Origin of the sequence: Aliiglaciecola lipolytica (assembly GCF_018860635.1) — a bacterium.
In the GTDB taxonomy this organism is placed as follows: Bacteria; Pseudomonadota; Gammaproteobacteria; order Enterobacterales; family Alteromonadaceae; genus Aliiglaciecola; species Aliiglaciecola lipolytica_A.
In genome coordinates this window covers 1-115,343 of the sequence record NZ_JAHKPT010000006.1, presented here as the reverse complement: position 1 = coordinate 115,343, position 115,343 = coordinate 1, and the positions used below count along the sequence as shown (strand labels likewise).

The 115,343-nt window shown below is 40.6% G+C and carries 102 protein-coding genes (1 of these 102 running past the window's edge); 54 read left to right on the top strand and 48 right to left on the bottom strand.

All coding sequences use genetic code 11. The features are described from left to right. The 3 genes from rsmI to KO530_RS02950 form a co-directional block, all read left to right on the top strand. Positions 1–77: the final stretch of a 16S rRNA (cytidine(1402)-2'-O)-methyltransferase gene (gene rsmI, locus KO530_RS02960; RefSeq protein ID WP_216046910.1), read on the top strand. Its footprint begins 763 nt before the window's first position; 77 of the gene's 840 nt are visible here — the last part of the coding sequence; its start codon lies beyond the left edge, outside the window; its stop codon occupies positions 75–77. Positions 78–225: 148 nt separating this feature from the next. Further along, on the top strand, positions 226–1,119 hold the full coding sequence (locus KO530_RS02955; RefSeq protein ID WP_252728791.1) for an FAD:protein FMN transferase: 894 nt from the start codon (positions 226–228) through the stop codon (positions 1,117–1,119). Next, a complete protein-coding gene (locus KO530_RS02950; RefSeq protein WP_216046908.1) occupies positions 1,106–1,984 on the top strand; it encodes a DMT family transporter in 879 nt (292 codons plus the stop codon). The genes KO530_RS02955 and KO530_RS02950 overlap by 14 nt, the downstream gene beginning before the upstream one ends. A 38-nt stretch (positions 1,985–2,022) precedes the next feature. On the opposite strand, the gene nspC is transcribed toward KO530_RS02950, so the two are convergent. The 8 genes from nspC to KO530_RS02910 all read right to left on the bottom strand — a co-directional run bounded on the left by nspC (position 2,023) and on the right by KO530_RS02910 (position 9,967). Beyond that, positions 2,023–3,150, bottom strand: coding sequence for a carboxynorspermidine decarboxylase (gene nspC, locus KO530_RS02945; RefSeq protein WP_216046958.1), 1,128 nt, complete (start codon positions 3,148–3,150; stop codon positions 2,023–2,025). A gap of 26 nt (positions 3,151–3,176) precedes the next feature. Next, entirely contained in the window at positions 3,177–4,379 is a 1,203-nt protein-coding gene (locus tag KO530_RS02940; RefSeq protein WP_216046907.1) for a saccharopine dehydrogenase family protein, read from the bottom strand. Between the two features lie 112 nt (positions 4,380–4,491). After that, positions 4,492–5,103, bottom strand: coding sequence for a nicotinamide riboside transporter PnuC (gene pnuC / locus KO530_RS02935; RefSeq protein WP_216046906.1), 612 nt, complete (start codon positions 5,101–5,103; stop codon positions 4,492–4,494). Next, entirely contained in the window at positions 5,090–6,064 is a 975-nt protein-coding gene (locus KO530_RS02930; RefSeq protein WP_216046905.1) for a 1-aminocyclopropane-1-carboxylate deaminase/D-cysteine desulfhydrase, read from the bottom strand. Before KO530_RS02930 ends, pnuC begins: the two co-directional genes overlap by 14 nt. Positions 6,065–6,086: 22 nt before the next feature. Beyond that, positions 6,087–7,793, bottom strand: a complete 1,707-nt coding sequence (aceK, locus tag KO530_RS02925) for a bifunctional isocitrate dehydrogenase kinase/phosphatase (RefSeq protein ID WP_216046904.1) — start codon at positions 7,791–7,793, stop codon at positions 6,087–6,089. 310 nt (positions 7,794–8,103) lie between these two features. Continuing rightward, on the bottom strand, positions 8,104–8,673 hold the full coding sequence (locus KO530_RS02920; RefSeq protein ID WP_216046903.1) for a gamma-glutamylcyclotransferase: 570 nt from the start codon (positions 8,671–8,673) through the stop codon (positions 8,104–8,106). Positions 8,674–8,760: 87 nt separating this feature from the next. After that, positions 8,761–9,486, bottom strand: coding sequence for a siderophore-interacting protein (locus KO530_RS02915; protein ID WP_216046902.1), 726 nt, complete (start codon positions 9,484–9,486; stop codon positions 8,761–8,763). Between the two features lie 25 nt (positions 9,487–9,511). After that, positions 9,512–9,967, bottom strand: a complete 456-nt coding sequence (locus KO530_RS02910) for a DUF2798 domain-containing protein (RefSeq protein ID WP_216046901.1) — start codon at positions 9,965–9,967, stop codon at positions 9,512–9,514. Positions 9,968–10,066: 99 nt separating this feature from the next. Here KO530_RS02910 and KO530_RS02905 point away from each other — a divergent pair, with 99 nt between their 5' ends. Further along, a complete protein-coding gene (locus KO530_RS02905; RefSeq protein WP_216046900.1) occupies positions 10,067–10,480 on the top strand; it encodes a MarR family winged helix-turn-helix transcriptional regulator in 414 nt (137 codons plus the stop codon). A 455-nt stretch (positions 10,481–10,935) separates the two neighbouring features. Here KO530_RS02905 and KO530_RS02900 read toward each other — a convergent pair whose 3' ends face one another. Then, on the bottom strand, positions 10,936–11,346 hold the full coding sequence (locus tag KO530_RS02900) for a universal stress protein (protein WP_216046899.1): 411 nt from the start codon (positions 11,344–11,346) through the stop codon (positions 10,936–10,938). 608 nt (positions 11,347–11,954) lie between these two features. Between KO530_RS02900 and thrA the strand changes: the two genes are divergently transcribed. The 4 genes from thrA to ung are packed head-to-tail and all read left to right on the top strand — an operon-like array spanning position 11,955 to position 17,366. Further along, a complete protein-coding gene (thrA, locus tag KO530_RS02895) occupies positions 11,955–14,417 on the top strand; it encodes a bifunctional aspartate kinase/homoserine dehydrogenase I (protein ID WP_216046898.1) in 2,463 nt (820 codons plus the stop codon). A 3-nt stretch (positions 14,418–14,420) separates the two neighbouring features. Further along, positions 14,421–15,368 carry a homoserine kinase gene (gene thrB, locus KO530_RS02890; protein ID WP_216046897.1) on the top strand — a complete coding sequence of 316 codons (948 nt, stop codon included), beginning with the start codon at positions 14,421–14,423 and terminating at the stop codon, positions 15,366–15,368. A gap of 48 nt (positions 15,369–15,416) precedes the next feature. Next, a complete protein-coding gene (gene thrC / locus KO530_RS02885) occupies positions 15,417–16,703 on the top strand; it encodes a threonine synthase (protein WP_216046896.1) in 1,287 nt (428 codons plus the stop codon). After that, on the top strand, positions 16,704–17,366 hold the full coding sequence (gene ung, locus KO530_RS02880; protein WP_216046895.1) for a uracil-DNA glycosylase: 663 nt from the start codon (positions 16,704–16,706) through the stop codon (positions 17,364–17,366). Between the two features lie 54 nt (positions 17,367–17,420). Here ung and KO530_RS02875 read toward each other — a convergent pair whose 3' ends face one another. The 3 genes from KO530_RS02875 to tal form a co-directional block, all read right to left on the bottom strand. Next, the gene (locus tag KO530_RS02875) at positions 17,421–17,591 is read right to left on the bottom strand and encodes a DUF3545 family protein (protein ID WP_216046894.1); all 171 of its coding nucleotides are present in this window, start codon (positions 17,589–17,591) and stop codon (positions 17,421–17,423) included. Between the two features lie 299 nt (positions 17,592–17,890). Continuing rightward, positions 17,891–19,537, bottom strand: coding sequence for a glucose-6-phosphate isomerase (gene pgi, locus KO530_RS02870; RefSeq protein WP_216046893.1), 1,647 nt, complete (start codon positions 19,535–19,537; stop codon positions 17,891–17,893). 103 nt (positions 19,538–19,640) lie between these two features. Next, positions 19,641–20,594: a transaldolase gene (tal, locus tag KO530_RS02865; RefSeq protein WP_216046892.1), complete on the bottom strand. Its 954-nt coding sequence runs from the start codon at positions 20,592–20,594 to the stop codon at positions 19,641–19,643. A gap of 379 nt (positions 20,595–20,973) precedes the next feature. Here tal and yaaA point away from each other — a divergent pair, with 379 nt between their 5' ends. The 3 genes from yaaA to KO530_RS02850 all read left to right on the top strand — a co-directional run bounded on the left by yaaA (position 20,974) and on the right by KO530_RS02850 (position 23,628). Next, on the top strand, positions 20,974–21,747 hold the full coding sequence (yaaA, locus tag KO530_RS02860) for a peroxide stress protein YaaA (protein ID WP_216046891.1): 774 nt from the start codon (positions 20,974–20,976) through the stop codon (positions 21,745–21,747). A 93-nt stretch (positions 21,748–21,840) separates the two neighbouring features. Further along, positions 21,841–23,097, top strand: a complete 1,257-nt coding sequence (locus KO530_RS02855) for a lytic murein transglycosylase (RefSeq protein ID WP_216046890.1) — start codon at positions 21,841–21,843, stop codon at positions 23,095–23,097. A 135-nt stretch (positions 23,098–23,232) separates the two neighbouring features. Continuing rightward, the gene (locus KO530_RS02850; RefSeq protein ID WP_216046889.1) at positions 23,233–23,628 is read left to right on the top strand and encodes a DUF3718 domain-containing protein; all 396 of its coding nucleotides are present in this window, start codon (positions 23,233–23,235) and stop codon (positions 23,626–23,628) included. Positions 23,629–23,717: 89 nt separating this feature from the next. Here KO530_RS02850 and KO530_RS02845 read toward each other — a convergent pair whose 3' ends face one another. From KO530_RS02845 to KO530_RS02820, 6 genes are all read right to left on the bottom strand, one after another. Continuing rightward, positions 23,718–26,309 (bottom strand): ATP-binding protein, encoded by a 2,592-nt coding sequence (locus KO530_RS02845; protein ID WP_216046888.1) that lies wholly within the window; start codon positions 26,307–26,309, stop codon positions 23,718–23,720. A 139-nt stretch (positions 26,310–26,448) separates the two neighbouring features. After that, positions 26,449–27,732 (bottom strand): ABC transporter substrate-binding protein, encoded by a 1,284-nt coding sequence (locus KO530_RS02840; RefSeq protein WP_216046887.1) that lies wholly within the window; start codon positions 27,730–27,732, stop codon positions 26,449–26,451. Positions 27,733–27,832: 100 nt separating this feature from the next. Then, positions 27,833–28,258, bottom strand: coding sequence for a DUF4426 domain-containing protein (locus KO530_RS02835; RefSeq protein WP_216046886.1), 426 nt, complete (start codon positions 28,256–28,258; stop codon positions 27,833–27,835). 9 nt (positions 28,259–28,267) lie between these two features. Further along, on the bottom strand, positions 28,268–28,789 hold the full coding sequence (locus KO530_RS02830) for a YggT family protein (protein WP_216046885.1): 522 nt from the start codon (positions 28,787–28,789) through the stop codon (positions 28,268–28,270). 14 nt (positions 28,790–28,803) lie between these two features. Further along, positions 28,804–29,625, bottom strand: a complete 822-nt coding sequence (gene proC, locus KO530_RS02825) for a pyrroline-5-carboxylate reductase (protein ID WP_216046884.1) — start codon at positions 29,623–29,625, stop codon at positions 28,804–28,806. Positions 29,626–29,638: 13 nt separating this feature from the next. Continuing rightward, the gene (locus KO530_RS02820) at positions 29,639–30,331 is read right to left on the bottom strand and encodes a YggS family pyridoxal phosphate-dependent enzyme (RefSeq protein WP_216046883.1); all 693 of its coding nucleotides are present in this window, start codon (positions 30,329–30,331) and stop codon (positions 29,639–29,641) included. 29 nt (positions 30,332–30,360) lie between these two features. Here KO530_RS02820 and KO530_RS02815 point away from each other — a divergent pair, with 29 nt between their 5' ends. The 3 genes from KO530_RS02815 to KO530_RS02805 are packed head-to-tail and all read left to right on the top strand — an operon-like array spanning position 30,361 to position 32,858. Continuing rightward, on the top strand, positions 30,361–31,404 hold the full coding sequence (locus KO530_RS02815) for a type IV pilus twitching motility protein PilT (protein WP_216046882.1): 1,044 nt from the start codon (positions 30,361–30,363) through the stop codon (positions 31,402–31,404). A 9-nt stretch (positions 31,405–31,413) separates the two neighbouring features. Further along, positions 31,414–32,526: a PilT/PilU family type 4a pilus ATPase gene (locus tag KO530_RS02810; RefSeq protein ID WP_216046881.1), complete on the top strand. Its 1,113-nt coding sequence runs from the start codon at positions 31,414–31,416 to the stop codon at positions 32,524–32,526. 5 nt (positions 32,527–32,531) lie between these two features. After that, positions 32,532–32,858, top strand: coding sequence for a putative signal transducing protein (locus KO530_RS02805; protein WP_216046880.1), 327 nt, complete (start codon positions 32,532–32,534; stop codon positions 32,856–32,858). A 2-nt stretch (positions 32,859–32,860) separates the two neighbouring features. Here the strand turns inward: KO530_RS02805 and ruvX are convergent, their stop codons facing one another. The 4 genes from ruvX to cysK form a co-directional block, all read right to left on the bottom strand. Then, complete coding sequence (gene ruvX, locus KO530_RS02800; protein WP_216046879.1) at positions 32,861–33,280, bottom strand: Holliday junction resolvase RuvX; 420 nt, start codon at positions 33,278–33,280, stop codon at positions 32,861–32,863. A 15-nt stretch (positions 33,281–33,295) separates the two neighbouring features. Further along, the gene (locus tag KO530_RS02795; protein ID WP_216046878.1) at positions 33,296–33,853 is read right to left on the bottom strand and encodes a YqgE/AlgH family protein; all 558 of its coding nucleotides are present in this window, start codon (positions 33,851–33,853) and stop codon (positions 33,296–33,298) included. Beyond that, positions 33,840–34,805, bottom strand: coding sequence for a glutathione synthase (gene gshB, locus KO530_RS02790; protein ID WP_216046877.1), 966 nt, complete (start codon positions 34,803–34,805; stop codon positions 33,840–33,842). The genes KO530_RS02795 and gshB overlap by 14 nt, the downstream gene beginning before the upstream one ends. 192 nt (positions 34,806–34,997) lie before the next feature. Further along, entirely contained in the window at positions 34,998–35,978 is a 981-nt protein-coding gene (gene cysK, locus KO530_RS02785; RefSeq protein ID WP_216046957.1) for a cysteine synthase A, read from the bottom strand. 123 nt (positions 35,979–36,101) lie between these two features. On the opposite strand from cysK, the gene KO530_RS02780 reads away from it, so the two are divergent. The 4 genes from KO530_RS02780 (at position 36,102) to KO530_RS02765 (ending at position 40,297) form a co-directional block, all read left to right on the top strand. Then, positions 36,102–36,554 carry an Lrp/AsnC family transcriptional regulator gene (locus KO530_RS02780; RefSeq protein WP_303500535.1) on the top strand — a complete coding sequence of 151 codons (453 nt, stop codon included), beginning with the start codon at positions 36,102–36,104 and terminating at the stop codon, positions 36,552–36,554. Positions 36,555–36,782: 228 nt separating this feature from the next. Next, entirely contained in the window at positions 36,783–37,886 is a 1,104-nt protein-coding gene (locus tag KO530_RS02775) for a glycoside hydrolase family 43 protein (protein ID WP_252728761.1), read from the top strand. 161 nt (positions 37,887–38,047) lie between these two features. Continuing rightward, entirely contained in the window at positions 38,048–39,445 is a 1,398-nt protein-coding gene (locus KO530_RS02770) for a sugar porter family MFS transporter (protein WP_289847857.1), read from the top strand. Positions 39,446–39,523: 78 nt separating this feature from the next. Continuing rightward, entirely contained in the window at positions 39,524–40,297 is a 774-nt protein-coding gene (locus tag KO530_RS02765) for a ThuA domain-containing protein (RefSeq protein ID WP_216046875.1), read from the top strand. 123 nt (positions 40,298–40,420) lie between these two features. Here KO530_RS02765 and xylA read toward each other — a convergent pair whose 3' ends face one another. Beyond that, positions 40,421–41,740 (bottom strand): xylose isomerase, encoded by a 1,320-nt coding sequence (gene xylA / locus KO530_RS02760; protein ID WP_216046874.1) that lies wholly within the window; start codon positions 41,738–41,740, stop codon positions 40,421–40,423. A gap of 150 nt (positions 41,741–41,890) precedes the next feature. Beyond that, entirely contained in the window at positions 41,891–43,351 is a 1,461-nt protein-coding gene (xylB, locus tag KO530_RS02755; RefSeq protein ID WP_216046873.1) for a xylulokinase, read from the bottom strand. A gap of 183 nt (positions 43,352–43,534) precedes the next feature. Here xylB and KO530_RS02750 point away from each other — a divergent pair, with 183 nt between their 5' ends. Continuing rightward, entirely contained in the window at positions 43,535–44,716 is a 1,182-nt protein-coding gene (locus tag KO530_RS02750) for a XylR family transcriptional regulator (protein ID WP_216046872.1), read from the top strand. Here KO530_RS02750 and KO530_RS02745 read toward each other — a convergent pair. Beyond that, positions 44,713–45,447 (bottom strand): hypothetical protein, encoded by a 735-nt coding sequence (locus tag KO530_RS02745; protein WP_216046871.1) that lies wholly within the window; start codon positions 45,445–45,447, stop codon positions 44,713–44,715. The two genes, KO530_RS02750 and KO530_RS02745, sit on opposite strands and share 4 nt — an antisense overlap. A gap of 220 nt (positions 45,448–45,667) precedes the next feature. On the opposite strand from KO530_RS02745, the gene KO530_RS02740 reads away from it, so the two are divergent. Further along, positions 45,668–46,807, top strand: a complete 1,140-nt coding sequence (locus tag KO530_RS02740; RefSeq protein WP_216046870.1) for a sensor histidine kinase — start codon at positions 45,668–45,670, stop codon at positions 46,805–46,807. Continuing rightward, on the top strand, positions 46,804–47,454 hold the full coding sequence (locus KO530_RS02735; protein ID WP_216046869.1) for a response regulator: 651 nt from the start codon (positions 46,804–46,806) through the stop codon (positions 47,452–47,454). The genes KO530_RS02740 and KO530_RS02735 overlap by 4 nt, the downstream gene beginning before the upstream one ends. On the opposite strand, the gene KO530_RS02730 is transcribed toward KO530_RS02735, so the two are convergent. Further along, positions 47,425–48,894, bottom strand: coding sequence for a sensor histidine kinase (locus KO530_RS02730; RefSeq protein WP_216046868.1), 1,470 nt, complete (start codon positions 48,892–48,894; stop codon positions 47,425–47,427). The two genes, KO530_RS02735 and KO530_RS02730, sit on opposite strands and share 30 nt — an antisense overlap. Positions 48,895–48,982: 88 nt before the next feature. Further along, positions 48,983–49,711, bottom strand: coding sequence for a 16S rRNA (uracil(1498)-N(3))-methyltransferase (locus tag KO530_RS02725; protein WP_216046867.1), 729 nt, complete (start codon positions 49,709–49,711; stop codon positions 48,983–48,985). 938 nt (positions 49,712–50,649) lie between these two features. Between KO530_RS02725 and KO530_RS02720 the strand changes: the two genes are divergently transcribed. After that, positions 50,650–51,471, top strand: coding sequence for a mechanosensitive ion channel family protein (locus KO530_RS02720; protein WP_216046866.1), 822 nt, complete (start codon positions 50,650–50,652; stop codon positions 51,469–51,471). Between the two features lie 89 nt (positions 51,472–51,560). Here KO530_RS02720 and KO530_RS02715 read toward each other — a convergent pair whose 3' ends face one another. Then, positions 51,561–52,367, bottom strand: coding sequence for a M48 family metallopeptidase (locus tag KO530_RS02715; protein WP_216046865.1), 807 nt, complete (start codon positions 52,365–52,367; stop codon positions 51,561–51,563). Positions 52,368–52,473: 106 nt separating this feature from the next. On the opposite strand from KO530_RS02715, the gene KO530_RS02710 reads away from it, so the two are divergent. Then, positions 52,474–52,926 (top strand): hypothetical protein, encoded by a 453-nt coding sequence (locus tag KO530_RS02710; RefSeq protein WP_216046864.1) that lies wholly within the window; start codon positions 52,474–52,476, stop codon positions 52,924–52,926. 79 nt (positions 52,927–53,005) lie between these two features. Here KO530_RS02710 and metK read toward each other — a convergent pair whose 3' ends face one another. After that, positions 53,006–54,151 (bottom strand): methionine adenosyltransferase, encoded by a 1,146-nt coding sequence (gene metK / locus KO530_RS02705; protein ID WP_216046863.1) that lies wholly within the window; start codon positions 54,149–54,151, stop codon positions 53,006–53,008. Positions 54,152–54,500: 349 nt separating this feature from the next. On the opposite strand from metK, the gene tkt reads away from it, so the two are divergent. From tkt to KO530_RS02680, 5 genes are all read left to right on the top strand, one after another. Continuing rightward, positions 54,501–56,492 (top strand): transketolase, encoded by a 1,992-nt coding sequence (gene tkt, locus KO530_RS02700; RefSeq protein WP_216046862.1) that lies wholly within the window; start codon positions 54,501–54,503, stop codon positions 56,490–56,492. Positions 56,493–56,606: 114 nt separating this feature from the next. Further along, on the top strand, positions 56,607–57,614 hold the full coding sequence (gene epd, locus KO530_RS02695) for an erythrose-4-phosphate dehydrogenase (protein WP_216046861.1): 1,008 nt from the start codon (positions 56,607–56,609) through the stop codon (positions 57,612–57,614). 81 nt (positions 57,615–57,695) lie between these two features. Next, positions 57,696–58,874, top strand: a complete 1,179-nt coding sequence (locus KO530_RS02690) for a phosphoglycerate kinase (protein WP_216046860.1) — start codon at positions 57,696–57,698, stop codon at positions 58,872–58,874. A 93-nt stretch (positions 58,875–58,967) separates the two neighbouring features. After that, positions 58,968–59,867 (top strand): fructose bisphosphate aldolase, encoded by a 900-nt coding sequence (locus tag KO530_RS02685; RefSeq protein ID WP_216046859.1) that lies wholly within the window; start codon positions 58,968–58,970, stop codon positions 59,865–59,867. Positions 59,868–60,012: 145 nt separating this feature from the next. After that, positions 60,013–60,351 (top strand): hypothetical protein, encoded by a 339-nt coding sequence (locus KO530_RS02680; protein ID WP_216046858.1) that lies wholly within the window; start codon positions 60,013–60,015, stop codon positions 60,349–60,351. Between the two features lie 51 nt (positions 60,352–60,402). Here KO530_RS02680 and ppx read toward each other — a convergent pair whose 3' ends face one another. The 3 genes from ppx to KO530_RS02665 form a co-directional block, all read right to left on the bottom strand. Continuing rightward, positions 60,403–61,929 carry an exopolyphosphatase gene (gene ppx, locus KO530_RS02675; RefSeq protein WP_216046857.1) on the bottom strand — a complete coding sequence of 509 codons (1,527 nt, stop codon included), beginning with the start codon at positions 61,927–61,929 and terminating at the stop codon, positions 60,403–60,405. Positions 61,930–61,974: 45 nt separating this feature from the next. Continuing rightward, positions 61,975–64,038 carry a polyphosphate kinase 1 gene (gene ppk1, locus KO530_RS02670; protein WP_216046856.1) on the bottom strand — a complete coding sequence of 688 codons (2,064 nt, stop codon included), beginning with the start codon at positions 64,036–64,038 and terminating at the stop codon, positions 61,975–61,977. Positions 64,039–64,134: 96 nt separating this feature from the next. Further along, entirely contained in the window at positions 64,135–64,638 is a 504-nt protein-coding gene (locus KO530_RS02665; RefSeq protein ID WP_216046855.1) for a glycine cleavage system protein R, read from the bottom strand. Positions 64,639–64,885: 247 nt separating this feature from the next. Here KO530_RS02665 and KO530_RS22180 point away from each other — a divergent pair, with 247 nt between their 5' ends. The 13 genes from KO530_RS22180 to prsR all read left to right on the top strand — a co-directional run bounded on the left by KO530_RS22180 (position 64,886) and on the right by prsR (position 80,363). Further along, positions 64,886–67,048, top strand: a complete 2,163-nt coding sequence (locus KO530_RS22180; RefSeq protein WP_216046854.1) for an ABC transporter permease subunit — start codon at positions 64,886–64,888, stop codon at positions 67,046–67,048. Then, complete coding sequence (pstA, locus tag KO530_RS02655) at positions 67,041–68,600, top strand: phosphate ABC transporter permease PstA (protein ID WP_216046853.1); 1,560 nt, start codon at positions 67,041–67,043, stop codon at positions 68,598–68,600. Before KO530_RS22180 ends, pstA begins: the two co-directional genes overlap by 8 nt. 13 nt (positions 68,601–68,613) lie before the next feature. Further along, entirely contained in the window at positions 68,614–69,420 is an 807-nt protein-coding gene (gene pstB / locus KO530_RS02650) for a phosphate ABC transporter ATP-binding protein PstB (RefSeq protein ID WP_216046852.1), read from the top strand. Positions 69,421–69,433: 13 nt separating this feature from the next. Continuing rightward, positions 69,434–70,111: a phosphate signaling complex protein PhoU gene (gene phoU / locus KO530_RS02645; protein ID WP_216046851.1), complete on the top strand. Its 678-nt coding sequence runs from the start codon at positions 69,434–69,436 to the stop codon at positions 70,109–70,111. Positions 70,112–70,305: 194 nt separating this feature from the next. Beyond that, on the top strand, positions 70,306–70,983 hold the full coding sequence (locus KO530_RS02640; RefSeq protein WP_216046850.1) for a TIGR00153 family protein: 678 nt from the start codon (positions 70,306–70,308) through the stop codon (positions 70,981–70,983). Positions 70,984–70,996: 13 nt separating this feature from the next. Then, the gene (locus KO530_RS02635) at positions 70,997–72,265 is read left to right on the top strand and encodes an inorganic phosphate transporter (RefSeq protein WP_216046849.1); all 1,269 of its coding nucleotides are present in this window, start codon (positions 70,997–70,999) and stop codon (positions 72,263–72,265) included. Between the two features lie 129 nt (positions 72,266–72,394). Next, positions 72,395–73,306 carry a hydrogen peroxide-inducible genes activator gene (locus tag KO530_RS02630; protein WP_216046848.1) on the top strand — a complete coding sequence of 304 codons (912 nt, stop codon included), beginning with the start codon at positions 72,395–72,397 and terminating at the stop codon, positions 73,304–73,306. A 71-nt stretch (positions 73,307–73,377) separates the two neighbouring features. Further along, positions 73,378–73,920, top strand: a complete 543-nt coding sequence (locus tag KO530_RS02625; RefSeq protein WP_216046847.1) for an RNA polymerase sigma factor — start codon at positions 73,378–73,380, stop codon at positions 73,918–73,920. Beyond that, a complete protein-coding gene (locus KO530_RS02620) occupies positions 73,913–74,545 on the top strand; it encodes a hypothetical protein (RefSeq protein WP_216046846.1) in 633 nt (210 codons plus the stop codon). The genes KO530_RS02625 and KO530_RS02620 overlap by 8 nt, the downstream gene beginning before the upstream one ends. A gap of 46 nt (positions 74,546–74,591) precedes the next feature. Continuing rightward, entirely contained in the window at positions 74,592–75,548 is a 957-nt protein-coding gene (locus KO530_RS02615) for a hypothetical protein (protein ID WP_216046845.1), read from the top strand. 171 nt (positions 75,549–75,719) lie between these two features. Beyond that, positions 75,720–76,844, top strand: a complete 1,125-nt coding sequence (locus KO530_RS02610) for a beta-ketoacyl-ACP synthase III (RefSeq protein ID WP_216046844.1) — start codon at positions 75,720–75,722, stop codon at positions 76,842–76,844. 105 nt (positions 76,845–76,949) lie between these two features. Then, positions 76,950–78,974, top strand: coding sequence for an XrtA/PEP-CTERM system histidine kinase PrsK (prsK, locus tag KO530_RS02605; protein ID WP_216046843.1), 2,025 nt, complete (start codon positions 76,950–76,952; stop codon positions 78,972–78,974). Between the two features lie 27 nt (positions 78,975–79,001). Beyond that, on the top strand, positions 79,002–80,363 hold the full coding sequence (prsR, locus tag KO530_RS02600) for a PEP-CTERM-box response regulator transcription factor (RefSeq protein WP_216046842.1): 1,362 nt from the start codon (positions 79,002–79,004) through the stop codon (positions 80,361–80,363). 96 nt (positions 80,364–80,459) lie between these two features. Here prsR and KO530_RS02595 read toward each other — a convergent pair whose 3' ends face one another. The 4 genes from KO530_RS02595 to KO530_RS02580 all read right to left on the bottom strand — a co-directional run bounded on the left by KO530_RS02595 (position 80,460) and on the right by KO530_RS02580 (position 85,888). Next, a complete protein-coding gene (locus tag KO530_RS02595) occupies positions 80,460–81,035 on the bottom strand; it encodes a thymidine kinase (RefSeq protein ID WP_216046841.1) in 576 nt (191 codons plus the stop codon). Positions 81,036–81,127: 92 nt separating this feature from the next. Then, the gene (locus KO530_RS02590; RefSeq protein ID WP_354667857.1) at positions 81,128–82,870 is read right to left on the bottom strand and encodes a putative bifunctional diguanylate cyclase/phosphodiesterase; all 1,743 of its coding nucleotides are present in this window, start codon (positions 82,868–82,870) and stop codon (positions 81,128–81,130) included. Between the two features lie 457 nt (positions 82,871–83,327). Next, positions 83,328–84,542 carry an ATP-dependent RNA helicase SrmB gene (srmB, locus tag KO530_RS02585; protein WP_216046840.1) on the bottom strand — a complete coding sequence of 405 codons (1,215 nt, stop codon included), beginning with the start codon at positions 84,540–84,542 and terminating at the stop codon, positions 83,328–83,330. Between the two features lie 113 nt (positions 84,543–84,655). Continuing rightward, a complete protein-coding gene (locus KO530_RS02580; RefSeq protein ID WP_216046839.1) occupies positions 84,656–85,888 on the bottom strand; it encodes a multifunctional CCA addition/repair protein in 1,233 nt (410 codons plus the stop codon). A 117-nt stretch (positions 85,889–86,005) separates the two neighbouring features. On the opposite strand from KO530_RS02580, the gene KO530_RS02575 reads away from it, so the two are divergent. Together KO530_RS02575 and KO530_RS02570 are read left to right on the top strand one after the other, a co-directional pair. Next, positions 86,006–86,908 carry an ExeA family protein gene (locus KO530_RS02575; protein ID WP_216046838.1) on the top strand — a complete coding sequence of 301 codons (903 nt, stop codon included), beginning with the start codon at positions 86,006–86,008 and terminating at the stop codon, positions 86,906–86,908. 1 nt (position 86,909) lies between these two features. Continuing rightward, positions 86,910–87,965 (top strand): general secretion pathway protein GspB, encoded by a 1,056-nt coding sequence (locus tag KO530_RS02570; RefSeq protein ID WP_216046837.1) that lies wholly within the window; start codon positions 86,910–86,912, stop codon positions 87,963–87,965. Between the two features lie 57 nt (positions 87,966–88,022). Here KO530_RS02570 and KO530_RS02565 read toward each other — a convergent pair whose 3' ends face one another. From KO530_RS02565 to mutS, 9 genes are all read right to left on the bottom strand, one after another. Continuing rightward, positions 88,023–89,225, bottom strand: coding sequence for an HD-GYP domain-containing protein (locus KO530_RS02565; protein ID WP_216046836.1), 1,203 nt, complete (start codon positions 89,223–89,225; stop codon positions 88,023–88,025). 165 nt (positions 89,226–89,390) lie between these two features. Further along, the gene (gene leuD, locus KO530_RS02560) at positions 89,391–89,993 is read right to left on the bottom strand and encodes a 3-isopropylmalate dehydratase small subunit (RefSeq protein WP_216046835.1); all 603 of its coding nucleotides are present in this window, start codon (positions 89,991–89,993) and stop codon (positions 89,391–89,393) included. Positions 89,994–90,002: 9 nt separating this feature from the next. Continuing rightward, positions 90,003–91,397, bottom strand: coding sequence for a 3-isopropylmalate dehydratase large subunit (gene leuC / locus KO530_RS02555; RefSeq protein ID WP_216046834.1), 1,395 nt, complete (start codon positions 91,395–91,397; stop codon positions 90,003–90,005). Between the two features lie 40 nt (positions 91,398–91,437). Beyond that, the gene (leuB, locus tag KO530_RS02550; RefSeq protein ID WP_216046833.1) at positions 91,438–92,544 is read right to left on the bottom strand and encodes a 3-isopropylmalate dehydrogenase; all 1,107 of its coding nucleotides are present in this window, start codon (positions 92,542–92,544) and stop codon (positions 91,438–91,440) included. Positions 92,545–92,551: 7 nt separating this feature from the next. Beyond that, positions 92,552–94,111, bottom strand: coding sequence for a 2-isopropylmalate synthase (leuA, locus tag KO530_RS02545; protein WP_216046832.1), 1,560 nt, complete (start codon positions 94,109–94,111; stop codon positions 92,552–92,554). A 385-nt stretch (positions 94,112–94,496) separates the two neighbouring features. Further along, positions 94,497–95,138: a hypothetical protein gene (locus KO530_RS02540; RefSeq protein ID WP_216046831.1), complete on the bottom strand. Its 642-nt coding sequence runs from the start codon at positions 95,136–95,138 to the stop codon at positions 94,497–94,499. 80 nt (positions 95,139–95,218) lie between these two features. Continuing rightward, positions 95,219–96,511, bottom strand: a complete 1,293-nt coding sequence (gene eno, locus KO530_RS02535; protein ID WP_216046830.1) for a phosphopyruvate hydratase — start codon at positions 96,509–96,511, stop codon at positions 95,219–95,221. Between the two features lie 107 nt (positions 96,512–96,618). Continuing rightward, positions 96,619–98,250 (bottom strand): CTP synthase, encoded by a 1,632-nt coding sequence (locus KO530_RS02530; RefSeq protein ID WP_216046829.1) that lies wholly within the window; start codon positions 98,248–98,250, stop codon positions 96,619–96,621. A gap of 187 nt (positions 98,251–98,437) precedes the next feature. Further along, positions 98,438–101,017 carry a DNA mismatch repair protein MutS gene (mutS, locus tag KO530_RS02525; protein WP_216046828.1) on the bottom strand — a complete coding sequence of 860 codons (2,580 nt, stop codon included), beginning with the start codon at positions 101,015–101,017 and terminating at the stop codon, positions 98,438–98,440. A gap of 165 nt (positions 101,018–101,182) precedes the next feature. Here mutS and KO530_RS02520 point away from each other — a divergent pair, with 165 nt between their 5' ends. The 4 genes from KO530_RS02520 to KO530_RS02505 all read left to right on the top strand — a co-directional run bounded on the left by KO530_RS02520 (position 101,183) and on the right by KO530_RS02505 (position 103,972). Then, a complete protein-coding gene (locus KO530_RS02520) occupies positions 101,183–101,668 on the top strand; it encodes a CinA family protein (protein WP_216046827.1) in 486 nt (161 codons plus the stop codon). 211 nt (positions 101,669–101,879) lie between these two features. Beyond that, positions 101,880–102,914: a recombinase RecA gene (gene recA, locus KO530_RS02515; RefSeq protein ID WP_216046826.1), complete on the top strand. Its 1,035-nt coding sequence runs from the start codon at positions 101,880–101,882 to the stop codon at positions 102,912–102,914. 367 nt (positions 102,915–103,281) lie between these two features. Continuing rightward, the gene (locus KO530_RS02510; protein ID WP_216046825.1) at positions 103,282–103,728 is read left to right on the top strand and encodes a PA2169 family four-helix-bundle protein; all 447 of its coding nucleotides are present in this window, start codon (positions 103,282–103,284) and stop codon (positions 103,726–103,728) included. Positions 103,729–103,813: 85 nt separating this feature from the next. Then, entirely contained in the window at positions 103,814–103,972 is a 159-nt protein-coding gene (locus KO530_RS02505; RefSeq protein WP_216046824.1) for a YqaE/Pmp3 family membrane protein, read from the top strand. Positions 103,973–104,063: 91 nt separating this feature from the next. On the opposite strand, the gene KO530_RS02500 is transcribed toward KO530_RS02505, so the two are convergent. Next, positions 104,064–104,870: an endonuclease/exonuclease/phosphatase family protein gene (locus KO530_RS02500; protein ID WP_252728759.1), complete on the bottom strand. Its 807-nt coding sequence runs from the start codon at positions 104,868–104,870 to the stop codon at positions 104,064–104,066. Between the two features lie 390 nt (positions 104,871–105,260). Here KO530_RS02500 and KO530_RS02495 point away from each other — a divergent pair, with 390 nt between their 5' ends. The 4 genes from KO530_RS02495 (at position 105,261) to KO530_RS02480 (ending at position 106,940) form a co-directional block, all read left to right on the top strand. Next, entirely contained in the window at positions 105,261–105,578 is a 318-nt protein-coding gene (locus KO530_RS02495) for a DUF883 domain-containing protein (RefSeq protein WP_216046822.1), read from the top strand. 7 nt (positions 105,579–105,585) lie between these two features. Further along, positions 105,586–106,041 (top strand): hypothetical protein, encoded by a 456-nt coding sequence (locus KO530_RS02490; RefSeq protein WP_216046821.1) that lies wholly within the window; start codon positions 105,586–105,588, stop codon positions 106,039–106,041. 10 nt (positions 106,042–106,051) lie between these two features. Further along, entirely contained in the window at positions 106,052–106,291 is a 240-nt protein-coding gene (locus tag KO530_RS02485; RefSeq protein ID WP_216046820.1) for a hypothetical protein, read from the top strand. A 262-nt stretch (positions 106,292–106,553) separates the two neighbouring features. Further along, a complete protein-coding gene (locus KO530_RS02480) occupies positions 106,554–106,940 on the top strand; it encodes a hypothetical protein (RefSeq protein ID WP_216046819.1) in 387 nt (128 codons plus the stop codon). Positions 106,941–106,957: 17 nt separating this feature from the next. Here KO530_RS02480 and KO530_RS02475 read toward each other — a convergent pair whose 3' ends face one another. After that, complete coding sequence (locus tag KO530_RS02475; RefSeq protein WP_216046818.1) at positions 106,958–107,959, bottom strand: LysR family transcriptional regulator; 1,002 nt, start codon at positions 107,957–107,959, stop codon at positions 106,958–106,960. A gap of 531 nt (positions 107,960–108,490) precedes the next feature. Between KO530_RS02475 and KO530_RS02470 the strand changes: the two genes are divergently transcribed. The 3 genes from KO530_RS02470 to KO530_RS02460 all read left to right on the top strand — a co-directional run bounded on the left by KO530_RS02470 (position 108,491) and on the right by KO530_RS02460 (position 113,267). After that, on the top strand, positions 108,491–111,109 hold the full coding sequence (locus tag KO530_RS02470) for a TonB-dependent receptor plug domain-containing protein (RefSeq protein ID WP_216046817.1): 2,619 nt from the start codon (positions 108,491–108,493) through the stop codon (positions 111,107–111,109). A 128-nt stretch (positions 111,110–111,237) separates the two neighbouring features. Beyond that, positions 111,238–112,062 (top strand): sulfite exporter TauE/SafE family protein, encoded by an 825-nt coding sequence (locus KO530_RS02465; RefSeq protein WP_216046953.1) that lies wholly within the window; start codon positions 111,238–111,240, stop codon positions 112,060–112,062. Positions 112,063–112,091: 29 nt separating this feature from the next. Continuing rightward, complete coding sequence (locus tag KO530_RS02460; protein WP_216046816.1) at positions 112,092–113,267, top strand: pyridoxal phosphate-dependent aminotransferase; 1,176 nt, start codon at positions 112,092–112,094, stop codon at positions 113,265–113,267. 244 nt (positions 113,268–113,511) lie between these two features. Here KO530_RS02460 and KO530_RS02455 read toward each other — a convergent pair whose 3' ends face one another. Next, on the bottom strand, positions 113,512–114,696 hold the full coding sequence (locus KO530_RS02455) for a pyridoxal phosphate-dependent aminotransferase (protein WP_216046815.1): 1,185 nt from the start codon (positions 114,694–114,696) through the stop codon (positions 113,512–113,514). Positions 114,697–115,343 lie beyond the last annotated feature (647 nt).

The following is a 115,343-nucleotide window of genomic DNA, read 5'->3' as shown; positions in this document are numbered from 1 at the left end:
CAGCAGCGCTTACAGCTCAGCATTTCGGTGTTAAAAAGAATGCACTTTATCAGTACGGTTTAACCTTGAATGAGTAAAGTGAAGGCGTTTTTTTCAACGCTAATAATCATTTTCCTTGGGACTAATTTATCCTTATCTAATAGTGTCTATGGACAGTCAGCGACCCAGTTAGAAAAACCTGCTGGAAACGAGCAGGGCGCTTGGTACGCAGATAGCCGCGGGATTATGGGCACCAACATCCATACCGAAATTTGGGCCGCCTCCCCAGAGCTAGGACATGCAGCTGTGGATGCGGTAATGCAAGAAATGCAGCGTATAAATCAATTAATGAGCCCTTATATCGACAGCAGCGAATTGTCGAAAGTGAACCGCTTAGCGGCGAACACCCCAGTAACTGTTTCTAAAGAAATGTTTGAATTATTGCAGTTATCTTATGGGCTTTCAGAGGAAACTGATGGGGCGTTTGACATTACTTTCGCCAGCGTGGGTTATTTGTATAACTATCGGCAAAAACAACGGCCCGATGCGCAGACAATAAAAACCTTGTTGGATGCTATTAATTTTCGTCACTTGCAGCTAGACCCACATAAACAAACTGTTAAGTTTGCGCACCCTAAAGTCAAAATAGATTTGGGGGGGATTGCCAAGGGCCACGCAGTTGATAATGCATTATCTATTTTAAAAAATATGGGTATTGAGCATGCTTTAGTAACAGCCGGCGGCGATACGGGGCTGCTAGGCGATCGCAATGGCCGTCCTTGGAAAGTGGGTATTCGTGACCCTCGAAATCGGCAAAAACAAGCAGTGGTTTTGCCTCTTGAAAATATCGCAATGTCCACCTCTGGTGATTATGAAAGATATTTTGAAGAGGATGGGAAACGCTATCATCACATTCTTTCTCCGCAAAGTGGGGAATCCATCTATGAAGTGCAGAGTGTGACTATCATAGGTCCCAGAAGCACGTTGAACGATGGTTTATCCACCGCTGTGTTTGTATTAGGCGTCAAAAAAGGCATAGATTTAATCAATCACACTCGCGGCTATGAAGCGATTATTTTAGATAATCAGCGACGTCTACATTATTCCCAATCATTTGAAGCCGTTAATGTTGCGCATTGATTCTGGGGTTTTTCTAGTCGTACTAGGTACTATTTTATTCTCCAGCAAAGCAATTATGATCAAATACCTCTATCAGCTGGGTATAGGTCCATTGGAGCTGCAAACACTGCGCATGTTGTTTGTCTTACCGTTTTATTTACTTATCCTAATGTGGTCGTTAAAACAAACGGGGTGGGGAACACTCAGTGCTAAGGAATTATTGGCTTGCTGTGCCGCGGGCGTTGCTTGTTATCATTTAGGCAGTTATTTTGATTTGCTGGGATTGCAATATATTACCGCCGGGTTAGAAAGAATCATTCTATTTTGTTATCCCGCAGTGGCCATCTTATTTGGTTGGTGGTTTTTAAATGAAAAGCCGGTCACTAAAATTTGGTTAGCATTAATCTTATCTTACGCTGGAATTTTGGTGTTTTTCTATGCCGACCTCTCGTTTGGTGGAGAAAACATTTACTGGGGTAGCTTTCTGGTTTTTCTTGCGAGCATTTTAACTGCTTGGTACTTAGTGGCTACCCAGCGTTTTTCTCGACAGATTGGTAGTCAGCGCTTTGTTTGCCTGGCTATGATATCTGCTTGTATTACACTGCTCATACATTCTTATGCCGCAGGTGTGGGAGATTTGTTGCACTACTCAACTGAGCTCTATATGGGGGGGGTAATTGTGGCGATCTTTATGACCTTGATTCCATCTTTTATGATCAGTGCTGGGGTTAAAAGAATAGGGGCAAGTAAAGCGTCTATCGTTGGCGCAGTGGGGCCTTTATTTACGATTATATTATCTAACCAGCTTTTGGATGAACCTGTCACCTTTTTGCATATCACCGGTTTGGTGTTGGTAATATTAGGAATGCGGCAACTCAAAACCTAATTGCCGCTGGTAATTCCCGTGTTAAAACCGAATAACGATCAAGATAGACGGTTTCTAAAATCTTCGTAGTTAAATTGGCGAATCAGCTCGAATTCCCCTGTGTTACGAATAATGCCAATTGCTGGGTGCTCGACGCCATTAAAGAATGTTGTTTTCACCATGGTGTAATGGATCATATCTTCAAAAATAACGCGCTCGCCTACCGCTAACTTGTGGTCGAAGCTATAGGTGTCGATAACATCACCTGCTAAACATGAGTTGCCACCTAGTTTATAATCGAAGGCTTTTTCTCCTGGCTCGCCAGCGCCAGTTACAGCAGGGCGATAAGGCATCTCTAATACATCTGGCATATGACCCGTTGCGGAAATATCCAAAATCGCAATTTGTCCTTCATTTTCGACAATATCCACAACTTCGGAAACCAAACTACCGGTTTGCCAAGCTACAGCCGAACCTGGTTCAAGAATTATATGAATATGTGGATGTCGATGTTTAAACTGCACCAAGGTGTCAATGAGATGCTCAAGGTTATAACCTTGTTTGGTCATCAAGTGACCCCCACCGAGGTTTAACCATTGAATATCAGGTAGCCATTTTGCAAAACGTTTTTCCACTGCTAGCAACGTCCGCTCGGTGGCATAAGAGTCGCATTCACACAAATTGTGAACGTGAAACCCGTCGATGCCAGTTAAGTCTGCACCTTCCAAGTCGGCTACACGAATCCCTAAACGGGAGCCTGGTGCGCTAGGGTCGTACAATTCTGTTTCAGCTTCGCGGTGTTCTGGATTTACCCGTATTCCTGCTGAAATACCTTTAGCCAAAACTTGCTCTTTATAGCGTTGCCACTGAGTTAAACTATTGAATGAAATGTGATTCACTAAATTCAATAATTCATCCATGTCTGCCGGTTTATAAGCCGGCGAGAACGCATGGACTTCTTTACCCATTTCAAACTTGGCAAGCTTGGCTTCCCAAACTGAACTGGCGGTACAACCTTTTAAATATTTACCTACAAGATCAAAGGTTGACCACATAGCAAAACCTTTAAGAGCGAGAATAATATCGACCTCAGCTTCTCGCTGTACTCGTTCCATTATCTGCAAATTGCGTTCGAGTTTAGACTCTTCACACACATAACAAGGAGAAGGAATCGCTGGGTTTAACATTATATCGCTCAAGGTTTTGCTCCCAATTAGCGTTTAAAAGGACTTTGTTCGCACTCAATCACGTGCCAAGGTAGCCCATGTTGATTAAGCATGTCCATGAACGGGTCTGGATCAAATTGTTCCATATTCCAAACACCTTCACCTTTCCAAGTACCGTTTAACATAAGCGCTGCACCAATCATCGCTGGCACACCTGTTGTGTAAGAAACGGCTTGTGCGCCAACCTCTTCAAAACAGGCTGCGTGGTCACAGTTGTTGTAGATAAAGATGGTTTTTTCTTTACCGTCTTTAATACCTGTGATGTATGTGCCTATGCAGGTCATACCGGTATAACCTTCGGCAAGTGAACCTGGGTTTGGCAATACAGCTTTTAAGAATTCAAGAGGCACAATTTTTTGGCCTTGGAAGTCAATTGGCTCAATGCTTGTCATGCCTATACCTTCAAGCACGTTCAAGTGGTTTAAGTAAGCATCACCAAATGTCATCCAGAAACGTGCACGTTTCAAGGTTGGAAAATGTTTTACAATAGATTCCAATTCTTCGTGGAACATTAAATAAGAGGCTCTAACCCCAATATTTTGGTAATCAAGGTCTTCTCTGACACTTAATGGATCTGTTTCTTTCCATTGGCCATTTTCCCAAAAACGTCCTCGTTGAGTTATTTCGCGAATATTGATTTCTGGGTTGAAGTTAGTTGCAAAGGCTTGACCATGGTCGCCGCCATTACAATCGACAATATCCAGATAATGAATTTCATCAAAATAATGTTTAGCAGCGTAAGCGGTATAAACGTTAGTCACACCAGGATCGAAGCCACTACCTAAAAGCGCCATGATGCCTTTATCTTTAAATCGATCTTGATACGCCCACTGCCATGAATACTCAAATTTAGCTTCATCTTTAGGCTCGTAGTTGGCAGTATCTAAGTAGTTTGTTCCGGTAGCAAGACAGGCATCCATAATCGGCAGGTCTTGATAAGGTAGGGCTAGGTTGATAAGCAAATCAGGTTTAACTTTGTTGATCAAAGCTTCAACTTCTGCGGCATTATCAGCATCAACAGCATAAACTGCTTTCACACGGTCTGCGCCCACTTCAGCTTGTAAAGCTTCGCATTTGGACACGGTTCTGCTGGCCAAATAGATTTCATCGAAATGCTCTGGCATACGGGCACATTTTTTTATGGTTACTGCAGCAACGCCGCCAGCACCGATGATCAAAACACGAGACATATTAGCTTCCTTTTATCCAAGCTGAAAATTTTGCGCATGCTAACATTGCTAGCTAAAGACGCAATAGGCGAATGCAAAAATATAGACACTTTATTGATGTAATCCAAGTAGCTTATGCAACCTGTGAGGTATTTTTGTGGTAAATCCGCCACCATTGATATTGGCCGATACAAGCCATCACTAAGAAACATAAATAAAGTACGGATGTTGGATACAAATCTTTCTGCCAATAAACCCAAATGGCAACCACATCAACCACAATCCAAAAACTCCAGTTATACAGCTTTTTATGGGACATCAACCATTGAGCAACTAAACTTACACAGGTGGTAAATGCATCAAAGTAAGGTAGGCTCGCATCGGTATTGTTGGCCATAACCCATCCCCATAACAGCGTTGCAATAATCGCCAATGTCGCGATTTGCAAATAGTATCTTTGGCTTCCATGATCGACAATCACATGACCGCCGTCATCTAAATTTTTAGACCAAATCCAATATCCATATATTTGAAAGCCAACATAGATGAGATGCAGGATCATGTCGGAGTACAGTTTTACATCGTAAAAAATATAACTGTACAAACTAACCTGAATCAGGCCGAAGAAAAAACACCAAATACTGCGTTTTATGATCAGAAAGACGCATAAAAAACCGCTGACGGTCGCTATCCACTCAATCGGTGACGCGCCTGCAAAACCCGCTAGCCATTCAGTCCACTGCATGCTTATTCCTTTTTGTCATAATATTCGGTAGAGCTCGTTTCCCTTGAAGTCCGCCGGTGTGCAGAGCGAGGATTTTAGATCCTGCAGGAAAATGGTTGCTCTCTACCAATTGGCGTAATCCCCAAAATAACTTACCTGAATAAATGGGTTCGATTGGGATATTATTATCTTGTTCAAATTGCTCACAAAAAGCGATTAGTTCTGGCGTCTTTTTGGCATAGCCACCAAAGTGAAAATCGGAATTAAGTTGCCAATCTGTCGATGCTTTTTGGCCATTCAATTGTTTCTTACTCTCATTCGGCAAAAACTGGTTCACTAATTCGTGTAAATAGTCATGTCCTTTTAACACACCTATGCCTAACACCCTGGTTTTGCTGTTTTGAGTTGCTTGGATTAACCCTGCCATAGTGCCACCACTGGCAACCGGCGCAACTATCAGATCAAATTCTTGTGTCAATTCTGTAACGATAGACGCAACGCCGCTCAAGGCTTGGTGTTGTGAACCACCTTCTGGAATTATCAATGAATTGGGATGGTTTTGGCGCAGGACTTCAAGGTAAGTATTGTCGGTGCGCTTCGCATAGGTGATTTTGTTGACCCACTCCAATTGTGCACCCCAGCGTTCAAGGTCGTTGAGCATGGGCGTCATATTTTGTGAATAATCCCCTCTGATAACGGCTAACAAAGGGATATTTAACTTTTGGCAGCAAAAACCTAAAGCATGTAAATGATTAGAATGGCCACCTCCAAAACTGATAATTTTAGCTGGTGGTGAATGCGCAGCACTGAACAATGTTTGGCTGAGCTTGCGCCATTTATTACCCGAAATAATTGGGTGGATTAAATCATCCCGTTTAATCCAAACTTCGACTCCATGATCATTTTTCCAGTTTAACCTAAGCTGCTGTTCTGCAGAGGGGAGCTGGATTCCAAGCTCTTGAGTTAATTTGCTAGCAATCACTGAGGCTATATTCCCTTGCGGTTTACTGGCGTTTGAAACGCAATTCTGAGCTATAGGGCGTAAAATGTTGCACTGTCCCTGTTGCAGCTTTGTTTTGTGCTTCAATCCAATATTTTGCAGTCATCAAGTCTGGATGTAATTTTTTAAGGAGATCTTTTAAGTGGCGTTTTCCGACAATGAAATGTTCAAATTGTTCTGGAAAAACATCTTCTGGAGAAACTGACAGTGTGTCCATCGCAAAAGGGTCGTCTGATTTAGGAAGTTCTCTAAACGTACGTTGATTCATCAAACAAATTTCATCGTAATCATAGAAAATCACGCGGCCATGACGGGTAACCCCAAAGTTCTTATGCAACATATCGCCAGGAAATATATTGGCGGCGGCGATTTGTTTAATGCACAATCCCAAATCATTGATAGCATTGTAAATTTTTGTTTCATCGGTTTCAGTTTGCAAAAAAATATTTAAAGGAGTCATCTTACGTTCTATGTAGACGTGTTTGATGATAACTTCGTCTTCCTTAATTTCTATATTTTTACCTGCAACGGCTTGCAACTCTTCTAGTAAAGCTGGCTCCATTCGGTGTTTCGGCAGTCGGAAGTTAACGTATTCATGGGTATCTGCCATGCGTCCTACACGATCTGTGGTTTTGACCAAACGATAGCATTCTCTGACTTGCTCGCGAGTGACTCTCTTACTCTCTGGAAATTCATCTTTTATAATTTTAAAGACTACTCCGTAAGACGGTAAATGGAACACTGCCATTACTAATCCGCGAATCCCAGGGGCAATGCTAAATTGGTCGTCGGTATTCTCTAAGTGCTGTAGAAAATTGCGATAAAAGACGGTTTTACCGTGTTTATAATGACCAATTGACATATACAGTTCGAAATTCTTTTTGTTAGGCATTAACTCTTGTAGAAAAGCTACTATTTCAGCTGGATACAAGGTATCTGCCATAAAGTAGGCGCGGGCAAAACCAAAGATGACGCTCAAGTCTTTATTACTGGTTAGCAAAGCATCTATCTGAAGTTCATTTTTCTCATTGATCAATAAAGCGATAACGAAGGGAAGGGTTTCATCGGGCATACAAATTCGACCGATCAAATAAGCGGCCTTTCCGCGAAAAAACACCGGCTTTAATATCTCTACCGTATGTACCGAGGCCAGTTGAGCTTTGTCTAACCGTGCTCTAAGTGCTTGATCAAGTTGCTCGATATCACTTTGTTTATTTTCATAGGGAATAGAAAATCGGTACATGGCTAAAATCGCTTCCATCATCGAGCCGACAGTGCCGCTAGTATCAAAGCTATTGACTACTTTATGTTTATCTTGCCCAGGGATATAACATCGACTAGGCAAGACGAACATAATCTCTTCATCAATTTTATTGTGTTTATACAGTCTACCGATCACCGAATTATAAAAGGTTTCGGCCAATTCATATTGGGGATGTTGCTCTAATTGAAGGGCGAAAAGGTTTTTAACTTGATGCCAGAATAGATGGGTCTGTTGGCGTGGGTTAATCAATGCATAAAGCTCAGAAATAGTATCAGCTAAACTTTGTTCATAAATAGATATGCGTTCTTTTACCGCAAGCTGGGTGGCTTGCCATTGAGCTTGCTCGAAACGTTGTTTTGCCCCAGAGGTGATTCTACAAAACCAACGGTAGTTTTTTTCAAAACCATAAAGTATCTGATAGGCCACTTTTTCTTGAATGCTTGGCATAGCTTCTGTCACAGTATAAATTTGATTAAAGTGTTATTGAAACACAAAACTATCTAATAATAAGTAAAAAAGTGAGGTGCTGAACTTTGCTGTGTTAATTTGTGATAATTCAACTATAGGACGCAAATAGTGCAACGGAGTTTTCGTTATTGTTTTATCTGGTGATATTCAACCTGAAATGTAGGCGAAAGTAGCAAAACTCGGCTCCATTGAGTTTATCGAAAACCCGCCGGATAAAAACAAACCTCAAGATGTGCTTTATACGTGTAGGCGTTACTAAATTGTCTTGGTTATTAAACTTCGATTTATTCTATGATTTTTCCAAACTTTTAAGTAAAGATTTGATTTGGAATACATGCTCGTCAACTTCATCATGCTCTTTTAGCGCGGCTTCGAGTTCATACACATAATCACGATTTAATCCGCTGGGCCCAGATGAATTGAATATTTGTTTTGCAATGTATTCAATACTCGCTTCACCTAAATAGGCTGCATTATCAGGGCTAGCAATGTAAATTAATCCATTTACGATCCGGTTATTTGATAAATGAATAGGGATTTCATGGCGCAGGTAGCCATTTTTCTCGCGATGATCTAAATGTTCAAAAACTTCATGGTTTACTTTAAAGGCCCTACCAAAACATCGCTCCCCTTGAACGGGAGTTAGTGTGAGTACTCTTCCAGGGCTTTCAGGTGTGCCACGGTGATCATGACTTCCTTGCCAAAAACGCCGCGCATATCCATTAATATACGCATATTCACTGGCTATATAATCAAAGTCTACCTTGTATATGAGAGAGCCATAGCCGAATAGCCAGATTTCATCATAGTCAGCTAGATTCTGACGTTGTTTGTTAATTGCTTGGGTATCGAAAGCCATCTAAAAATACTATTCTGTTACTGTAATCTCGAAATTACCCCACACTTTACACCAGATTTTTAGTAAAAGAATCCAATCTAGACCGTACTATTTTTTCTGATTCCAATAGGCGCTAGCGTACAACTTATTTTTATCATACTGACAGTGTTCATTTAGATGAGCCTTCAATTGCCTGACAATGCTAGCCTCTGCTGCGATAAAAATAGCAGTGTCGCGCAGCTCTCTAGGCTGTGATGATAATGCTGATAAAAAGTCTTTAGTTAACTTATCAGGGGTAATAAACCAGTTAATTTTAATGCCTTCGGGGGCGTCTAACGCCTGTTTATCTGATAATTCAGGTACTTGAATCCATGCCTTGCCTTGCGCGTTCTTAGGCAATTGTTCTAATGTGCCAGCGATAGCGGGCAGGGCGGTTATATCACCAAAGAATAGATGATTAGCGGCATTTAAATCTGGATGTTTTGTGTCTCCCGGCCCTGCAATCCCTAGATAATCACCAGGCTTGGCATTAGCCGCCCAATTGCTGGCTAAACCTTGGTGATCATGGACTGCAAAATCTAATGTTAATTGAGAATTTACGCTATCAAAGTCACGCACAGTATAGGAACGCATCCATTTTTTAAAACCGATATACATACCTAGTTTAGGCATCTTTTGCGGTGAATTGGGATTCGGAAAGATTGCTTTCACATGCGCGCTTTTTTTATCGTTAGGAAAATCTACAAGTTCGTCTCCAGCTAACACGATGCGTCTCATGTGGGGAGACAAATCAATCACCGATTTCACTGTTGTCATACGCATTCTTGGACCCATGGTTTGCTCCTTTATAAATTGAAAATTAAATAGATGATTCAGCTAAAAAACGCTGAAGTTTAGGACGAATCACAAATACCATTAAGCAAGCGAAAGCTAGCCCTACTGGCAGTGCGTATAAGAAGCTTGTGATGATAAGGCTGCTGTACTGAGCGAAAGTCACATAATCATGATGGAGCAATGTTGTGATAACAGCCATTAATGACTCCATTGTTATGGCCATCAAAATCCCGTGTAACAGCTTTTTTTGTATATTCGTAAGAGCTGAAAAAAACTGCTCCACCAATTTGTTCATTGCTAAAAAAATAACGCCACCGGCAGGTAGCATCACTGCAATGGCAAACATAAATGAATTAATCCATGTGACTAAAAAATTTTGTGTTGGCTGTAAATTTGCGTATGTCATAATAGCGGTAATTGAAGCAACTAAAGTGCTGACAATAGTTAAAATCACCAATACATTTTTTAACTTAATTTGCATTTCTATACCTAATAAAATAAAGTTGATAAAGTCTACTATATTGATTTTGGTTGATATTGTCAACTATGTTGTTGGCAATGACATTCAGGTGGAAAACTAATGGAATTAAATGAAGCGCTTTTTAGCCTTTTACATACTGTGCGCAATACTATTATTGAGCAGGTTAAACAATTAGATTCAGACTTATCCCCCATGCATTTGAAGTCATTAAAGGTGATTTCAAAGATTGATGACTGCACGGGACAAAAGTTGGCCACCTTTATGGTCCGCGATAAAGCACAGATAAATCGTTTGATTAAAGAACTCGTGAATCAGGAATTGGTGATCAAAAGCTGCAATGAAAATGATGGTCGTAGTCAAATTTTATCGTTATCTAGCCGTGGTAAAAAATTCATCGACAAATTTAATAAAATCGAAAAACAAGTGTTTGAGACTATGCTCAAAGATATTGAACCTCAAGAAGTAGCGAACTTCATTGAGCTGGCTAAAAAGTTTAAAAGTAACTTGAAATAAATGATATCTAGCCAAGTCCGCATAGAACAAGACGCAGGAATGCAAAGATAATTGCCAGAATGCAAAAGGCCAGCAAATTTGAAGTGACCCCATTAAGTTGGACTCATTTCTAAGCGGCAATCAAGGCCTGATTTCGATATTGTATCGGACTAAGGCGTTTCAAATTAGCAAAGGTGTCGTTAGATTAACTTTTCAAACGACGACGGCTTGCACCTATACCTGCAAGTCTATTTGAGTGTTAGGCAAATGCTCGGCAGTGCGGCATTGTTCGAAGCTGAAGTGCTATTCGGTTACCTAATATAATAATGGATACCATGCCTCCCTAAACCAGCTTCCTTGTTATTAACAAGATTGCCAAACGAATAAAGCAAAGTGATGGTAATCATTTATCAGATTATACATTTATTGTTACCTGCGAACTCGCAGGTAACAATGGCTAGAATGTAAATTCGCGCTTATTTGATGGATTTTGCGATTCTTACTAAAGAAACATCGCAATCGGCATAGTTAGCGACGCCATTAGCGGTAGAACCGATTAATGCTTGAATGCCTTTTTTAGAATGAGTTCCTAGCATAATCAAGTCTGCTTTTCTTTTGATGGCTTCATTGCATATCAATTCATAAGGTTTACCTACCTTAATAATGCGATTCTTTTTAGGAATATTGAAGTCTGCACATAATTCTTCAATTTTTGGCGATATTTTGTCCTTCAATTCTTTCTGGTAATCCTTGGGCAATAACTTGTAAGGTAATACATGCATAACAATTAATTTGCTGCCGTAAAGACCTGCCATCTCAGCTGCTTTGGCTAATACGAGTTTTCCTTCTGTGGATGCTTCGATAGCACATAGGATAGTTTTATACATAATTGCTCCTTATTTGTTATCAATGTGAAGTCTTTCTAGTTCCTTATATTACTCACAATATAACTGTAAATATATGATGTAAATCAATATTAGCTAGTATTTGGGGCAGTGCTTAGAATACAACTAAAATTCGTTCAACGATAAATACCCATTGCTGGAGAAGAGAGCCATAACGCTTCTAATCTATAGCGGACTGTGCAAGGCTAATATGAATGCTGTGATTGTTTCAAATCTGGATTAAATATTAGGGTGGGTTATTTATTTGACCAAATATGGGAGAAAAGCCCTATTCAATCCATTTAATTCTACCTTAGAGTAAATAGATCAGTATAAAACAATAACAAATCTCCCATTGACGGTTGACATATAGACGTCTATACGGCAAATTGAACCCCATGAAAACAATAATAAGCACCATCGGCATGATTATGATTACCACCTCAAATGAGTTGGTCGCTGGCTAGTGCGTAAAGAAATTTAAAAAAGCCCGCGACTCAAGCGGGCTTTTTGTTATTTACAGCAAAATTATATGCCACATTCACATGGTTGAAGTGCGAAATTAAAATGCGAATCTAAAGCAGCGGAACAGAAGTAAACAGGAGCAATAAATGAAGGTGTTGAAATTTGGTGGCTCTTCAATGGCTGACGCTAAACGGTATTTGTCAGTTAAAGACATCAGCTTAGCGAGCCATGAAGAAAACGGTGCAGCAGTGGTTCTATCAGCTCCCAAAGGGGTGACAAATGCATTGTCGTTGTTGTGTGAACAAGCAAGTGCGGGAAGCGACTTTGGCGAATTGTATGCCAAATTAGAAATGACATTAAATGGTATTGCCAGCGATTTAGCAGCCCAATTGCCTGCTTTTCGTAAAGCTCGTTTGAGCGGCTTTATTGACACGATTTTAGTCGAGTTGAAACAGCATTTAGATGGCATTCAGTTATTGCGTTGTGCTCCAGACCAAATTACCGCCAAAATTTTAAGTATGGGCGAATATGTGAGTGTGAATATTTTCAGTGAAATATTGAACTCCCTTGGCCAGAAAAACCACATTATTGATCCTGTAGATTACATTGTTGCCGAAGGTGAATATTTAGATAGTATCGCCGATGTTGCAGTGAGCAAAGCGCGCTTCTCGGATTTTGTTTACGATAAATCTGAAATCTTGATTATGCCAGGTTTTGTAGCGGTAAACGCCGAAGGCGAGAAAGTGACACTTGGACGCAATGGTTCAGACTATTCCGCCGCCATTCTTGCGGCCTGCTTAGACGCGGAATGTTGTGAAATATGGACCGATGTTGATGGGGTTTACAATGCGGATCCTAATCAAGTAGATGGTGCCGTGTTACTAGACAAACTAACCTATCAAGAAGCCATGGAATTGTCTTACTTTGGCGCAAAAGTTTTGCATCCAAAAACCATTGGTCCTATTGCTCAACATCACATTCCTTGTTTAATTCGTAACACCTTAAACCCTGCTGCTCCTGGGACATTAATTGGTAAAGAGTCCAGCGAAATTTGGACAAGCGTCAAAGGTATTTCTCATCTTGATGATATGACAATGTTCAATGTCGCCGGCCCCGGTATGAAAGGCATGGTTGGTATGGCTAGTCGTGTTTTTGAAGTAATGTCTAACGCGAATATTTCCATCAGCCTGATTACCCAGTCTTCGTCCGAGTACAGCATTAGCTTCTGTATTCACAGTAAAGACGCTGAAAAGGCACAAAATTTATTGGAAGATGCTTTTGCATTGGAACTGGCGAATAATTTGTTGGATCCAATTGAAGTAAGACATGAACTTGCGATTGTTACCCTTGTGGGTGACGGCATGCGCCATTCTAAAGGTTTAGCAGCTAAGTTTTTCAGTTCATTGGCTCAGGCTAGAGTGAACAATGTCGCTATTGCTCAAGGCTCTTCTGAGCGATCAATCTCTACAGTAATTGAAAAAAATCGAGCTAAAGAGGCAGTAAAAGTTGTGCATCAGAATTTTTTCTCAAATTCCCACTCCATTGATATTTTCCTTGTGGGGTGCGGCAATGTAGGAAAAGAGTTATTGCAGCAAATGGCCCGTCAACAACAACCCTTGTTTGAACGCGGAATTAGTTTAAAAGTGTACGGTATCGCCAATAGTCGCAAGTTACTATTGCAAGCTGGCGGTATTGATTTACACAGTAGTTGGCAAGCTCAACTAGATAGTGCAGACAAGTCACTGTCTATTGAAAATTTAAGTGACTTTGTACAACAAAATAGCTTAATTAACCCTGTGATTATCGACTGTACTAGCAATGAACACATTGCCGGTCAGTACGCAGATTTCATGTCTGCCGGTTTCCACGTGGTCACTCCCAACAAAAAAGCCAATACCCGTGACATCGCTTACTATAAAAAGCTACGTTCTATGGCGCAGGAAACCAACCGCCAGTTTTTATATGAAACCACTGTAGGTGCTGGACTACCGGTCATCGACAATTTGCAAAAACTAATTTATGCAGGTGATGAATTAAAACGCTTTGAAGGTATCCTTTCTGGTTCATTGTCGTTCGTGTTTGGAAAGTTAGATGAAGGCCACAGCCTTTCGGAGGCAACCCAAATTGCTAAGCAGAATGGCTTTACTGAACCTGACCCTCGTGATGATTTGTCGGGTATGGATGTTGCCAGAAAACTATTGATCATGGCCCGTGAAGCAGATTTAGAATTAGAGTTAACGGATATTGAAATTGAATCAGTATTACCAGACAGCTTTGATGCCAGCGGTACTATTGATGAGTTTATGGCAAACTTGCCTAGTTTGGATGGGCATTATCAAAAATTGGTTGAAGATGCTAAAGCACAAGGGCAAGTTTTACGTTATGTGGGCTCAATTGAAAAAGGTCAGTGCAAGGTTGCATTAAAAGCCGTTGATAGCACCCACCCGTTGTATTCGATTAAAGAAGGTGAAAATGCCCTTGCCATACATAGTCATTATTATCAGCCTATTCCTTATGTAATTCGCGGATATGGCGCTGGTGCTACCGTGACTGCAGCAGGGGTTTTTGCTGATGTATTGCGCACCATGCCATGGAAACAGGATATCTAATCGATGAATAAAAGCATTACAGCTTACGCGCCAGCATCTATTGGCAATGTTAGTCTTGGTTTTGACTTGCTCGGGGCGGCATTAACCCCTATTGATGGCAGTCCATTGGGTGATCAGGTAGACGTAAGCTCTGCTGATACGTTTAGTTTAAAAGTAGAAGGGCGTTTTGCAGATAAATTACCTGCAGACCCCAAATCAAATATTGTTTTTGACTGCTACACTTTATTCACTGAAAAATTGCGTGAACGTGGTTTACCGACTGCCGAAGTGGCAATGGTACTGCGTAAGAATCTACCCATTGGTAGTGGTTTAGGTTCAAGTGCTAGTTCGATAGTGGCGGCGCTACACGGCCTAAATCAATTTTTTGATGAACCCTTTGATGCAAACGAGTTATTATTGTTGATGGGTGAGTTGGAAGGCCAAATCAGCGGCAGCGTACATTACGACAATGTAGCACCATGTTTTGTCGGTGGATTAACCTTGATGAACAGTCAATCCGATCAAATTGCCTTGTCTTTACCGGTATTTGAAAACTGGTATTGGGTGGTCTGTTATTCAGGGATCAGTGTTTCGACCGCCGCAGCGCGAGATATTTTGCCTAAGCAAATTGCCATGGCCGAAACTATCACCTTTGGTCAGCAACTAGCTGTATTTGTAGACGCAAGCTATCGAAAAGATGAAGCGCTGGCAGCAGCGGTAATGAAAGATGTTTTAGCAGAACCTTATCGTAAGTCTTTACTGCCGAAGTTCGATGAAAGCAGAGATTTCGTAATGAGCAATGGAGGCTTAGCCTTCGGTATTTCAGGTTCAGGCCCAACTGTATTTGCAGTTTGTAATAATTTAGAGCAAGCACAAGGTATTCAACATTGGTTATCTGAAAACTATATTCAGAATGACACTGGTTTTAGTCATATTTGCCAGATTGATACGCAAGGTGCGGTTGTCTCATAAACCAGCCCTAAGATGCTGGTAAACCGATAAAATGAAGGTAGTAATCAAGTGGAATTGTTTAATTTAAAAGATGACAGCGACAAAGTAAGTTTCGCTGAAGCGGTAAAAAAAGGGTTAGGTAAAAACCAAGGACTTTACTTTCCAAAGGTTTTTCCTAAATTCGAAAATATCCAAGCAATCTTGGATATGCCATTCGTTCCCCGTTCAGTGGAAATATTGTCACAATTGATTGGCGATGAGCTTCCCAAACACGAAATTCAAAGCATTGTAGAGAAAGCTTTTTACTTTGAAGCGCCGTTGGCAAAAGTAACCGACGGTATCTATAGCCTCGAATTGTTCCATGGTCCGACACTAGCGTTTAAAGATTTTGGTGGCCGCTTTATGGCCCAAGTGCTGTCTGTGATTGCAAAAGGTGAACCTATTACTATCCTTACTGCTACCTCAGGTGATACCGGAGCTGCTGTGGCACATGCCTTTCATGGTTTAGATAATATTAATGTCGTGATTTTGTACCCTAAAGGCAAAATTAGCCTATTGCAGGAAAAACTATTCACGACACTGGGTGATAATATTCACACAGTTGCAATCGAAGATGATTTTGATGCTTGTCAGCAGTTGGTGAAAACATCATTTGATGATTTAGATGTACGCCAAGGTTTGCACTTAAATTCGGCAAACTCAATCAACATTAGCCGCTTGCTTGCGCAAGTTTGTTACTACTTTGAAGCCATTTCGCAGTTGTCAGAAGAAGAACGTGAAAACGTGGTAATTTCTGTGCCAAGCGGTAATTTTGGTAATTTAACCGCTGGTATGATTGCTAAAGTGATGGGGCTTCCAATTAAACGCTTTATTGCCGCGACCAATTCTAATGATACTGTTCCTCGTTATCTTAAAACGGGAGAATGGGATCCGAAAGCTACCGTAGCCACATTATCAAATGCAATGGATGTTAGTCAGCCTAATAACTGGCCAAGAATCGAAGCCTTAATTGAACGTGGTTTAATCGACAAAGAAATGTTGCAAGGCGATGCGGTTGATGAAGATTACACTCAAGTAGCGATGAAACAGTTGGCGCAACTTGGTTATGTGAGTGAGCCTCATGCCGCGATAGCATACAAATCGTTAACTCGTTTTATCGAGCCAGGTGAGACCGGTATATTCTTAGGAACTGCCCACCCAGCGAAATTCAGAGAAAGTGTAGAGAATGTGCTAGGACAACCTATTAGCTTGCCACAGCCATTGGCAGAATGTGCTGGTAAAGAAAGCTTCTCGGTAGAGCTGGCTAACGATTACGAGCAACTCAAGGCGCATTTGTTTAAAACATTGCAAGCGTAAATGCTTACTTGGGATGAAATAATTAAGGCTGAAAAAAAACAGCCTTACTTTCAACAGATGCAGCAATTTATTGCGGCTGAACGTAAGGCGGGTAAAATCATTTATCCGCCTGCTGAGAATGTTTTCAGCGCATTCAATATTACCCCTTTTGCGGATGTTAAAGTCGTTATATTAGGTCAAGATCCCTATCATGGTCCTGGACAAGCACATGGCCTAAGTTTTTCCGTAGAATCAACCCTTAAAATCCCGCCGTCATTAAAGAATATTTACAAAGAGTTAGCGCAAGATATTGAAGGTTTTAGAATCCCAACCCATGGCAACTTGAAACAATGGGCACAGCAGGGTGTGTTACTGCTTAATACGGTATTAACGGTAGAGCAGGGCAAAGCCCACTCTCACGCAAAAATCGGCTGGGAGATCTTCACTGATAAAGTGATAAAACAACTGAATCAGAATCGGCAAGGCTTAGTGTTCTTATTGTGGGGAAGTCATGCACAAAAAAAAGGTCTGCTAGTTGAGCATGATCGACAGCATGTTCTTAGTGCACCTCATCCATCGCCTTTGTCAGCACATAGGGGCTTCTTAGGATGCAAACACTTCTCCCAAGTGAATCAAATTCTGATACGCCAAGGCCACTCACCAATAAATTGGCAAATTGGTTAGATATCTATAGCTGCAAAAGAAAAGCCCCAACAATGTGGGGCTTTCGTTTATTAATTATAGGTTAGCTAATTCAGCTTCTAACGACATATCCATATCTTCGAGCTCTTTTCTTAGTTTATAGCGATCTTGAATCGCTTCTATTTCTCTCCACTTACGCTTTTTGCTTTTAGTTTTAGAAGGGCGGGATTCGGTGTCAATCATTGACAATAATTCTTTTGTATCCACTTTACGTCTCCATTTATTGTTTTTGGCGCAAATAAGGCTAGACAGTCAACTAGCATTTCCTACTCTAGTTTTCCTGTCCGAGTAATTATTTACCACAGGCGCTATAAAAATAAAACTATTACTTTTAGTTTTTGTTAATAAAACATGAATATTTGATGACAAAAAAGTGGAAGTTACTGGTAAAGTGAGCGAATTGCAGTGTTTATGTTTAAAAATAGAACTTGTGTTAATAGCGGTTTGCTGCCTTTCATTGATGATAAATGGCGAGCAGCAAACCGTATTTTCAACAGGGTTGGCGATTAACTTTTATTGGCAGCCCTAAACGCAGAAATTAATTGATTTGTTGAACTATCAAAATCCAAACTGGCGTCGCTATTAACCAGTTTATCTAAAACTTGGTTACCCAGCACTTTTCCAAGCTCAACACCCCATTGGTCAAATGAGTTCACACCCCAAATCGCTCCTTGCACAAATACTTTGTGTTCATACATACACACTAGAGCACCAAGGGTCTTGGGATCTAGTTGGTCAAACAACAAAGTATTGCTCGGTTTGTTACCAGGCATAGTTTTATGGGTGGCTAATGACTGACGGGTTTGTTCATCTAAATTTGCACTTTCTAAATCGGCATAACACTCTTCATATGTTTTGCCTTGCATCAGAGCTTGGGTTTGACCAAAACAATTTGAAGCCAACATAGCGTGATGAGTGTCATCTTGATTATGTACGTTTAAAGGAAACATAAAATCAGCAGGGATAAGCACTTTCCCTTGATGAATTAATTGATGGAACGAGTGCTGGCCATTGGTTCCCTCGCTGCCCCAAATGACAGGTCCTGTGGCATAATCGATTTGCTCATTCAAACCTGCCACACATTTACCATTACTTTCCATATCCAATTGTTGAACGTAAGCTGGGAAACCACGTAAATAGTGATAGTAAGGCAGCAAAACATGACTTTGAGCGCCGTGGAAGTTGGTATACCAAATTCCAAGCAAGCCTAATAACATTGGTAGGTTTTGTTCTGGAGGAGCTTCTTTGAAGTGGCAATCCATCTCGTAAGCACCCTCAAGTAACTCACGATAATTTTGGTAGCCGATGGTTAACGCAATCGGTAAACCTATGGCTGACCAAAGTGAATAGCGGCCACCAACCCAATCCCACATCGGAAATATGTTATTTTCGTCCATCCCAAAATCTACAGCAGCCTTGACGTTAGATGAGACTGCTACAAAGTGCTTAGCAATATCGCTCTGACTGCCGCCTTGGTCAAGGAACCATTGTTTAGCCGTCAGGGTATTTTGCAATGTCTCTTGGGTCGTAAAGGATTTAGAGGACATCACAATCAAGGTGTCAGTATGATCAAGCTCAGACAACACATCTTGAATATGACAGCCATCCACATTGGCAACGTAATGTACCGAAATACCTTTATGCCAATAAGGCTTCAAGGCCTCAGACATGATTTTAGGGCCTAAAAATGAACCACCAATACCTATAGCAACAATATGTTTAATTGTTTTACCTGTATAGCCTAGGTGCGCACCAGAGTGGATTGAATGGACAAAGTCTTTAATCTTTTCTTGTGTTGCTAGAACTTCTGGCATTACATCTTCGCCATCGACTAAAACTGCTTCACCGGAAAAGTTTCTCAAAGCCGTATGCAGCACAGCTCTTTTTTCAGTGTGGTTAACAATCTTGCCTTCGAACATGGCGTCGCGCTTGGCCGTCACTTGTTGACTTTCAGCTAAACTAAACAATGCTTCAAGTATTTCTTGGTTTATTAAGTTTTTAGAATAATCTAGCTTGATGCCACAGCCTTCGAGGTAGTATTTAGCCGCTCTGGAGTGATCAGCATCGAACCAATCACGCATGTGTTGACCAGCTATTGAGCTAGCCAAATTCTCAAGGGTTTTCCATTGTTCACTTTGATTTACTAAAGACATTTATCAATTCTCTTTTATATCGGCGATTAAAGGTTGCTATATCATTTCAATTTTATATTGACCATAAGAAACACAAGTGTTCTATAGCTCAGGATAAATGAAATTACAAAAGCTCTTTCAACATAACTTCTAGTTTGTCTTGGTCTTTGGCAAAGTTGCGAATACCTTCAGCAAGCTTTTCCGTCGCCATTGGATCTTGGTTATGTTCCCATCTAAATTGACTTTCAGTTAGCTTTTCGCCAGGGGTTTTAGTGGCGCCTTTGTCTACTAATTTGGTTTCTAAGCCACCTTCAGTTTGTGAAAGTTCTTCAAGTAGATTTGGGCTAATGGTTAATCGGTCACAGCCTGCAAGCTCAATTATTTCGCCGGTATTACGGAAACTGGCACCCATAACAACAGTTTTATAACCGTGTTCTTTGTAGTACTGATAAATGTTGCTGACAGATACTACTCCTGGATCTTCATTCGCAGCGTAGCTATCTTTACCAGTGCTTGCTTTGTACCAATCAAGAATTCGTCCAACAAAAGGTGAAATCAGGAAAACCCCAGCTTCAGCACATGCTCTGGCTTGAGCAAAGCTGAATAACAACGTTAGGTTACAGTTAATACTTTCTTTTTCCAGAATTTCAGCAGCGCGAATTCCTTCCCAAGTAGAAGCAAGTTTAATTAATACCCGCTCTTTACTCACGCCAGCTTGTTCATAAAGTCCGATTAATTTTTTCGCTTTGGCAATACTGCCTTGTGTATCGAAAGATAAGCGTGCATCTACTTCTGTTGATATACGACCTGGTACGATATTGACAATCTCTTTACCAATTTTAACCGCCAACATATCGCCAGCATCTTCTATTTGCTGTGTGACATCATCTGATTGGGTTTTTGCCCATGCAACGGAGTCTTCAATTAATGAACGATATTGCGGTAATTCAGCAGCTTTAAGTAACAAAGATGGGTTTGTAGTGGCATCAACAGGTTGATACTTTTTAATTGCTTCGATGTCACCAGTATCTGCCACGACTGTGGTGATTTCCCGTAAAGCTGCTAATTGATTTGTCATATAAACCTCTTTAGAAATGATTAATTTTGCAATCATCGATAGTCAGTTGTTATCAAGATTACGTCATGAAATATAGTAAACCTTTAGAATCACTCACAGGGTATAACTGTTGAGGTTTGGTTTCTACACTATCGGACATTGAACTATTAAAAAATAATGGTCATATTATAATAAATAAAAGTGGGCATTTATATGAGTTGTGAGTAATTACTCAAAATAGTTGTATGAACTCCTAGATTCTGACTCAGAGAGTTGCGATTAAATAAAAATTGAACTGTGAAATTTGTGCTTGTCAAAATGTTTAGTAAATACAATTAATGGTATAGTGATAGTTGCTCAGAACTTCATAATTAACGCCTATAAAAAGAAAGGATATTTGATGCTAGTTGTTGTATCACCTGCAAAGAATTTAGACTACGAAACCCCCTCTACTACTCAACTTTTCTCACAGCCTGAATATTTGGCCGATTCTGAACTGTTAATCAAAGAGTGTGTCAAATTAACACCGGCAGATTTATCTAGCCTAATGCATATCAGTGACAAATTAGCAGGCTTAAATGCTGCACGGTTTAGTAGTTGGTCTTTGCCATTTAACCAAGACAACGCTAAACAGGCAATTTTGGCGTTTAACGGTGATGTCTACACCGGCATTCAAGCTGAGCAATTTAGTGAAGAGGATCTTCAATATGCACAACAACATATGCGAATTTTGTCTGGTTTGTATGGCTTACTTAGACCTTTAGATCTTATGCAACCATACCGTTTGGAAATGGGGACGAAACTCAACAACAAACGAGGAAAAGATCTGTATGAATTTTGGGGTGAGAAAATAACCGCTGGAATTAATCAAGCGTTACGCCAACAAGGTGATGAAGTACTGGTTAATTTGGCCTCAAATGAATATTTTAAGTCAGTTAAGGTCAAGAGCTTAAATGGAAAACTCATTACCCCCGTTTTTAAAGATAAAAAGAACGGTGAATATAAAGTGATTAGTTTTTATGCCAAAAAAGCACGTGGATTGATGGCCCGTTATATTATCGAAAAGCGCTTATCTGACCCTGCACAAATTAAACAGTTCGATAGTGCCGGATATCAATTTAGTGCATCGTTAAGTAATGATAAACAATGGGTCTTTACCAGAGAAGAGCAGTAATACTCGAGTCGTTAAAATCCCAATGGGAAAATGATTACAAGCCCATATAACGAGTGTAAGCTACTGTTTGAAACACTAACGCCAAGGAACTATATGATTTCTGTTATTAGCAAAAGCGCCTTGATCGCTGCCAACTTGCTTTATTCTGCCAGCTTAATGGCACAATCTGCCACCATTGAGGCTGCACAAGATTCAGCGCAGCAGGTTTTTTCAGCCTGTATCTCTGATATACAGCAAAAAGCGGAGACAGCGGGAATTGATAAAACAGTCATCTCTTACGCGTTAGATGATGTGAAACAGATTGATAAAGTGCTCGAATACGACCGCAATCAACCAGAGTTTGTACAAACTTTCCCTACTTATTTAAATAAACGTGTCACCCAATGGCGAATTGATAAAGGTCGAGAAATGCTGCGTAAGCATAAAGACTTATTAAACCAATTAACTCAAGAATACGGGGTGCCTGCACACTATTTAATATCATTTTGGGGATTAGAAACTAATTTTGGTAGTTATAAAGGCAAAATGCCGATAATCGATTCATTGGCTACATTAGCCTGCGATGAGCGCCGTAGTCGATTTTTCACTCAGGAGTTACTAACGGCTCTGAAGTTAATGCAAAGAGAAAACTTAAAAAAAGACAAGATGTTGGGATCTTGGGCAGGCGCCATGGGGCACACTCAATTTATGCCTTCAGCCTATATTAATTATGCGGTAGATGGCGATAATGATGGTTTAGTAGACTTATGGGATAGTGAACCTGATGCCTTGTCATCGGCAGCTAACTTCTTAAATAAACTGGGCTGGAAAAAAGGGTTTATATGGGGAAGAGAAGTGAATCTCCCTGCTAACTTCGATTACAGTCACGCTGGTAAAGATAGTCGTAAACAATTAACCCAGTGGTCGGAATTTGGCGTTCGAAAGGTCAATGATGACAAGATCCCTAAAAGTGAAATAGATGCTTCTTTGATCTTGCCTACCGGAGCGAAAGGGCCAGCCTTCCTTGTTTACAGCAACTTTGATGTGATTATGCGCTGGAACAATTCTGAGTCTTATGCTCTTGCCGTAGGTTATCTAGCAGACCGAATCATTGGTAAGCCTGAGTGGGCGAAGTCGTTGCCTGATTTACCGAATTATCCTATTAGTCAAATGATCGAATTACAGGATGGATTAAACGAATTAGGCTTTGATGTAGGTAAAGCTGATGGGATCATGGGGCCAGCCACTCGCAAAGGAATTCGTCAATTTCAATTGGCAAACAATATGTTAGCCGACGGATACCCAGACCAAAGTGTTTTCATCAGTGTGCAAGAAGCGGTAAATAAAAGTCAAAAACTAGATGGTGTTTAACCTTAGTTGTATTAATCAATATACCGGAGTATTGCTGTACATATTTCAACCGTTATAGAACTTTAGTCTAATGACCTCAACAGCGAACGCAGCTGAAATTATTTCGAAAACATTTAATTAATTGAGGAATTAGCCATGTTGAAAATTGTTAAAACTTCTCTTCTTGTAGTTACTGCATCCTTTCTCTATAGCGGACCAGCTCAAGCAGATATCAACGACGCATTACAGAATATTTGTACTATTGTTAAGACGGATGACAAAGGTGAATTACGCAAAAAGATGAAAAAGGTACAATCTGATTTTCGTCTTAAATTAAAAGATTATTATTCAGGCGTTACCTGCGGTGGAAATAGTCTGATTAGAACAGCTGTGTTTAATGAAGCCATTGAAACAGGAACACTTTTAGTTAAGAAAATGCCAAAAAGTGACTTAACCTCACCAGAAAATGATGGCAAAACTCTGCAATCTTGGATCGCTGAAAACGGCTTAGATTCGTCACCAATCTCAGCGGTTTTAAAAGATAGAATCTAATAAGGTTAAACAACCATTGCTTGTTAAGCCTATTATATATTTATTAATTGATAGCGTAATCACTTGCATGCAAGTCGAAAAACAGTCAACTACATGACTGTTTTTTCGTCTGAGGTAAGGTACTTACTCAGTATTTTATTTAACATCTGAGGCTTAATTGGTTTAGTTATATAATCATTCATGCCAGCAGCATATGCCATATCATAATCTGAGCTCATCGCATTTGCCGATAGTCCGCATATCACTAGATCATCAAATCCCCGCTGCCTTAACAGTTTGGTCGCTTCATAACCGTCCATTACTGGCATTTGGATATCCATTAAAACAATATCGTATTGAGGTGAATTGACGATCTTTGTAACAGCTTGATGACCATCTTCAGCCACGTCATACGTCAGGCCTAAGTTTGATAACATCTCACAAGCAACAATTTGGTTGATATGATTATCTTCCACTAATAAAACATGGCCACTGAGTTGCGCTGGAACAAGGCTTATTTCTCCCAATTCATCTTTGTTGTACTGCACTTCAACCCCTAAAGCTTGCAATACAAATAAGCTAAAATGCCTTGGCGTAAATGGATGAGAAAGTACTGGTAGATCCCACTTTTGTTGTAATAATGAAGGTAGTGTACTTGGTTGTGTATTAGTGACTAAACCAATTTTGACACCTTTTTCTTTTGCGTTTGCAATGTGTTGATTTAAGACTTTATGGGTTTTAATGTCGTCAATATCCATTAACAACAATGAATTTTCTTTGGTTTGAAAATCAAAACTATCAATTTCAGTTAATGATAAGGATACATAGTCGTTGTCTAATTTTTGCAGATATGAAAGGGGAGTTAAGCCTGAATCGTGGACAGAAACGTGCGCGATGCTAACCGCAAGCCCTAAATCCATAATGCATTTATTCTGATTTTCGGTATCTAATACTAAGTCAACTTTAAAGTGACTTCCGCGATTTACTTCGGACTCAACGGTTATCTTTCCGTCCATCAATTCAACAAGCTGTTTGACAATAGATAAACCCAAACCTGTGCCACCAAACCTTCTGCTGGTAGATTCGTCCGCTTGAGTGAATGGATTAAAAATATTGTTAAGCTGTTTTTCTTCCATGCCAATACCGGTGTCTTTTACCGATATTTTCAAACAAATTTTATTATTACCTAAAGACGCAAAGTCTATGTTGATAATGACTGAACCATTGCGGGTAAATTTGACCGCATTAGTGCATAAGTTAAGCAATACTTGGCTTATTCTCATCGGGTCACCGATAAGCTCCCGAGGCAAAAGAGGGTTCACGATGAAATGAATATTGAGGTTCTTTTCATTGCCTTTTGCAGAAATATTTGCGAGTAAATTTTCGAACATTGATTTGGGTGAAAATTTAACTTTTTCTATATCCAGTTTGCCTGCTTCAATCTTAGAAAAATCGAGAATATCATTAATTAAATTCAATAAAATATGGGTTGAATAAGCTACTTTTTCTAAGTTCGCTCTCTGCTCTTCATCCAGTTTCGATTTTAACACTATATCGACTAAGCCAATGATACCATTCATAGGAGTTCGGATTTCATGACTCATATTAGCAAGAAAGATGCTTTTGGTTGCCAACGCCCGCTCAGCTTTCTTAGTTGATATTGCCAACTCTTTGTTTAATTTTTCTTGTTGGGCATTCAATTGTTTTGATTGCTCTAAAAGCTCTTGGGTCTGTATGTTCTTTTCTTGGAATACTTGAGCTGCCGAGGCTAAATCGCCAATCTCGTTATTTCGCCGTCTTTGTATTTTTTTATTGATACCTTTGCCGCTGGCAAGCTGTTTAAATAGCTCAGTCATTTCAGATATTGGCATCATCACCCGATAGGTAAAAAACAACGCAGCTATCACAGCAAGCGCTACACTTATGGCGGCAAAAAGACTATTTCTGCTTTGTGCATCTTTTCCGCTTTGAATAATTTCTGAATTGATTCGTTGTTGGTTGTCGGTGACAAGTTGATTGAGTTCACGGGTTAAGTATAAAAATTCGTTTGCGGAACCTGCCATTACAACGTTAATTAAAAACAAATAGCCACGAGTAATTTGCGAAAGTTGTTTAAAATCAGTGCTTAACTTGCCCAGATCGCTTTCCACGGCTATAAACATTTTTGGGTCTTGAATTGAACTGTTCAAAATATCTTTTGCTTGAGACAGCAAATCATCAAATTCTTTAATAATGACAGGATCTGGTGTTAACAAATATTCTAATGATTTTGTATGTGCCTCAGACAATAGCTGGTTAGCTGTTAACACGTCTTTGTATTGCTCTGCGGAAAGGTTTGTGTTTGTTTGATATTCTTGCAACTGCGTTTGGATAGTAATAAATCGCGTTTTAATGTCATCTTCAAATAGTCGTTCTCTGCGACTTCGTCCTTGCACAACAGTTTCGAAGTTACTTCTATACTCTTCAAGGTGGGCGCGCATTCTGTTAATTCTATCGGTATAGGCTTCTGCCTGTCCATCAGATTGGATTGATGAATTTAACAATGATAGGTTGTTATTGATTTTTTCGTGAATGGAGTCAAAACGCCCGATCACAGAGTCACTTGCAGTTTGTTTAAAAATCAGTACATAACGCTGGATATCAAGAACATCTTTTTCAAGATCTCGAACAAGTCCAACCTTTTCCATTGTTTGTTGGGACAACGTTATACCAGAAAAAAACACTTCCTGATTTTTAGTGGACAAATACGATTGTGCAATTAAGAAAAGTATCAGCGCAGTTAACACTATCGTTATTTGAATTTTTAACGAATTAAACAATTACTTTAGACCTCCAAATGTCTTATGAGCTAATAAATTCGTACCATTTTTGCAGACTATAATCGTAAGTGGGCATAACCGTATTCCAAACTGCTACATTTGAGAATCGCGTTTCGTAATTCCCACCGGAACGAATATCGCCTTTTTTCACTGATATATTGCCATCAGTCCCTTGCAAGTCGTGAATCGCGGCTAAACCGCGATACCAATAATCCCATTCTGCCTGACTTAAAAACTTAGCTGAACGTTGTGGGTTAGAAATATAGTAACCTTGTTTGGCGATAAAAGCCCCAGGCCAACCAGATAACCACCAATTCATATAATCATAGGCCGCATCTTTCTTACTCGCGGAAATCGCAGATGACATGCACATGACACCGTGCCAGCCCCTATAACCTTCTTTAGGAGCGGCAAATGAGACAGGTACATTTTGTCCGTTCAATGCAGATACTGCAGGTGAGAACATACTTTCAATGTGAACTCGGTCAGAGCGCATAAAATCAACTGACTCGGGAACAGACGTCCAAAAGCCGCTAAAGTGATTTTGGTGCTTTAGGTCAATTAGGTAATCAAACAATATGTCTAATTCGCGCTTAGACATTGCACCTATGTCGTTGAACGTCAGAACACCTTGGGCTTGGGCCGCTAAGGCTAAGTCAAAGATGCCAATAGTTGGCGCATTGACAATGCCTACCTTTCCTCTATTTTTGGCGTCCAACAACCAACCCCAGCTTTCGGTTTCGTATGGAACTCCTTGAGGTATTTTGTTGGTGTTGTAACCAAAAGAATCGACATTGTGTACGTATGGTAAAAAACTAATCTTGTCGGTGTGATCTGTACCTAAACTGCCGTCGTCTTGTACGTGTAGAATTTTAAACGGGGCATCCCCTGCACCAATTTTAGCGCTATCAGTGATTTTGCCCGTTTTGGTTAATGAGTTGATCTCATTCCAGTGCGTAATTCTGTTTTTATCTATGGCTTGGATAGCTCCCGCTGCCCAAAGCACATTGATACTATTTGACCATTGCTCGTATAAATCAAAAGAACTAGGGTCCATTGAGGCTTTTTGCATGACTGCTGCGCTGCCCCTAGCTTCAAACACTAAATCGATACCTAGATCCTGCATGGCTTGCTCGCGCAACTCGTTTTGCAAAGTTACATGGGTACCAAGCACCTTTAATACGGTTTTCGTTCGGGCAAACACATAAGGCGCCTTGCTAAGAAGCACGGCGCTAGCACCACTTTTAGCTAACGTTTTTAGGGTATTGCGTTTGGTTTTATCCAAAAGCTTGGGATTCTTTTCCATGGAAACTAGTCGTTTAGTTTTAATACCTAAACGTTAGAGTAATTTGGCAGGTTTTACCATTAAACAATGGTATAAAAATACAACTAAATTCGTTTATTTATTACTGTTCTTCACGATAAAGCTTTTGTTCAAATTTTAGTGTTTGCTGTACTTTATTCTGTTGTAAAGAAATATTGAAGCGGTAATGATCTTCATGCTCGAAGGGCATCGAAGCCAAATAATATATGGCTTCTCCCTCGACTACCGGTTTAAAAGTAAGTTCTATAGTGGTGCCCAGCAGGTTTCTTGCGGTGCCGCTAATATCTACTTTTTGAGCCTGGTCGTTTTGTCTATTAATAACAGAAATATTAATTAGCGTATTATTTGGGCTACGAACAATCCCATTCGCCCGAGCGATTTCGGGCGTCAAAAAAGTTGTATTAAAGGCGATGTAATGCACATCCCAATCACCCAAAACCTTTTTCTGTTCAGCCGATGCAAAACTAGCAAACACTATTAGTGAAATACAAATAACCCGATAAAACATTTTATCTTCCTAAAATAGTCGCATGATAAAAAGCAAAAAGATGATTAATATCATAGGTGATAAATCAAGCCCACCGATAGGCGGTATGATGCGTCTTATGGGGGCAATCATAGGTTCAGTTAATTGCTGGAATAAGAATTCAAGAGGGTTGTTGCCTTGACTTACCCAACTTAAGATCGCGCGAATAATTAACACATATATAATTAATTGAACCCCTTCAACAAGCAGCATTACCAAGGCGTTTTTCAATATCCAAAAAACATTGGTTAACATGAATCCATTAATCGCAGCAATCACCCATATGTTGGCCAACGCAATGACCAGCGCAAATACAAAAGTCGCGGTATCGAATCTGCCAATAGATGGAATAACTCTGCGTAATGGACCTATTATTGGATGTGTCACTTTGACTATGAATTGACTCAAAGGGTTATAAAAGTCAGCTTGGGCTAATTGTAGCCAAAGTCTTAACATGACGACCATCAAGTAGAGCTTAAAAATTGTTTCAACCAAAAAAGCCACGGCTTCCATAAATATTGATACCTTTAAAATTGTTTAGACATTTGTTGGGCACGACTAATTGCAGCATCCATCGCTGTTGCGACAATTGACGGCAAATCACTAGTTTGAAAGCTCTCGATAGCTTGATTAGTTGTACCACCTTTTGAAGTAACTTGGGCTCTAAGCTCGCCAATTTCAAGGTGTTCATTGTGACAAACCATTTCAGCTGCGCCCAACATTGCTTGTTGGACTAGTTTTCTGCTGTCTTGTTGGCTCATTCCCAACGACACAGCATGATTCTGCATTGATTCTAAGAATAAGAAAAAATAGGCTGGGCTGCTGCCTGCTGTGGCAATAACGATATCTATGTCGGATTCTGTGGATACCCACAATGTTTCACCAACACTGCCCATCATCTGATCTACAAACTCTTTTAAATCAGCGGCAAGGGTATCGGGTGCATACAAACCTGTCATGCCTTTACTTAATAGGCTAGGTGTATTTGGCATCGTTCTAACCAAATCGTAATTACCGCCAAGCATTTCCAGCAAACGTGCGTGACTTATTCCCGCAGCAATGGACACAAATAGCTTGCCGTTTAAATCTAGTTTGCTGGCTAAATCTTGGCAAACTGTTTCCATCAGTTGAGGTTTAACCGCAAGCACTATGACATTGGCTTGTTTAACGGCATCTTGGTTGTCTTGGGTGATATTCACCCCTAATTCAGACTGTAAACTTTCTAATTTGCCGATAGATGGATTACTGGCAATGATTTTCTTTGGATCATATCCCGATTTTACCAGACCGGAGATAATCGAACGTGTCATGTTACCTGCGCCAATAAACGCAATGGTTTTTTCACTCATAAATTATTGTCTCTTAGGTTGTGTAATTGCGGGCACCAAATATGGCTGTTCCTACCCGTACCATAGTACTTCCATTTAGCACTGCTGGTTCTATATCTGCACTCATGCCCATGGATAATGTGTCAACTGATTCATAAGAGTGTTGTAAGTCGACGAAAAGTTGGTGCATGTGTTGATAGGTGTTAACCAGTTCTTGTGCAGATTGTGAAGCTTTGGGAATTGTCATTAATCCTCTAAGCGTTAAGTTGGGTAGTGTATCAATTAGCGCGGCTAGTGTCTCAATTTCATTAGGTAAAACCCCAGCTTTACTTTCTTCAGCGTTGATATTTACCTGAATTAACACATTTAATTTTTTGTGCGCACTACGGTGATTATTTAAGCGTTTCGCGATTTTTTCTCGATCGACACTTTGCACCCAGTCGAAATTCTCTGCTACGGGTTTACTTTTATTTGATTGAATGGGGCCAATAAAGTGCCATTCGATATCTTTAAGCTCTTGCAATTCCTGAACTTTTTCGACACCCTCTTGCACATAGTTTTCGCCGAATGATCGGTGTCCTGCTTCATACGCAAGGACGATATCAGATACCGGTTTTGTTTTACTCACTGCTAGTATTTGCACTGAATTTGGCGCACGATTAGCTTTATTTAATGCCATAGTTAGGCTTTTATGTGCGCTTTTGAGACGTTCTGCTATTGTTTCCATGAGCCACTATTTAGACGGAGAATCGTATTTTGGATATTACCGAACTTTTAGCTTTTAGTGTTAAGAATAATGCATCAGATTTACATCTATCAGCGGGGTTGCCACCGATAATACGTGTAGACGGTGAAATTCGCCGTTTAAATGTGCCGGAATTGGATCATAAACAGGTACATGCGTTGGTTTACGAAATCATGAACGATAAACAACGTAAAGAATACGAAGAAAATTTGGAAGTGGATTTTTCTTTTGAAGTAAAAGATTTATCTCGATTTCGTGTCAATGCCTTTGTGCAAAACCGAGGCGCAGCGGCGGTACTAAGGACTATCCCGAGTAAAGTACTCACTTTGGATGATTTGGGCGCTCCGGCTATTTTCAAAGATATTATTAATCAGCCTACAGGTATAGTGTTGGTTACCGGGGCAACAGGTTCGGGGAAAAGTACGACCTTGGCGGCGATGATAGATCACATCAATACGAGTAAAAGAGAGCACATTCTAACCATTGAAGATCCCATTGAATTTGTCCATCAAAACAAACTTTGTGTACTCAACCAACGTGAAGTGCATCGGGATACTCACAGTTTTAATAATGCGCTGCGATCTGCATTACGGGAAGATCCCGATGTGATACTGGTGGGTGAATTGCGGGACTTAGAAACCATTCGCTTGGCGATCTCCGCTGCCGAAACAGGCCATTTGGTATTTGCAACTTTACATACCAACTCAGCACCTAAGACCATAGATAGAATCATTGACGTATTTCCGGCTGAAGAAAAGTCGATGGTACGCTCCATGCTCTCAGAGTCTTTGCGAGCGGTAATTTCTCAAACATTGTTGAAGAAGGTGGGCGGCGGCCGAATTGCAGCTCATGAGATTATGATAGGGATTCCAGCAATTCGTAATTTGATCCGTGAAGATAAGGTTCCGCAAATGTATTCGGTAATTCAAACCGGTCAGGCCCATGGAATGCAAACCATGGATCAATGTTTACAACGTCTCGTTGCTCAAGGCGTGATAACCGCCCAAGATGCGGCGTCTAAATCTGTTGATAAACAACCAAAAATTGGTTTCTAGGAGTATCCAATGGACTTAAATCCTTATCTGAGAAAAATGGCAGAACAAGGTGCATCAGACTTGTTTATTACAGTTGGCTTTCCCATTAGTGCAAAAATAAATGGGCAAATGACGCCGATCAATGATGAGCGTTTAAGTGAAGAAGCCGCACTTGCACTGGTTCATAACGTTATGAGCGAGAAACAGCAGGACGAATTTAATAACAGTAAAGAGTGTAACTTTGCGATTGCTAGAGATGGCATTGGACGTTTTCGTTGCAGTGCCTTTTGGCAGCGGGATATGGCCGGCATGGTGGTTCGCCGCATCGTTACGCAAATTCCCAAAGCCGATGAGCTGGGCCTACCAGAGATACTTAAAGACGTCATAATGTCCAAGCGAGGACTGTTGTTGTTTGTTGGGGCTACAGGTACCGGTAAATCAACATCCTTAGCTGCATTGATGGGACATCGTAATCAAAACTCAAGAGGCCACATACTGACCATTGAGGACCCTATCGAATTTGTCCACGAACATGCAGGATGTGTGGTGACACAACGGGAAGTGGGCATAGACACTCGTTCGTTCGACGATGCGCTTAAAAGTTCATTGCGACAAGCGCCGGATGTGATTTTGATTGGCGAAATTCGATCTATGGAAACCATGGAATATGCCATGTCATTTGCCGATACCGGGCACTTATGTGTGGCGACTTTACACGCCAACAATGCCAATCAGGCGATTGAACGGATTATGCACTTAGCACCACCAGAGCAGCATGAAAAATTACGTTTCGATTTGAGTTTGAATTTGCGAGCCATTGTTGCACAACAGCTTGTTCCTACGATTGACGGTAAAGGGCGGGTTGCGGCCATCGAAATTTTACTTAACTCGCCATTAGTGACAGATTTAATTCAGCGCAATGAAATTGGTTCGCTCAAAGAAGCAATGAAAAAAGGCAAAGAAATGGGGATGCAAAGCTTTGATATGGCTTTGTATGAATTATATAAACAAGAACGCATTAGCATGGAACAGGCTATCCATCATGCTGATTCACCAAATGACCTGCGTTTAATGATTAAACTGGATACGGAAGAGGGGACAGGTTTAGGTTCACTGTCTAATGTTTCCATTGATATGGATTAGCCTGAATGAAAAAAATTTATTGGCACAATGATCGTTTTCGTATCTACCAGATTAAGCAGCTATTAGATGATAATCACATTCCCAATTTTATTAAGAATGAGTTTGCAATTGGCGCAATCGGGGAATTATCGCCATTAGATGCTATGCCTGAAGTTTGGTTAACTGATGATGCATGGCAACACAAGGCGAATAAATTAATTGAGGAATTCGACGTACAACCTGCAGAGGCAAAAAATTGGGTATGTGAGAAATGCAATGAAGAAAATGAAGGAAGCTTTTCACTGTGTTGGAATTGTGGCAATAGTATCACTGCCACGGCAAACACATTATAATTTTACTGTGACATAAAACTTTCTAAGATTAAGCATGCAGAAGCGCTATCTACCTTGCCTTTAGTGAGCTTTTTAAACCCTCCCATTTCAAACAATCGTGCTTTTGCATCTACAGTGGTTAGACGCTCGTCAAGAGTTTGCACTGGGACTTTAAATTTTGCGTGTAGCCTGTTCGCAAACTTTTGCGCCCTAAACGTCATCTCTTGTTTGCTACCGTCCATATTTAAAGGCAGCCCAACGACCACTAAATGGGGTTGCCATTGTTCATAGACTTTATTTACCAGCTCCCAATCAGGAATACCATCACGGGCATGAATTGCCTCTAACGGCGAAGCTGTACCGGTAATTTCTTGGCCAATAGCAACACCAATACTTTTGGTTCCAAAATCAAAACCCAATAAGGTTTTAGAGGTGCTTGTCATAATTTTAAACGCCTTTTAAGCATGACCCGCATCCGGACCCAGTTGCCAAACGTCTATGCCAAGTTTGCGAACAGCTTCTTCCCATTTTTTGTGGATAGGGACGTCGAATAATAATTCCTCATCCGCTTCCACTATCAACCATGAATTGTTTTGCACTTCTTCTTCAAGTTGCCCCGCAGTCCAACCGGCGTAACCTAGGGTCACTAAGGATTTAGCTGGGGCTTTTTCATTACCAAGCGCCGATAGTATATCTTTGGAGGTGGTGATCATGATTTCCGATGTGAGTTGTAAACTTGAACTCCAACCTGGTTGGGTTGTGTGCAAGATAAAACCACGGTCTTGACTCACAGGACCGCCAGCCAAAACAATTTCATCTGCTTTTTCTGCCAATACTATGGCGTCTTTATCTGCTTGGGTGATTAATTCTTGTAAGCTCATACCGATCGGCTGATTAATCACCAAACCCATAGCGCCTTTGTCATTGTGTTCACAAATGTAAGTTAGAGAACGGGCAAAATACGGATCATCTAAACTTGGCATTGCGACCAATAAATGATGTTCAAAGCTTTGCATTACTTTCACCTAAACGTTTTTCAATAGCATCGAATAACATACCTGTAATGTTGACATCATATGCGGCTTCAATTTCTTGAACACAAGTGGGACTGGTGACATTAATTTCGGTAATTCGATCGCCTATGACATCAAGGCCTACAAAGATTAAGCCTTTTTCAACCAGCAACGGAGCTATCTTTTCGGCTATTTGTTTATCCGATTCAGACAAGGGTTGTGGTCTTCCTGTTCCGCCAGCGGCTAAATTTCCGCGGGTTTCGCCCTTAGTCGGTAAGCGAGCAAGACAATAGGGAACAACCTGTCCATCAATAATCAGTATTCGTTTGTCACCGTCTTTTATTTCTGGCATGTAGCGCTGAAACATCGCATAAGTGGAACCATTGTTAGTCAAGGTTTCCATGATCACACCCAAGTTCGTGCCATCTGGGGTGACGCGAAAAATAGATGTACCACCCATACCATCTAATGGTTTACAAATGATGTCCTGATGCTTTTTATGGAATTCACGGATCAACGCTGAATTGCGGGTGACCAATGTATCTGGAATTAAATCTGGGAACCATGAAGTAAACAACTTCTCATTAAAGTCACGTAAACTGGAGGAGCGATTAACGACTAAAGTGCCAGCTTGTTCAGCTAAAGAAAATATATGTGTTGAGTACAGAAATTCACTATCAAAAGGCGGATCTTTGCGCATTAAAATAACATCAAGCTCTGCCAAGTTGAGATTCTTTGATTCACCTAATTCAAACCACTTTTGTGGGTCTTTGATGACTTTCAAAGGCCGCATTTGTGCCATGGGAACACCGTTATCAATGTACAGGTCAGACATTTCCATATAGATAATCTCATACCCGCGTTTTTGGGCATCCAAAAGCATCGCAAAACTGGTGTCTTTTTTGATATTTATGCTTTCAATCGGATCCATTACGATCCCGAGTTTAATAGCCAATATTGATCCTTGCTGATTGTTAATATTTCATCATACCTAAGATCTTGTGCTACGACTAAAAATTTCAAGAGAAAGGCAACCTAAAAAATACAGATCTTTTAGAATTGCCAATATATTTACAATCGCAGTTCACTAACCTGCAAAAATAAGTGCTGTTAATGATGTTAATAGTTGGCTGTATTTATTTTTGCTTTATTGGCAGTGGGCAAACAAATCAGTACTAAAATAACGCTCTGCAGTATCGGCGAACAAGGTCACAATTCTTTTGCCTTTATTTTCTGCTAGTGCAGCTAATCTCATGGCTGCACATACTGCGGCACCTGATGAAATGCCTACTGGAATTCCTTCAACTCTGGCTAACATTCTGGCGTATTCAACGGCATCATCGTCACTGATAGTCTGTATGTCATCAATTACGCTTACATCTAAAATATCCGGGATATGACCAGAGCTAAGTCCTTGAATTTTATGCACGCCACTTTTCCCTTCACTTAACACCGGACAAGCGCTGGGTTCCACTGCAACAATTTGGATGTTCGAATTAAGTTGTTTGAGGGCTTTGGCAATACCAGTAATAGTGCCTCCTGTGCCTACACCGGCAACAAATATATCAATATTTCCGCCGCTGTCTCGCCAAATTTCCTGAGCAGTGGTATTAAAGTGGGTGTCCACATTGGCTTGATTTGAAAATTGATTTAACGAAACCGCGTTTGGCTGCTGGCTAACCAATAATGCCGCATGGTCAATGGCACCTTTAGTACCTAGCGCTTTAGGTGTGGTAATAACTTCTGCGCCATATAAACGGATTAACTTTCTACGTTCGATCGACATGTGTTCTGGAATAACAATAGTTAATGGAATTTGTCGGATTGCGCAAATCCACGCACATGCCACCCCGTTATTACCCGATGTTGCTTCAATGATGTGGGTATCTGCTGTGAACTCATCCGAGGCCATTAACGCATCTATCATCGCCAAAGCTGGACGATCTTTGACAGAGCCAGCAGGATTAAAATATTCCACCTTGGCAACCAGATCACATTCGAGCCCGGCATTTTCAATAATGCGTGACAATCTAACTAACGGCGTATTGCCAATTGTTTGGGTAATATCGCCATGTATGTTTTCGGTTAAAGTCGCTTGCGGTTGAATGATGTTTTGTCTTGCCAACATAATCGTTGTATCCATTGTGATTTTTAATTAGTTTGACATGCAAAAAAAGTAAAAAATTCTAAAATATTTCACTTATTTACTTTATATTAGAATTTAATTCTAATTTGTAAGGTAATTAACATTGTGGATGCTATAGATAAGCGCATTTTGCGATTAATGCAACAAGACGTAACTCTTTCAGTAAGTCATATAGCTGAACAGGTCGGTTTGAGCAATACACCCTGTTGGAGACGTATTCAGTTACTTGAAAAACAAGGTGTAATCAACCGACGTGTGGCCTTGTTGAACAGTGAAAAAGTTGGGTTAAACGTCACCGCATTTGTGCAAGTAAAAGCCGGAAAACATGATGATAAATGGCTCAAAATGTTTGCTGTACATGCTAGTAATTTAGAAGAGGTGGTTGAGTTTTATCGTATGAGTGGGGAATACGATTATATGCTCAAAGTGATGGTTAAGGATCTAAAAGCATTTGATGTTTTTTACAAAAAGTTGGTCTCTGGTATCGATTTATCTGACGTCACTTCAAGTTTTGCAATGGAACAAATTAAATATACGACTACCTTACCTATTGTTTAAGCATCGAGTTACTTTGTTTGTAACTCATGTTTTGTTGTTCAAGCATGCCTTAGTGAAAAGCTTAATCAGCTTAAATCATCCAGATTGTGATGATTTGTAATAGCATTATGAAATTTATGTAAACCAGAATCGAGCAAATGAGTGGTAATCTAGCAGCAAGTTAGTCGCTCTAAATGTTCGTTTAAATGAGCATTGACGCGCTTAGATTAAACGCACATGGATGCAATTATGAATCGTTTTTTAAACCGCGCGAGCCCGAGCATTTTTGCTTCGCTAGTCATACTGATGATGACAATGAATGGTTGCGAAGGTAACAGCTCCTCAGCCACTCATGCCGACGATAAATTTCCTGATTTTCGCGTGCAATTTGACACCGAACTACTAACACAAATATACACAGCAGATCCTTCAGCACATGTGTTTGAAGACGCTATCTATGTTTACCCCTCCCACGATATCGAATCAGGAATTGAAAGAAGCGCTGATGGTGCTAGGTTTGCTATGCGAGATTATAGAGTTATCTCTATTAACCCCAAAGGCGAGGTAACCCTACACGAGGAAGCATTGTCATTAGACTCCATTGCTTGGGCGAAAAAGCAGCTATGGGCACCAGATGCAGCCTATAAAAATGGAAAGTATTATCTTTATTTTCCGGCTAAGGATGAGCAGGATATATTTAGAGTGGGCGTAGCCATGAGTGATACTCCCAGCGGCCCTTTTATTGCTCAAGCCGAGCCAATCAAAGATGTTTACAGTATTGATCCTGCGGTATTTGCTGATACTGATGGCAGCTATTACCTTTACGTGGGAGGTATTTGGGGAGGCCAACTGCAACGATGGCAAATGGGCCATTATTCGCCCCACGACACATATCCAAACGATGATGAGCCAGCGCTAATGCCTAAAGTGGCTATGCTATCCAACGATATGCTGAGTATCGAAGGCCAATTGCAAGATGTTGTATTACTGAATAAAGATGGCAGTCCGCTCAAAGCAGGAGATAACCAGAAACGATTCTTTGAGGCGGCGTGGGTGCATAAATACCAAGGCAAATATTACTTTTCTTATTCAACCGGTGATACTCATAAAATAGCCTATGCGGTGGGCGACAATCCTATGGGACCCTTTGTTTACCAAGGAGTTGTTTTAAATCCAGTTGTGGGTTGGACCAATCATCACTCGATTGTGGAATATGCGGGTCAATGGTATTTGTTTTATCACGATAGCAAATTATCGAAAGGACAAACCCATTTGCGTAGCGTAAAAATGACTAAGCTAACGCATTTAGCCGACGGCAGTATCGAGACCATTGAACCTTATCCGATTAATTAATCTAGTAATGGTTTTATCTTAATTATTTTTTATTTCCAAAATTAGAGCCTTATCTATACTCTATCGATTAACAACTCTTTAACAGTGTTATGTGATTGAAAGGCAATAGGATAATTTTCGGCTGCCGAGTAAAAATCAACTAAAACAATCAGGAGCTTCCGTTGGTACAAGAAAAAGAAAATATGTTGTTCATCATTATGGTGAGTTGTGTGGCGACTATAGGCGGCTTTTTATTTGGTTTCGACAGCGGGGTGATAAACGGTACCGTTGATGGATTACAAAGCGCATTCAATTCAGACAGCGTTGGCACTGGTTTTAACGTCGCCAGTATGTTGCTGGGTTGTGCAATAGGCGCATTTTCTGCTGGACGATTAGCGGATTTGTTTGGGCGAAAAACAATTTTAATTTTGGCAGCCATATTTTTCATTATCAGTGCTTGGGGTTCTGGAATCGCAGATACTTCTGGTGAGTTCATTGTTTATCGCATTTTAGGCGGTTTGGCTGTGGGCGCAGCGTCGGTTATGGCTCCCGCCTACATCAGTGAAATTGCACCAGCAAGATTCCGCGGCATGCTCACAACCATTCAACAGGTTGCTATCATCAGTGGTTTGTTTGCTGCATTCGTTAGTAACTACTTACTTGCAGATTTGGCCGGTGTATCCACAGCCGATTTATGGATGGGATTTAGTGCTTGGCGTTGGATGTTTTGGATTGAGTTAGTGCCCGCATTTTTATTTTTAGGAAGTTTGTTACTGATTCCAGAAAGCCCACGTTTTTTAGTGATAAAAAAGCAATTACCTAAAGCCAAAGAGGTACTTATCCGCTTATATGGTGCAGGCGCAGGAGAGCAAAAGTTAATTGAAATTGAGGCGTCCTTAGCAGATGACCATCAACCTAAATTAGCTGACTTAATGGATAAGAGCTCAGGAAAAGTAAGAAAAATTGTATGGGTAGGTATTGGTTTAGCTGTATTTCAACAGCTGGTCGGCATCAATGTGGTTTTCTATTATGGTGCGGTACTGTGGCAAGCCGTTGGCTTTTCCGAGTCAGACGCGTTACTGATTAATATTATCAGTGGGGCAGTAAGTATTGCAGCTTGTGTTATTACCATGTTGTTAATTGATAAAATTGGACGCAAACCTTTATTAACTTTAGGGTCTATGGGCATGACATTGACTTTAGGGTTAATGGTTTTTTGTTTCGCAACTGCAGATTTCGATGCTAACGGCAATTTAGATTTAGGCAGCTTAGGAACCTTGGCGTTGGTGTCTGCTAATGCATATGTGTTCTTCTTTAACCTCTCATGGGGACCGGTAATGTGGGTAATGTTGGGAGAAATGTTCCCTAATCAAATTCGCGGTTCTGGTTTGGCGGTTGCTGGACTATTTCAGTGGGGCGCTAACTTTGCCATTACCATGACCTTCCCAATTATGTTGACTAGTATTGGCTTAGCGGGCGCTTATGGTTTTTACGCCGTATGTGCGCTGATATCTGTACTGTTTGTGATTAAATTAGTACATGAAACCAAAGGTACTGAATTGGAAGACATGGTTGGATAAGAACTGACTTTTGATTTTGTAGGGTGCAATTAGTTTGCACCCTTTTTGTTTTTAGAGACTTCAAAGAGGATAGATATTATGCGCGTTAAAAATTGCGTAAACATAGTTGCCGTATTGGTTGTGACATTTGTGTTTTGCATGTCTGCACAAGCCAAACAATTTAAACTTTTAGTGTTTAGCAAAACGGCTGGTTTTCATCATACTTCAGTGAATCAAGCAATAAATGCGCTAACTAAAATGTCTGAAAAGCATCATTTTGATATGGATTGGCACGAAGATGCTAATGTATTTAATCAAAAAGATCTTGCTCAGTATGATGTTGTCATGTTTTTACTTACCACCGGTGACATTCTAAATTCGTCACAACAGCAAGCATTTGAACAATTTATCCAATCTGGCAAGGGATATGTGGGTGTGCATAGCGCCAGTGACACTGAATACGATTGGCCATGGTATGGGAAGTTAGTTGGCCGACAGTTTGTGATTCATCCGCTTATTCAGACCGCTGAGTTGGCGGTGATTGATCGCACTTTTCCAGGCTTGGAGATGATGCCTGATGTGTCATTATGGACAGATGAGTGGTATCAGTTTGGTCCAGAGTTAAGTAGCAACTTGAATTATATTTTGCAGGTAGACGAATCAACTTACTCTCCACAAGCCGATTGGGGAAGAGTTAAAGGCGATGGAATGGGAGAGTTTCATCCCATTGCTTGGTATCAGGAAATGGATGGTGGTCGTGCTTTTTATACCAGCTTAGGACATTTGCCAGCAGTCTATGAAAATAGTGCGTTTCTGGAGCACTTATTTGGCGGGATTTACTGGGCATCTACTGGTAAAGGTATTCGTCAATAAGTTGGCTGCTAAGCCCATGGTCGATAAATGAAATGATGAGTTAAGCATTCTGCGCACATAAAAAAGGCCTCGAATTAAGAGGCCTTGTTGATCATTGAGGTGTAATCAGTAGAACATTACTGATTAACCATAAAGCACACGATTCACTTTATTTTCTAGTAATTCTTGCTGTCCACTTTGATGTTTTGGATCCAACGAGTTATCAACCGCAAACTTGGCTAATGACTCCAACGAGTGCTCTCCACCGATAATTTCTTTACCTAAGTTCTTGTTCCAGCCTGCATAACGTTCTTTGACTTTAGCGGACAAGAAATCATTATTTATAATTTCAGCAGCTTTTTTCAAACCCAACGCCATGTGATCCATGCCGCCAATATGTCCGTGGAATAAATCTATAGGATCAGAACTTTGTCTACGCAATTTTGTATCGAAATTCAAACCGCCTGTGGTAAAACCTCCGGCTTTAAGCACTTCATACATAATCAGTGACAATTCTTCTACTGCATTAGGGAATTGATCTGTATCCCAACCATTTTGAGCGTCACCACGGTTTGCGTCTATGCTTCCAAAGATACCTAAGGATACAGCTGTGGCAATTTCATGATGGAAAGAGTGACCGGCTAAGGTTGCGTGGTTCGCTTCGATATTCATCTTGAACTCTTGCTCTAAACCATACTGTTTTAAGAAGCCGTAAACCGTTGCACTGTCATAATCATACTGATGCTTCGTTGGCTCTTGTGGTTTAGGTTCAATTAACAAGGCCCCTTTAAATCCGATTTTATGTTTATGCTCAACTACCATTTGCATAAATCGACCGAGTTGGGCGCGCTCTTGACGTAAATCGGTGTTTAATAGGGTTTCATAACCTTCACGGCCGCCCCATAAAACGTAGTTTTCACCGCCAAGTCGCTTGGTTGCATTCATGGCATGAAAGACTTGAGTTGCACCGTAGGTGAACACTTCTGGATTCGGGTTTGTTGCCCCACCAGCTGCGTACCTCGGGTTACTGAACAAGTTAGCTGTGCCCCATAATAACTTGACGCCTGATTCTTCTTGCTTGGCTTCTAACACATCCACCATTTGCGCAAAGTTTTCAGTATATTCTTTGATAGAGTTACCTTCTGGGGAAACGTCTATATCGTGAAAGCAATAGAAAGGAACATTCAGTTTGTTAAAAAACTCAAATGCAACGTCAGCTTTTTGTTTCGCGCGCGCCATGGGGTCACCAGGTTTTAACCAAGGACGACCAAAGGTACCTTGACCAAAAACATCAGCACCATCCCAACAGAAATTATGCCAGTAACACGCTGCAAAACGCAGATGATCTTTCATGCTTTTACCTAGAATGATCTGGTCAGGGTTATAGTGATGAAACGCCAGTGGATTGTCTGAGTCCACTCCTTCATATTTTATCTTTTCAATGTTTTCGAAATATTGGGACATTAGGGTCTCCTGCTAAAAATTAAATAATTACTGCTGCGAATATAGAGTGAATAGTGGATGTTTATTACGCATCTAACAATTACGAATTGTGCTTAGACTTTTGTGCTTTTTGCTCAAAGTTGTCTTAACAAGCTAGATGCGCGCAAACATTTAAAATAGTTCCTTAAGAACTGGGTAAAGTTTCTTAAACTTATCTCGTCGGGGTTTATAAATGGCTACCATGTCTGGATTCGGCTGGTGGATTTCGACAATCTCAGGTTCAGGACATACATCTTCTAATGTCAGTTCAGGGTGGACGGCCATTTTTGCTAGTCTTGCCGCACCTAATGCTGGACCGACGTCACCGCCTTTACGAAATGTAATCTTTGTATTTAATACATCGGCCAATAGTTGACGCCAATACGGGCTTTTTGCGCCACCGCCAATTAAGGTGATTTCAGTCGCCTGAGCACCAGAAGCATGCACTGCCTCCACTCCATCTGCAAAAGCGAAACTCACACCTTCTAAAATGGCGTGAGTGAAACTAGCTTGATTACTTTCATTGGTTAAACCAAAAAAAGTACCTTGTGCATGGGGATTATTGTGAGGTGTTCTTTCTCCGCTCAAATAGGGCAGAAAAATGGGGGCTTGTGTTACATCAAATGCACTTGAGTCAGACTCCAATTCAGCTAGTAGGTCGATCACATTTGATTTTACAACGTCCTCGGCAAACCATTGTAAGCAGCTAGCGGCACTTAACATTACTGACATTAAGTGCCAGGTATTTGGTATGGCATGACAAAAACTATGCACCGCCATTTGAGGGTTGGCTTTAAATCCTTCTGATACTAAAAAGTACACTCCAGATGTACCTAGAGAAATCATTGCTTGGCCAGGTTTTACCAAACCCACTCCCACTGCGCCGGCAGCATTATCACCACCGCCTGCGATTACAGGTACAGATTGCATATTCCAACGCTCTGCTAAATGCGCACTTAAGTGTCCAGTAATCCCGTTACCTTCATATAATTTGGGCATTTGTTCGATGCTTAAACCACAGGCCGCTAACATATCTTGATGCCAGTCACGAGCCTCAACATCTAGCCACATAGTTCCTGCTGCATCAGACATATCAGAGGCAAAATCTCCGGTTAACAGGAAGCGTAAATAGTCTTTAGGTAATAGTACTTTTGCAATCTTGGCGAACTGCTCAGGTTCATTTTGCTGAACCCACAATAGTTTGGGGGCAGTAAAGCCGGGCATCATCAAATTACCGGTAATTTGGTGGCAATTTGGGATTTTACTTTCCAGTTCTTCGCATTGGGCTTGGCAGCGCCCGTCATTCCATAAAATGGCTGGACGAATGATATTATTTTCGCTATCTAAAAAGGTCGCACCATGCATTTGTCCAGATAAGCCAATACTTTTAATTTGCTGCATCTGGTTACGCTTAGCTAATTTTTGCATAGCAGCGTCACAGGCTGACCACCAATGTTGCGGGTCCTGCTCTGACCATAAATGTTTAGGACGAGAAACCTGAAGAGCTTCTGATTCACTATCTATAATATTGCCGATTTCGTCCATTAAAATAATTTTAATGCCCGAAGTGCCTAAATCAACGCCAAGGTACATATTGATCTCAGTATGTTTAAAAAATGTCTGTGCATCTTTTACGACAGCCCAATTTGTAACAATTATGTTATTTAATTATTAAATTTCGTAATCTGTTGTCTAGGTTCTTTTTACCAAATTTGCTATTAATATAAGCTCAATCAACAAAAACGTAATAAAACTTTTTGTGTAAAGAGGTGTTTGATGTTTAAGGCAAAGCACAGTATTTCATTACTTTTCAATGCGAACAAAGTATATGACCGTCAGGTAATTGAAGGCATAGGCCATTATTTACAGTCATCTAAAGTCGATTGGGATGTTTATCTAGAAGAAGATTTTTTGGCCAGAATTGACAATATTAATGATTGGGTTGGTGATGGGATTATCGCTGATTTTGATGCGCCAACAATTCAAAAAGCCGTTGAAGGTATCAATATTCCGATTATTGGTGTGGGCGGTTCTTACGAAAATGAGAATGATTATCCCAATGTTCCTTATGTTGCTACCGATAATTTGGCTGTGGTGAAATGTGCCTATGAACATTTAAAACAAAAGGGCTTAGAGCGTTTCGCATTTTACGGTTTTCCACCTGATGATAACCATCGTTGGGCCACCGAGCGAGAAAAAGCGGTGGTTAAACTGTGTAAAGAAGATGGCTTCGATTGCGCTATTTATCGTGGACATCCTACTCGTCCAGAAACTTGGCAATATTCTATGAATAGATTATCTGATTGGTTGCAAAGCTTGCCTAATCCAGTCGGTGTTATTTCGGTAACTGATGCACGCGCTCGACATTTACTCCAAGCTTGTGATCATACGGGTAAGTTGGTACCAGACCAGATTTCGATTGTCGGCATAGATGATGACGATATTGCTCGTAATTTGAGTCGAATTAGTTTGAGTTCGGTGACCCAAGGCTGCTTCGAAATGGGCTTTCAAGCTGCCAAATTATTGCATCGTCGTTTAGATAATCCGAATCTTAAAAATAAGATTGTGATGGTTCCTCCTGTCGGTGTTGCGCAAAGACAATCTACCGACTTTAAAGCGTTAAAAGACCCCCATGTGATCCAAGCGATGCATTTTATTCGACAAAATGCTTGTAGAGGTATCAAAGTTGATCAAGTACTTGATTATGTTGGTATTTCTCGCTCAAATTTAGAAACTCGTTTTTATGAAGAACGTGGTCATAGTATTCACAATGAAATCCATAATGAGAAACTGGAAAAAGCGTGCTCTATGTTAAAATCTGGAGAAAATCAAACCTCAGAAATCGCGGCTATGTGCGGCTATCCGTCTCTACAATATATGTACGCTGTGTTCCGCAAACACTTTGATCAAACTCCAAAAGAATACAGGGAGCAACACGCCCAGCAAAGCGCAATTTAATCCTGTAGGGAAGCGGTATTGCCATAATTTTTTGATAGTAAAAATATTGCAAGACCGCCGATTACCCCTGGAGCAACCCAAAAGATGATTTGCGCATCTCCTAAATGGCTAAAAATATGTCGACCGCCAAATGCAATAAACGCAGTATAGGCACCAATTCCTGAGCCGATCATGGCGCTTAAATGCTCGATTATCCATTGCTTTTGAGAATGTTGTTGCTTTAGGCAAAAACGCAGCATGCTAAAACCTATTCCACAGCCCAATATTCCAAAAGTAATATGCAAGGTTGTGTGATTCAACAAACCGTTAACGGTTGTTATACCACCACCTATTATAAGTAATACAAGTGGCATAATATGACTGAACCTGCGCAGCGCTTCAGGGTTGTTTTTGTGTTTTAAAACCGCTTCGCCTTGGCGAATACTGCTATAAGTAATTAAACTCAAGTACAACAGAAACCCCCAAAAAATACGTAAACTGGCCGTGAAGTTTTGCGGATCAGTTTCTTCTGTCATTAAATGGCCTTTTATTGCAAGTGGATCATAGATCACCAGTATTGCCATGAGTGCACCTGAACAAGCAACGGCATACATCGTCCAACTATAGTAGCGACCAAATTTTTTGTGATTAAGACTTCCTTTTAACGAGACTAGAGGAATCCAAAATACAATGAGAGCCATAGTTCCTAAAATGATATGCGCTGAAAATAAAATACTGTGTAAAGTTGCCATTTCAATCTCCAATAAGACAATATGCTAAATTCAAATAATCGATAAACTATCTGATTTAATTTGAATCCAGTTTAGGTATTCTTGATTTTTTGTTTAGTGCCAAAAGTCACAATCTAAAACATGACTTTTGGCCTATAGTGTTCAACTCAAAGATTGTTCATACTCAAGGTATCGAATGGCGTCAGTATCTGGGTTATCACAACCCTATCGTGGTTACTAAATGCAAAACTTTAAACAATTTTTTAATATTGAAAATCTCTCAGCCGTTTTTCCATGGGCTGTGGTAAGTGGCATTGTGATGTTTTTAATGCTGAGTTCAGGAAATTATTCCGCTCAAATAATGCTTGTTACCGGTGTCGCATTAATTATTTACATAGTGTCTTTCATGGTTGCGATATCCGATAACAAATATCGCAATGACATGGCTTATCGCCTGATTTTAATAGCAGTTCAATATATCGCTATTGTATCTCTTGCATTTTTGACTCCTTTCACCTTTGTGGCGATTTTGGTTACCATTTGGAGTGCTCAATTACCCTATTTTATGCCATTCAAACAAACCTTGGTTACGTCGCCCATTTGGTCGGCACCCTTTTGGGTAATAATGTATTTTTATTGGCACGTGGATTCGGCAATGCTATCTGCGTTGCTATTCTGGACGTTTAATATTTTTGCCCTTGTCATGGTAAATGCAAATATTAAAGAGAAACGCGCAACCGAACAGGCGATGGAGCTTAATCGTGAATTAATGGCAACTCAAAGGTTGTTAGGAGAGGCATCAAAACAAGCGGAGCGAGTACGTATTGCTCGTAATATTCATGATTTACTAGGACACCATTTGACTGCATTGACGATTAATTTACAGGTGGCTTCTCGGATTTCAGATGGTGAAGCTCAGGCTAAAATTCAACAATGCCACGGTTTAGCTAAACTATTATTAAGTGATGTTCGCGAAGCCGTTTCTGAAATTCGTGAAAAGTCGCATATCGAATTAAGTCAGGCCCTTCATGCGCTATTAGATGATGTACCTAACCTGCGAATTACACTAGATATTGAAGTTAATTTGAATATATCCGATGTTAATGTAGCAGAAGCCATTTTACGCAGTGTGCAAGAGTCTGTTACTAATACGTTGCGTCACAGTAATGCTAAGCATTTCAATATTCAATTAGCCCACAAAAATAATACTGTCCAGCTGACAATGTATGACGACGGTAGGCAAAAACAGCAAAATAAAATACAAGAGGGTAATGGTTTGATTGGGATGCGCGAAAGAATCGTTAACCTTGGAGGAACTATCGATACTGCACTAACGGCAACAGGGTTTCGCACAAAAATAGAATTACCGGAGCTAACATGAGTATTAATGTGATGGTTGTAGACGACCAAACCTTGGTCCGTGAAGGGATTAAAAGCCTTTTGTCGCTAGCGCCGGAGATCAACATTGTTGCAGAAGCAGCCGATGGCAAAAGTGCATTGAATATCATTGCAACACATAAGCCCGATGTCGTACTCATGGATATTCGGATGCCAATCATGAATGGAATTGAAACGGTTGAAGCCTTAAATCTGAAGGCACCAGCAGAAATTCCACCAGTGATTATGCTCACAACTTTTGATGAACATCAGCTTGTTATCCAAGCTATTCAAGCGGGGGCGAAAGGGTATTTACTGAAGGATGTATCGTTAGAAACCTTGGTCGAGGCTATTGTTAAAGTACATAGCGGAGAAACATTAATTCAACCTGGCCTTACGCAGCGTGTATTAAAAAGTCTGCAAGGTAAAGAAACTGCGTTTGAAAGCTCTATCGCCCCGATTCCTCTTAGTGCTAAAGAAGTTGAAATATTGCGATTAATTGCTGCTGGTTGCAGTAATCGTGAAATCTCCGAGTTGATGTTTAAATCTGAAGGTACGGTTAAAAATCAGGTTTCGAATGTATTAGATAAATTAGGCGTGCGCGATCGCACTCGTGCTGTTTTAAAAGCTATCGAGCTCGGGTTTATCTAAACTAACCGGAAAGGTAACCGTGAATTCGACGCCTTTTCCAATTTTAGATTTACAATCAATGTGCCCAGCTAATACTTTAACCACAATGTCGTAACATATGTGCATACCCAAACCAGAACCGCCATTGTGCCGAGCGCTGGTAAAAAATGGTTTGTATAAGTTTTCAATCGTATATTCTGACATCCCACAACCGTTATCTTTGTATATTAGCTCTAACATCGGTTGACCTATCGCTTGCTCGATAACCCTTATTTTAAAGAAAATATGACCAATTTGCTTTGCGTCAAAACCGTGTTGCACAGAGTTCATAATCAGATTTATCAGTAATTGGCTAATCGCACCGGGATTACTATAGACTTCCAATTCAGGATCTATGTCAAAACAAAATTTTTGATTGGAGCGCTTTAAGCGTGGTTTCAGGGTCAATAAAATTTCATTTACGTAACTAATAAGATTAATTTTACGAGCTTCTTGACTGTGCTGGTCTAAGGAAAGTTGTTTGAAGGTTTTAATTAACTGAGTAGAGCGAATCAAATTGCGTTCAACAATATCAACACTCTCTTCGGTAGCGGCAAAAAATTGTTTTAACTCGGACCGTTTCAGTTGTTCTTGTTGAAAGGCTTGTGTCGTCTTGCTCAGAATACTGCGTAAGTAGGAAATCGCTGTGATAGCAACACCTGTTGGTGTATTGATCTCATGCGTTAGACTCGACATCATGGTTCCCAAAGCCGCCATATTTTCTAATTCGACTAATTGGTTTTGTACCTCGTTGCGCTGATCTAACGCCTTTTTCAACATATGATTGGTATTGGTTAATTCTTGTGTTCGTTCTTCAACTCGTCTTTCTAATTCGGCATTGGTTTCTTTCAGTTGTTGAATGTTGTTAGCTCGTTCAAGAATAATTGAGACAATTTGAGCCTCGTAGGTCAAGGAGTCTATATCGTCTTGTTCAGGGACTCCGGAGGTCGGAAAAAACATAGAAAATGTGCCAAACACTTCGCCATTAGGGGAAATGATCGGTTGTGACCAACAGCAGCGTATACCGCAAGCAATGGCGACATTTTGTAATTTATGCCAGTGGGGATCTTGAATAATATCTTCACTTACGGCTAATTCTCTTTTGCCTATTGCTACAGCGCAAGTTGTTGCAGCAGGAAATACCTTTTGATTTTTTAAAGCCTCCAGAAGCGGCAGTGGTAAACTTGGCCCAACGAATGGGTTTAGCACAGTGCGTGAGCTATCTAACAAGCTAATCAAACATTTAAGCCCTGTCGTTGCAGATTCTAGACTTGATACTAATTCGCTTAGGACTTCTTCGAGGGGATTACCATTAACCAACATGTCTAACGCATTTATGCGACCGGACTCAATCGCATTATGTCGCTTCAAATGCGTGTAATTGCTTGCACCGCGAATGTTGATAACCTTGTGAGATTTCATATTAATGATTGCTTTATTCTTAATCCGTTAGTAGCAATTTTAAACAATGTAGCATAAAAGCCGCTGCTGTCTACGCTAAATTTGCTCGTTAAAGGTCACCGTGAATAGCTTGCAAGGCCGCTATAGCGGCAATCGCTGCGGTTTCCGTTCTTAACACTCGAGGACCCATTTGCACTGTTTGAAAGCCAACTTGCTCAGTGGCATAGATTTCAGACTCGGTAAATCCACCTTCTGGTCCTATCAATAATTTAACTCCACTGGAGGGGATTGATAAGTGTTTAATACTCTTTTCAGCTCTGGGATGTAAGGTTAATCGAAGCTGTGTGGTGGATTGTTTTGTCCATTCATGAATCGATGTGCATGGATGTAATGTGGGAATTTGATTTCTACCACATTGTTCACAGGCTGAAATAATTAACTTTTGCCATTGCTGGCATTTTTTTTCCCAGCGTTCAGCTGATAATTTCACGCCACATCTTTCGGTGATCAATGGCGTAATTTCAGTGACACCGAGTTCAACTGCTTTTTGAATTGCCATATCCATTCTGTCGCCTCGTGAGACACCTTGACCTAAATGAATATTTAATGTGGATTCGACGTTGATAGACAGTTTTGCGTCAATTAACACCTTTGCTTGACGTTTTTTGGCAGTCACTAGTTCAGCGCTATATTCGTTGCCATCGCCATTAAACAGCACTAATGGGTGACCTTCGTTTAGACGCAGAACACTGACTATATGGTTTGCAGCATCAGGGGTGAGATCAATAATCTGATCAACAATGAGTAAGTCGGGGTGATAAATTCTTGGAATTCGCATGGGATTACAACAGCAGTTAACAATGCACTATATGGTATATCAAGTAGAAGGTATCTCAACTAAAGAATTACCGACCATTGGCAAACAACCAAGTAAGTCTATTTAATTAATAAGCAAAGCCAGTGATTTTCAAATCAAATGCGGTGATTTTGTCACCGCATTTGAATTAATCAATCATAGAGAAGAATAAATCTTGGCTATTGTTAGTTGGCATTTAACGTTTTAGTTGAAGTCATTCTATTGTGCGAGCTATCAGTAGATTCCTGCTGATTATTAATAGAAGCATTCTTGCGCGCAAACGCAGTGTGTTCACCCGTATCTTTAGCAAGGCAAAAGACCAATAGAATTATCAAACTAACGAAGATAAGAGAGAGAATTAACATTTTCAATTCCTTTAAAAATATTACTAAGAACCCTTAATTAAGGGGCGAATAGCATAGCACTTCTATTAACTAAAGTAGAGTTTAAAATGCTTAAAAAATAAACATTAGTAAAACCCTAACAAATTCAGGTATTTGTAAATAACCAACATTTTTAAAAGGAGTTCAGCTACCTGTTCTTAATATTAAACAGTGATAAAAATTTTGTTTTAATACAAAAATATGTTGAACAAATTCTGAAATAAAATCCAAGATATTGAATGTCGAAGCCTTCAAATCCGAGGGATAAAGTAACTTTGATTTTTGACAATTCAATGACAACACTCTAAATGATTAAAAGAATTAAGCGAATTAAACTTTAGTCTATGACGCTAAATTGCGACATATACATTAGTCTAATTTGACAAAAAAAGGGTGCATATCTTGTTGTTTCCTTTATTATTTCGTCGTCCCACTAATTACCAAGTAGTGATGTTAGCCAAATAAATGAAAAGGCTTTCTTTTGGTGTAGGACTATCGCTATTCAAAGAATTAAAAAATGTTCGGGAGAAACAAAAAATGCTTGAAGATATAAATGTATCAGAGTTAGTTGAAACTTATGTAATTCCTTGGGGGCTGAACATATTGTTCGCCGTCATCATTTACATTATCGGTAAAATGGTTGTTGGAATTCTTGTCAATGTGTTTGGCAAAGTTATGGCTCGCTCTAAATATGACGACATGCTTGTCGACTTTTTAAAGGCCATAGTTAACGCTATTTTAATGTTGTTTGTTATTGTTGCCTCATTAGACCAACTAGGTGTAGATACTACGTCCTTAGTTGCAATTTTAGGTGCTGCAGGTTTGGCAATTGGTTTGTCACTACAAGGTTCTTTACAGAATTTTGCTGCAGGTGTGATGTTGCTTGTTTTCCGCCCATTTACTCGCGGAAATTTCATCGAAGCAGCTGGTACTGCTGGTGTAGTTAAAGATATCACTATCTTCACTACAGTAATGACAACGCCTGATAACAAAGAAATTATTGTTCCAAACGGTGCTATCTATAGCGGTAACATTGTAAACGTATCAGCAAAAGAAACTCGTCGAGTGGATATGGTTGTTGGTATCGGTTACGACGCTGATCTTAAGAAAGCTAAAGAAGTGCTTATTGAAATGGTTAATGCTGATGAGCGTATCCTAAAAGATCCTGCGCCTACAGTTGCTGTTTCAGAATTGGCAGATAGCAGTGTTAACTTTATCGTTCGTCCTTGGGTAGCTTCTGCTGACTACTGGGCTGTTAAATTTGACTTCACTGAAGCGGTTAAACTTCGCTTTGACCAAGAAGGCATTAGCATTCCATTCCCACAAATGGATGTGCATTTACATAAAACAGAAGAGTAATCTTCCGTTAAATATAAAAAATGCCCCTAATTAGGGGTATTTTTTTTAACTAAAATTAACTCGATACGGATAGTTACATTTACGGGAAATTACATTTTACAGTTCGGTTTATCGGTTGCTTGATTCGCCAATGCTTGTGCTGCCGACATATTGGCCGTAAGGGTTTCAATCCGCGTTGTGGGGGAGGGGTGAGTAGACATAAATTCAGAAGTCCGTTGTCCATCACTTGCCTTGTCCATATTCTTCCATAATTCAACCGACTGAGTAGGGTCAAACCCAGCTCTTGCCATCAACTCTAAGCCTATTAGATCGGCTTCAGTCTCGTGAGTGCGGCTAAATGGCAGTTGTACACCGACTTGAACCCCTAAACCAATACCAGCCATAATCATGTTGCTATTTGCCACTTGTTTAGCATTTAAGATTTGATTGGTCGCCTCTAAACCTATGCCGATTAGCGCCGAATTGGACATTCTTTCATTTCCATGTTCAGCAATAACATGGCCAACTTCATGACCGATAACAGCGGCCAATTGATCTTGATTTTGAGCTACTTTAAGCAGCCCAGTGTAAACACCAATCTTTCCCCCTGGCAACGCGAAGGCGTTAACTTGATCGTCTTCAAAAACTACCAGCTCCCATTGGCCATCAAAGACACTGCTAGGCACATGTTTGGTTATGAAGCCTGCAACACAAGAAACATATTGATTATCTACTCCTTGTTGCGAGACTTTCTGTTCTATTTTCATACCATCGAAAGCTTGCGCTCCCATATCCGCTAATTGATCTTTAGAGTAGAGCTTTAATTGGGACCTGCCTGTGGGAGAGGTAGAACAAGCCGTTAGTAATACTGCGCTAATGGTAGCTGCTAGACATGTTTTGGAGATGTGTTTAAACATAAATGATTTCCGATTTCCCGTTAACTGCACTAATTCTTAATTGTTAAGCTTCAATTCAGTTTTAGATCAGTATGCTGGTAATAATTAATTAACAAGATGTGTATCTATGAAAATGACATTCATAAAATTAGCGGCACTGAGTTTGCCATTTTTAGTATCATCTTGCGCATCTCATCATACGCGAAATTCTGAACGTAACCAATTTGTCACTGAGCTATATGCCAATGTCGATCAAATATACGATGTTAAATTTGAATCTCATGCTGGCGAGGCCGCTGCGAGTTGGGGGCTTTGGGGCGCATTGAATAATGTTTACGGAAGCGACAGGCAGATTCTTGCAGGTGCACTAATTGGTGCTTTCTTCGGTGGATTGCTCACCAGTATTGAAGAGGGCCCTAGTAGAGGGTTCGAGTACCATCTCACCGCAACTGACGGTGAGTATTTAGTTGTGGTTTTAGATTACTTCCCAGCTGATGAGGGGGAATGCGTACGAGTTCGGATGGCCAATAAAGTGCATATGATTTTGGTGAATTCTGATTATTGTCAAATTATTGATTAACAATATCTGTTAAAACAAAAATAGCGTCTAAAAGACGCTATTTTGAGTTTAACTAATCATCATATGATGTCTAATTAATTTATAGTGCAGCCTTCAATTGCTCAGCTTTATCTGTCGCTTCCCAAGGAAACTCTTCGCGGCCAAAGTGACCGTAAGCAGCTGTCGCTTGATAGATAGGACGTTCAAGATCGAGCATTTTTATTAGGCCATAAGGACGAAGGTCAAAATTAGCTCTTACTAAATCGGTGAGTTTTTGATCTGAGATAACACCAGTACCAAAAGTTTCAATGCTAATTGATGTTGGTTCGGCTACGCCAATTGCATAAGAAACTTGGATTTCACAACGTTTAGCTAACCCTGCTGCAACTATATTCTTAGCTACATAACGCCCGGCGTAAGCCGCTGAACGATCAACTTTAGAGGGATCTTTTCCTGAGAAACAGCCACCACCATGACGGGCCATGCCGCCATAAGTGTCGACTATTATTTTACGACCAGTCAATCCACAGTCACCCATTGGACCACCAATAACAAATCGGCCTGTTGGGTTAATCAAAAATTTTGTTTTGGCTGACAACCACTTTTCAGGCAGCACGGGTTTGATAATTTCTTCCATAACGGCTTCTTGCAAATCAGCAGTGCTGATTGAGTCACAATGTTGAGTTGACAATACAACTGCGTCTATGCCGACAGGTTGATTATTTTCATAGATAAAAGTGACTTGGCTTTTGGCATCAGGGCGCAACCAAGGCAACGAGTTGTTTTTTCTGACTTCTGCCTGACGTTTTACCAGACGATGGGAATAAGTAATTGGCGCAGGCATTAAAACATCGGTTTCATCACTGGCATAGCCAAACATCAAGCCTTGATCTCCCGCACCTTGCTCTTCTGGACGACTACGATCAACACCTTGATTAATATCTGGTGACTGTTTACCTATGGCGTTGAGCACTGCACATGAATCTGCGTCAAAACCCATATCTGAGTGGGTATAGCCAATTTCGCGAACGGTTTTGCGTGTCAATTCTTCAATGTCTACCCAAGCCGAGGTGGTCACTTCACCACCCACAAGTACCATTCCGGTTTTGACAAACGTCTCACAAGCCACACGGGCTTTAGGGTCTTGGGTTAAAATGGCATCTAACACTGCATCAGAGATTTGATCTGCAATTTTGTCTGGGTGCCCCTCAGAAACAGACTCTGAAGTAAAAAGATGTGATGTCATGTGTTTTTCCTTTCTTGAATTCGCTTAATAGATTCACGCCAAAAGTGATTTCTTATCGGCAATAGTTGCATTCTAATCATTATTTTCTAAAATACCAGTCTTTCCGTCTAGACGTCCAAATGGCTATATGTTCAGAATGGTTTCCACTTGTATGTACGTGAATTACCAGAAAAGGAATAGAACATAACCAAAAAAAGCATAATCAATAATGAATAAGCGTTGCAGTTCGGCGATGGCTGGTGGAAAATGTTCAACCCCAAAATGAATACAAGCAAATTAATCAATGTCATAGCCAATTTAGTTAGGCGTTGAGCATGCTTTTAGGCAATTATTTATAGCAGGAGACACCATGCCTTCACGTCGAGAACTAGCCAATGCCATTCGCGCTTTATCAATGGATGCGGTACAACAAGCTAATTCAGGTCACCCCGGAGCACCAATGGGAATGGCTGATATTGCACAAGTATTGTGGAGTGATTTTATGCACCACAATCCAGCTAACCCGAAATGGGCTAACCGTGACCGCTTCGTGTTGTCTAATGGTCATGGCTCGATGTTGATCTATTCTTTGTTGCATCTAACCGGTTACGACTTGCCAATTGAAGAATTAAAAAACTTTCGTCAATTGCATTCAAGAACTCCAGGTCACCCAGAGTATGGCTACGCACCTGGAGTTGAAACCACTACCGGTCCTTTAGGACAAGGTATTAGTAACGCTGTTGGTATGGCAATCGCTGAAAAAATGTTAGCAGCACAATTTAATCAACCTGAGTTTGATATTGTTGATCATTTCACCTATTGCTTTTTAGGTGATGGTTGTTTGATGGAAGGGGTTTCTCATGAAACTTGTTCACTTGCTGGAACTTTAGGTTTAGGTAAGTTGATCGCCTTTTGGGATGACAACGGTATTTCCATTGATGGTGAAGTAGAAGGTTGGTTTACTGACGATACTCCTGCTCGTTTTGAGTCTTATGGTTGGCACGTTATTGCTGACGTGGATGGACACGATCCTGAAGCCATCAATGCTGCAATCAAAGCGGCTAAAGCAGAAACTTCTAAACCCACCATGATTTGTTGTAAAACAGTCATCGGATTTGGTTCACCTAATAAATCAGGTAGCCACGATAGTCATGGTTCACCTTTAGGTCTTGATGAAGTTGAAGCAACCCGCAAAGAACTTAACTGGAACCATGCCCCTTTCGTTATTCCTGAAGATATCTACGCACAATGGGATGCGAAACAAACAGGTTTAGAGCTTGAGCAACAGTGGAATGGAAAGTTTGCTAAATACGCAGAAGCATATCCAGAGTTAGCCAGTGAGTTTACCCGTCGTTTAAATGGTGACTTACCTGCTGATTTCAGCGATAAAGCCGCCGCATATATTAAACAAACCCAAGAAAAAGCTGAAAACGTTGCGAGTCGTAAGTCTTCGCAAAATGCAATTGAAGCCTTTGCCAGTTTACTACCTGAAGTGGTTGGTGGTTCAGCCGATTTAGCCGGATCTAACCTAACATTGTGGTCTGGTTCAAAAGGTATTACCGCCGATGATGCCAGTGGCAACTATATTTTCTACGGCGTACGTGAATTTGGTATGAGCGCGATCATGAATGGTATTGGGCTGCATGGCGGCTTCAGAACTTATGGTGCAACCTTCTTAATGTTCATGGAATACGCTCGTAATGCTGTGCGTATGTCTGCGTTGATGGGAATTCCTAATATTTTCGTTTATACCCATGATTCCATTGGACAAGGGGAAGATGGTCCAACTCATCAACCTATTGAGCAAGTAGCGAATTTGCGTCTAACTCCAAATCTAACGACGTGGAGACCTTGTGATGGAGCTGAAACAGCTGTGGCTTGGAAAGCGGCAATTGAGCGTAAAGATGGACCATCAGCACTGGTATTCAGCCGTCAGGGTTTACCTGCACAATCTCGCAATGAGCAGCAACTTGCTGATATCGCCAAAGGTGGATATGTTTTGCTGGATTGTGATACGACACCTGAAATCATCTTGATTGCCACAGGCTCTGAAATCGCTATCACGGTTGAAGCTGCGCAAAAATTAACTGCGCAAGGTAAGGCTGTACGTGTAGTATCTATGCCTAGCACCAATGTCTTTGATGCCCAAGATGCTGATTATCGTGAGTCTGTATTACCTCGCAGCGTGACAAAACGTGTTGCTGTTGAAGCGGCTCATGTGGATTTTTGGCACAAATATGTTGGATTCGATGGCAAAATCGTTGGTATGACTACCTTTGGTGAGTCTGCCCCTGGTGGCGCGTTGCTGAAATACTTTGGTTTTACCGCAGATGCTATCGTAGAGGCGGCGAATTCATTATAATCGAGCGCAAAATAAACTAGCGTTACTAACCTAAGGTTTTTAGTGTTGGTAACCTAATTACTAGAAAAGGGTACACTTGTAACAGAGCGTGCCCATTTATGTATTAAGAGTGACATGATACGAATTGCAATAAATGGCTTTGGTCGCATAGGTCGAAACGTATTGCGGGCTTTGTACGAAACAGCTCGACACGAACAAATCAAAATTGTTGCAATTAATGAGATTGCTAATCCTGAAGGCATCGCTCATTTATTAAAATACGACACAGCTCACGGTCGTTTTGGATTTCCGGTTTCCCTGAATGGGGATTGTTTGAATGTGGCCGGTGATACGATTCAATTGCTACAGTTCGCTACTTTAGACAAGCTACCCTGGGCCGAGCTCGATGTGGATTTAGTCTTAGAGTGCACAGGCGTTCACAACGATAGAGCGGATGCGGAAATTCATATTGCCCAAGGCGCTAAAAAAGTACTTTTTTCCCACCCATCGACACCAGACATGGATGCTACTGTTATTTACGGTATCAATGATGACTTGTTGCAAAGTGATGATCGCATTGTTTCCAATGGCTCTTGTACTACAAATTGCATAGTGCCGGTAATTCAAGTTCTTGATAAAGCATTTGATGTGTTAAGCGGCACAGTCACAACCATTCATTCTTCTATGCATGATCAACAAGTGATTGATGCGTATCATCCAGATTTGCGCCGAACACGAGCTGCTAGCCAATCGATTATTCCCGTAGATACCCGATTAGCTGCTGGTATTGAACGGGTGTTGCCAAAATTTGCAGGAAAATTTGAAGCGATCGCTGTCAGAGTGCCTACAATTAATGTCACAGCGATGGACTTGAGTGTGACAGTAGATAAAAAAGTGTCAATAAATGACATTAATCAGGTGTTGAAACAAGCAGGTCAGGGCAGATTAAACGGAATATTGAGTTACACTGAAGAGCCTTTGGTATCAATAGACTTCAATCATGATCCACATTCTTGTATCGTGGATGGCACACAAACCAGAGTGAGTCACAAACAACTTGTGAAAACACTGGTATGGTGTGATAACGAGTGGGGTTTTGCGAATCGAATGTTAGACACTGCGCAAGCTATGTTTCGTATTTGAACTATAAATGTAATTAAAAATAAATATACTTAATGATGTTATAGATTAACAATCAATAATAGCAAGATTAAAGGAACCTATATGTCGATACTCAGTATGGCAGATTTGACCCTCGCAGATAAACGAGTGTTAATACGCGAAGATCTCAACGTGCCAGTCAAAGATGGCAAAGTGACATCAGATGCGAGAATTAAAGCAGCCTTACCAACGATTAAACTAGCGCTTGAAAAAGGTGCCAAGGTAATGGTGATGTCGCACCTAGGCAGACCCACTGAAGGCGAGTTTGACGCTCAGTACTCCATGCAACCTGTCGTCAACTATTTGAATGATCACCTCGATTGTCCGGTTAGTTTAGCCTCTGATTATCTTGATGGTGTGGAAGTGGCAACAGGTGAAGTTGTCGTTTTAGAAAACGTACGTTTCAATGTAGGTGAGAAAAAAGACGACGAAGGGCTTGCAAAGCAGTATGCTGGCTTATGTGATGTGTATGTAATGGATGCTTTTGGCACCGCGCACAGAGCGCAGGCTTCCACCCATGGCGTGGGTAAGTTTGCTCCAATAGCTTGTGCGGGACCTTTGTTAGTCAATGAATTAGATGCACTTGGTAAAGCTTTAGACAATCCAGCCCGACCTTTGTTGGCTATTGTGGGTGGTTCTAAAGTTTCTACTAAATTAACCGTGTTAGAGTCACTTTCTAGTAAAGTTGATCAATTAATCGTTGGTGGCGGGATTGCCAATACATTTATTGCTGCACAAGGGCATAATGTGGGCAAATCTTTATATGAAGCAGATTTGATTCCTGAAGCAAAACGATTAATGCAGACGGCAAGTGACAACGGTGGCAATATTCCAGTACCCGTGGATGTGGTGACTGGCACTGAGTTTTCAGAAACCGCATCAGCCAGTTTGAAGGCTGTTACACAAGTCGCAGACGAAGATATGATTTTTGATGTTGGACCACAAACATCAAATCAACTTGCCGCGTTAATTCGACAGGCGGGAACTATCGTATGGAACGGGCCAGTAGGGGTTTTTGAATTCGATCAATTTGGTGAAGGAACCAAAGCAATTTCGTTGGCAATTGCACAAAGCAGTGCTTTTTCAATTGCTGGTGGTGGTGATACTTTGGCAGCAGTAGACAAATATGGTATATCTGACAAAGTTTCGTATATATCAACAGGTGGTGGTGCTTTCTTGGAGTTCTTAGAAGGCAAAACGTTACCTGCTGTAGCAATGTTGGAAGCAAGGGCAAAAGAGTGACAGTCGTCAGATTGATTACTCCAAGAAGAAGAAGTGTAGTGAAACACTCAAGTTAAGTTTTGTATTCTACTCAAATAAAAAGGAGTGTTGCGGATGGCATCACAAGCACAACTAGACATGCTTAAAAAAATAGAGTCCGATAATGGATTTATCGCGGCCTTGGATCAAAGTGGTGGTAGTACCCCAAAAGCATTAAAACTGTATGGCGTGACCGAAGATGAATATAACGGTGACGAAGAGATGTTCGGTAAAGTGCACGAAATGCGCACTCGAATCATCACCAACAAAGCGTTTAATGGTAAGCGAGTACTAGGCGCTATTTTGTTTGAAAATACCTTAGATAGGGATATTGAAGGTAAAGCCAGTTCTCACTATTTGTGGCAAGAAAAGCAAGTTGTCCCATTTCTTAAAGTGGATAAAGGGTTAGAAGCAGAAGAGAATGGCGTTCAGCTAATGAAAGCAATGCCTGGCTTAGATGACGTTCTTGATAAAGCCAATGCGAAAGATGTATTTGGTACCAAGATGCGCTCAGTGGTGAAATCTGCCAATCCGGCTGGCATTAAAGCCGTAATTGAACAGCAGTTTTTAGTAGGGCAACAAATATTGGCTAAGGGACTAGTTCCTATTATAGAACCAGAAGTTGATATTCATGCGCCTGATAAAGAAGCCGCTGAAGCAATTCTTAAAGCTGAAATTTTAGCTCAATTGGATGCATTACCAGACACCCAGCAAGTGATGTTAAAACTGACTTTGCCTGAAGTGAATGGTTTTTATTCTGAGCTAATTGAGCACCCTCGTGTACTCAAAGTGGTTGCTTTGTCTGGTGGTTATTCAAGAGAAGAAGCCAACAACCGTTTAAAGGCAAATAAAGGTATTATTGCAAGTTTCTCACGAGCTCTATCAGAAGGGTTATTTGCGCAACTTTCTGATAAAGAATTTGAAGAAACCCTAGATGCTTCTATTGAAAGTATCTATCAAGCTTCAATTACCTAGTAATAGTGTAAATGACTAAACAGCCGGACTTTTGTCCGGCTTTTTTGTTTTCTGCTGTTAGGTTTAACATTTTTTGATTATCACGACTAAAATATAACGGCTGACTGAGCACTGAAAAATTCCGGTTACCGACATTAGGATAATTATGAAATTCGAATTGCCATTGCCGTTGTATAAAAAGCTTACGGTAACATTCCGAGTTGAGCCCGGATGTCTAGGGCCAGAGGGCGCAGCCCACATAAAGGGGTTTTGTAAACACGCAAAAAAAATGGTGGTGGCTTTAGATTCCGATTTTATTCGTTGGGTGATTATCCCAAGGTATGATAAATCTTTGCCAGAAACCGAATATAAAACGAATGGGAAGCGTTTAAATCAGCAGCAAGCTGCATTGTATCTTAGTGCCTTTAATAAAAACCTAGACGATTTTGAGGCTCATCTTGATGAGCAATTAACCCATTTAATTGATAGTTATCTAGGCCGTTAAGTCAACTCGCAGTGGATCTCAATGAATGCTCTATTTGCTGTTTAACAACGGTTAAGAGTAAGACAGTTTATAATCTAAAACACCTAAGTATTCGGCTTCTCTAGCCAAATCTGCACTGATAATCGGCTTGTGCATTAACCACTGTTCAGGGAAGGTGATTTGTAATGATTTATCTTCTATTACAATCTTAAACTCAGGCAAAAAGTCATCTTGCCGTTTGATATTAAGTAGTACACCTAAGCGTAAAATTATAATCAGTTTTTTTACCGCCTCTGAATCAAATTGCCAAAATTCCGGAAGTTCGTCAGGACGTATTTTTTTGCGGTGAAATCGAGCTAAAATCGAAAGTAATATTTGTTGCTCTTGGTTAAAACCGTGCAAGTCCACATTATGCAAAATGTATCCTGAGTGGCGCTGCACGCCACGGGAGTTTATTTGCAGTCCAACCTCATGTAACAGCGCCGCCCAACTCAATAAGTTACGATATTCTTGACCGCCGATTTTCCACACTTTCTTACACTGGTTATATACCTCTAGAGTCGTCACATGAACGCGTTTTGCTTGGTCTACATCGACATCATAGCGGGTCGCCAGACTTTGTGCTGTGCGTTCACGAATATCGTGATGCGCCAGGTGTTCTTCCATTTCGTATATCACACCTTCCCGTAAAGCTGCGGCAGAATATTCTACTGAATCTATTTTGAGGCTTTTAAAGATTCCAATTAAGATTGAAATACCAGCAGCTAAGACTGGAATTCGGTCTTCTGTGACGGCTAACTTTAAGTCTTTGATATGGCCTGCGGATATACACTTGTCGCGCAACGTTTTTAGGTTGTCCAGTGATACAAAACCCTCTGGATTAGCATCATCTAATGATTGGGCTAACAGCACTATTGCCTTGATGGTGCCAGAGGTGCCGATACAGTGTCGCCAACCCAGTTTTAGGTATTTAGCGTCTATCAATTCAAGTTCTTGTTGGGCTGCGGTAATCGCCTTTTTAAAGGCGCCAGCCGTGAGAGCCCCCTCCGCAAAAAAACGCTTTGTATAACTCACACAGCCCATTTGTAAGCTGCGCATTATTTTACTATCAAAACCTTCGCCAATGATAAATTCAGTTGAACCTCCACCAATATCGACTACTAGCCTTTGGCCATTATTTTGAACTGTGTGGGCGACCCCTGAGTAGATTAAACGAGCTTCTTCAATACCGGATATTACTTCGATAGGGTAAGGTAAAATTTGCTTAGCCGCTTGAATAAAATCTTTTGCGTTTTTGGCTTTACGCAGCGTGTAAGTAGCCACAATTCTTACCGTGTCAGGTTCAAAGCCTTTGAGACTCTCAGCAATTATTTGTAGGGTATCTAAGCCTCTTTGCATGGCTTCGTCGGATAAGCGATGATGTTTATCTAAACCATCAGCTAAACGAACCTTCTGCTTAACACGGTGCAGGATTTGCACACTACCGGCAACAATTCGCGCGATCACTAGATGAAAGCTATTCGAGCCGATATCAAGCGCCGCAACTTGAGTTGTGGGTCTAGCTTCAATATTACTGAAGGCTTCACTGAATTGTGACATTTATGACATCATTCCTTAAGGCGGCTTACATCTCGATATAGTGTATTATTCTAGTGATTTTAGATAGTGATAAATTTCCACTTGAGAACGTAGTTTTTTACGATTTCCACGCTTCACATATTTATTGGTTTGTTCCGCATCAATGATTCGTGCTTTGATGGTGTCTTTCAATTGCAGTTCCAGAATATGAATAATGCGTTTTTTTAAGTCTTCATCATAAATAGGACAACCCACTTCAATGCGATTATCCATATTTCTTCCCATCCAATCGGCCGAAGAAATAAACACTTTAGGATTTCCCGCATTTGTAAAAGACATCACTCTTGGGTGTTCTAAAAAGCGATCTACAATACTAATAATAGTGATGTTTTCACTTACTCCGGGAATATTCGGTATAAGTGAACACATGCCACGGACTATGGCTCTTACTTTGACACCAGCCTGACCGGCTCGATATAAATCGTCAATTAATTGTTGGTCAACTAGGTTATTCACTTTTAAAGTGATGCCTGATGGTAAGCCTTCATTGGCATTTTGGATTTCTTGGCGCACTAAAATCTGAATTTTGGTGCGCGCATTTAGTGGCGATACTTGCAGATGTTGAAATTTATTGCGACGGTAAGGCAATTGAATCAAATCAAATACCCAAATTGCTTCTTGAGCTAATTCTTGGTTACGGGTAAACAGGCTAAAGTCAGTATAAATTTTAGCTGTTTTTTCATTGAAGTTACCCGTACCGAAATGAGAATAATGTACTAGCTCCCCTTTTTCTTCACGACTGACCACGCATAATTTACTATGGATTTTGAATGAAGGAGAACCTAACACAACTCGGATCCCGGCATCGGTCATGGTTTTTGACCATTCAATGTTGGCTTCTTCATCAAAACGCGCACGCAGTTCGACCACTACGGTTACTGTTTTACCATTGTCTACGGCGTCGATAAGTGAATTGACGATTCGCGATTTATTCGCTACGCGATAAATATTCAGACGGATATGTTTGACGCTGGGGTCAAATGCCGCTTGGCGCACAAACTCGGTAAAATGTAAAAATCGATGATAGGGATAATAAAGTAAAATATCTTTATGTTTAATAGCATCAAATACCGTGTCGAAATCAGTAAATAAGTGCGTATTTATTGCTGGTAGAGGTGGATTTTCTAAATAACTTCTGCCGACATTTGGGAAACCAATAAAGTCTTTGAAGTTTCGATAGGCACCGCCCGCTATCAAACTATCAAAAGAACTGATTTTTAAACGTTTCTTGAGATTTTTTAACATTTCTTCTGGCATATCAGCATCATAGATAACCCTTACAGGCTCAGCTATCAAACGTTGCTTCATGCTTTCAGACATTTTTTCTACGAAACTTTCATCAATCTCATCATTGATAGAATATTCTGAATCTCTGGTCACTTTAAATGAGTAAGCTTCCATTTCATCAAATTCAATAAAGCCTTTAAACACAATGCTTAAGCAAAGTTGAATAACGTCATCAATTAATATGATGTGTTTCTTTTTACGGCTTTTTTCAGGCGGAATTTGAATAAAACGCGACATGGCTTCGGTGGGCAACTCAATCGTTGCGTATTTAGTTGCTCGGTCTTTTTTATAAATAGCCACATATAAATAGGTGCCAAAGTCATTCAGGCGATCGACAAGGTTGACTTTTTTATGCAGTAATATAGGTGCAATATGGCGTAATATTTTGTTTTTAAAATAGTTTGTTAACCATTCTTGTTGATACGGGGATAGTTGGTTTTTGTCTACTATGTAGATGTTGTAGCGCTTCAGTCCGGCGATAACATCATCGTAAACTTTTTCAAAGTTATCCGTTAGCACCACCACTTTGTGTTGAATTTTTTCCATCAACAACTTGGTGTTTTCTGCTGCTTGCTCGTTACCTTCTTCTAAGTGAATATAAATTAAGCGTTTTACTTCCGCCACTCTGACTCGGTAAAACTCATCCATATTGCTGGAAAAAATGCCTAAAAATCGAATTCTTTCAACGATTGGATTGTGTTTATCCGCTGCTTCTTGCAATACACGTTCATTAAAAGAAAGCCAGCTTAGTTCTTTTGGATAATAGATTTGTTCTGGATACATTAGTTACCTGATTTTTCCCGAGCTTTTTCAATAGGATGGAATGTTCCATTGTTTGTATGACAGTTTTGTTAAATTCGATGATTTCAACCTAAATAACTACCTTAAATCTACATCGACAATCAAATCGTTGGCAATATCTTCTAGTGCGTCGGAAAGTTCATCAAGTTGGAAACCTTCGGGGATAGCAACAACCGCATGGGCTTTAAACAATAAACTGCCCCAATTCGGCGCGCTTTGGCAACTAGATTCAAATTTAATAATGTTTATATTAAAACGACTCAAGGTAGTTGTGAGTTCTTGCACAATACCTGGTTTGTCGTTGCCCGTAATATCAATTTCTACGATATCGGATTTGTTATTTGAGTCGTTATCAGCGCTCACCGAGTGGATAGTTAAGTTGGGATGCTTTTGCAAAAATTCGATTAGGGTGTCATGGTTTTCGACAGGAATATCAACTTCGACAAACCCAGCGAAATGACCCGCCATGTAGGAAAAGTTACTTGCTAACCAGTTGCCTCCTAAGGAATAAACTTTTTGCGCAAGTGACTCTACGAGTCCAGGTTTATCTTTTCCGATTAAAGTTAATATTATTGGTTTCATTGAAACACCCCTCAACTTAACTATTTTAAAGTTATACCTATCGAGTCGTGCTGGATAGATAAGATTGATTGACTAATTAGTATCATAGCCTAATCGTATGATAATTCGTAAATTAATCATTGTTTTGATTTGCGTCATTATATATGCCGATTCATCAATATGAGATGAGGTGACCGAAAAGATTGTCACTTGCCAGTTTGTCTATATCCATTACACTAGGCACAATTTCAAAATCAGGGTTAGTTTTGTGGGTCAGTCATCAATTGATGAATCATCGTCTAGCAATACCCAAACGGTGAAAGTCGCGCGTTTAAGGAAAGTAAAAAACCGTCTAGTTGCAGCAGCCATTGCAACATCAGGATGGTTAGTTTTGCTGACCCTGGGATTATTACTCTGGCAATTGGTCATCCAAGTTTTGCCCTTGGCTCGTGATGTGAGTATTTCACCAAAATATCAGTTTGCTATCACCCCAAATGAATCAATTTTATATCTTGGCGATGTTATCAATTCGGTGCCACTTGTTACCATGGATAAAGATTGTCGGGTGAATTTTTACTCTCAATCGGCAAGTAAGTCCAATTCAAGTTTAGTAAAAAGTAAAATTATCCCTGCGCTTTGCACCGACCAAGTAAAAGTTAAAGCCTATGATGGTCAACTGTACTTGGCGATATTGAGTCATTCAGGGATATTACGCATTGAAAAACTAAATCAAGTTGATAAACATTTATTTCCTGAGCTAGAAATGACACTGGCGGTAACCGACGTCGAACCTGTGATAAAAACGGATAAGTTTGACTTCCAACTGTCTGCAAACACGATCATGCTATCGGTGCAACAAGGTCAAATGTGGAAAGTATATAGCATTGACCGGCGCAGTAAAAATGAAATCGATGTTGTTGAGGTGAACAACCCTGAACATCTATTACTACTGCCGAGAATTGGACAATTTGTGTATGTTGCTGATAGCAAACTTACTACACATGACATCACCTCTGGCAGGTTAAACCACATTGCTTTTGATCAAGCCATCAGCACATTGAATGTCTTTCCAAGTCAACGCTCCCTGTTCATAGGTTTGCAGGATAAAACGCTGCAAAAATGGAGTATCGTGAATGCCCAAGGGCAATTAGTCTTTCAACCCATGTATTCAATGGTTACAGAGTATCAACCGAAAAATATTCTTATTCACCAATCTGAAAATGCAGCATTTATAACTGACCAAAAAAATCAGCTTAAGATCATTAATTATGTGACCGGAGAGCAAGTAAGCGACAGTTTCACTGAGCATATAAGTAATCAAATATTATTGAGCCAGAACCTTTTATACACAGTCACGAATAACACTTTGAATGTTTTCGATGTAAACTCGATCTCCGCTGTGAACTCGATTCAATCTTTGTGGGGAAAAAATAGTTATGAAGGTTACCCGCAAGCAGATTACGTTTGGCAAACTACGTCAGCTGCTGATTATCACGAAACCAAATTTAGTTTAGTTCCTCTGGTTATAGGTAGTTTAAAAGCATCCTTTTTAGCGCTTTTAATTGCGGTTCCGCTAGCTGTGTGCGCTGCAATTTATACTGGATTTTTCGCGCCAGAGCGATTGCGCAATTGGATTAAACCAAGCATCGAAGTGCTCGAAGCAATACCCTCTGTGGTGTTAGGTTTCATTGCGGCTATTTGGTTAGCTCCGTTAGCCGAGCAATTTATCTTGTCATTATTATTATTTGTCTTGCTGCTGCCTCTGGTTTTATTTTTGTTTGCGCTTTTACATCATCCTTTGGTGCAACGCTTACCCCAACGTTTTAAACAGGGATGGGAATTACCCCTTGCAAGCATTTTACTGATTGGCTTGGGCATTTTTGTGTATTCCATTACCGATGTTATGTCGTTGGCAAGCGCCAATCTTCAAGGGCACTGGTTGTTGCCCATAGATACACTGGAAAACATTAATAAAAATACCCTTGTAGTAGCCTTGGCGCTAGGAATAGCTATTGTACCGAGTATTTATTCTCTGGCTGAAGATGCAATTTATGAAGTGCCAAATACCCTAAAACAAGCTTCTTCGGCACTGGGCGCAACTCGTTTGCAAACGCTGCGAAAAGTGGTGTTGATTTTAGCCTATCCAGGTATTTTAAGTGCCATTGCCTTAGGGCTAGGCAGAGCTTTTGGGGAAACAATGATTGTGTTAATGGTGACCGGCAATACACCAGTGGCGGATTGGAATTTATTGTCAGGCTTACGCACGCTAACTGCTAACTTAGCCATAGAAATGCCGGAAGCAGAAGTTGGTAGTAGCCATTATCAAATCCTGTTCTTAACGGGGCTTGTGCTATTTTTGTTTACGTTTGTGCTAAATACTTTTGCTGAGTTACTACGTCAGTGGCTAAGGAAAAACTATCAACATGGCTAATTGGAAGTTTAATCTCGAACAAAAGCAATCCATGGCGACCAGTTTGACCGCGGCAGTGGCGGGTTTTTTAGTGTTGGTATTGATTGCTCTTTCGTTATTTATTTTCGTTCGTGGTGGCACCTTTTTTTGGCCGCAAAGCATCCAGGCTATTGTGTATCAGGAACAAGACGGCACTTATCAGAGCCACTTTGTGAAGCTAGACGCAAAAACCATGCGTGTCGGTGAAGAAATCTTACATTACCGCTTTTCATCGGCAGAACAACTCTTTAGTGGTCAGATAACGCTCAGAAAATCCAGTTTAATCAGCTCTGAAACGATTCCTGATCTAGCTGTTATTGAGTTGAAAAATGGCGGGATGGTAATCGCTAAAGTCGAGTCAATACGCGACTCCGATGGCAATACATTAGGTATGCAAGAGTTTGAATTAATTCAAGGCCGAATTAACCAGCTAGTAGCCTCCACTGAGTTTATTCGTAAAGGAGAGCTTGCTGAAATTCACCGTGCACTTGCTAGTTTGGATCGCAGAGGGGTTAAAGCAGATGCACCAGCTCGGGTTAAACTGTCAAAACGTTTTTATGAGTTACAGGATGTGCTGGCGGATGTCGAACAAACTCTGCAAGGCTTTGTATTGACGGTTGCATTTGCAAATGGCACAACCTATCCCATAAATATGCAAGAAATTAGTAATGTTAGCTTTCCAAATTCAATGAATCTGGGTGACAAACTCATCTCTGCAATATCTTCTTTTGCGTCATTTATTAGCGACTCACCGAAATTAAACAATACCTCGGGAGGGGTTTTTCCTGCGTTGTTTGGGACTATTGTGATGGTGTTATTAATGACCATTTTAGTCACCCCATTTGGCGTATTGGCAGCGGTTTATTTGTATGAATATGCTCCGCAAAACAAGATGACTGCATTAATTCGAATTTCGGTGAATAACTTGGCTGGTGTTCCCTCGGTTGTATACGGTGTTTTTGGACTTGGCTTTTTCGTGTATGTAGTAGGAGCAAGTATTGATGAAGTTCTATTCTCCGATGATCTTCCTGCTGCCACATTTGGCGCGCCCGGTATTTTTTGGGCTTCATTAACCATGGCAATTTTGACCCTGCCGGTTGTCATTGTCGCGACAGAAGAAGGCTTGCGACGAGTACCCCAATCTCTCCGAGATGGTAGTTACGCGCTAGGAGCTACACAAGCCGAAACTATCTTTAAAATGATTTTACCCATTGCTAGCCCAGGTATTATGACAGGTGTAATATTAGCTATTGCTAGGGGAGCAGGGGAAGTTGCGCCTTTAATGTTAGTGGGGGCAGTGAAATTTGCGCCAGCGTTGCCTGTAGACGGTGAATTCCCATTCGTTCATTTACAGCGTCAGTTTATGCATCTTGGTGTACTAATTTATGATGGTGCATTCCATAGTCAAAATATTGGTAATGGCTCTTCATTTATCTTTGCTTGTTGTCTGTTGCTGCTGTTGATTGTGTTGAGCTTAAACTTAATCGCTATTTTTATCCGTAATCGACTTCGCAAACAATATGCACAAAATTAGGGTATGAGAATTCATGTTAAAACTGTTTGAACATGACAAATTAGATGTCAATAATTTAAAACCAGAGCAAATTGCGGTTGAAGTGAAACAGCTTAATTTGCGCTTCGGTGAGAAAAAAGTACTTGAAGACATCAATATGCAGATCCCTAAAAATCAGGTTACGGCATTGATCGGTCAAAGTGGTTGCGGTAAATCCAGTTTAATTAGCTGCTTTAATCGCATGAATGATTTAATTCATGGATGTGAAGTTACAGGGCAGGTGATTATTTCTGGTAGTGATATCTATCATCGTAAACAAAACGTAGCGACTTTGCGCACTCGTGTGGGGATGGTTTTTCAAAAACCTAATCCATTCCCCATGTCAGTTTTCGAGAACGTGTCTTATGGATTGAAATTACAAGGTGTCCATGAGAGACGAAAGCTTGATGATGCGGTAGAGCAGGCGTTACGTGAAACCGGACTTTGGAAAGAAGTCAGAGACCGTTTATTCGATTCAGCGTTAACCCTATCAGGGGGCCAGCAACAACGGATGGTAATTGCTCGCGCTTTGGCGCTAAAACCAGAGATACTATTGCTTGACGAACCTACATCAGCATTAGACCCTTTGGCTACGTTGCATATCGAAGAACTGCTGAATCAACTGAAAAAGCAGCACACTGTCATCATAGTTACTCATAATATGCAGCAAGCTGCTCGTGTATCAGATTACACTGCCTTTATTCATCAAGGTAAGCTTATAGAATATTCTGATAGTGATAGTGTGTTTACAATGCCTAAACAAAAGCAGACCGAAGCGTATATAACTGGACGGTACGGGTAGGAACAGAAAATCTATGGCTTACATTGAAATCAACACCCACATCTCCGTCGGTTTTAACAAAGAATTAGAAGATCTCAAAAATTCAGTGTTGACCATGGGAGGCTTGTTAGAGCAGCAGCTCAACGATACCTTGCAGGCATTGAAAACCAATAATGCGGGTTTAGCTGAAAAAGTGGTAATTAATGATAAAGAAATTAATTCCATGGAGATTCAGATTGATGAAGAGTGCATGCGGATCATTGCTCGACGTCATCCAACTGCTAGTGATCTTCGTTTAATCATGACAATCGCCAAAGCGACAGCCGATATCGAGCGCATGGGAGATGAAATAGAACGGGTAGCAAAACTCATTTCTCATTCCAATGTTCCAGATTCCGATTCCCTTAAGTCTAGTATGTTGGTAATAGGTGAACATGTTTTGGAGATGCTCAAAGATACTTTAGATGCATTTGCTAGACTTGATTTAGAGGCGGCTGAGAAAACCTATCAAAATGACGAATCAATCGATGCTCAATATAAGGATTTGTTGAGTATTACTATTTTAGAGATGCAGCAGCATTCTGATGAGTTAGAAAATTGGTTAGAAGTACTCTGGGCATTACGCTCATTCGAACGTATTGGTGACCGATGTAAGAATGTTTGTGAGTACGTCATATTTTTAGTTAACGGTTCTGACAACCGTGAAATTTAACCCAGCATTTGTTAGGCTGATTTTTTATTCTAATTTGTGCTTTTTTAAAGCACTTTGGGTTTTATGATTTTTCGCTAGACCCCTTTTGTTTAAAGGGTTTCAGGTGTGTCATAAAAATGTCATATAAACAGGCTAGTCTTTCGCGTATGATTCAGGCTTCTGGATTGGCTAATCGATTATTTTAGAGATATATAATGTCAACAAATTCATTTCTTGGTGTATTTGCAAAATCACCGCTGAAGCCGATTGAAGATCATATTGATCTGGTCGATCAGTGTACTCAATTACTTGCTGTATTTTTCCAACATGTTTACCAATGTGATTGGATTAGTGCAGAGGCTGTACAACAACAAATATCTCAACTGGAAAAACAGGCAGATAAGGTTAAACGTGAATTAAGGACTAACTTACCAACAGGTTTGTTTATGCCTATTCAACGTCAAGACATACTTGCCCTGATTACACAGCAAGATAAGTTGGCCAACAAAGCGAAAGATATTTCTGGTCGTATTATTGGTCGTCAGTTACAGATTCCCGAATCATTGCAGGAGTCATTCAATACCTATTTGCTTAGGTGTCTTGATGCCTCAACCCAAGCTAAAAACGTCATCAATGAATTGGATGAATTGTTAGAAGCTGGTTTTAAAGGCAGAGAAGTTGATCTAGTTGAAAGAATGATAGCTCAACTTGATGAAATAGAAGATGAAACAGATAGCCTGCAAATAATTATGCGCAGCTCCTTAATGAAAATGGAATCTGGAATGAATCCTGTAGATGTTATGTTTTTATACAACATCATTGAATTAGTCGGCGGTTTAGCCGACACGGCAGAGCGAATAGGTGCTCGACTTGAATTGATGTTAGCGGGATAAAAGGCGTACCTCTATGGAAATTATTAATGACTACGGGTTTATCCTGATTGTTGTTGCAGCTGTTGTTGGGTTTTTAATGGCTTGGGGGGTTGGCGCTAATGATGTGGCTAATGCGATGGGTACATCCGTTGGGTCTAAAGCGTTAACCATTAAACAAGCTGTATTTATTGCAATGGTGTTTGAATTTGCCGGTGCTTATCTGGCTGGTGGCGAGGTTACCTCAACAATAAGAAAAGGCATTATAGATACAGCCTATTTTATTGATACTCCCGAGCTACTCGTGTTCGGAATGATAGCCGCGTTGTTCTCAGCTGGTATATGGCTAGCTGTTGCTTCCTATTTGGGGTGGCCAGTTTCCACCACTCACTCCATTATTGGTGCCATTGTTGGATTCGCCGCCGTAGGCATAGGCTCTGAAGCCGTCGAGTGGGCCAAAGTTGGTGGCATTGTTGGTAGTTGGGTTGTGACACCCGCAATTTCAGGCTTTATTGCGTTTCTCATCTTTATGAGCGCTCAACGTCTCATCTTCGATACTGATAATCCGTTTAGAAATGCCAAACGTTATGTGCCTTTTTACATGGCGTTCGCTGGCTTTGTGATGTCTTTGGTGACCATCACTAAAGGTTTGAAGCACGTAGGGTTACACTTTACGTATGTTGAAGCTTGTGTGTTTTCGGTCATTATCGCGATACTTGTTTCAATTGTCGGACGTTTATATATAAATCGAATCAAATTTGACGAGAGTCTAGACAGATCGATGCATTTTGCTAACGTTGAGAAAGTCTTTGCTATTTTAATGATTGTTACCGCTTGTTGTATGGCGTTTGCTCACGGTTCAAATGATGTGGCGAATGCGATTGGGCCATTGGCTGCAGTGGTGTCCGTGGTCAATAATCATGGTGAAATTACCGCAAAAGCAACTTTGGATTGGTGGATATTGCCACTTGGTGCTTTGGGTATTGTTTCTGGCCTAGCGTTATTCGGTCATCGCGTTATTCGAACTATTGGTAACGGTATTACCCATTTGACACCAAGTCGGGGTTTTGCCGCAGAACTTGCTGCCGCTTCTACAGTGGTTATTGCTTCTGGTACTGGGTTGCCAATATCTACAACACAAACTCTCGTGGGAGCTGTGTTAGGAGTAGGTATGGCCCGTGGTATCGCGGCATTAAATCTAGGTGTAGTACGTAATATTGTTATCTCTTGGGTTGTCACCTTGCCAGCTGGCGCAGCATTATCTATTGTTTTCTTCTTTATGCTTAAAGGTATTTTTGCACCTTAATCTAAATTCCCAAAAGCGATTTTTATTTTTTCTCAAAGCGGCACCTTTTGGTGCCGTTTTTATTTGATTTGAATATTTAAAAATCTGATTTAAACTAGCTTATGTAATCAGTTTTTTAGAAGATAAATAATGAAATGGCCTAATTTAAAGCATCTGCATTACCTCGTTGTTCTCCATGAAGTACAGCATTTTAATAAAGCTGCTCAGCTATGTTGTGTGAGTCAATCTACCCTCAGTACCGCGATTCAAAATCTCGAAGAACAATTTGCTTGTCAACTCTTAGAACGGGATCATAAAACCTTTGTTTTTACGCCGTTTGGACTGGAGTTAGTTGAGCGCAGTAAAAAATTGTTAAACGATGCGACTGAATTGGTCGATTTTGCGCAGTCTGCGGGAAATTGGTTGGCGGGTAATTTAAAGCTAGGCGTCATTCCTACTATCGCTCCTTTTATCTTTGAAGGCGTGTTGGGAGTGGTCAAATCGAACTTCCCTGAGTTGCAGTTAAAACTGCAAGAAGACACCACGGAAAACCTTTTACGACAATTAAATGATGGTATTTTAGATCTTCTGATTTTAGCTTTACCTATGGAAACCCCAGGTTGCAAACAATTGGTGATTGGCCATGATCCCTTCCATTTAATTGCCCATAGCGACTTAGTTAGTTCCCTACCTGAGCCAATGGATATGTCTGCACTGCCAAAAGAGAGCGTATTCTTGCTACAGCGAGAGCATTGCATGACAGGCCATGCAGTTAGCGCTTGTCGACTTCAGCACTCCGAGCAAGTTAGTTCACTGGCTGCATCGAGCTTGCATACTCTAGTTGAACTGGCGAATAGCAAACTTGGCTTTACATTTATGCCTGAGCTCGCTATTGAACATCATATATTGAGTACCTCGCAATTAGTATCTATGCCTGCTGAAGATAATGCTTATCGAGAGATTGGTTTAGTCTGGCGTTCGGGGACCACCCGAGTGCGGTTATTCCGATTATTAGCAGAACTTCTGTCACCATTGATGCCCATTCCTACATTGAAAAAATAATTTTACAAGTTTCAAACTATTTGAAACCTGGTCTCGACTATATTCACAAGCAGACTAATGGAACCATCTAAGTGTTTGAAAAAAGCGAAGAACAGTTAATAGCCAAAGCGTTGAATGGAAACAAACGAGCTTGGCTGAATCTGATAAAACGCTATGAAACTCAAGTGTATAACTATGGTATTCGGATGACAGGCACTCGCGAAGATGCCTTAGATCTGATGCAAGAAGTGTTTATTTCAGTCTTCCGTAATTTAAGTAATTACCGCGGAGATGGCAGCTTTAGGGGCTGGCTTTTTAAAATTGCTCACTATAGATGCATTGAGTTTTATCGGCGCAAAAAACCAAATCAAGCCCTTGATGATAGTCCTGAGATAGAAAGCGCTGAGCCATGCCTGGAAGCGTCAATGGTTTCTTCACAAGATGCTAATCAACTGGTTAGTGCAATGCAACAGTTACCGCTATCTCAAAAAGCCGTTATTGAACTGAAATTTTTCGGACAATTTACATTTGAAGAAATAGCTGAACAACTGGGTATTTCAGCCAATACCGCGAAATCCCGAATGTACAGTGCGCTATCTAAGTTAAAAATTTTATTGGAGGTTGAATATGCCTGATTTAAATGAATCTGAGTTACTCGCAGCTTGGATGCAAGGGGAATTGAGCCCGCAACAACAAAAACAGTTTGAGAAATTGTGCACTGAAAATGAGCGCTTTTCTGAGCAGGTTGAAATGGCAAACCAAGCTTCCTTGCTAGCGCAAGATTATCGCTCAGAAATAGTGCCTAAGTGGAACAAGGCGAATAGTTTTGATTATCAGCAACCACCTAAATGGTGGCAATGGCAAGGTTTACCGGTATTTTCGAGCGCGCTTTCGATTGTTGCTATTGTTTTGGTTTTTAGTGGTTTTGAAGCAAGTGTCGAAAATGGCAAGGTGACATTCGGGTTTGCTGATTCTAACCAGAGTATCGAGCAAAAAGTCGCCCAACAATTAAATGAATTTAAAGTACAACAAAATGAAGCTTTAAATAGCTATGTTATGTCGTTACGTGAACAGCAATTAGATGCAAGCACCCAATTGACTCAGTACTTACTAGCCTCTAGTAGGCAAGAACGTAAAGAGGATTTCGGAGAACTCATAAAGTTCATCAATGAACAGCGAAACGACGACCAATTGTTTTACGCTCGGCAGTTAAATCAGCTCGAAAAAGCGATTTACGACAGTCCAAGTGGTAATCCTTAGAACCAGAAATATTGTGTATCTAATTTGCAAGAATAAAGAGGTAAAAATGAAAACCTATCAAAAATTTAAGAAATTATCATTGGCAACTACCACAGTAGCAGTGATGTTTGGACTCGCTTCAAGTGCAGTTTGGGCAAAAACCAACCTGTCAGAATTGCGCAGTGAACTGCAGATAATGAGTGGTATTATGAAAACTGCCATGGCGCAAGGGGAAAACAAAAACGGTATTCGCTTACGGGGATTGGAAGTTACATATTTATCGGCTCAAGGGGTGGTATTTGAATTAAACAGCAGTGCTCATAATAGACACTTTTCATTTTCTTTTGATACCAACAATGAGTTTGTACTAGCTCCAGAACTACCGCCTATTCCTCCATTGCCTGTCGTTGGAGACGAAGAGCATGAGGTATTCATCGAATTTGATGATGAACACTGGAGTGAAGAAGTTGAAGAGTCTTTACGATTGGCGAGCGGGGCGATGAATAAAGCAAGAGAAAAACTACGGGAATTAAATCAACAAGAGCGTGAAATAGCTTGGGAGCAGCGCGAATATAAGCGTCGCTTGCGGGATATAGAGTTTGAAATGCGCACTGCTGATAGCCAGCGCAAGGCCAATTTACAAGAGCAAAAAGCAGAGTTAGATGCTGAGTTAGCTGAGTTGAAAAAACGTCAATCCAGTGTTGACAAATATGCCGAACAATTGGAAGCAGATCAAAAACAACAAGCTGAACAACGACTTATGCAAAGGAAGCAGCAATACTCGGCATTTTTAACTCGGTTTGAAGATAATGTCACCTCTACTTTGTGTAAATATGGAAACGGCTTTAAGGCATTGCCAAGCGATGAAAACGTAACTTTCGTTTTGTCGAATTTGGGTTCAGCTGTGAAGAGCGGATCTGAAGACCGTATCTATGTGTTTAAAAACAAAGATATTCAATCTTGTGTAAAAGATAAAATAACGCCTAAGCAGTTACTATCTAATGCTGATGCCTATCTATTCTAATCTGCTATTAAACAATATTAACCCTTTGAAAATACCGTGCACCCCACGGTATTTTTAGTTAACTTAGCAATACAATTAAATTGCTTTTGCATGTTCCATGACTTTTGACTGTGAAAACGCTAAGCTTAGGCAGTTTAATTTATGCAGTGACAAGTGATTGGATTTTAATACATGACTAAACAGATTGTGATCAGTGGTTCGGGATTATGGACACCACCAAATAGTATTTCTAACAGTGAATTGGTTGATAGCTATAATGCTTATGCAGAAAAGTTTAACCAAGAAAACGCCGAAGCAATAGCGGCTGATGAAGTTAAAGCTAAGCCATTATCTAGTGCTGAATTTGTAGAAAAAGCGTCTGGTATTAAAAGTCGTTATGTGTACTGCAAAGACGGTATTTTAGACATCGACCGTATGCGCCCTGATATTCCAGAGCGAAGTGATGATGAAATATCTCATCAAGCTGAAGTTGCTCTAGATGCAGCGAAAAAGGCGCTAAAAGCGGCGAATAAAACCGCGGCAGATATTGATGCTGTAATTGTTTCTTGTGCATACACGCAACGCTCATACCCGGCTATAGCGATTGAAGTTCAAGGTGCGTTGGGAATTAAAGGTTTTGCATTTGACATGTTGGTTGCATGTTCAGCAGCTACATTTGGTGTGCATAGAGCCTACGAGATGGTTGCCGCTGAAACGGCTAAATGTGTACTAGTCATTAATCCTGAATTGGTTTCACCGCAAATTAATTATAAGGATCGCGATAGTCATTTTATTTTTGGTGACGTGGCTACGGCGATGGTTATCGAACATCAAGATACTGCAACCAGTGAACACCAATTTGAGATTCTCAGTACCAAAGCGGTCACTGATTTTTCCAACAATATTCGTTCTAACTTTGGCTACTTGAGTCGAGTATTTGATACCGAACCATATGGGCCTGATAAGTTATTTCATCAAGAAGGACGTAAAGTTTTCAAAGAAGTCTGTCCTATGGCTGCTGCTCATATTGTCGATCATTTGGCAAAGCACAGTTTGACTTCAGCTGATGTTAAGCGCTGGTGGTTGCATCAAGCGAATATTAATATGAATACTTTAATTACCAAAAAATTACTTGGTCGAGTGGCGGAAGGTGACGAAGCACCTATTGTTTTAGATCGTTATGCAAATACTGCTTCGGCGGGCTCCATCATTGCATTTCATTTACATCATCAAGATTTACAATCGGGAGATTTTGGTCTGATTTGTTCCTTTGGTGCTGGGTATTCTATTGGTAGCTTGGTGTTGAAAAAGAAGTAAAATTGAAGCTATGAATTACAACACGTAGAGTTAAGTCTTTACCGATAATTGAAGTGCTACAGGGTGCATACAAAAGTTAGTTTCGTTCAAGGAAGTCAATAAATCATGGTAGCCGATCTTGGGTTTGGATTAGGTGTAGTGAGTTACAGCCTATTGCTATTATTGCTGTTCACGGTCAGAAAGGCTGGATTAGTCAAGTACTTATTGATTTTGGCCACTGCAGGGACTGCTGTCTGGTGTTTGCTCCACATTAACTTTTTATTTGGTCCTGTAGAAATTGAAAACCTGTTTCTATGGGATGCAGCTAAACAAAGTATCTGGCTGGTGTTTTTGCTGGCTTGCATTAAAGATGACTTTCGCAATTTAAAGGACGTATTAGTGCGTCCTTTTTCGATTGTGATGTTATCTGTACCTGTGGCTTCGATATTATTACCTTATTTTTTCAGCATCGACGTTAGCTGGCGTTTTCTCGCACAAACCATAATATCCTTAGAAGTTTTGGTCATTTTAGAACTGCTCTACAGGCAAGCAGGGGAAAATAAGTGGGCTTACAAACCATTAGTGTTATACCTGGGCGCTACTAACTTATTTGAATTTGTTACCTTCGCCAATGCCACTATGGTTGGTGGTCTTGAAGTCCACTATATTGCTGCTAGAGGGTATGTATATACCGGATTATTGCCATTTTTAGTGTTGGCGATTCGTCGTATCAAACATTGGGGAGTGGATATATTCATTTCCCGAGATATAGTGTTACACAGCTCGTTATTGATGGTTGCAGGTATTTATCTGTTTATCATGGCGATGTTAGGCTATTTCGTGAAATACGTAGGCGGAGAGTGGGGAGGAACAATACAGATATTGCTCATCGTTTTGTCTACGGCACTGTTGATGACATTGTTTCTGTCAAATAGCTTACGGGTTAAAATTCGCGTCTTTATCACAAAACACTTTTTTGTTAATCAATTTGACTATCGAATTGAATGGTTAAAATTAACCGATGCGTTATCTTCCAATGAATCGAATATTTCCCAAGTGTATGAAAATGCCCTCAATAGCTGGATTCAAGCAATTGAATATGATTCCGGCGTTTTATTAAAAAAAGAAGGGCATAGCCTCAACCCAAAAGCACAGATAAACCATCCAGATCTAACTTCTCGAGAATGTCAGCTACTCAATGAATTGGCAATTTACTGTCAACAAAAAGATTGGGTCATCGACATCGAAGAGTTGCGTTACCAACCCTTTATTTACGAAGGCTTAAAAATAAATCATGCATTATTAAACGAATGTTCATTTCAAATTGTGCTACCCATCTATAAAGCGGAAGCGTTGTGGGGCTTAGCCATTATGAATGGTGATCGTTCAGTGCGTAAGCTGAATTGGGAGTTACGGGATTACCTGACTGCGGTTACCGCACAAATATCGAGTTATGTGTTTCATCATGAAGCGGGTAAAGAAGTCGCGGAAAATGCGCAATTTGCGGCCTTCAATCGTATGTCAGCTTTTGTACTACATGATTTAAAGAATGTTTTGGCACAAATAGATTTGATTTTGGCAAATGCGGAGCAACATAAAGACAACCCCGAGTTTATTGACGATACTTTCGAAACACTGACGCATACAAAAGCTCGTATGGACAAAATGTTACGTCAGCTTACAGATAAAAAAGAAGCGCAAATAAGCAGTGTAAAACTATGTAATGTTTCCGAAAGTATTCGCTCAGTGATCGCTAAAAAATGCGCAGGAAATTTACCCAATCCCAGTTTAATTGTAATAGATGAAAAACAACTGGTGATAGATGAAGAAAAATTCTGTAATGTTATGTATCACCTCATCAGTAATGCACAACAAGCTACTGATGATAATGGAACAGTGGAAATTAGCATTGATATGAGCGTTGACCAACGTTTTCTTGTGGTTACCATCAAAGATTCTGGTGAAGGGATGAGTCAAGATTTTATTGAAAATCGCCTATTTAAACCATTCGATACCACAAAAGGTAACGCCGGAATGGGAATTGGCGCTTACGATGCCAAAAATTTCGTTGAAAGGTTGGGCGGCAGTATCAAAGTCCAAAGTGAAGAACAAAAAGGATCAGTGTTCACACTGAGTTTTCCTGCAGAATAATAATCTTTATAGAGGGACCCGGAAGAAGTGGATAGAATATTAGTAGTTGATGATGATCTAGGTATCCAAAAACAACTTAAATGGAGTTTGAGTGATTACGAAGTTGTTTTCGCAGAAGATCGTCAGTCTGCGATCAACCAATTACGTCGATATGAACCTAAAGTTGTTACACTAGATTTAGGTTTACCTCCTGACCCTGCTAATGCTTCTGAGGGACTGGCTGCATTAGAGGAAATTTTGGCTTTATCACCACAAACAAAAGTTATTGTGGTAACGGGTAACAATGATAAAGAAAATGCGCTTAAAGCCGTTGCCTTAGGTGCCTACGATTTTTATCAAAAGCCCATAGATTCTGACACGATTCAGATTTTGATTAATCGCGCAGCCAACCTATATAACCTCGAACTTGAAAATCGACAACTAGCCAAAACTTCACCATCAATGAGCAAAATTATTGGTAATAGTGAATGTATTCAGATGGTTAGTCGTAAAGCTGAAAAAATTGCTCAGACTGATATTAGCACCTTGTTGTTAGGGGAAAGTGGTACTGGTAAAGAGGTGTTTGCCCGCAGTATTCACGACCACAGTCTGCGTAAAGACAATCCTTTTGTCGCGATTAACTGTGCATCCATACCTGAAAACCTTTTAGAAAGTGAACTTTTTGGTTACGAAAAAGGCGCATTTACTGGCGCGAATAAAACCACTTTAGGAAAAATTGAAACCGCCCAAGGTGGAACCGTATTTTTAGATGAAATTGGTGACATGCCGTTAGGTTTACAAGCCAAAATGCTGCGCTTCTTACAAGAACGAGTGATTGAGCGAGTAGGTGGCCGAAGTGAAATTCCTGTGGATATTCGAGTTATCTGTGCAACCCACAGAAATTTGCAAGACATGGTCGCTGAACAGACGTTCCGTGAAGATCTGTTCTACCGTGTTGGCGAAATTATTATCAGCATTCCGCCGCTAAGAGAGCGTGAGAATGACGTTATTTTATTAGCTAAGACCTTCTTGAACCAATACAACGAAGAATTTGGAACAAAGGTTAAAGGTCTCAGCGATGGTGCCGTGAAAGCGATGCTACAACACAAGTGGAACGGTAATATTCGGGAATTACAAAATAAACTAAAATCAGCAGTTATTTTGGCCGAAGGCAGTACCATTCAAGCCGATGATCTTGGGTTAGTTGTGCGTGAAGATGGTGACGATGCCGTTGATAGTCTTAATCTACGAGAAGTCAGAGAATTAGCCGAGAGTCGGGCAATACGTCGAGCTTATCACCAGTCTGAGAAAAATATGTCGAGAACTGCTGAATTGCTAGGTGTGACACGACCAACATTATACTCATTAATTGATAAGTACCATTTGGATGATATAAAGACCGGTGCATAATAGGTTTAATTGGTTGTGAATTAAAAAATCCCTCAGGATATAAATACTGAGGGATTTTTTTAGTGAATTGGTTTTAGCATTTCAATTCACTTTTTATTACCAAACCAACTGCGTAAAATGCTTGCGACACATTGATTCGTATGTGTCGTTACCCCCAACTTGCACCTGAGCTCCATGTTTTACTGGGTTACCATTCTCATCCCAGCGCACCACGAAGTTGGCTTTTTTACCACAATGACAGACTGTTTTTAATTCAATCATTTTATCGGCCCATGCCAACAGATAGTGACTTCCCTCAAAGGTCTCACCGAGGAAATCAGTTCGCAATCCGTAGGCCAATACGGGAATTTTTAGTTGATCGACAATCCCGGTTAACTGTTTCACTTGCTGTTGACTTAAAAATTGCGCTTCATCGATAAATATACAGTCAATTTTTCCTTTTTCATGTAAGCCTTGGATACTTTCAAATAAATCACTTTCTCGATTAAAAAGGTGTGCATCCGCTTTTAAGCCAATTCGCGATGCGACTTTGCCAATGCCGTAACGATCATCTAGCGCAGCGGTAAAAATTTCCGCTCGCATTCCACGTTCTTGATAATTGTATGCTGATTGTAGTAGTGAAGTGGATTTACCTGCATTCATTGCAGAATAATAAAAATATAGTTGGGCCATAAAGCTGCTCTAATGACTATGCAATGAAACACAGTGGTTTTTAAAAGTTAAAATAGTGATCTAGTTTAAGTTCGAATTAATGGTTCTATAAACTAGGTTTCGATATTCTCCACCCATCGGCGTAAATCATCGTTTACCATAGGTTTAGCAAATAAGAAACCTTGTAAATAATCGACGCCCATTTCTGAAAGTGTGAGAGCTTCTTGTTCTGTCTCAATGCCTTCAGCGACGGTTTTACAACCAAATTGTTTGGCTATAAATAGAGTTGCTCTGATTATTGCTTCTCCGCCTTGATGCATGTTTAGCACAAAAGAACGATCAATTTTTATGGTGTCAAAATTGAGTGTTTGTAATTGACTCAAGGAAGAATAGCCAGTGCCAAAATCGTCAATTGAAACCTGTACATTTCTTGCCTTAATTGCATTGAGTTTGGCTTTCACTTTGACTTTGTTATCGGCGAACATAGACTCAGTTATTTCCAAGTGAAGTCGCTCTGGTTGTAATTTACTGGTTTTCAGTGCTCTGTCTAATATATCGATAAAATCAGAGTCTAATAATTGAATTATTGATACATTTACTGAAACAGAGGCGTTTGGACTATGCTGCCATTGGCTTGCATCAATACAGGCTCTATTGAGTACCCAAGCTCCAATTTCATGGATTAGACCTGATTGTTCTGCAAGGGGGATAAAGGTGTCTGGTCCAACTAAGTTGCCATTAAAATTCCAGCGTAATAATGCCTCAAACGACCATGGTTGTTTGGTTTTACATTTCACTATAGGTTGGTAGCAAAGGTACATCTGTTTATTGTTAATGGCTTCTTGCAGTCCATCTCGCAGATTTTCAATTTGTTTAAGATTCTCAAATAAATCTTGTGAAAACATTCTTGGTGCAGACAAATGCAATTTCTTTTGTTCGAACATGGCAAAATCAGCCAATTGTATTAATTCTGTCTCACTAGAGGTATGTTCAGGCAACATCGCAATACCTATGGTGGCACTTAAGTACAATTGATTAGACATAACATCTAAAGGCTGTGAAATACGGGCTAACAACGCATTAGCTACAGAAATAGCCGTTTCATGGTCGGCATACGGCAGTAGCATCAAGAATTCGTCACCGCCCCAACGTCCAGCTTGGTAATCGTTAGCAAACGCGCCTATTCGACCGGCAACTTCGACTAAAACAGCATCACCAACCTTGTGACCCAAGGTGTCATTAATCTTTTTAAAACCGTTTAAATCGATGAATAACAAGGCTACCGAATGCCCACTTTTTATGCTTTTAGCTGCTGTTTCAGATAATTGCTGGATGAAGGCTGAGCGGTTATAAAGTTGGGTTAACGGATCCAAACTAGATAGCACTCTAATTTCGTCGGTACGTCGCTCCACTTCTTTTTCTAACGACTCGTTGGTAACGTTGAGTTGCTTATATGCTTCAGAAAGCTTGCCATTGACTTCATCTACTTGGGCTGCTTCTTTATGCATTTTTTCTAAGATATACGCATTTTCATTGCGAATTTTAACCGATTCTTCGGTTAAATCTGCCGCTCGTGCTGCGGAAAAGGCGACCGAAAGGTTGTACAAAATGCCCAAGCATCCTAAATAGAAATGAATACTGATACCGGAAAATAATGCCATGCAAGAAACTGGCGTTAGAAGTAAGACGGTGTAAAGTATCGCGGCTCTTTTATGTCCAGAAAGTGCTGAATTAGCGCCACTTGAAAGTGTACAAAGCATGGCAAACGTCAATGCTAATTCGGTTAGGTCCATACTGTCATAAAACACCACAGCATAGATACACCACATCAAAGCCAATGATATAACACCAAGCACTACTCGATTTCTTGCGCGGGATGGCTCGTATTTCTTGCGTCGTAATTTGATAAACCAATACAGCCAATCGGCGAACCTTAGACTTGTAATGATAGCTACAATAACGAGCCAAATAACTTTTAGACTGTGGGTGTTAGGGGGGTCTAGAGCAAAAACCAGAAAAAAAGCAGCAACTAAACTGCCGATCAAACCGAAAAGAACATTTTCGTATATACCGTTAGTTTTGTCCCGCAAATTTGCCCGAGCAATTTCAAAAACGTTGTTAATGGCAGAACCCCTTATAAAAACCAGCCAAATTGCTCAAACAGCGCACATTATATATTTCAACATCATACAACTTTTAGGTTAGTTAAAAAACAAACAACTACGATGGTCCTGTGTACCTAGCGTACAGATTGACTCAGGTTAAGAGCTAAATTATTATTTTAAAACAATTTATGACTCTCATTATCGTATTTTATTTCTTTTTCTTAGGCCGCTTAATTTTCTTTTTCTCAGATTTAGGTTTCTTCTTTTTGACTGGCGCTTTGGCTTCTTTATTTTTAGGTCGCAATTCTTCAATAACACGACGTTTAAAACGTTGTTGAGTGTAGCGTTCGATTTTTGCAATGATTCCCATTTCGTGGGCTTCAGCAATCGATATCGCAGTCCCTTTTTTGCCAGCTCTGCCTGTCCTACCAATTCGATGTACATAAATATCAGCGGTTCTGGGTAAATCGTAATTAATCACATGGCTTATGTTATCTACATCAATACCTCGTGAAGCAACGTCGGTGGCCAGCAATATGTTTATCTCACCGTCTTTGAAACGTTGTAATGCGCTATTGCGTTTGTCCTGTGGCATCTCACCTTGTAACCAAGAGATTGTAAATCCATCTCTTTCGAGCATTTGTTTAAGCTGGTTGAGTCTATCTCGAGTTTTTACAAATACCACCGCAGACTGAATTTGGTTAGCAAGAATACTTTTAAGCAGGTTATATTTATGCGCGGGATCGTCTGCTAAATGAATCCATTGCAGGATCTTTGCGTGTTCCTTGCGACTTGGCGTGGCTTCTAGCGATACTGGGTTGGTTAACAGATCTTTGGCGAATCGTTCAATTCCAGCGCCTTCAAGGGTTGCCGAAAACAACATTGATTGCTTGCGCCAGCGGGCCTCAGATGCAATCTGATTCACTATCGCAGAAAAGCCCATATCTAACATGCGATCTGCTTCATCTAACACTAAGCTTTCAATATCTCGACAATCGAAGCTTTCTTTTTCAATATGTTCGAACAATCGACCTGGTGTCGCCACTAAAATGTCTAGGTTTTTCTCTAGGGTTTCACGATCTGTTCCATAATTAATACCACCCGTAATCACCCCACACTCTAAATCCGTATATTTTGTGATTTGCAGCGCTTGCTCATAAACTTGCAACGCCAGCTCACGGGTAGGAGTCAATATTAGAATTCGGCATGAGCCTGGTTGTTGGCGCGGAAAGTCCAGTAGGAACTGACATGCGGGCAACAAAAATGCTGCTGTCTTACCTGTACCTGTTGGTGCATTGGCTAAAATGTCTTGTCCTTCCATGGCGGGAGGTATCACCAAAGATTGAATACTGGTTGGGGATGTGTACCCCATATCGGCAACTGCTTGACATAATTTTTCGTCAAGATCTAATTCTTCAAACATATTTTTCCGTGGAGGTTAGTACCATTTACATAATTGTCGCAATTATAGAGGACTTATCCAGTTTAGGGCAGCCTTAATTAGATTCTGTCGTTTTCATCAGGAATAATTCGACCCTAATCCGGCTGATATGCTTGTTTAAACTCGCGAATTGCGTTTATTCGCTTCTCATCTAGCCGTAATTTAATGTTTTTACCGGTTGCGCCGGCCTCTATAATCGATTTTACTTCAACTTTCATCGCCGCTTGATAAGCATTCCAGATGAATTCAGCCTGTGGGTAATCTCTGTTTTCAAGCCCGGTACGTCCCTTTGCATCGGCAATACATGTTGTCAGTAAATTGTTGAAACGCTCCGGCTTACGCCAAGCATCACAATGGTTTAATACTTTTAATATAGTGGCAGGTCGAAGCTCCAATGCACGATGAATGTGAGTGTGATACTCACTGGTCATAATCGCTAATTCTTTACATTCATTTGGTACTTTCAAACGTTCACTTAATGCGCGTATTGGTGCGACACCTAACTCTTCATGTTCTCGGTGCGAGGGCCACTGAGCCGGATCGGTGAGACCTTTACCAAGGTCATGAACTAAAGCCGCGTAGCGGATCGCCAAATTATCACTAAGTTTAGCCGCTTGTTGAATCACCATCATCGTATGAATACCGGTATCTACTTCTGGGTGCCATTGCACTGGGTTTGGAATTCCCCACAAAACATCCAATTCAGGAAACCATACTTTAAGGGCACCGCATGCTCTGAGAACTTCAAAAAAAATGTCAGGGTCTTTTTCCAATAAAGCTCGAGAAGTTTCTTTCCAGACCCGTTCAGGTACCAAATGATCTAACTCACCTTGATCCACCATTTGCTTCATCAAGGATGCCGTTTCAGGCGCAATTTCAAAGCCGTATTGATGATAACGTGCGGCGAATCTAGCAACGCGTAGTACGCGTAACGGATCTTCAACAAAAGCAGGTGACACATGTCGTAATAGGCGGTTATGCAAATCATTTTGACCATTAAAGGGGTCGATCAATTGCTGATTTTTATCTAACGCCATGGCATTGATGGTTAAGTCTCTGCGTTTTAGATCTTCTTCAAGAGTAACGCTACTTTCACTGTTTACTTCAAAGCCTGTATAGCCTTTCCCGCTTTTTCGTTCAGTACGCGCTAAGGCATATTCTTCTTTGGTTTTGGGATGCAAAAATACCGGGAAATCACTGCCGACCTGCTCATATCCAGCCGCTAACATTGAATCTACTGTTTCTCCCACTACTACCCAATCTCGGTCGCTTACTTTGCGGTCTAGTAATTTATCGCGTACAGCGCCACCTACTAAAAAACAATTCATCAGTTAACAACTCACTTTATCGTCGGACTATAAATCCTATAGTAAGCAGTCTTTGAGTTAACCTCAAATAGTGTTACCTTATTCGTCGCAAATTTGGATTGGTTTTTATAAGCACATATGTACCTGAATTATTTTGGATTATCCGATAACCCTTTTTCAATAGCGCCTAACCCTGATTATCTTTATATGAGTCCTCGCCATAAAGAGGCGCTCGCTCATTTAATTTTTGGTTTACGTGAAAGTGGCGGCTTTGTGATGCTCACCGGTGAGGTAGGTACAGGGAAAACCACTGTCTCGCGAAAATTATTGCAACAATTACCCGACAATACCCAAGTGGCAATGATTCTCAATCCAACGCTCTCTGCAATCGAGTTATTGGCAAGTATTTGTGATGAATTAAAAATTCGTTACCTTAAAAAGCAAGCAAGCCTTAAATACTTCACCGATAAAATACTAACTAAACTCACAACAAATCATTCACACGGCATTAATACAGTGCTTATTGTTGATGAGGCGCAACATCTTTTACCTGAAGTATTAGAGCAACTGCGGCTGTTAACCAATTTAGAAACAAATCGGGAAAAACTTTTAAAAGTGGTATTGATAGGTCAACCTGAATTACAGCAATTATTAAAACGTAATGAACTGAGACAGTTAGCACAACGTATAACGGCCAGATACCATTTACTGCCTTTATCCTCAATAGAAGTCAAAAATTACATTTCCCATCGTCTGTCTGTGGCTGGCGGACACGAACGTATTTTCAGCAAACCCACTTTGCAAGCCATTTATCAGATAACCGGCGGCATTCCACGGGTGATTAACTTGCTTTGCGACCGCGCTTTAACGTTGTCTTTTACAAAACAACATGCAATTGTTCGTCGCCATATTTTTATTGCAGCAGCGAGACAAATACTTGGCGATGATGTGGTAAAACAGCGGCAAGGAAAACAATGGACCTTGATATTGGCCGCATGCTTCCTTGCCGCTGCGTCTGTCGGCTATATGGTAGGAGGCTAACATGACCCAAAAGATCAGTGTAGACCAACTCAAAGCCGGTATGGTAATCATCAAAGTTACCGCCCAAAACGGACCAGTTAAGATAAAAAAATCAGGGCTTGTGAGCAGCTCTGATATGGTAAAGGCGCTAGCTGAAATGGGCGTGCAGGAAGTTGAAATTGATCCTGACATGACAGTGGAGGTTAAAAAGCCGAAAATTGCCAAATCAAAAACCCAGCAATTGGTTGAAGATACCAGCACGGTTACCCAGAATATTGACCAAGGCATATCAGAGCAGTTTAATCGCAGTTTATTTTTGCCTTCAGTGCAAGAGTTACCAGAAGCATGGCAATACTATGGTAAAAAATCGTTAATCGCATCAGTGGTAGTAGCAGGCGGATTTTGCGTGGGTTTAGTGTTAGCAAATTTGACGACAGTTACGCAGTTAATTCATCAGTCGACTGACACCGTGCAAACGGCAGCACCGCTTCCTAACAGTAGCATCACCGAAGACGAACTTGAAGAGCAACAAGACTCACAAGTTACTGAAAAACAAACCAATATTGAACCAAGTGATATGGTTGACGTTAAACCGGAACAGCCTATTATCGAGCAGCCTAAAACACCACCGTCAAATCAAAAGCAAGATAGCAATGAAAATGTCTCGGTTGACGAAACGGCGCAATTATTAGCAGAGCAACAAGCTGAACAAGAACAAACAAAAGCAGACGAACAAAATAATATTCCACCAGAATTATTACAGCGCTTCCGAAATGCGTTGGCTTCCATTGGCGATGAAACACCGGTTGATCCAACGGATGATGCACAACCGATAAGAGATGTTCCGGCAGTCAATGAACTTCCTGCGTGGGTACTAACAGAACTGCCCAGTATGGCATTCTCTGCTCACATGTATGTTTCTGCCCCAGAAGAACGATGGGTTAGGGTGAACGGCAAAAGGGTAGTAGAAGGGCAGGAAATTGAGGATGGGCTGGTTTTAATAGGAATCGAGCCACAACACGTGATTATGACGTTTAAAGGACAAGAGTTTAGTATGGATGCGCTGTCTGACTGGTAATCATTGTTGCTTTGCAATGGGCATTCAAATTTAAGCTTAAATGCCCAATATGTCTTTCTAAAGTGCGGTGATTAAAATTTCTTTTAAAAACTTGGTCAAATTTAGTCCAAACTCTTCGGGGCGAACGGCACTGATAATTTTTACATTGACTTGACTTAAATCGATTTTTTTTACTTCTGAATAGCTAGCTGTTTTTAAGTTATAAAAAGCCGCGACTATAGGCTTCATTGGGGTTTCTTTATTGCCCCGCATTATTATTGCCAATCTATCATTGTCGAGTTTTACAAGTGAGCCTACAGGGTGTACGCCCAAACACTTAATGAATTGAGCAACCAATACTTGATCGTAGCTTTCATCGCTTAGCAGTTTAACCAGTGCTCTGGAAGGGGTTACCGCTTTTCTGAACGGCCGATCATTAATCATTGCGTCGTAGCTATCAACAATCCCCGCCATTCTGGCATATTCGCTGACATCATGATCAGTTTGTGCATCGGGATAGCCGGAACCATCAATTCGTTCGTGATGGTTAAAGATAATATCTTGTACTGATGCTGCAACATCACCACAGCGGTCCACTAAGTCGAGACCAATGTCTACATGAGTCGTAATAATTTCTTTTTGTTGCGGTGTGAGCTTTCCAGCAGATTGGGTAATGTCTTTTGGCATATTTGTCATACCAACGTCCATTAACAAACCGGCTAAACTTAACTCTTCAATTGCTTGCCGACCCATATCTCTGTACTTTGCGAACATTGTCAACAAAATCGAACAATTCAAAGAATGTTCCAGCAAGTATTTTCCTGACTTATTCAGCAAAGTTAAACAACTCAGGCCGTTTGGCATGTTGAATACTGACTCAATTATATTTGCACTTAAATCTTTTACATCAGAAAGTGAGGGAGTATCGTTGGCGGCTAAACGTTTAAAGAAACGGCTTTGGATCGTCAACGCTTCGTCATATAGTTTAGTCGCAGCTTCAAGTTGTTCACTATCGCTAAAAGATGTCTTCTTAGGACTTACTGGGGCAGTATTTTCTTGTGTTGTGCTTTCTTTGGGTTCCGAATTTACCGGTGGAGGAGGAAGGTTGCTGCGCGAAATATCAATTTCGACTTTGGTTACACCTTTGGACTTTAAGATATCAATTGATTTGACTGATTTAACAAGGCCTTTGGTTTTTATTCTAAGTTTGCCGTTTTGTTCGATAACATCATTAACAAACATGCCTGGCTTTAAATCTTCGATTTTGATCGCTTCAAGCATTACTACCCAGCACTCCCAACACACTTTTTTAGTATTTAAAATTGACGGGCATTTTAGCCCAATAATAATTTCAAATCTCTATTTAAATGGTGGTTTACTGCTTAAAACATACATCCAGGCAAGGATTTTACTCCATTGAACCTGGATGCTGTTTTGATTGGAGAATTATCTTAACCAAGCAAATGCGTTGTTTTCGTAATCCAATATTTTGTCATCTAATTCCAGCGTTTGACCAATCGCATCAAGCCCTTTAATCAAGTTGTTTTTATGATGCTCAGGTATATCAAAGTGATACTCCTGTTCAGCAACTTTTACAGTTTGATTGGGTAAATCAATGAAAATTTGTGTTTCAGGGTTATCTTTTACAATGCTGAACAAATTATCCATTTCTGAGCTGCTAAGGGTGATTGGTAATAGTTGATTATTAATACAGTTGCCATAAAAAATATCTGCAAAACTGGTGGCAATAATTACGCTATAACCAAAATCGGCAAGTGCCCAAGGTGCATGTTCGCGACTTGAACCGCAGCCAAAGTTTTCACGAGCTAAAAGAATGCTAGCACCCTGATACTCAGGTTTAGTGAGAGCAAAGTCAGGGTTAACTTCTTGTTCGTGCAAATCTAAATAGCGCCAATCGTGGAATAGGTGTTTACCGTAACCTGTGCGAGTCACTCCGGTTAAGAATTGCTTTGGAATGATCTGGTCTGTATCCACATTGGCTTGGTCAAGTGGTGCTGCTGTACCCAAATGGGTTGTGAATCCTGTCATCATCTGCTCCTACAAATCTCGTACATCAATGAAGTGGCCAGTGATCGCAGCCGCTGCTGCCATTGCTGGAGAAACTAGGTGGGTTCTGGCACCTCGGCCTTGGCGACCTTCGAAATTTCGATTACTCGTTGATGCACATCTATCACCGGCTTTCAGAATATCGTCATTCATACCCAAACACATTGAACAACCTGGTAACCGCCATTCAAAACCAGCATCAATGAAAATCTGATCGAGTTTTTCTTCTTCAGCTTGCTGTTTTACGGTCACTGAACCAGGCACCACAATGGCTGTAACACCGTCTACTACCTTACCTTTTTGAGCAATTGCCGCCGCAGCTCTTAAATCTTCGATTCGGCTATTAGTACAAGAGCCAATAAAGACATTATTAACCGAAACATCAGTTAGTTTTGTACCTGCTTTTAAGTCCATATAAGCAAGTGCTTTAATGGCTGATTCACGCTCAATAGGATCGCTGAAATCTTGCGGTGTTGGAATCGTGTTGGTTACACCCGTTACTTGGCCAGGGTTCGTTCCCCAAGTAATTTGTGGTGCAATGTCTTTGGCTTGCAATTCAACTACTTTGTCAAAATGCGCACCATCATCAGAATGCAGGGTTTTCCAATATGCGACTGCATTATCCCAAGCTTCGCCAGATGGCGCATATTCGCGACCTTTAATATATTCAAAGGTGGTTTCATCAGGCGCGATAAAGCCTGCTTTTGCACCCGCTTCAATGGTCATGTTACATACTGTCATGCGCTCTTCCATGGTCAAACCACGAATTGCTTCACCTGCATATTCAATAACGTAACCGGTTGCGCCTGCATGACTAATAGTACCAATAATCGCTAAGATGATATCTTTTGCTGTGATGCCAAGGGGAAGTTTGCCATCAACATTAATTAACATACTTTTAGCTTTGGTTTGTTTTAATGTTTGGGTTGCAAATACGTGTTCAACTTGCGAGGTACCAATACCAAAAGCAAGGGCCCCGAAAGCGCCATGAGTTGCAGTATGTGAATCACCACAAACCACCGTCATTCCGGGTAGAATTAAGCCAAGCTCAGGTCCAATAACATGGACTATACCTTGTTTTTGATGGCCTACAGGGAATAATTCAATGCCATGTTCTTTACAGTTATTGGCTAAGGTTTGTAGCTGTAATTGATTTTCTGGTCCACAAGCATCAATGGCTAATGAGCGAGTAGAAATACTGTGATCCATAGTCGCGAAGGTTTTATGGGGACATCTAACTTTACGTCCCTTGTCATTTAATCCTGCAAATGCCTGAGGTGAGGTCACTTCATGGATTAAGTGACGATCGATATAAATAAGAGTATCGTCACCCAATTGGTCGACAACATGGGATTCCCAGATTTTGTCGTATAATGATTTTGCCATTTTTAATTCCTAAATTTAAATCTGAGCCTACTGGCTAATTCTAGTTAATTTGTACGGAAGATAATATGTGCTGACAAATTACATCACCCACTTGCGACGTAGTGTTAGCAAGATGACGTTTTTCTGGTGGAAGTAGTTCCCCAGTCAATACACCTTCAGCTAATGCTTTACGTACCGCATCATCAATTTGGTCTGCTGCTTTTGTTTGATTTAAGCTGTAACGTAGCATCATTGAAGCAGATAAGATTTGGGCAATTGGATTGGCGATGCCTTTGCCCGCTATATCCGGCGCTGAGCCCCCGGCTGGTTCGAACATACCAAATCCGCTTTCATTCACACTTGCCGATGGTAATAAACCCATAGAGCCCGTAATCATTGCGCATTCATCAGATATAATGTCGCCAAACAAGTTAGAGCAAAGCATTACGTCGAACTCGTTGGGGTAACGAAGCAACTGCATAGTCGCGTTATCGATATATATATGTTCTAAGGTTACTTCTGGATAATCTTTTGCGACTTCCTCAGTAACTTCACGCCATAATCGTGAGCACACTAATACATTTGCTTTATCAACTGAGGTGACTTTTTTACCGCGTTTCATTGCAGCTTCAAAGGCGCTTTTGGCAATACGACGAATTTCTCGTTTTGAATAACGCATGGTGTCGTACGCAAACTGTTCTTCACCTTCGCCTTCTAAGCCTTTAGGTTGGCCAAAATAAATGCCACTAGTAAGTTCTCTGATAACTAAAACATCAAAGCCGCTTGCCGCAATATCAGCGCGAAGTGGAGATAAGGCTTCTAAACCAGGGTAAATTTTTGCAGGTCGTAAATTACTAAATAAATCAAAATGACCACGTAACGCCAGCAGCGCGGCTCTTTCTGGGCGTTGCTCTAGAGGTAAACTGTCCCACTTAGGGCCACCAATCGAACCAAACAAAATAGCATCTGCTTGTTCGCATCCTTTTAGCGTGTATTCTGGTAGCGCCTGCCCGTGATTATCGATGGCTAAGCCACCTACATCATATTCGTTCAGAGTGAATGACAACCCACAGGTTTTTTCAACTGCACTGAGTACTTTTCTAGCCTCAGCCATTATTTCCGGACCTATACCGTCTCCTGGTAATACGGCAATTTCATAATTAGACATGTACTTATTAAACCCCTGCAATTTTTATTTGTTGTTTCTTCTGTTGATCAATTTGGTCGGCTAAATGTGTATTGTTTAAAACGTAAATCAGTGCCTTTACACCGGACTCTACGATGTCAGTGGCTAGGCCAATACCGTTAAAGCGGCGGCCATTATATTCAGCAATCAAGCTTACTTGAGCTAATGCATCGGCGCCTTCACCTTTAGAGTCGAGTTTGAAGTCAACCACATCTACGCGGCTGTGCCCAATGGCTTTCGTAATGGCGTTAAATGCTGCGTCTACAGGGCCATTACCAACCGCTGACTCAGTGATTTCAATTTCACCGATACGCATTTTGACGGTGGCACTAGGAATGATTTCTCGCCCCGAGTTTGCCTGTAAATAAAGCAATTCGAAATGAGCTTGCTCTTGTTTTTGTTGATCAAAAAACAACAGTGCTTCTAAATCGTAATCAAACACCTGACCTTTTTTGTCGGCCAATTTCAAAAATGCAGCGTAGATTGCTTCTAAATCGTAATCACTCTCTTTGTAACCTAATTCGGTTAATCGATGTTTAATAACGTGGCGACCTGAACGTGATGTAAGATTCAAGTTGTTTTTGTTTATGCCCACGCTTTCCGGTGTCATGATTTCGTAGGTATTTTGCGCTTTCAATACGCCATCTTGGTGAATACCGGAAGAGTGACTAAACGCATTAGTACCGACAATGGCTTTATTGGCCTGAACTGGCATATTACACAGCTGACTTACTAATTTAGAGGTGCGTGAAATTTCGTGGGAGTTGATGTTGGTTTGTAATCCCAACATGGCTTGACGGGTTTGCAAAATCATTGCAATTTCTTCTAAAGAGCAGTTACCTGCTCGCTCACCAATACCATTAATTGTTGCTTCAACTTGTCGAGCGCCGTTTTCAACCGCCGCCAATGAGTTGGCAACAGCCAAACCTAAATCATTGTGACAGTGTACAGAAATTGTTGCTTTGTCGATGTTTGGAACGCGGTTAAATAGGTTTTTGATGATGCCGCCAAATTCTGTTGGCGTCGTGTAGCCCACAGTATCAGGGATATTCACTGTTGTTGCGCCAGCGGTTATGGCAGCTTCAACCATACGACACAAATAATCGATATGCGTGCGTCCAGCATCTTCACAGGAAAATTCCACATCATCGGTATAGCGGCGCGCATGTTTTATGGCATGCACTGCCATTTCAACAATTTCATGTTGGGATTTTTTAAGCTTTGCACCAACATGAATATCAGAGGTGGCAATAAAAGTATGGATACGAAATTGATCTGCGACCTTTAACGCTTCACCGCAGGCATCAATATCTTTTTCTAGGGCTCTAGATAATCCACATACAGTGGCGTTTTTGATTTCTCTTGCAATACTTTGTACAGAAGCGAAATCACCCGGTGACGAAACTGGAAATCCTGCTTCTATAATGTCTACGCCTAATCTTTCAATGGCAAATGCTATTTGCAGTTTTTCTTTAACAGTGAGACTTGCTGGCAGCGCTTGTTCGCCATCACGCAAGGTTGTATCAAATATTTTCACTTGATTAGACATATTTTTTCTCCTGTTAAGTATATTGCCCATATAAAAAAACCCGTGCGTTGCACGGGTTTTAAAATCAGTTGTGACATTTACAACCTACCCGTGCAGTCTCGCTGCCAGAAGTAGTAGGATGTTGAGTAAAGTTGCTTTACGTAATGTCACATTGCTCTCAATTAATCAAATTTTGAGTAAATTCTCTAGTGGTGTATTTGTATCCTTTATCGGCCTATGCGTCAACCTTAGATAATAAATCCTTATATATCGCTTTGGAATAACTAACCTGTTCTCGGGATAAGCAGTGCTTTATTGGTCTCATTTTTGCAGCCACTTTGCTTAACAAAAAGGTATATCCTTGAACTATCTTTGAGGATTCATTTATTTGCTGTTCGGTTATTAACTACTTGTAGGTTTTCCAGTTAATTGTGGTGGATAAAAGTAATTCTCTAAGGCTGAGTGTTCTGGGAATGGTTTTGCCTTTGTGGTTCCAACTATGGCCGCAACAAGCAGCTGTAATATTGCCTTTATTTGGAATCAATAAGGTTTTACTTTGCAATGAATGGTCATACTCACCAAGAAATGTTCCGTTGAAATCAAACCAGCCGTGTTTGTTGAAATGTAATTTATGGTTTTCTTTGTCTATTCTATCAACAGAGTCTAATTCTACTGTTTCTATGCCCATATCACTGATGCAAATAGGCGATGGCAAACCCATACGAACATGGCTTTGAAACCATGCCAATAATTTTTGCGGATCGTATTTGGCGCTCACACATTTAGCCGCTTGTTTAGCTTGCCAACTGCCGTTGTGGACGTCTACTTCGATGGGGTAACTTTGAGCTAGTAAGTATTCAGCTGCATTTTTAATATGATAAGGCAATCCTGACAACCTACGCTGTAATAACCGTATATTGTTGACAGTACTCTTGCTTAATGACAGCAATTCTCTTTCATACAGGGCATTGCACAGCTCGGCAAAATGGCGCTGTCTTTGATCGGAGGCGAATATATCAACTTGTTGTTGATGATTGGTATCGGACATTATCTGACTTATATCAGACAATTAGGGTAGTTGTAAGCATGTACCAGATAAAACTTAGGCTGGTACATGCTCATTAGGCTTTATTGACCTTTAATTTCAGCGCGACCGCCGTAACTAACTGAGTCACCTAAAGCTTCTTCAATGCGAAGCAATTGGTTGTACTTAGCCACACGATCAGAGCGGCATAGTGAACCCGTTTTGATTTGACCAGCAGCTGTACCCACCGCTAAATCAGCGATAGTTGCATCTTCAGTCTCGCCACTACGGTGAGAGATAACAGCAGTGAAACCTGCATCTTTTGCCATCTTAATTGCATCTAATGTCTCGGAAAGTGAACCAATTTGGTTAAACTTAATGAGGATAGAGTTACCTACACCATTGTCGATACCGCGTTTTAAAATTTTAGTATTGGTTACGAACAAGTCATCACCAACTAGTTGAATTTTATCGCCAATTTTACCAGTTAGGTAAGCCCAACCATCCCAATCGCTTTCATCCAAACCATCTTCAATTGAGATAATTGGATATTTAGCTGATAGGTCCGCTAGGTAATCACTGAACTCTTCTGAGTTAAAGATTTTACCTTCACCTTTCATATTGTACTGACCATCTACGTAAAACTCAGATGATGCACAATCAAGGGCAAGAGTAACGTCCTTATCCATCACATAACCAGCACTTTCAACGGCTTGAATGATAACTTTAAGAGCTTCTTCGTTAGAGCTCAAATTCGGAGCAAAGCCACCTTCGTCGCCAACTGCAGTACTTAAACCTTTTGCAGACAATACTTTTTTCAAGCTGTGGAAGATTTCAGCACCCATGCGTAGCGCTTCACGGAAGTTAGGTGCGCCTACAGGCTGAACCATAAATTCTTGAATATCGACGTTGTTATCAGCATGTTCACCACCGTTGATGATATTCATCATTGGAACCGGCATTGAATATTGTCCTGGTGTACCGTTAAGTTCTGAAATATGTTGATATAACGGTATTTTCTTCTCCATAGCCGCAGCTTTTGCCACTGCTAGAGAAACCGCCAAAATGGCGTTAGCACCAAATTGTTCTTTATTTTCGGTGCCGTCTAAATCGATCATGATTTGATCAACTGCACGTTGGTCTAGCGCATCTTTGCCTAGCAAAGATGTTTGAATATCACCGTTTACTGCTGCTACGGCTTTTAAAACGCCTTTTCCTAGATATCTAGATTTGTCACCATCGCGCAATTCCAAAGCTTCGCGAGAACCAGTAGATGCACCAGATGGAGCGCATGCTCTGCCCCAGGCACCACTTTCTAAATATACGTCTGCCTCTACAGTTGGGTTACCACGCGAGTCCATTACCTCACGGCCAATAATCTTGCTGATTTTTGCCATTTTTGTTGCCTTATAAAAATGTTTAATTTACGTTCTAAGCACACGCACAATATAACCCCCAATGGGGCTATATTTTATGATTATGCGAATAGGCGCTTGATTTTTCTTTAATTATTATTTTTATGGTATTCACCAGCGGCGTGCACAAACCCAGTAAATAATGGGTGGCCGTCACGGGGTGTAGAGTTAAATTCAGGGTGAAATTGGCCAGCTATAAACCATGGGTGGTTAGGCAATTCAATTACCTCCACCAAACGTTTATCAGTTGATAAACCAGATACAACCAATCCTGACGCTTCGATTTCGCTACGTAGGTTGTTGTTCACTTCATAACGGTGTCTATGGCGCTCATAAATTTCTGTATTACCATAGGTCTGCTGAACCTTTGTATCTGGAATCAAATGACACAATTGACTACCCAGACGCATTGTACCACCAAGATCAGAACTTTCATCTCTGACCTCTGTGCTACCGTCAGTTTCCTGCCACTCAGTGATCAAACCCACCACTGGGAAAGGCGTTTCTGGATTAAATTCGGTGCTGTTAGCATCGGCCATGCCAGTCACATTTCTAGCATATTCGATTAACGCCACCTGCATACCTAAACATATGCCTAAATAAGGTATTTTGTTTTCGCGTGCATATTTCGCCGCGGCAATTTTACCTTCAATTCCTCGTTCACCAAACCCGCCAGGGACCAGAATAGCGTCAAGATCTTGTAACACAGCTTCGCCCTTGCTTTCAATGTCTTGCGAATCGATATAACGGATATTAACTGATAAGCGGTTTTTAAGGCCGGCATGTTTTAACGCTTCGTTAACTGATTTATAAGCATCGGGTAATTCTACGTATTTACCAATCATTCCAATGTTTACTTCGCCAGTTGGATTTGATTCTGCGTATAAAACCTGTTCCCATTCAGTTAAATCAGCTTCAGGGCAGTCCAAACCAAAACGTTTAACCACTAACTCATCCATTCCTTGGGCTTTTAATCCCGCTGGAATTCGATAAATACTATCAACATCTTTAAGGCCAATAACTGCTTTATCGGGGACGTTCGTGAACAATGCGATCTTTTGACGTTCGTTTGAGGGAAGGGCGCTTTCTGAACGGCAAACCAGAATATCCGGTTGGATACCGATAGAACGTAATTCTTTAACTGAATGCTGAGTGGGTTTCGTTTTCACCTCTCCAGAAGCGGCCATATAAGGAACTAGTGTTAGGTGCATGTACATTGCGCGCTCGCGACCAAGCTCTGCTCCCAATTGACGAATTGCTTCGAGAAACGGTTGTGATTCAATATCACCAACAGTGCCACCAATTTCAACAATCGCGACATCTACCCCTTCGGCACCTTCGATTACGCGGCGCTTTATTTCATTAGTAATATGTGGAATAACCTGAATAGTTGCACCAAGATAATCACCGCGTCTTTCACGTTTTAACACTTCTTCGTAAACGCGACCTGTAGTGAAGTTATTGCGCTTAGTCATGCGGGTGCGAATAAAGCGCTCGTAATGACCTAAATCTAAATCTGTTTCTGCACCGTCATCGGTAACAAATACTTCGCCGTGTTGGATGGGGCTCATGGTGCCCGGATCCACGTTAATATATGGGTCCAATTTGAGCATCGTAACTTTCAATCCTCTAGCTTCGAGGATTGCAGCTAACGAAGCTGCGGCAATACCTTTTCCAAGTGATGAAACGACACCACCTGTGACGAAAATATAATGTGTCATGTGTAACCTAAGACGTTTGGAGTTGAATAAGAATACTTGACCAAGGGACCGATAAATTTTCGGCGTATGGACGGCTCAACAGTATACGGAAAGCTGCCTGTCCATACAACGAACTTTTTCATTTAAGCGCGACAAATTTTGATATGAAATAATCTAAATCTATAAGCCGCGAATAACTATCAAATACTTAGGATTGGTTACTGATTTCTTTCAATGAATAAAGTAGTGCCAATGCTTCTTTAGGCGTCAATTCATCGGGGTCAATTTGCTTTAATTTAATCCGTAACTCATCTACAGAATCCAATAAGTCTAATTGCTGTGAGTGATTACTTACTGTTAGTTCATCAACTTCTATATTTGGTTGTTTCTCCAAAATTGCGAGTTTCGCTTTGGCTGAGCGAATAACACTTTTGGGCACACCTGCTAATTGCGCTACTTGCAAACCGTAACTGCGGTTGGCAGGTCCTTCTTGTACTGCATGCATAAAACGAATTTCGTCGTTGTGTTCAACAGCATCAAGATGCACATTGGCCAGGGAATCGAGTTCTGCAGCTAATTTTGTTAACTCAAAGTAATGGGTGGCAAAAAGTGTGTAGGCGTTAATTTGTGAGGCGAGGTATTCGGCGCATGCCCAAGCTAACGACAGGCCATCATAAGTGCTGGTACCGCGACCAATTTCGTCCATCAACACTAAACTGTTAGCCGTTGCATTGTTTAAAATATTAGCGGTTTCGGTCATCTCAACCATGAAGGTCGAACGGCCGGAAGCGAGATCATCTGAAGCACCAATACGGGTGAAAATTCTATCTATCGGGCCGATTACTGCTTGCTGTGCCGGTACAAATGAGCCTATATAAGCCATAAGCACTATTAAAGCTGTTTGCCTCATATAGGTTGATTTACCACCCATATTAGGCCCCGTAATAATTAACATCCGTCTTGTTGGTGTCATGGCTAACGGGTTGGCGATAAAAGGGGTTTTCATAACATTTTCTACTACAGGGTGGCGACCTTGTTCGTAAAATATTCCCGTCTCTTCACTCATTTCAGGACAATGTAAGTCTAAGGCATCAGCTCTTTGTGCTAAATTACAAATTACGTCGAGTTCAGCTAATCCCATAGCGCATGCCATGAGTTCATTGAGTTGCGGTAGCAATAAATCAAACAACTGTTCATACAATTGTTTTTCTAAGGCTAATGCGCGTCCTTGACTGGTAAGGACTTTATCTTCGTGTTCCTTGAGCTCAGGAATGATATAACGCTCATTATTCTTGAGGGTTTGGCGGCGCACATAATCTGCAGGTACTTGATCCGCGTAACTGCGACTGACTTCAATATAGTATCCATGAACCTTGTTATAATTGACTTTTAGCGAGTGAATGCCGGTGCGTTCTTTTTCTCTGATTTCCAATTGCTCAAGGTAGTCTGTTGCACCTTTTGCTAAGTTTCGTAAATCATCTAACTCTTCATTGTAACCAGGAGCGATTACACCTCCATCACGGATTAATACCGGAGGGTTAACAATAATGGCTTTATTCAATAAGTCACTAAATTCAGGGAAGTTGTTGATATTTGTACTCAACGTCTGAAAATTTGAACCTAAATCGGCTAACTTGTTTTGAATTTCTGGCAGCATGTCAAATGCGTTGCTCAACCGAGAGAAATCTCTTGGTCGCGCTGAACGTAACGCCAACCTTGCTAAGCAGCGTTCCATATCGCCAACCGACTTCAGCATGTCGCGTAAGTCTTCGTATTCGCTTTGGTGTAAGGCTTGTATTTGTTGTTGACGGCTATTTATTACCTGCAAGTCGCGAATCGGGGTTTGAATCCAGCGTTTCAACAAGCGACTGCCCATTGGCGTGACAGTAAAATCTAAGATGCTCGCTAAAGTATGCTCAACGCCGCCAGACAAATTCAAGGTTAATTCTAGATTGCGACGAGTGGCAGCATCCATCAACACGGTATCGTTATGGTTTTGTAATTGTATTTTGCGTATGTGGGGCAGGGCAGAACGTTGCGTATCTTTAACATATTGAACAATACAACCTGCAGCGCATATGGCAATTTTTGCGTCTTGAATTCCAAAGCCATTTAGTTCAGTGGTACCAAATTGCTGATTCAGTTGATTGCTGGCGGTTTGAAAATCAAATTCCCAAACTGGACGGCGACGCAGTCCAGCTCGGTTGTCAATTAAGTGCAGGTGACTAAACCCTTCAGGGTAAAGTAATTCTGCCGGGTTACAGCGCTGTAATTCGGCTAAAAGCGCTTCTTCTCCAGACAATTCAGAAATACTAAAACGGCCACTTGTTATATCTAGAATAGCCACACCAAACACCTCTTTACGGGCAAAAACGGCGGCTAGTAAATTGTCTTGTTTATCTTCTAACAAGGCTTCATCAGTCACGGTTCCAGGGGTCACAATACGCTGTACTTGTCTTTCCACTGGGCCTTTGCTGGTCGCCGGATCTCCAACTTGTTCAACAATGGCCACTGACTGTCCCATTTTTACTAAACGGGCAAGGTAATTTTCAACTGCATGATAAGGCACGCCAGCCATAGGAATAGCATTACCACCAGATTTGCCTCTGGCAGTAAGAGAAATATCCAATAACTCGGATGCTTTTTTAGCGTCGTCAAAAAACAGCTCATAAAAATCCCCCATTCGATAAAACAAAAGAATGTCTGGATGCTCCGCCTTTATTGTTAAATATTGACGCATCATAGGGGTGTGACTATCTAGATCAGACTGTTTAACGCTATTACTCATTGAGGTTGCGATCTCTTTGCAGGTTGAGGTTATGTTCGGAATAAATAACTTAATCGAATTAAGGCAATTAAAAACAATTGGGCATTATAAGAAGTATGGGTTTTTTTTCTAGCAGTTGTTAGTACAATCTGCCAGATAAACATTGAAATGGAGCATATTTGCATTATGTTAACCGAATCTATAGAGCGGGTTTCCCAACAACTTGGACAACAGCTAAAAAGCAAAGGTTGGACGATTAGTAGCGCAGAGTCTTGTACAGGGGGCGGTGTCGCCTTTGCAATCACCAGTGTTGCGGGAAGCTCTGAGTGGTTTAAACAGTCTTTTGTTACCTATTCTAATGACGCTAAACAATCTTTATTAGGAGTGAGACAAGAAATCTTGATGTCATTTGGCGCAGTGTCTCAACAAACGGTTGAGCAGATGGCCTCTGGATGCGCACTAAAATCGCAAGCAGAAATTGGGGTTTCTATTAGTGGAATTGCAGGACCGGATGGGGGAACTGAAGATAAACCCGTTGGTTTAGTTTGGTTTGGTTTTTTTATCAACGGTGATATTTCTACTGAAAAGCAGATTTTTTCTGGGGATCGGCATCAAGTAAGACTTCAGGCCATTGAATTTGCATTGCAACAGACTAGCCAACGAATTAGCTAAGTCTAAACATGTATTTAGATAGTTACGCTGAATAACTTTGGATAGTATTTTTAACTTTCAAAAGCAGAAATTCGTAAAAAAAGTAAAACTGTACTTGTAACTGTATAATCATACAGTATACTTCTGGGCATAAACTTAACGTCAAGTTACTAATAAGTAAGTTCGTTGAACCCTTGTTTAATTTATCACGCTATTTTCGAAGGACATTCCGATGGACGATAATAAATCTCGCGCATTATCAGCTGCTCTAGGGCAGATTGAAAAACAATTTGGTAAAGGTGCAATTATGCGCCTCGGAGACAACCAAGCTTTAGATATTGAAGCTATTTCAACAGGTTCTTTGACGATTGATATCGCGTTGGGAATAGGCGGTCTTCCTTGTGGACGAGTCGTTGAGATATATGGTCCTGAATCATCAGGTAAAACAACGCTAACTTTGCAAGCTATTGCTGAAGCGCAAAAAATGGGTAAAACCTGTGCGTTTGTTGATGCAGAGCATGCCTTGGATCCTGTCTATGCAGGAAAGTTAGGGGTAAACATCGATGATCTTTTGGTTTCGCAGCCAGATACCGGTGAACAAGCATTGGAAATCTGCGATATGTTAGTTCGTTCTGGCGCAGTAGATGTTGTAGTCGTTGACTCAGTGGCAGCGTTAACGCCTAAAGCTGAGATCGAAGGTGATATGGGTGATTCTCATGTTGGTTTACAAGCACGTCTGATGTCACAAGCGCTACGTAAATTAACGGGTAACATTAAACGTTCAAATACTTTGGTAATCTTCATTAACCAAATTCGTATGAAAATTGGCGTTATGTTTGGTTCGCCCGAAACCACAACTGGTGGTAATGCACTTAAGTTCTATGCCTCTGTAAGACTAGATATTAGACGTATCGGTGCGATTAAAGACGGTGATGAAGTGGTTGGTAATGAAACCCGTGTGAAAGTTGTTAAAAACAAAGTCGCACCTCCATTTAAACAGGCTGAATTCCAAATTCTATATGGCCAAGGTATTTGTAAAGAAGCCGAACTTATTGATTTGGGTGTTAAGCAAAAGTTTGTTGAGAAGGCTGGAGCTTGGTATAGCTACAATGGCGAGCGTATCGGTCAAGGAAAAGCCAACGTGGTTAAGTATTTGAAAGAGCATACTGATATGGCTGACGATATCGAGAAGCGTCTGAGAGCAGAGTTGTTGCTGTCTAAAACAGTCAAACCAGAAGATCCTGTAGCTTCTGAGGATGTGTTGTAACCCTAACCTTATACACATCCCCTAAGCGTGAGTTCCCCGCTAATTTATTTAGCGGGGTTTTTTAATTTTCCTCCCTTTCAATATCCCAACAATGTAATCTTTCCAATTTTCGAGTAAATTTTTTACATTAGTAAAATAAAGCCTACTTAATTTTTATATTTCTGGCTTCTTGTCTCAATCATTTTGTTTTTTATTATTTTTATATCTATTTGATATTTATTAATAAAATCGATTTTTTATGGTGCTGTTTTAACTTCTACTAACTGTTTTTAAGAAATGGTGTGGTTTCTGCATTTACCTTAGTGCGTAACTCAACAACCAATGATTAACTTTGGTTATTTCTTTAAGTCATTAATAGGAGATTTTTATGAGTAATGAAGTAAAACAAGTGAACAAAGTAGCAGACGTGATTGAAGTGCTAAAAGCAGGCGCAGATTTTTATGAAGAAAGTATTGATAAAGCAACCCATGAGTCTGTAAAGCAAGTGTTTGCGAGAATGATGTTTGAGAAAAAAGCAGCAATCGAAGCACTTCAGCCTTTTGCGATTGCAGAGCAAGGTGAGAAAGAAACTGGTGAGTCCATCGCCGTCAATGTACGCAACATGTACACAAAATTGGTAGGTTTTTTATCTTTTGATAAAGAGCATACCTATATTAGTCAACTTGAAGAGGTTGAGGACAAGACACTCGAAGTAATCGACGAGGCACTTGCAGAAAAGCAGCCTGATACATGTACGTTAGCCCTTAGAGAAATTCGAGGCACTATGCAAGCTTGTCATGACGAGATGAAAGCCCTGCAGGAACTCACTGCTTAACCGATAACTTAATGATAGCTAGCCGCTCATTGAGCGGCTTCTAATATTATTATCAACTAACAACAAATGAATCAAGAGGTAAATTATGGATATCATTAGGCTAATATTGGCTATTCTTTTACCCCCAGTTGGGGTGTTTTTACAGGTGGGCTTTAGTGGCGCATTTTTCTTAAATATATTGCTTACAATCCTCGGCTATTTGCCAGGCATAATTCACGCTGTTTGGATTATCGCTAAACGATAGATTGAATCTGCAATAGAGTTAAGTCCGTGTTGCAAAATATAATCTTGCTAGCGGACTGCTCCTATTCCTCTCCCAGAATTCCCCCAATGTGTTAATCCCATTTATCTTTTATCACTAACTCTGTATAGAGAGGGAAATGATCAGAATCAATCGATGGCAGCCTTTTAATGTCAGCCAACATAAAATGTTGAGAATGAAAGAGGTGATCTAATGGCCATCTGATTATCGGGTAATCTGCATGAAAAGTGTTAAAGAAGCCGCGACCAATCCTTGGATCTTTTAATCCACTTAGTTTCCGAAAAGCTCTTGTGGTAGGTGACCAAGCTACGTCATTTAGATCTCCGGTGACTATTATTGGTTGTTTGGACGGCTCGACTTTATTGGCTATTAAAATGAGCTCTTTATCTCTGGGTTTTGCCGTGTCATTTTCAGTAGGTGAAGGCGGCGCTGGATGTAAAAAATGGAATTTAACTTTGACGCTTTCGGTAAATTTAATATGGCAATGAACAGAGGGAATATCTTTTTCAATTAATTCCAGTACCTCTAAATCCGATATTACGTGTTTGCTGTAAACGTGCATTCCGTAGAGGTTATCTAATGGTTTATTTACTCTGAAGGGAAAGTCGGCATGAATGGGTTCCATTGCGTCTTGCCACCATTTGTTGGTCTCTAACGTAACAACAATATCTGGCTCGTATTGACGGATTAAATCAATTAGTTTTTGTGCCGATCTGTTGGGCATTAAAACGTTTGCAGTAATGACTTTAATAGATACCTTGGATTCAGTTGATGAGCTATCAGCGTGCTCCACTTCTTTTGGATATAAAAATGTGTAAGGCAGAATCCAAATTGACTGATAAATTAAGCTCGCTAAATTAACTATCAGCAGAGTGTACATTAGGTAGTCTTCGGTTAAGTATAAAACCATTAGTACGTTGATGATTATCAAGCAAACGATCTGAACCCTAGGAAATTCCCAGCTGCGACATAACCAATGATTACTCGGCAACAAGGGTAGCAAGGTTATCGCTACTAAAAAGCAGCTTGAACAGATAAGACCTATTTCCAAGATAGTGCTCTCAAAGATGGATGTAATTGTTGCAAAGGATATCAGAACTATTTACAAGGTTAACCCTATTTTTCAATAGAGCATGTTAGATGCTTATTCTAACTATCTGTTTTTTAATGACTTAGTTCTTTAATTCTCGATGGCATAGTCGTTGCACTTTTAAAAGTACTATACGCCATTTATGGGGCGATAGCATTCTAACTTTAAAAGGAGAACAAGATGACGAACCAAACGCAATCGGCAGCAAAGATGGCTAACGAAACAACTGCTAAGTCGGAGACTCCAATCGCAGATAAAATGACTGATGCGCTTCATCATTCAGTTGATTCCTTAGCAAAACAAGCTGCTAAAACTGAAGAAAAAGTGAGACACTCAGCAAGCGCCTCAGCTGAAACTCTATCGGAAAAACAGCAACAAGCGCAGGATTACTGGAATTCATCTGCAGTGGGCAAATTCACTAAAGAAAATCCACTTGCCACCGCCGGTATTGCATTTGCCGCAGGTATGGCTCTCACTGCATTTTTGAAAAGAAAGTAAACTGACGATGGTTGATGGTAACGCTCACCATAATGAAGAGTCTACAGCGCCTAAAGATGACGCTGTAGATTTTTCGGACCTGCAGGCCTATTGGTCTAGAGTATGGGATGCGCAAAAAGAGCAAATTAGCAAAGCCAAGTCGTTGGCTGTTCAGGAGTTAACGCTATCAGGTAAAGCACTATTGCTTAGCGCAGTTTGTGTTTTGTTGCTGGTGGGGATCAGTTTAATCATTTGGACGACACTGCTACTGACACTTGGATATGGAGCACATGCCTTTGGCGTGCATTGGCTGATAGTTGCCTTGTCGTTAATTGTCATCAATGTATTAATGTTCTGGGTCATACATCGAATTTTCAAAAATGCGATTCGTTCAATTGGTTTATCAACCACGATCAAGACTTTATTTGAGCCTAGAAGTGAAAATTCATCCGCGCAAAACTATCCACTAAGACGAGAAAAATAAGGCGATTAACATGTTAGATTTATTAGCTAATCAAAAAGCCATCGTTGAAAACAAAGCTGAGCTGTATAAAGTGTCGAAAGACATCAAACGTCACGCTTTAGATAAGGCACAGGATCAATCTAAACAGTGGATTAGCTCACCTCGAGGTCTGTTGGCATCTTTTGTGGCTGGTTCTATTTATGAATTGCAATCCAGTTCAGACTCAAACTCCACTAGAACTATAATCAGTCTATTGTTACGAGCTATTTAGCCTTTCGCTTTTTTTACTATTAATTTAGCTCGTCAACCCCCGCATTTAAAATCTAAGTATAAATTACAAGCCAATAAGCAATTTTTTCTTATCTACGCGAACGCAATTTTATCAGGTGTTGTTTAAATCTGTTTTAATTGACTTAAGTTATTGTTTATATTGATAATATCTTTTTTATGAGATCTATTAATTGTCCTTTCATTTTGGTATCAAAACTGCAAAACAGTCTATAAGTTAAAAGTGCAGAGAATAGGATATCGCAATGAAAAAGTTAACGTTATTTTCGGTAATTATTGTGGCAATTTTAAGTTCGGCAATGGTGATTGGGCAAACCGAACCTGTACCTGAAACTAAACCTGATCCTGTGATTCATTTATTGAAAAATTTTGAGCAAAGGTTACAGAGAGTGGATAAAACGAAACAAGACCGCAATAGTCGACTGCGTCTCCAGCGTGCTGAATATTATTATTACTCTTCAAAACGCTTTCATCAATCAAATTGGCAAGCCCAAGCTTTGGATCATGCGCAAAGAGGCCTACGATTATTAGATTTAAGAGAAGGTAATATTCAAACTTCTTCAACTGGTTCAGCTTTGCTTAGCTCTGGATCATTCACACCGCAATCAGAAGCTGCATCAGCCAAAATATAGGTAAAAAGGTTACCAGGTTAGATAGCGGCGGCGCTTAGCGTTGATAGACTATTTACGGGCGTTGCAGATGCCATTGCTAATCGACCTCGCCAATGAGCTAAGGATTGTTCGCTTGCTGTTACGGCTTTAATCACATTCAACATTTGTATCGAGGCATCAGAGATACGCATACCCTTATTGGTAGTTGCTAGTACCAGACGCGTCATCTCCGGTTGTTCAATTTTTAACGTTTTGACTACCTTGCTTTCTTCTAAATGGTACATTGCTGAGGAAGGTAAAATCATTAAACCTTCACCTTGAATTACTTGCCTTAAACCTGTCATCAGTTGCCCTGAATAGGCTTTATTATGTTTTAAGGCAACGCCTGTGGTGAGTTCATAAGTGTTTATTAATTGTCCCAGTGCGTCTTTTAAACCAGGGGTTAATAGTTCAAATTGGCTCAACTCCCAAAAATTCACTGTATCTCGGTTAAGCAATTGTTGATAATTGGCAGCACTGTCATTACTGCCCACAACAAGATACATATATTCTTCAATAAGAGGATAGGTGGTCATGAAATTCTGATCAATTTCTTGCTCATAGGTTAAAGCAATATCGAGTTGATTGGTTTTGAGCCATTCTTTTACAGCGTATGAGGGCCCCGTGCTGATTTCTAATTTTATATGCGGATGGAAACGATTAATTTCAGCGATCAGCGGCATGGACAACACGTTACCGATAGAGGGTAGCATGCCCACCCGAACTGTACCTGAGCGATTACTTATTAACTGTTGTAGTTCAATTTTGGCGTCATTGATTGTTTTTGTGATGGTTTGAGCATGATTAACAAATATTTGCCCGGCTTGCGTTAGGGTTACTCCTCGAAAGCTGCGTTCAAGCAAAGCGGCGCCCATTTCTCTTTCCAAGTTTGCTAATTGCTGACTGATAGCTGGTTGAGCAATGTCTAATTCTCTGGCTGCTGCGGCAATACTACCTTTTTGCACTGTTATTAAAAAATACTCCAACTGTTTAGTATTCATTCAGCACATTGCTCCTAACACTATTACTCAATTGATTGAATTTCTTATTCTCCATTGCACTAATTTAGTTACATTCCATTTCGAAACTCATCTTTTGCACTATCTACTGTAATTGCTTGTAAATTAAGCATTTTTTATACCATTCTTATAATTATTAAAGCTTGAAATTGTAAATAATATGTTTTTTTGAACTTTTGGGAATATTTTTTTACGCACAAATGAATTCGTATCTTATTGATACTTATATGTAAATGTAGAGGCTCAATATTTTCCCTATAACCCTCAATAATCTTTTTTCTTCCGCGTCGCCAGTGCTTTTCTTAGTCTCTTGTGGGTTAGTTGATACGGCTAACAGGATAAACAAAATACTCTCTTGCCTGCAGTTGGTGCTTAGTTGATCACTTTAAGGGCAAACCCTTAGGTAATAACAAGTTTAGGTATTTTTTATCAAAACAAAAATAAAAACATAAGAACACGGACAACAAGTCACGGACGTAATACTGAGAACACATAATAATAAGGGAACACTCAATGAAATTAACCAAAATCAATACTGCCATATTAGCTGGTTTATCTGGTTGCGCTATTTCTCTGCTGAGTGCACCTTTAGCATTTGCGCAAGAAGCCGCAGCAGAAGACGATAATCTTGAGAAAATTGCGATAGTAGGTGCTCGAGGAGCGCCAAGAACTGTGACTAGTTCTCCAGTACCAGTGGATGTATTAAGTGCAGATGACTTAAATGCAGTAGCATTTTCGGATATGAATGATGTACTAAAAACCTTAGTGCCATCCTATTCGGTCTCTCGCCAACCTATTTCAGATGGTGGAACCTTTATCCGCCCAGCTCAATTGCGTGGTTTGCCTACCGACAAAACCTTAGTACTGGTGAATTCTAAACGACGCCACCGTGCTTCTTTAGTCTCTATTGGTGGTTCAGGTACGCAAGGGCCGGATTTGGCTACTATTCCAACTGCTGCCATTGCCAGTGTAGAGGTACTCCGTGATGGTGCTGCTGCGCAATACGGTTCTGACGCCATCGCTGGTGTAATCAATTTTCAGCTAAAAAATAACACCGAAGGTGGGATGTTTTCAGCCGAAATAGGACAATATTTTGAAGGTGATGGCGATCAATTAGTTATCGCTGGTAACAAAGGTTTTGCTCTTGGTGATGACGGTTTTCTAAGTATCTCTGCTGAGTACTCCGATTCAGAAGCTACGTTTAGAGGAACACAATATTGCGAATCTTGGTTCTGTGTAGACGATCAATCTGCCGAGTATATTGCCGCTGCAGAATTGCAAGGTCAAACAGTCCATGGTTCATCTCAAGTTCAACCTTGGGGACAGCCTAATTCAAGTGGCACTCGTATATTTGTTAACACAGGTTATTCACTTTCAGATGACGTTGAACTCTACGGATTCGGAAATTATTCCGAAAGTGAGGGAGACGGTGCATTCTTTTATCGTTATCCAGGTAATGGCACCATTGAAGATCTTCGTTTAGAAGATGGTTCAATATGGAGCCCAATCGAAATATTTCCTGGTGGATTCACACCACGTTTCTTCGGAGACGTAACTGACTACTCACTGCTTGGTGGTATTAAAGGTGTGAACGATGCTTTTACTTACGATATAAGTGCCCGCTATGGTTACAATGAAATTTCGTATACGTTAAGCAATACTATTAACCCATCAATGGGTAACTTATCACCTACGTCATTTAAACCGGGTGATTTAAGTAATGAAGAGACGCAAATTCAAGCTGACTTTACCTATGACCTGGCTGAATACGTTCTTGCTTTTGGTTTGAGTTATATGGATGAGTCATATGAAATCTCCGGTGGAGAAGAAGACTCCTATTTTGCGGGTCCTTACGCCTCCGCAGATCCATGGGATTTCTGTACAGATGATTATGTACCAACTGAAGCTGGTGAAGCTGTTATTGACAATGGTTCGACATTAGATTGTGCTAACTATACGACCAATGATGTAGATGGTGACGGTTTTGAAGACGACGGTATTGAAGGATTAGATCCGGTTTACCGTGTTGTTGGTGTAGGTTCTAATGGTTTCCCAGGTTACTCCCCTGAGTTCTCAGGCAAATACTCTCGTGATTCTTATGCTGCTTATGTGGATATTTCAGGTGATCTAACTGACAAACTATTTGCACAAGCTGCACTGCGTTATGAAGATTATTCTGATTTTGATTCCGAGCTAGTTTATAAAGTCGCTGCTATTTACCAATTTACCGACGAGTTTGCAGTTCGTAGTTCATACGGAACTGGTTTCAGAGCACCAACTCCAGGTCAGCAAGGTACAACCAATGTGTCTACACGCTTACCCAATGGGTTTCCGGTTGCGACAGGTTTGTTTCCAGCAGGTGGTTCGGTTGCCCAAGCACTTGGTGCTGAAGAGCTTCGTCCCGAGTTATCGACTAACTTTACATTGGGTTTGACCGCAGCAATTGGTGATTTCAGCTTAACTGTTGACTACTACCATATATTATTGGAAGACAGAGTGTATGCTGTTTCTACCATGGATGTGTCTACCGATCCGTCAACTGGTGATGATTATACTAACTATTTAAATCTGGCTGAAGCCGGCGTGGTGGGTGCTGAATCCATTGGTGGCGTTTTCTTCTTCCAGAATGCCTTCGATACAATAACCGAAGGTCTAGACGTAGTTGGTACCTACGCTTTGAAATCTGATTTCGGCGAAACTATGTTTACCGCTTCGATTAATTATAACTCTCAGGAGTTTGATTCAGATCCAAGTGATTACTTAAACGCTGAAGATCAGTTCGATTTTGAGAATGGTGTACCCGAAATGCGCGGAGTGTTCTCGATTAATCATAGTTACGAGGATTGGAGTTTAACCACGCGTTTCAGTTATTACGGTGAATATGAAAATGCGAACGATAGCTCTGATGATACTGAAATCCAGACTTTTGGTTCAGAGTTAATGGTTGATCTGGAAGGTACCTATCATATCAATGATATGTATACGGTTTCCTTGGGGGTTCGTAACATTTTCGACAACTATCCTGATGCTGCAACAATGGGAGATTCGTGTTGTGGACGCGTTTATCGCTCAGATTCAGTGGTTGATTGGCAGGGAGGTTACTACTACGCCAAGTTTATTGCTAATTTCTAAAACGTAAAACGTTTAGAACATAACAGAAATGGCAGAAGGGGCGAAAGCCCCCTGCTTGTTTTACGGGTTTATTTTTTATTGAGTTGAGTACATATTTTGATAACAATTTTTAGTGGAGCGATGTTGTGATGGAGATAGAGTTACTCTGGTTCGTTCTAACGTTATGTTGTGCCGGCGCTGTTGCTGGTATTACCGCCGGTTTATTTGGAAACGGTGGTGGTTTTGTTGTGGTGCCCGCTCTATTGGCGGTTTTTCCGTTTTTTACACCCAATTCTGAAGAATTGGTCAAGGTCGCTATCGGTACGTCGTTAGCTTCTATTGTTGTCTCTAGCGCTCGTTCAGTGATGGCACACCGTCGAAGAGGCGCCGTTGATTTTGAAGTGCTTAAGTCATGGTCAATATGGATTGTATTGGGTGTGCTAGGAGGTTTAGCTATTGCTAACCACACAAGCAGCGTTGGATTAACCATCGTTTTCGCTGCGGGTGTTTTGTTGTATTCAATTTATTTTCTGTTCCCTGATTTTGTAGTTCGTCCAGGTGTTTCGTTTTCCATGCCTTCAGGTATTGGCAAAGCCACTCTGGCATTCGTGTTGGGAGGATTTTCAGCGCTTTTAGGAATTGGTGGTGGAACACCTACTGTTATCACTATGGTGATGTGTAAACGCACTATTCAACAAGCAGTGGCGACCGCTGCAGGTGTGGGATGTTTAATTGGGTTACCTGGGGCCATCGGATTTTTATTTATGGAAAACACAAGCCCTGAAAGTATGCCAATTGGAACCGTAGGTTATATCAATTTACCTGCGCTTATTGCCATCAGTGTCGGTTCTATTCTAACCGCACCATTTGGCGCTTCAATGGCCCATAGTTTTAGTGAGAAAAAGCTTAAACGTCTGTTTGGTATTTATTTAGTGATTGTATCAACAGCCATGTTTATCAAAGTTTTGTCGTAGACACGTATTAAGAAAAAAGGAAAACAATAATGACTTATAATCCATCTAGACGCTTATTTTTAGGAGGCAGTATTGCTGCTTCTGCCGCCGGAGCTTCTGGTTTAATTGTGCCTGCTGGTTTGGCATCTGCTGCCACAAGTCCTGCACCAAAAGTGAGTTACGGACCTGCCGCTGGTATTGCCAAGTTGAATGCTAACGAAAATCCCTATGGCCCTAGCCCTGAAGCTCTGAAAGCTATTTCTCAAGCGAGTAGTCAAGGGGGGGCATATTACGCCTACAATGCCGGCATGTATTTACGTGACATGATTGCCGAAAATTACAATTTGAAACCAGGTAATATTTCGATTACTGCTGGGTCATCCTTGATTCTGGCCTTCGCCGCTTTGGCAGCAACCACAAAAGGGGTTATTTTGGGGCCAGATTTATTTTGGGACACAACCTCTAAAGCGCCAATCAGCCAAGGTGGTCCTGATATTCGTCGCGTTGCAAATACAGCTGACTTGGAGATTGACCTAGATGCCCTTTACGATGCTATCGATGATAACGTCGCTATGGTACATGTATGTAATCCCAATAACCCCACTGGGCGAATTCTTGATCCTATGAAACTCAAAGAGTTTTGTATTAAAGCATCTAAGAAAACCTTGGTGTTAGTTGATGAAGCCTATAATGAACTCATTGAAGATGGTCCTAAACATTCGATGATTCCACTTATTAACCAAGGCCACAATATTATTGTCGCCCGTACTTTTTCTAAAATTTACGGACTTGCAGGTATGCGCGTTGGTTACATGTTAGGCTCAGAAGAGAACATTGAATTTATCAATAGATATGGATTGGGTGGCTACTCTATCAATCAGGCTGGTTTAGCCGCAGCCATTGCCAGTTATCATGATGAAGGCTTCAAAACATTTTCCAGAGATAAAGTGATGGAAGCTAAAGGTATTATCCAGTCAGCGGTAAAAGCCAATGGTCTAACAGCTTTACCCTCAAGTACAAACTTCGTATTTGTTAACTTGGGTGAAAATGGCGATGCGAATGCATTTCGCAAAGCGATGGAAAAACAGAACGTGTTAATTCGAGGTCAATACCGTACCTATAAGCCTTGGTCGCGAGTCAGCACTGGCATTATCAAAGACGTACAAATGTATGCTGATGCTATGCCTAAAGCATTAGATGAAATGTATAAAATGATGAAATCTTAATCTCAGATAAACTGTTTTCAGTTAATCAAAAAGTTGCGGGTTTAAAGTAACCCCATTATTTGGATAACACCAATAATGGGGTTTTTTAATGTGTTAATGCGGCTAAACATTATAGCTAGCGTTAGATGAGCATTGCTCTAGCCGACTGAAAACTCGTTGGGCTAGAGCTTGAAACGTCACCGAATTAATATGAGTTAAGACTCTTAATGTTTTACGGTGTTGAGTGTCTGTGTTCAAACTTTGATTATGCTAAAACTAGTTTCAAGGCGTCAACACAAGCATCTGTCTCTGCAGGTGTTCCGATACTGATACGAGACCAAGTGTCATAACCAGGCCATGTTCTACCAACCACTTTTATACCGGCAGCCTTCATTTTTTCTGAAAACTGATCATGGGGCATACCTGTATCCATATAGATGAAATTCCCTTGGGGATTTTTAGCATATGGACGTCCTAGTTCTTGTGCGGCAGCTGTTAGCTTAGCGCGTTCTGTTTGAACACGTTTTCGCATGGTATTTAAATTTGCGTGGTCATCCATACTCGCCATACCGGCAACAAGTCCGAGATAGTTCACGCCGCCCATTCTTAACATGCGGCCAATTACTTTAGCTTGTTCCGCAGGCATGATGGCGTAACCTAAACGTTGACCGGCCATCGCATGTATTTTTGAGAATGTGCGACAAATAACCACGTTGTATCCGTCTGCTGCTAACTTTGATTGAACGTTTGCTGGATATGCATCTGACATTTCAATGTAGGCTTCATCGATGAAAACCTGAGCCTTTTGTGACACACGTTTTGCGAATTCGGTAAGCTTAACAGAATCTACGACACACCCAGTTGGGTTATTTGGGTTACAGATATAAACCGCTGTGGTGTCATCAGTGACTGCTGCTTCAATTGCGTCTAAATCGAAATTCATATCAGAGTCTAACGGCACGTAAGTAACCTCTGCGCCCATAAACTCTGCGCCACGAGGCACACCTTCATATGTCGCCATGGAAGTAACTAACTTGTTCCCGTTTTTGGTGATCCAGTCTGCGTATCCAAATAGGATAGGGGATGAGCCATTGGTAACAACGATCTGTTCTTCGGATACACCCTCTTGGGCTGCAATCTTCTTTTTCAGGACGTCGACTGTCGCATCAGCGTATCTGCCTAGATTGAACAACTCAGATTGCATGGCTTCCACTGCTTTAGCTGAAGGTCCAAATGCGTTTTCATTTGAGGATAATCTAATTAGGCCATCACTCACATTAGGCGTTGCGGATGGAAAGTGATCCGTTTTCATGCCTGCTGCATTTAGTTCTTTTACGCTTGAATCTACACACGCAGAAAGTGCTACCGCTCCCGTACCTAATCCAACGGATTTTAGCCATTTGCGGCGTGAAGAATCAATTATATTATTGTTTGTTATACCTTGTTTCATTTGCCACTCTGTCTAAAAGTTACTGGGATTTTAGATTAAATCCTACTGTTCTTTTTTGCAATGGTTAATGTTGGTTAAGTCGATGAAATTGATGAGGTTTTTTATCTTTTTAATGGTATGTTTTTTTGCTGTAAATTAAGTTAATTTAATGTTTCCTTCTTTACAAAATAACAACTTGGAACAACTTGGCAAGGAACAACTTGGACAGGCATAAAGGAACAACTTGGACAGGCATAAATGGAACAACTTGGACAGGCATAAAAACAACTTGGACAGGAAAACAACTTGGACAGGCATATGTTAGTTTCAGAAACAGTTGTAGCTATATTTTTAATCAAGCAATGTGAGTTATACAACTATTCGGAGGTTCAATCGCGTTAAATATAAGTGGAGATTAAGTTTCAAGTTAAAAAGTAGATACAGCGGAAAGTTGAAATAACCCATTACTATCGTGGGTTCTTATAACATGAATTTAGGTTTACTTAAGCCGGTTTTAAATTTAACAACCTAACTAATACTTGCTTGTCGACGTCGGCGTTTATATTTGTTGAGGGTATTGATTTGACCTGCGGCCACACTAAACGATGTTTCAAAACTTGAGAATAAACATTGCCAGGATTTTTCATCCAAACCAAGTCGTTGTAAAA

What these genes read in the sequence shown, in the direction of transcription:
- KO530_RS02820 (WP_216046883.1), bottom strand. Translation starts at nt 30,331, where the DNA reads ATGGAAACAATAGCAGAACGTCTCAAAAGCGCACATAAAAGCCTAACT.
- KO530_RS02485 (WP_216046820.1), top strand. Translation starts at nt 106,052, where the DNA reads ATGTTAGATTTATTAGCTAATCAAAAAGCCATCGTTGAAAACAAAGCT.
- KO530_RS02500 (WP_252728759.1), bottom strand. Translation starts at nt 104,870, where the DNA reads ATGTACACTCTGCTGATAGTTAATTTAGCGAGCTTAATTTATCAGTCA.
- ruvX (WP_216046879.1), bottom strand. Translation starts at nt 33,280, where the DNA reads ATGACAAGCACCTCTAAAACCTTATTGGGTTTTGATTTTGGAACCAAA.
- phoU (WP_216046851.1), top strand. Translation starts at nt 69,434, where the DNA reads ATGGCTTACATTGAAATCAACACCCACATCTCCGTCGGTTTTAACAAA.
- KO530_RS02690 (WP_216046860.1), top strand. Translation starts at nt 57,696, where the DNA reads ATGTCGATACTCAGTATGGCAGATTTGACCCTCGCAGATAAACGAGTG.
- eno (WP_216046830.1), bottom strand. Translation starts at nt 96,511, where the DNA reads ATGGCAAAAATCAGCAAGATTATTGGCCGTGAGGTAATGGACTCGCGT.
- xylB (WP_216046873.1), bottom strand. Translation starts at nt 43,351, where the DNA reads ATGTACCTTGGCGTTGATTTAGGCACTTCGGGCATTAAAATTATTTTA.
- tal (WP_216046892.1), bottom strand. Translation starts at nt 20,594, where the DNA reads ATGACAAATCAATTAGCAGCTTTACGGGAAATCACCACAGTCGTGGCA.
- KO530_RS02850 (WP_216046889.1), top strand. Translation starts at nt 23,233, where the DNA reads ATGTTGAAAATTGTTAAAACTTCTCTTCTTGTAGTTACTGCATCCTTT.
- KO530_RS02955 (WP_252728791.1), top strand. Translation starts at nt 226, where the DNA reads ATGGGCACCAACATCCATACCGAAATTTGGGCCGCCTCCCCAGAGCTA.
- tkt (WP_216046862.1), top strand. Translation starts at nt 54,501, where the DNA reads ATGCCTTCACGTCGAGAACTAGCCAATGCCATTCGCGCTTTATCAATG.
- KO530_RS02530 (WP_216046829.1), bottom strand. Translation starts at nt 98,250, where the DNA reads ATGACACATTATATTTTCGTCACAGGTGGTGTCGTTTCATCACTTGGA.
- KO530_RS02635 (WP_216046849.1), top strand. Translation starts at nt 70,997, where the DNA reads ATGGAAATTATTAATGACTACGGGTTTATCCTGATTGTTGTTGCAGCT.
- leuA (WP_216046832.1), bottom strand. Translation starts at nt 94,111, where the DNA reads ATGTCTAATCAAGTGAAAATATTTGATACAACCTTGCGTGATGGCGAA.
- pstA (WP_216046853.1), top strand. Translation starts at nt 67,041, where the DNA reads ATGGCTAATTGGAAGTTTAATCTCGAACAAAAGCAATCCATGGCGACC.
- KO530_RS02495 (WP_216046822.1), top strand. Translation starts at nt 105,261, where the DNA reads ATGACGAACCAAACGCAATCGGCAGCAAAGATGGCTAACGAAACAACT.
- KO530_RS02465 (WP_216046953.1), top strand. Translation starts at nt 111,238, where the DNA reads ATGGAGATAGAGTTACTCTGGTTCGTTCTAACGTTATGTTGTGCCGGC.
- KO530_RS02610 (WP_216046844.1), top strand. Translation starts at nt 75,720, where the DNA reads ATGACTAAACAGATTGTGATCAGTGGTTCGGGATTATGGACACCACCA.
- KO530_RS02915 (WP_216046902.1), bottom strand. Translation starts at nt 9,486, where the DNA reads ATGGGTCCAAGAATGCGTATGACAACAGTGAAATCGGTGATTGATTTG.
- KO530_RS02470 (WP_216046817.1), top strand. Translation starts at nt 108,491, where the DNA reads ATGAAATTAACCAAAATCAATACTGCCATATTAGCTGGTTTATCTGGT.
- KO530_RS02905 (WP_216046900.1), top strand. Translation starts at nt 10,067, where the DNA reads ATGGAATTAAATGAAGCGCTTTTTAGCCTTTTACATACTGTGCGCAAT.
- KO530_RS02620 (WP_216046846.1), top strand. Translation starts at nt 73,913, where the DNA reads ATGCCTGATTTAAATGAATCTGAGTTACTCGCAGCTTGGATGCAAGGG.
- KO530_RS02640 (WP_216046850.1), top strand. Translation starts at nt 70,306, where the DNA reads ATGTCAACAAATTCATTTCTTGGTGTATTTGCAAAATCACCGCTGAAG.
- KO530_RS02910 (WP_216046901.1), bottom strand. Translation starts at nt 9,967, where the DNA reads ATGCAAATTAAGTTAAAAAATGTATTGGTGATTTTAACTATTGTCAGC.
- KO530_RS02630 (WP_216046848.1), top strand. Translation starts at nt 72,395, where the DNA reads ATGAAATGGCCTAATTTAAAGCATCTGCATTACCTCGTTGTTCTCCAT.
- leuB (WP_216046833.1), bottom strand. Translation starts at nt 92,544, where the DNA reads ATGTCTAATTATGAAATTGCCGTATTACCAGGAGACGGTATAGGTCCG.
- KO530_RS02520 (WP_216046827.1), top strand. Translation starts at nt 101,183, where the DNA reads ATGTTAACCGAATCTATAGAGCGGGTTTCCCAACAACTTGGACAACAG.
- KO530_RS02940 (WP_216046907.1), bottom strand. Translation starts at nt 4,379, where the DNA reads ATGTCTCGTGTTTTGATCATCGGTGCTGGCGGCGTTGCTGCAGTAACC.
- KO530_RS02565 (WP_216046836.1), bottom strand. Translation starts at nt 89,225, where the DNA reads ATGCTTGAAGCGATCAAAATCGAAGATTTAAAGCCAGGCATGTTTGTT.
- KO530_RS02475 (WP_216046818.1), bottom strand. Translation starts at nt 107,959, where the DNA reads ATGAATACTAAACAGTTGGAGTATTTTTTAATAACAGTGCAAAAAGGT.
- KO530_RS02920 (WP_216046903.1), bottom strand. Translation starts at nt 8,673, where the DNA reads ATGGCTTTCGATACCCAAGCAATTAACAAACAACGTCAGAATCTAGCT.
- nspC (WP_216046958.1), bottom strand. Translation starts at nt 3,150, where the DNA reads ATGTTAAACCCAGCGATTCCTTCTCCTTGTTATGTGTGTGAAGAGTCT.
- KO530_RS02580 (WP_216046839.1), bottom strand. Translation starts at nt 85,888, where the DNA reads ATGAATTGTTTTTTAGTAGGTGGCGCTGTACGCGATAAATTACTAGAC.
- KO530_RS02805 (WP_216046880.1), top strand. Translation starts at nt 32,532, where the DNA reads ATGAAAAAAATTTATTGGCACAATGATCGTTTTCGTATCTACCAGATT.
- KO530_RS02510 (WP_216046825.1), top strand. Translation starts at nt 103,282, where the DNA reads ATGAGTAATGAAGTAAAACAAGTGAACAAAGTAGCAGACGTGATTGAA.
- KO530_RS02490 (WP_216046821.1), top strand. Translation starts at nt 105,586, where the DNA reads ATGGTTGATGGTAACGCTCACCATAATGAAGAGTCTACAGCGCCTAAA.
- KO530_RS02480 (WP_216046819.1), top strand. Translation starts at nt 106,554, where the DNA reads ATGAAAAAGTTAACGTTATTTTCGGTAATTATTGTGGCAATTTTAAGT.
- recA (WP_216046826.1), top strand. Translation starts at nt 101,880, where the DNA reads ATGGACGATAATAAATCTCGCGCATTATCAGCTGCTCTAGGGCAGATT.
- mutS (WP_216046828.1), bottom strand. Translation starts at nt 101,017, where the DNA reads ATGAGTAATAGCGTTAAACAGTCTGATCTAGATAGTCACACCCCTATG.
- xylA (WP_216046874.1), bottom strand. Translation starts at nt 41,740, where the DNA reads ATGTCCCAATATTTCGAAAACATTGAAAAGATAAAATATGAAGGAGTG.
- KO530_RS02595 (WP_216046841.1), bottom strand. Translation starts at nt 81,035, where the DNA reads ATGGCCCAACTATATTTTTATTATTCTGCAATGAATGCAGGTAAATCC.
- thrB (WP_216046897.1), top strand. Translation starts at nt 14,421, where the DNA reads ATGAATAAAAGCATTACAGCTTACGCGCCAGCATCTATTGGCAATGTT.
- KO530_RS02830 (WP_216046885.1), bottom strand. Translation starts at nt 28,789, where the DNA reads ATGGAAGCCGTGGCTTTTTTGGTTGAAACAATTTTTAAGCTCTACTTG.
- KO530_RS02900 (WP_216046899.1), bottom strand. Translation starts at nt 11,346, where the DNA reads ATGTATAAAACTATCCTATGTGCTATCGAAGCATCCACAGAAGGAAAA.
- proC (WP_216046884.1), bottom strand. Translation starts at nt 29,625, where the DNA reads ATGAGTGAAAAAACCATTGCGTTTATTGGCGCAGGTAACATGACACGT.
- thrA (WP_216046898.1), top strand. Translation starts at nt 11,955, where the DNA reads ATGAAGGTGTTGAAATTTGGTGGCTCTTCAATGGCTGACGCTAAACGG.
- KO530_RS02740 (WP_216046870.1), top strand. Translation starts at nt 45,668, where the DNA reads ATGCAAAACTTTAAACAATTTTTTAATATTGAAAATCTCTCAGCCGTT.
- KO530_RS02810 (WP_216046881.1), top strand. Translation starts at nt 31,414, where the DNA reads ATGGACTTAAATCCTTATCTGAGAAAAATGGCAGAACAAGGTGCATCA.
- KO530_RS02855 (WP_216046890.1), top strand. Translation starts at nt 21,841, where the DNA reads ATGATTTCTGTTATTAGCAAAAGCGCCTTGATCGCTGCCAACTTGCTT.
- leuD (WP_216046835.1), bottom strand. Translation starts at nt 89,993, where the DNA reads ATGACAGGATTCACAACCCATTTGGGTACAGCAGCACCACTTGACCAA.
- pgi (WP_216046893.1), bottom strand. Translation starts at nt 19,537, where the DNA reads ATGTCTTTAGTAAATCAAAGTGAACAATGGAAAACCCTTGAGAATTTG.
- KO530_RS02505 (WP_216046824.1), top strand. Translation starts at nt 103,814, where the DNA reads ATGGATATCATTAGGCTAATATTGGCTATTCTTTTACCCCCAGTTGGG.
- KO530_RS02730 (WP_216046868.1), bottom strand. Translation starts at nt 48,894, where the DNA reads ATGAAATCTCACAAGGTTATCAACATTCGCGGTGCAAGCAATTACACG.
- KO530_RS02950 (WP_216046908.1), top strand. Translation starts at nt 1,106, where the DNA reads ATGTTGCGCATTGATTCTGGGGTTTTTCTAGTCGTACTAGGTACTATT.
- KO530_RS02715 (WP_216046865.1), bottom strand. Translation starts at nt 52,367, where the DNA reads ATGTTTAAACACATCTCCAAAACATGTCTAGCAGCTACCATTAGCGCA.
- ung (WP_216046895.1), top strand. Translation starts at nt 16,704, where the DNA reads ATGCTTACTTGGGATGAAATAATTAAGGCTGAAAAAAAACAGCCTTAC.
- KO530_RS02615 (WP_216046845.1), top strand. Translation starts at nt 74,592, where the DNA reads ATGAAAACCTATCAAAAATTTAAGAAATTATCATTGGCAACTACCACA.
- KO530_RS02575 (WP_216046838.1), top strand. Translation starts at nt 86,006, where the DNA reads ATGTACCTGAATTATTTTGGATTATCCGATAACCCTTTTTCAATAGCG.
- pnuC (WP_216046906.1), bottom strand. Translation starts at nt 5,103, where the DNA reads ATGCAGTGGACTGAATGGCTAGCGGGTTTTGCAGGCGCGTCACCGATT.
- yaaA (WP_216046891.1), top strand. Translation starts at nt 20,974, where the DNA reads ATGCTAGTTGTTGTATCACCTGCAAAGAATTTAGACTACGAAACCCCC.
- KO530_RS02455 (WP_216046815.1), bottom strand. Translation starts at nt 114,696, where the DNA reads ATGAAACAAGGTATAACAAACAATAATATAATTGATTCTTCACGCCGC.
- KO530_RS02750 (WP_216046872.1), top strand. Translation starts at nt 43,535, where the DNA reads ATGTTTAAGGCAAAGCACAGTATTTCATTACTTTTCAATGCGAACAAA.
- KO530_RS02710 (WP_216046864.1), top strand. Translation starts at nt 52,474, where the DNA reads ATGAAAATGACATTCATAAAATTAGCGGCACTGAGTTTGCCATTTTTA.
- KO530_RS02460 (WP_216046816.1), top strand. Translation starts at nt 112,092, where the DNA reads ATGACTTATAATCCATCTAGACGCTTATTTTTAGGAGGCAGTATTGCT.
- ppk1 (WP_216046856.1), bottom strand. Translation starts at nt 64,038, where the DNA reads ATGTATCCAGAACAAATCTATTATCCAAAAGAACTAAGCTGGCTTTCT.
- KO530_RS02840 (WP_216046887.1), bottom strand. Translation starts at nt 27,732, where the DNA reads ATGGAAAAGAATCCCAAGCTTTTGGATAAAACCAAACGCAATACCCTA.
- KO530_RS02795 (WP_216046878.1), bottom strand. Translation starts at nt 33,853, where the DNA reads ATGCAAAGCTTTGAACATCATTTATTGGTCGCAATGCCAAGTTTAGAT.
- leuC (WP_216046834.1), bottom strand. Translation starts at nt 91,397, where the DNA reads ATGGCAAAATCATTATACGACAAAATCTGGGAATCCCATGTTGTCGAC.
- KO530_RS02745 (WP_216046871.1), bottom strand. Translation starts at nt 45,447, where the DNA reads ATGGCAACTTTACACAGTATTTTATTTTCAGCGCATATCATTTTAGGA.
- cysK (WP_216046957.1), bottom strand. Translation starts at nt 35,978, where the DNA reads ATGTTGGCAAGACAAAACATCATTCAACCGCAAGCGACTTTAACCGAA.
- KO530_RS02775 (WP_252728761.1), top strand. Translation starts at nt 36,783, where the DNA reads ATGAATCGTTTTTTAAACCGCGCGAGCCCGAGCATTTTTGCTTCGCTA.
- KO530_RS02765 (WP_216046875.1), top strand. Translation starts at nt 39,524, where the DNA reads ATGCGCGTTAAAAATTGCGTAAACATAGTTGCCGTATTGGTTGTGACA.
- KO530_RS02835 (WP_216046886.1), bottom strand. Translation starts at nt 28,258, where the DNA reads ATGTTTTATCGGGTTATTTGTATTTCACTAATAGTGTTTGCTAGTTTT.
- KO530_RS02680 (WP_216046858.1), top strand. Translation starts at nt 60,013, where the DNA reads ATGAAATTCGAATTGCCATTGCCGTTGTATAAAAAGCTTACGGTAACA.
- pstB (WP_216046852.1), top strand. Translation starts at nt 68,614, where the DNA reads ATGTTAAAACTGTTTGAACATGACAAATTAGATGTCAATAATTTAAAA.
- KO530_RS02570 (WP_216046837.1), top strand. Translation starts at nt 86,910, where the DNA reads ATGACCCAAAAGATCAGTGTAGACCAACTCAAAGCCGGTATGGTAATC.
- srmB (WP_216046840.1), bottom strand. Translation starts at nt 84,542, where the DNA reads ATGTTTGAAGAATTAGATCTTGACGAAAAATTATGTCAAGCAGTTGCC.
- KO530_RS02720 (WP_216046866.1), top strand. Translation starts at nt 50,650, where the DNA reads ATGCTTGAAGATATAAATGTATCAGAGTTAGTTGAAACTTATGTAATT.
- KO530_RS02725 (WP_216046867.1), bottom strand. Translation starts at nt 49,711, where the DNA reads ATGCGAATTCCAAGAATTTATCACCCCGACTTACTCATTGTTGATCAG.
- metK (WP_216046863.1), bottom strand. Translation starts at nt 54,151, where the DNA reads ATGACATCACATCTTTTTACTTCAGAGTCTGTTTCTGAGGGGCACCCA.
- KO530_RS02735 (WP_216046869.1), top strand. Translation starts at nt 46,804, where the DNA reads ATGAGTATTAATGTGATGGTTGTAGACGACCAAACCTTGGTCCGTGAA.
- KO530_RS02540 (WP_216046831.1), bottom strand. Translation starts at nt 95,138, where the DNA reads ATGTCCGATACCAATCATCAACAACAAGTTGATATATTCGCCTCCGAT.
- KO530_RS02665 (WP_216046855.1), bottom strand. Translation starts at nt 64,638, where the DNA reads ATGAAACCAATAATATTAACTTTAATCGGAAAAGATAAACCTGGACTC.
- KO530_RS02685 (WP_216046859.1), top strand. Translation starts at nt 58,968, where the DNA reads ATGGCATCACAAGCACAACTAGACATGCTTAAAAAAATAGAGTCCGAT.
- prsK (WP_216046843.1), top strand. Translation starts at nt 76,950, where the DNA reads ATGGTAGCCGATCTTGGGTTTGGATTAGGTGTAGTGAGTTACAGCCTA.
- aceK (WP_216046904.1), bottom strand. Translation starts at nt 7,793, where the DNA reads ATGCCAAGCATTCAAGAAAAAGTGGCCTATCAGATACTTTATGGTTTT.
- ppx (WP_216046857.1), bottom strand. Translation starts at nt 61,929, where the DNA reads ATGTCACAATTCAGTGAAGCCTTCAGTAATATTGAAGCTAGACCCACA.
- epd (WP_216046861.1), top strand. Translation starts at nt 56,607, where the DNA reads ATGATACGAATTGCAATAAATGGCTTTGGTCGCATAGGTCGAAACGTA.